A 115,343-nucleotide genomic window follows, 5' to 3' on the forward strand; every position below is an offset into this window, starting at 1 on the left:
AGAATTTTCTAACTTTATATGTTGTATATGCAAAGAAGAGGAAAGTAGATGATTATGATCGTTTCAGAGAGCTACTCCAAGGCTGTGAGGGTAGTAACAATCGAATCATTGAAGATCACCTCGGAGCATCGCTTGCGAAAGGGAAACTGAGTAGAGGGCGGCGGCATCGTCTCCGGTAAAAGGACGGAGGTCTGATTGGACCTACAAAGCTTATATTTCGTGAGAAGTATAAGGAAGCTGAGTGGTAACGCGAAACTCTCGCCTCAGCAATCAAAGCTACTAAATTGTAGTAGTTGATTGCTGAGGCGAGAGTTTTTATTTTTAAAAATAGAAGAAGAGAATGCGTAGAAGAGGAGAGTAAATGATAAAGATTGTTTCAGAGAGCTGCCCCGAGGCTGTGAGGGTGGTAACAATTCACTCATTGAAAATCACCTTGGAGCACTACTTTTGAAAACTAGTAAAAAGTAGCGGGGTTGTTCCCGATAGAAAAACAAAAGTCTAATTGGACTTGCAGAGCTTATATTTCGTGAGAAGTATAAGGAAGCTGAGTGGTACCACGATTCCCTCGTCTCAGCAATGGATTGCTACAAGTATGTAAGTAATCGATTGTTGAGACGAGTATATTTTTAAGGTTTATATACTGAATATTCTGTTAAAAATACTCATCTCAGCAATCGATGTAGAAATAGATTGCAAAAAATAGAGAAAAAAGAGGAGCGATGTGAGATGGGAAACCAGTATATTTACATGAATGGGGAATTTGTAGAAAAAGAAAAGGCAGTTGTTTCAGTGTATGATCATGGTTTTTTATACGGAGACGGTGTATTTGAAGGGATTCGTAGTTACGGAGGAAATGTATTTTGTTTAAAAGAACATGTGAAACGATTATATGAATCAGCGAAATCTATTTTACTAACAATTCCAATGACGGTAGAAGAAATGGAAGAAGCAGTTTTACATACACTCCAAAAAAATGAATACGCTGATGCTTACATTCGCTTAATTGTCTCAAGAGGAAAAGGTGACTTAGGGCTCGATCCGAGAAGTTGTGTGAAGCCGAGCGTAATTATCATTGCAGAACAATTAAAGTTATTCCCACAAGAATTTTATGATAATGGGCTAAGCGTTGTATCTGTTGCATCAAGACGTAATACGCCAGATGCGTTAGATCCACGTATTAAGTCAATGAATTATTTAAATAACGTACTTGTAAAAATTGAAGCAGCACAAGCAGGAGTGTTAGAGGCTCTTATGTTAAATCAACAAGGATATGTTTGTGAAGGTTCTGGCGATAATGTTTTCGTTGTGAAAGATGGAAAAGTGCTAACCCCGCCATCCTATTTAGGAGCATTAGAAGGTATTACGAGAAATAGTGTTATCGAGCTATGTGAACGACTGAATATTCCGTGTGAGGAAAGACCATTGACTCGCCATGATGTATATGTAGCGGATGAAGTATTTTTAACAGGAACAGCAGCGGAGTTAATTCCAGTTGTAAAAGTTGATTCCAGAGAAATTGGAGATGGGAAACCAGGAAGTGTAACGAAACAATTGACCGAAGAATTTAAAAAATTAACGAGAGAAAGAGGAGTACGTGTTCCCGGGCTGACGGAAAGCTTAGCGTAAATAAGGAGAGGAGTTAATGGAAATGAAGCAGCAGTATACAGCGTATGAGAAATTACAGTATGAAGAAATGACAGGCGCTGGACATGTGATTCAATGTTTAAAGAGATTAGGTGTAACGACCATTTTCGGCTATCCGGGCGGAGCAATCTTGCCAATATACGATGCTTTATACGAAAGTGGTTTGAAACATGTTTTAACTCGTCATGAACAAGCTGCCATTCATGCGGCTGAAGGATATGCGAGAGCTTCTGGAAAGGTCGGGGTAGTCTTTGCTACCTCTGGCCCAGGGGCGACAAATTTAGTTACGGGTTTAGCAGACGCTTATATGGATTCGATTCCTTTAGTTGTCATTACCGGGCAAGTTGCAACGCCTTTAATTGGTAAAGATGGATTTCAAGAAGCGGATGTTGTCGGAATTACAGTACCTGTTACGAAGCATAATTACCAGGTTCGTGATGTGAATCATGTATCACGAATTGTGCAAGAAGCTTTTTACATCGCCAAAAGCGGGCGCCCGGGACCAGTATTAATTGATATTCCAAAAGATGTTCAAAATGCAAAAGTCACCAGTTTCTTTAGTGAAGAAGTTGATATTCCGGGGTACAAACCAGAACTTGTACCAGACAGCATGAAACTTAGAGAGGTGGCTAAAGCAATTTCAAAATCTAAGCGTCCACTTCTTTATATTGGAGGAGGTGTCATTCATTCAGGTGGATCCGATGAACTCTTCGAATTCGCAAGGGAGAACCGTATTCCAGTCGTTTCAACTTTAATGGGACTTGGTGCATATCCACCGGATGATCCATTGTTTCTAGGGATGCTTGGTATGCATGGGACATACGCTGCTAATATGGCGGTAACAGAATGTGATTTACTACTTGCATTAGGTGTTCGCTTCGATGATCGTGTAACAGGAAAATTAGAACTTTTTTCTCCAAACTCGAAAAAAGTACATATTGATATTGATTCTTCTGAGTTTCATAAAAATGTAACTGTAGAACATCCGATTGTTGGTGATGTAAAAAAAGCGTTACACATGCTGTTACATATGTCTATTTATACACAAACAGACGAATGGCTTCAGAAAGTAAAGACATGGAAAGAAGAATATCCACTTTCTTATAAGCAAAAAGAATCTGAGTTAAAACCACAGCATGTGATCAACTTAGTAAGTGAATTAACGAATGGTGAAGCGATTGTCACAACAGAAGTAGGTCAGCATCAAATGTGGGCTGCTCACTTCTATAAAGCAAGAAAACCTCGGACGTTCCTTACCTCTGGAGGATTAGGAACAATGGGGTTTGGTTTTCCAGCAGCAATTGGTGCTCAGCTAGCTAAAAAAGAAGAACTTGTCATTTGTATTGCAGGTGACGCTTCTTTTCAAATGAACATTCAAGAACTACAAACAATTGCTGAAAATAACATCCCTTTAAAAGTATTTATCATAAATAACAAATTTTTAGGGATGGTAAGGCAATGGCAAGAAATGTTTTATGAAAATCGTTTATCAGAATCAAAAATTGGATCACCAGATTTTGTGAAAGTAGCAGAAGCTTATGGAGTAAAGGGATTAAGAGCAACAAATTCAACCGAGGCAAAACAAGTGATGTTAGAAGCATTTGCTCACGAAGGTCCTGTCGTAGTTGATTTTTGTGTAGAAGAAGGTGAAAACGTATTTCCGATGGTTCCGCCAAACAAAGGGAATAACGAAATGATTATGAAGAGGTGGGAAGAATGAGTCATACTTTTTCACTCGTTATTCATAACGAGCCAAGCGTCTTATTACGTATAAGTGGGATTTTTGCTCGGCGTGGTTATTATATTTCTTCTTTACATTTAAAAGAAAGAGATACTAGTGGTGTTTCTGAAATGAAACTCACAGCAGTTTGTACTGAAAATGAAGCGACATTACTTGTTAGTCAGTTGAAAAAATTAATTGATGTTCTGCAAGTAAATAAATTATAAGGAGTGTATGGAATATGAAAACATATTATGAAAAAGATGCAAATGTAGAGTTATTACAAGGAAAAACTGTTGCAGTAGTTGGTTATGGATCACAAGGTCATGCGCAAGCACAAAATTTACGTGATTCTGGTGTAGAGGTTGTAGTTGGTGTTCGTCCTGGTAAGTCGTATGAAGTAGCGAAAGCGGATGGATTTGAAGTAATGTCTGTTTCAGAAGCGGTTCGAACCGCACAAGTTGTACAAATGTTATTGCCAGATGAACAGCAAGCTCATGTGTATAAAGCAGAGGTAGAAGAGAATCTTCGTGAAGGACAAATGTTACTTTTCTCACATGGATTTAACATTCACTTCGGACAAATTAATCCGCCAAGTTACGTAGATGTAGCGATGGTCGCGCCAAAAAGTCCAGGTCATCTCGTTCGCCGTGTATTTCAAGAAGGAAATGGTGTTCCAGCATTAGTCGCAGTGCATCAAGATGCGACGGGAACAGCGCTACATGTAGCACTGGCGTATGCAAAAGGTGTAGGGTGTACACGTGCGGGGGTAATTGAAACGACATTCCAAGAAGAAACCGAAACGGATTTATTCGGTGAGCAAGCTGTACTTTGCGGCGGGGTAACTGCACTTGTGAAGGCCGGGTTCGAAACGTTAACGGAAGGTGGATATCGTCCTGAAATTGCATACTTTGAATGTTTGCATGAATTAAAGCTAATTGTTGACTTAATGTACGAAGGTGGATTAACGACTATGCGCCATTCTATTTCAGATACGGCAGAGTTTGGAGATTATGTAACAGGATCGAGAATTGTTACAGATGAAACGAAGAAGGAAATGAAGCGTGTTCTGACAGAAATTCAGCAAGGTGAATTTGCGAAGAAATGGATTTTAGAAAATCAAGCAGGGCGTCCGACGTATAACGCAATGAAAAAAGCAGAACAAAATCATCAATTAGAAAAAGTGGGAGCAGAGCTTCGTGAAATGATGAGCTGGATTCATGCACCGAAAGAATTAGTAAAGAAATAGAGTAAGAGAGTATAAATGAAAAATATGTAAGAGGGGATTTGACAAGATGAGAAGTGACATGATTAAAAAAGGTTTTGATAAAGCACCGCACCGTAGTTTATTAAAAGCAACTGGTTTGAAAGATGAAGATTTTGATAAACCTTTCATAGCGATTTGTAATTCTTTTATTGAAATTATTCCAGGGCATAAACACTTGAACGAGTTTGGGAAACTTGTAAAAGAGGCAGTTCGCGCGGCAGGTATGGTACCATTCGAATTCAATACAATTGGAGTTGACGATGGTATTGCGATGGGACATATCGGTATGCGTTATTCTCTTCCAAGTCGTGAAATTATTGCAGATTCAGTAGAAACGGTTGTAAATGCACACTGGTTTGACGGCATGATTTGTATCCCAAACTGTGACAAAATTACACCAGGTATGATGATGGCTGCACTACGTATTAATATTCCGACTGTGTTTGTTTCAGGCGGCCCGATGGCAGCAGGAAAAACATCTAAAGGGGAAGTTGTTGATCTGAGTTCCGTTTTTGAAGGAGTAGGAGCTTATCAATCTGGGAAAATTTCAGAAGAAGAATTAAAAGATATTGAAGATCATGGCTGTCCATCTTGTGGCTCTTGTTCGGGTATGTTTACCGCGAACTCTATGAATTGTTTATGTGAAGTGTTAGGTTTAGCTCTTCCTGGTAACGGGAGTATTTTAGCAATTAATCCAAGACGTGAAGAGTTAATTAAACAAGCAGCAGAGAAATTGAAAATTTTAATTGAAAGAGATATTAAGCCGCGTGATATTGTAACAGAAGAAGCAATTGACGATGCTTTTGCACTTGATATGGCGATGGGTGGATCAACGAATACAGTATTACATACGCTAGCACTCGCACAAGAGGCAGGACTAGATTATGATATGAACCGTATTGATGCAGTTTCAAGACGTGTACCTCATTTATGTAAAGTAAGTCCAGCCTCAAATTGGCATATGGAAGATATTGATCGTGCGGGCGGGATTAGTGCAATTTTGAAAGAGATGAGCCGGAAAGAAGGAGTACTTCATCTTGATCGAATCACTGCTACTGGGCAAACATTAAGAGAAAATATTGCTGAGGCAGAGATTAAAGATAAGGAGGTTATTCACTCTCTCGAAAACCCTCATAGTGAAGAGGGGGGCTTACGTATATTAAAAGGAAATCTTGCTAAAGATGGAGCGGTTATTAAAAGCGGTGCAACAGAAGTAAAGCGTTTTGAAGGGCCTTGCGTTATTTTTAATTCACAAGATGAGGCACTTGCTGGCATTATGCTTGGGAAAGTGAAAAAAGGAGATGTAGTTGTCATTCGTTATGAAGGACCAAGAGGTGGCCCTGGTATGCCAGAAATGTTAGCCCCAACATCAGCAATTGCTGGAATGGGATTAGGTGCTGAGGTTGCATTATTAACGGATGGACGTTTCTCTGGAGCTTCACGTGGAATTTCAGTAGGACATATTTCACCAGAAGCAGCAGCTGGTGGAACGATTGCACTTCTTGAACAAGGGGATATTGTATGTATTGATGTTGAAGAACGCTTACTAGAAGTAAGAGTGAGTGATGAAAAATTAGAAAAGCGTAAAAAAGAATGGAAACGACCAGAACCGAAAGTAAAAACTGGCTGGCTTGGACGTTATGCACAAATGGTAACATCGGCGAATACAGGGGCTGTTCTGAAAATCCCACATTTTGATTGAGCCAATTTAAAAGAGATAAGGATGATATATAATGGTGCAAAAGGTAAAGGAGAGAGTGAAAATTGAAGATATCTTAATGGCGCATAATTGCCTGAAAGATATCGTTATTAAAACACCGTTACAACGTGATACAGTTTTATCTGAGAAATATGATTGTGACGTTTATGTAAAACGAGAAGACTTACAATTAATTCGCTCTTTCAAAATTCGTGGTGCGTACAATTTAATTCAAAGTTTACCGAAAGAAAAGTTACAAAACGGTGTTGTTTGTGCAAGTGCTGGTAATCATGCGCAAGGAGTTGCTTATACGTGTAATTTATTGAAGATTCCGTCAAAAATATTTATGCCCACAACAACACCGAAACAAAAAGTATCACAAGTACAATTTTTCGGTGGTGATTTCGCAGAGATTGTATTAGTTGGTGATACATTCGATAGCTCTTTCCAAGAAGCACAGTGTTATTGTGAAGAAAATAGAATGACATTTGTTCATCCGTTTGATGATCCGTATGTAGTTGCTGGTCAAGGGACAGTGGCAGTTGAAATTATGCATGATATGGAGAAACCGGTTGATTATATCTTTACAGCAATCGGTGGTGGTGGATTAGCATCAGGAGTTGGTACATATGTAAAAGGTGTTAGTCCTACTACAAAGGTTATTGGTGTAGAGCCAATGGGAGCTGCATCTATGAAAGAGGCTTTTCTTCAAAATGAAAATGTAGCATTGGAGAAAATAGATAGCTTTGTTGATGGGGCAGCTGTTAAAAAAGTAGGAAAGTTAACATTTGAAACTTGTAAAGATGTAATTGACGATATTATTTTAGTACCAGAGGGGAAAGTTTGTACGACGATTTTAGAACTGTATAAGAAAAATGCGATTGTAGCTGAACCGGCTGGTGCACTCTCTATTGCAGCGCTTGATTTATATAGAGATGAAATAAAAGGTAAAACAGTTGTATGTACGCTAAGTGGTGGAAATAATGATATTGATAGAATGCAAGAAATGAAAGAGCGTTCGCTCATTTATGAAGGACTGAAACATTACTTTATCATTGAATTTCCGCAGCGTTCAGGTGCGCTAAGAGAATTTCTTGATAAAGGATTAGGACCAGAAGATGACATTACGCGCTTTGAGTATATTAAGAAACATAATAAAGAAAATGGTCCAGCATTAGTCGGCGTAGAATTAAAACATAAAGAAGATTATGAGCAATTAATTACTCGCTTTAAAGAAAATAATATTCAATTTATGGAACTTAATAAAAACCCTGTTTTGTTTGATTTGCTTATTTAATAGAAGGAGAGAGTTAGAATGTAAATAAAAAAGATAGATACAAGCGAGGGAATATAGTGCTTGTTCTATCTTTTTTATAGTTAAACTAGGTACTCATTAAATTCAAGAAGAATAAAGCTAGCTAACCAAAAGAGTATCGCAATACGAATGATTACATACATTGTAAATTCAAAAGGAGTAAGATTTCTCTCTCGCTTTATTTTTTTAAATAGTCTCACAGAATAAAAGGAACATAAAAGTAGAACTGCTATAGACATTTCATAAACGTTCTCTAACAAACTTACATTTTCTAATAAGTCTTTCAGCATGTTTATCACCTATTCTGTAAAGTATATTACAGAGAAATAGATCTTGAGCTGTCTAGTTTCGTTTGTTTTTTATTTTCCCTGTATCATCAATTTCTACATCAGTTGAAATTGTTTGTAAATATTGAAGAGCTTTTTTCTTTTCTCCCTCATTTACAGGGGAAACTTGGTTGTTGCGAATGATATAAGGATTGAATGACATTTGGACATCCTTTCCTTTAAAAGTTAAAGTTAATACGCCAGTTTCAGCGCTTTTCCCATTCACATAACTCGGGAATAAAAAGTTACCTAATGAGTAAGCGATAGGAACTTTATTATAATACTCAAACCCTTGTAACCAATGTGGATGGCTTCCGACAATTGCGTTAGCTCCTGCTTCAACCATTTTAGGTACATATTGCTTTTGGTATTCTACCGGACGATTTGATTTTTCAACGCCCCAATGCATATAGACGATTAAATAGTCTGCATCTTGTTTTTGTTCTTTAATTGTTTTTGTTACAAGATTTAAATCATAGCCATTCGCAACGCCAGGTTTATTCTCACCAGCTACCCAATTAGAATCAGGCATAAATCGAACGAAGGAAAGAAATTTAAACTTTTTCCCTTTTACGGTCATTTCTCGTGCTGTATATGCATCTTTCGCATTTTTTCCGGCTCCAATGTAAGGGAACTTTAATTTTTCTACGTGAGAAATCGTATCTAATAATCCATCTTGCCCATAATCAAGTGTGTGGTTATTCCCAATATTTACGATGTCATATCCAGTGTTTTTAATAGCTTGTAGTGTAGATGGATCACTTTTAATCCAAAACAGTTGCCCAGGTGCTTTCTTTTCTTTCGTTGTAAATGCCGACTCTAAATTTACAAAAGAAATATCAGCTTTTTTTATTTCTTCTTTTACATGTTGGAATGGGTAATCAGCCCCATTCTTTTCGATTATAGGACGTAATTGCCAATCGAACATTGTATCACCAGAGAAGGTGAGTGTGATTTCTTGGTCTTCTATTTTCTTTTCGCTTTTTGAAGCGGTTTTACTAGATTTGTTTTGCAAATCGGGTTTGTCTTTTGCTTTTGAAATAAAAGAGTAATTGATTAATAAAACAATCGGTGTAATGAAAAAGGCTATTAACAAAAATCGTTTTAGTAAAGTTTTCATATATACCTTCCCTTTTAATATTATCCCGCAATTAAATTAACACTGAATCTATTAAAGGTAATTAAAGTTACAAAAAATAGCGGGTTATGTAGTGGAAAACATTTGTTAATATTCTCAATATTAAGTTAACATATAGATAACCTGTAAATCAATGTATAAACCAAAATATAGAAATAAAGAATTCGAAGGGTGAAGAATGAGAAATGGTTATATTAGGAGCAGTTGTAAATGGGATTTGTATTATATTTGGTACTTTACTTGGTAAATTATTTAGTAGGATTCCAGAAAGTATGAAAGGGACGATAATGCACGCAATCGGTTTAGCGGTTACTGTACTTGGGCTTCAAATGGCATTAAAAAGTGAAAACTTTCTTGTTGTCATACTGAGTTTAGTGATTGGTACGGTAATTGGAGAATGGTTACAATTAGAAGAAAAGTTAAAACATTTAGGGGATTGGCTAGAAAATAAAGTTGGATCGAAAGGGAAAGGTAGCATATCAGAAGGTTTTGTAACAGCTACTTTAATTTTTGCAATTGGCGCGATGGGGATACTTGGTGCACTTGACAGTGGGATTCGCGGAAATCATGATATTTTATTTACAAAGGCGATTATCGATGGATTTATTTCTATTATATTAACGACAACTCTAGGAATTGGCGTAGTATTTTCGGCGATTCCAGTTGTTTTATATGAAGGTGGTATTGCAGTTTTTGCAACACAAATTAATAGTTTTGTCCCGAAAGAATTAATGAACCAATTTATAGTGGAGATGACGGCTACGGGCGGCATTATGATATCTGCTATTGGATTGAACTTGCTTAGTATTATTAAAATCAAGGTGGCAAATTTACTTCCAGGTATATTGGTAGTGGGTGTAATTGTTTCAATTATTTATGGTTACGGTTTAATGGATTATTAACCAACTTCATTTAGTGGGAGTTGGTTTTATTATGAAAAAAATGTGGGATTGTAGTGATTTTCACTAGAAAATAGCGGGTTTTGTAGTAAATCTTACATATAAAGCAAATTACTAAACTTTTTACAAGAAAGGGTGTAGAATGGGTATCTAAAGAAAGAAGGTGTGAAAATGGCCAGCTGGAAACGGAATTTAATGATTTGTTGGCTAGGTTGTTTTACCACTGCAGCCGGTATGAGTTTAGTAATTCCTTTCTTATCTTTTTATATTGAGGAATTAGGAGTAACTGGCACTTCAAGCATTGCACAGTGGTCGGGACTTGCATTTGGTGTAACATTTTTAATGGGTGCGATCGTATCACCAATATGGGGGAAGCTTGGTGATATACATGGACGGAAATTGATGCTTATTCGTGCTAGCCTTGGTATGGCGATTATTATGACGCTTATGGGATTTGTAACGGATGTGTATCAACTAGTCGCACTAAGATTTTTAATGGGAGCAGTATCTGGTTTCCTTTCAACAGCGATGACATTTATTGCAGCAGAAACTCCGAAAGAACATTCAGGTTGGGCGATTTCCACAATTTCAACTGGTGGTGTGAGCGGTTCGTTACTTGGCCCGTTACTTGGAGGTTATTTGTCTGAGTTAATTGGAATGCGTCATGTCTTTCTTGTTACAGGAGCTTTTTTATTCCTTTCCTTTCTCATCGTTTTTTTCTTTCTGCATGAAGAAAATCACTCTGCTCAAGCAAAAAAAACACAGCCGAAAAAAGTATGGACGATGGTCCCAGCGAAGCATTTAATTATTAGTTTATTTGTAACAACATTTATTATTCAACTTGCTAATATGTCAGTTCAACCAATTGTTACATTGTACGTGAAAAATTTAGTAGGTCCTCATACTGCACATATTGAAACAATTGCGGGTGCAGTTATGTCAGCGACAGGATTAGCAGTTATTTTGGCAGCACCAAGACTAGGAAGATTATCAGATCATATCGGTCCTCAAAAAACGTTAGTTGTAGCGTTATTTGCAGCAGGAATTATTTTTATCCCGCAAGCATTTGTAACCTCAGCTTGGCAACTATTAATTCTTCGATTTTTATTAGGTATCGCACAAGCAGGATTATTGCCTTCCGTACAAACTCTACTAAAACAACATACACCAACCCATGTTACGGGACGAATATTTGGATATAATCAGTCGTTTCAGTTTTTAGGAAATATGATTGGGCCAGTGCTCGGGGGACAAATTGCAGCGCATGCAGGCTTCCAATATGTTTTCCTCTCTACATCATCACTATTATTTATTGCGTGTATTTGGGTTTATTTTCATAATAAGAACGAAGAAGTATCAGAGAAACAACGTTTGGAAGTTAGTTAACTAAGTGAATGAAAAAGAAAAAGGATGAAGCAACATGTGCTTCATCCTTTTTCTTTAAAATCGAAGACAGAGATAACTTAATGTACCAAGCTCATAACTACGGTGAATGACTTCACCGCTATTCTCGCCACTTCCCATTGCAATAAACAAAGGAACAAAATGCTCTGCTCTTGGTACGGCTAATTGTGCATGAGGAGCATTATTCTCCCAATTAAACAATGCATCTTTATCGTTATTCTGCATATGTTTAATAATCCAATCATCAAATTCAATTGCCCATTTTTCAGGTGTAGTTTGATTCCATTTCAGTGCTCGTAAATTATGAACGGTAACGCCACTACCGATTACTAAAATATCTTCTTGTCCGAGTCCTTTAAGTGCTTCTCCAATTTCAAATTGTTCTTTTGCAGAAAGGAATGGATTTACTGATATTTGCACGACAGGAATATTTGCTTCTGGATACATGCGGTGCAGGAGTGTCCATGAACCATGATCTAAACCTCTGGTCATATTATGATGGACTGGAATACCTTTGTTTCTAAATTTTGTTTCTAACATAGATGCAATGCTAGAAGAGCCTTTCGCACGATATTTGATTTCGTATAACTCAGGGGGGAAACCTCCAAAATCATAAATTGTTTCATATTCGTTATCTGATGAGGAAATCGTTAATACTTCAGTTTCCCAGTGAGCAGTGAAAATAACAATTGCTTTCGGTTTATATGTTTCTCCAAGTGTTTTTAAAAATCGTGTATAGTCTGTATCTTGAATAGCGAGCATAGGCGAACCATGTGCTAAAAATAGTGATGGCATCATAATAGTAGAAACCTCCTAAAAATTATATAATTACTTTATGTAAGTAACTATATAATTTTATTTTTGGTTCGTCAAGAGATTAGTTTGAAAGCAAGTCTGAAAAATACATCATTTGTCATAATGAAAGCAATTACATATAATATAAAATAAGAAAAGTGAATGGATATTCATTTTTCTTAAAGGTATACATAATAAATTTGGGGGCTGACGAAATGAATGTACAGGAAAGTTTCGTTACGGCATTGGATGGATCGGAAATTTATTTGCGTAAATGGTTACCAGAAGGAGATCCGAGAGGAATTATTCAGATTGCACATGGCATGACAGAGCATGCAGGGGTGTATACAGAATTTGTAGATGCTTTATTGGAAGCAGGTTATGGTGTTTATGCGCATGATCATAAAGGACATGGGAAAACAGTAAAAAAAGAAGAAGATTATGGTCATTTTGAACCAAATATAGGGTGGAATCAAGTTGTATCGGATGTTATCTTTGTTTCAGAAAGGATAAAAGAAGAACAGTCAAGTCCTTTGTTTTTACTTGGACATAGTATGGGTTCTTTTTTATCAAGACGTGCTGTACAACTTAGGGGTGAACAATATGATGGATTTCTAATTTCAGGAACAGGTGGAAATCCAGGGCTTTTAGGAGCTATTGGTCATAAAGTAGCAACAATCGAAATGAAATTGCGCGGGGCAAAAACGAAAAGTCCAATGTTAAACTTTTTATCTTTCGGAAACTTCAATTCGAACTTTAAGCCAAATCGTACAAAATTTGATTGGTTATCTTCAGATAATAATCAAGTTGATAAATATATTGCGGATCCGTTATGTGGTTTCATTTGTACGACGAGTTTTTACCGAGAATTATTTTCTGGAGTATTAGAAGTAAATAAACTAGAAGAATACAAGAAGACGCCAAAGAATCTTCCAATACATATATTCTCTGGTGATCGTGATCCTGTTGGCGATATGGGGAAAGGTGTAAAAGAAGTATATGAAAACTATAAAAAATGTGGTGTGAAAGACGTGACACTACGTTTATATGAAAATGGTAGACATGAAATGTTTCATGAAGTAAATAAGGATGAAGTATTTAAAGATTTAATTTCGTGGTTAGATGCGCATAATAAATGAGAAAGATAATCACAAACTGTTTGTAGTTTGGGATTATTTATTATACAGAAATAGGGGCAATAAATTCTTAAATTCACTTTACTTAATAAAAAATAAATCTTATTCTATAGTCGTTCAAAAAATAAAGAAATATTGTATGAGAGGAAACCTCACTTTTCTGAAGTGAGGTTTTTTGTAGTAACGAAGTAATAGTGAATAAAACTAATTTTAAAAGTAACTTAAAATCAAACTTTTTATAAAGCAACAGATGCCTGTTCATAATAGTAGTATAATAGTGAATGAGGTGTTAATAGAATGGAAGATAGAACGTTAGGTTTATTACTAGATGTTGTTGGGGAATTATTTTCAGATGAAATTTCAATTGCTGTTTCGAATACGAAAGAATATATTTACTATCGGCCAAGTAAACGAATTGATTTAAAGATTAGTGTCGGGGATCCTATAAAAGAAGGAACGATTGCTCATAAAGCGATGGTGATGAATCAAAAAACCTCTGAGTTTATTAATCGGGATGTTTTTGGTATTCCTTATCATGGAATGGCTGTACCATTTTCAAACAATGGAAAGCTTGAAGGGTGCGTAACGGCAATTTATCCAGCTTTAACGGATGGAAAGTCAGTTGTTACTTTAAAAACAACAGACGGCTGGATTCCGGTTCCTTTTTCAAAGGTTATGTATTTAGAGGCTAAAGATAAAAAGACGTATGTGAATTCAGAAGAGTTATCAGGAACACATAAATACTCTCTGCAAGAATTCGAATACTTGCTTCCGAAAGATTCATTTATTAGATGTCACCGTTCGTTTATTGTAAATGTTAATCATATTAAAGCGATTTATCCTGATACCCATTCTACTTTTGTACTTTCAATGGATAATGGTGAGAGAGTACCAGTTAGTCAATCATACGCTAGTTATTTCCGTAAACTTCTAGGATTCTAAATTTTTCTGCTTTAGAACCTAGATTTGCTGTTCTGTCTGAATTTTCGGCATTGTATACTAAAATCCCTATTTTGATAGTGTTAATGTGTAAAATAATTATGAATATTCAATGAGAGAGGGATTACATATGGAGAACAATTTAGATAGAATCAGAGATCAACGTCTAAAAGATCGGGTAGTTACACCTGAAGAAGCAGCTTCCTGGATTCAAAGTGGAATGACTTTAGGCTTAAGTGGGTTTACACGTGCAGGTGATGTAAAAGCAGTCCCATTTGCGCTTGTAAACCGAGTTAAGAATGATGAATCTTTTAAAGTAAATGTTTATACTGGGGCTTCTTTAGGATCGGATGTAGACAAATTATTTGCTGAGGCAGGAATTTTAGGGAAAAGATTACCTTTCCAAGCTGACGCGACTATGCGAAAAGGAATTAATAACGGAGACTTTTTATTTGTGGATCAACACTTGTCTCATACAGCAGAGTTACTCCGTGCTGACGTTCTGGATATAGATTTCGCCATTGTGGAAGCGGTTGCGATTACAGAGGACGGAATGATTATTCCAACCACTTCAATTGGAAATTCCTTAGCGTTTTCCTTAAATGCTAAGTCTATTATTATTGAAATGAATATGGCTCAATCCGCACAATTAGAGGGGCTACATGATCTATATGAACCAGGTAAACAAGGGGAGAGGCTTCCAATTCCGCTTGTGAAAACAGATGACCGAATTGGAACAATCGGTATTCCAATTGATCCTGAAAAAGTAAAGGGAATTGTGTTTACGAATCAATTGGATTCGCCATCGACAATTGTTCCTCCGGATGAAGAAACTGTTATTATGGCACAGCATTTAATAGAATTCCTTCGAGAAGAAGTCAAAGTAGGCCGATTAACAAATCGTTTAGCGCCGTTACAATCAGGAATTGGTTCAGTGGCTAACGCCGTATTGCATGGAATATTAGATTCAGAATTTGAAGATTTAGAAGTATATTCCGAGGTTTTACAAGATGCAGTTTTTGATCTTATGGATGCTGGAAAAGTCAATTTTGCTTCTTGTTGTTCTATCACGCTTTCTGAAGAGAAAATGCAACAAGTATTTTCTAACTTTGAAAAATATCGTGACAAATTAATGATGCGTCCACAAGAGATTTCCAATCATCCTGAAATTATTCGTCGCCTTGGATTAATCTCAATTAATACTGCATTAGAATTAGATATATACGGAAATGTTAACTCTACTCACGTTTTAGGTACAAAAATGATGAATGGTATTGGTGGGTCTGGCGATTTTGCAAGAAATGCCCGCCTAGCTATCTTTGTTACTAAATCGATTGCGAAAGGTGGTAACATTTCAAGTATCGTTCCTTTCGTTTCGCATGTAGACCATACTGAACATGATGTAGATGTTATCGTCACTGAACAGGGATATGCCGACTTAAGGGGACTTGCGCCAAGAGAAAGAGTGGAACTTATTATTGAGAATTGCGCACATCCAATGTATCGTGAACAGCTACGAGCTTATTACGAAGAAGCAAAAATAAGAGGTGGACAAACTCCTCATATTTTAGAAAAAGCTTTTTCTTGGCATACGAACTATGCTAAAAATGGAACAATGCTTGAAGCGGTAGTAGAAACTGTATAGGTTTGTATCGTACGAAATAGTAAAACGAATGAGTGAGCTTGAAGATTAAATTTTAGAAAAAGAGAACGCCAACTTTTAGGGATGGCGTTCTTTTTCTTTAAAAAAATTGTTGAAAATCGTACTGATTATAATAAAGATTTATAAAATTAATTTCTAATTTATGGAAATTAAAGGTTTTTTGAAGTGCTTTCCGAATCAATTTAGTAGTGTACATATTGAAAGTGAGGAAAAAGAATCATGAAGATAAGAGAAGCATTATTAAGTGAAGCAAATGAATTAAGTGAACTCGCACTACATTCAAAAGCAACGTGGAATTATAGTGAAGAATTCATACTTGCTTGTAAGGAAGATTTAACAATTACGGAGGAGTACATAAAAAATAATTTTGTATATGTTTTAGAAAACGATAATGCGAAGATTGGTTTTTTCTCATTTTTACGTAATGATAAAGCTCTCGATTTCTTGTACATTCATCCTCATTACAAAGGAAAAGGTTACGGGAAAATACTTTGGGAGTATGTAATAGAAAAAGCCAATGAACTAGGATTAAAAAGTTTTACAATTGATAGTGATCCGAATGCAAAAGGATATTACTTGAAAATGGGAGCACAGTTAATAGGAGAGACACCATCAACTGTCTTTAAGGGTCGTGTACTGCCTCTTTTGAAATATGATGTGTAAAACTATTAATAGTAGGGGAAGATTAGAATGGATGATGTAAAGAAAAAAAGAATATATGAAGCACTAATAAAATCGTGGTCGATTGAAACGAGTTCAAAGTGGACAATTGAAAACCCAGCAAAGGGACAATGTGGTGTTACAGCTCTTGTCGTTCAAGACATATACGGAGGAGAAATTAAAAAGACAAAAGTAAGAGAGGTATGGCACTTTTATAACTTTATAGATGGGCAGAGATTTGATTTTACAGAGACTCAATTCAATGGGAAATTGAATTATATGGATGAAAAGTCAAATCGGGAAGAAGCATTTGCAGATACAAATGAAAAACAATATAGCATTTTGAAGGGAAAAATAACGAAAGAATTAAAATTATCTTTTGACTCTTAATCTTTAATAAGTTACTATAATGGTGGTAACTTCATTAAAGGGAACTTCATAGAGTTGAAAGGGGAAATACTTTTGAAAACAACTTATGTAAACGCTACAATTGTAACGATGAATGAACAAAACGAAGTGATAGAAAATGGATATATCATTGTAGAAAATGATCAAATTATAGATGTAAAGAGCGGAGAATTTGCAAATGATTTTGAAGTAGATGAAGTAATTGACATGAAAGGAAAGTGGGTTTTACCAGGGCTTGTAAATACACATACACACGTTGTAATGAGTCTCCTAAGAGGTATTGGAGATGATATGTTATTACAGCCATGGCTTGAGACGAGAATTTGGCCACTGGAAAGTCAATTTACTCCCCAAATTGCGGTTGCTAGTACGGAATTAGGATTACTTGAGATGGTGAAAAGTGGTACAACATCATTCTCTGACATGTTTAATCCAATTGGAGTAGATCAAGACGCAATTATGGAAACGGTATCAAGGAGCGGGATGCGAGCTGCTGTTTCAAGGACTTTATTTAGCTTCGGAACGAAAGACGATGAAAAGAAAGCGATTGAAGAAGCTGAGAAATATGTGAAGCGTTATTATAAAGAAAGTGGCATGTTAACTACGATGGTTGCACCACATAGTCCATATACATGTAGTACAGAATTGTTAGAAGAGTGTGCTCGTATTGCAGTAGAGAATCAAACAATGGTTCATATCCACCTTTCTGAAACAGAGCGTGAAGTACGTGATATTGAAGCACAGTACGGAAAACGTCCAGTAGAATATGCAGCGAGCTGCGGATTGTTTAAACGCCCAACAGTTATTGCACACGGTGTAGTATTAAATGATGATGAGCGTGCATTTTTAGCAGAACATGATGTTCGAGTAGCTCATAATCCGAATAGTAATTTAAAACTAGGTTCTGGTATAGCGAATGTAAAAGCGATGCTAGAAGCAGGAATAAAAGTAGGAATTGCAACAGATAGTGTTGCATCTAACAATAATTTAGACATGTTTGAAGAAATGCGCATAGCGACTTTATTACAAAAAGGTATTCACCAAGATGCAACAGCATTACCAGTTGAAACAGCTCTTTCTCTTGCGACAAAAGGAGCTGCGGAAGTAATCGGGATGAAACAAACAGGGTCACTAGAAGCTGGTAAGTGTGCTGATTTTATTACGATTGACCCGTCTAACAAGCCGCATCTACAACCAGCAGATGAAGTGTTATCACACCTTGTATATGCTGCGAGTGGTAAAGATATAAGCGATGTAATTATTAACGGAAAACGTGTCGTTTGGAATGGTGAATGTAAAACGTTAGATGAAGAGCGTATTATATTTGAAGCAAGTCGTTATAAACGAGGTTTACAAAGATAACTTTTTTAGGCTGTGGAGAGAATCTTCTCCACAGCCTATTTCTAATTTGTAAACCTCACTATATTTTTTAAAACTTTGCAACAGAAGTGATAATGCTAACACTACCCAAAAAATTAGATGTTGACGCTAGTTTTAGAGTACATTGATAGTTAGGACATGTATTTATTTTTGGTTTTTAATAAACTTATTGTATTATTGTGTATTAAATGAACTATTAAGGCGATTAAAGGTAAAGCAGCTCCAATGAGTAAAGTTACTTCACTATTAAATTTATAGTAAGTATAACTTCCAATCCATGAACCAAAGGCTCCTCCCAAAAAGAAAATAGTCATATATAATCCATTAAGTCTGTTTCTTATCTCGGGATTCAAACCAAAGATAATTTTTTGACCTAATAATAAATTTCCTGCTACACCAATATCAATGCAGATACCTGAGATAAGAATTAAAATTATGCTAAATAGTGAATGATCTTGAACAAAGAATAATAGTACGATCGATAATAGTACGAGTGCCAATGATACATTAGTCATTGTAAAAATATAACCTTTATCTGCTATTTTACCAATAGTAGGAGTTAATAAAGCTCCAGCAATTGCAACAAAGCCAAATAATGCAATTTCATTATTTGAAAAATGTAATGGCTCTGATCTTAATAAAATTGGAATAGCTGTCCAATAAAGGCTAAATGCAGCAAATAAACATGCGTGATAAAAAGCTCTTTGTTGTAAAGGAGAAGTATTTATTAGTAGCTTTACCATAGAAGTTATTAAATTTGGATATGTCATGTTACTAGTTGAGATAACTTCATAGTTGGGTAAAAATTTTAGAATTAACAGTAATACGGTAACTAGGGTTATTAATGAAAAAAGAAATACCATTCTCCAGCTAAACCACTCTGTTATTCCGATAGATAATGGGCGAGCAATCATAATCCCAATCAATAAACCACTCATCACTTTACCCACATATTTACCTGCCTCTTCAATTGGCACGATTCTCATTGTTAGTGGAACTAACATTTGAGCTGCACAGGCCCCAATGCCAATTATAGTTGTTAATAGTAAAAAAATAATTCCGTTTGTCGAAATTAGCGTACCAATTAATGAAAAAATAGTTAACCCGATAAGAATTCCTATTATTTTCTTACTTTTCAATAAATCAGCTATCGGTACGATAAAAAATAACCCCAATCCATACCCAATTTGTGTCAAAGTAGTGAGCAATCCAGATAAATCAGAAGAAATGTTCAGATCTTTTGCAATGAATTGTACAATTGGTTGTGCATAATAAATATTTGCAGCAAGTGAACCACAACTAATTGCTAAAATAAATATTAGAAAATTTGTCTTTTTAGTCAATTTTATCATTCCTTTCTTTTTGGAACGTTCATTCCGAAATCATTAAAAAAGAAAGACTATAGGTCTGCAATAGTCTTATCTACTAGATGATAGGCTGAATTTTTCTCTTTTTTATATTTAGACATTACATTCAAACTATGATTTAAACTTAATAAAGAATATGCAACTAATTCAGTATCAACCTCTTGTGAAATTTCTCCTTTCTTTTTTCCTTCTTCGATAACTTGCTTAAATACTTTTTCAAGTTCATTAAAATCATTTATGAGTATTTCTTCTATGGCAGGGTCAATTTGTCCAATAAGCAGTGAAGAATTAGTTATCATACAACCTTTTGGAATTTCACCTGAATAACATTTTTCAATATGTTGATAAAAAAAGGATTTAAGTGATGCTTTTGTGTTTATACCACTAAAAAGTAAATTTCTCTTTTGAGAGCCATAATTTTTATAATGTTCCAAAACTAGTTTAAATAGTGCATCCTTATCTCCAAAGCTATCGTAGAGAGTAGATCGACTTATACCCATCGTTTCAATAAGATCTGATATATATGTAGCATCATAACCTTTTTCCCAGAATAAATGCATAGCTTTATTTAAAGCGTGTTCTTTGTTAAAACTAATACTTCTACCCAATTTATAACACCTCCATTCATGTAACTTAGTATAAATATTCCGGAACGATAAGTCCAGAATATTCGTCTTAATTTCCGAAAGTTTCGTAAAATATCCGTAAATGTTAATTTGGTATTGTGGTATTTAGATGCTATAAAATAGAAAGTATGTATTGAAGCGACAATTAAATTCGATTTTATTGAGGAAAAGTTAAGCTCCTATTAGTTTATATGTTTTTTTCGTTAAAAATCGAAAAGATTCCAAGGTAATCCATATCCTTTTAAAAGGATAGTTTTTTTCTTGAACGAATAAATATTCAAAAGAATGTCGCATCTTTCTGTTAGTATTTCTGCTATAATATATTACGCTTTATAATATTTTATATTTAAGGAGAACAACTCATGAAGCGAAAAAAGAGCCATTTAATGGTAATGGCACTTGTTACATCTTTATTATTAACAGCTTGTAATAATAAAGCGGATAAAAGTGACATAGAGGTTAAAAAACAAGTGTTAAATGTAACAGTATCAGAAGAAATTCCTTCTCTGGACACTGTGAAAACAACAGATGGTACATCAGCACACATTATGCAGAATATATTTGAAGGGTTATATGTATTAAACGATCAAGATCAGCCTACTCCAGCCATAGCAAAATCGTTTAAAAGAAGTGAAGATGGTAAGAAATATACATTTGACTTGCGTAAAGATGCAAAATGGTCAAATGGGGATAATGTAACAGCAAATGATTTTATATTTGCTTGGAAACGTGCAATTAACCCTGAAACAGCCTCTCAATATGCGTCCATGCTCTTTTATGTAAAAAATGCGAAAGAGATCAATAAGGGAACAATGCCTCTTGATGCACTTGGGGTTAAAGCGATAAATAATTATACGTTAGAAGTTGAACTCGAACAGTCAATTCCGTATTTTTTACAGTTGTTAGCACTACCTATATACTTACCACAGCATGAATCATTTTTGAAAGAACAAGGAAACAATTATGCATTGGAACCTAGTAATCTCATATATAACGGTCCATTTGTATTAGAAAAATGGAAGCATGAACAAGAGTTTCAATTAAAGAAGAATGCTACATATTGGGATCGAAAGAAAGTGAAATTAGACGAAATAAACTTTCATATCGTAAAGGATACAATGACAGCTGTAAATTTATATGAAGCCGGAGATTTAGATCGAGTACCTATTAATTCGCAAGTTGTAGACAAGTATAAAGGGAATAAGGAATTACATATGTCGAGTGATCCTGGAATTGCTATGCTTCGTTTTAATGAAAAAAATAACGCGTTAGCAAATAAAAAGGTGCGTCAATCTATTTCATTAGCGTTAAATAAAGATGATTTCGTTGCTCACTTTATTAATAACGGAGCAAAACCTGCAAGTGGACTTGTACCAGTTGGTCATGTAAATGAAGTGACTGGTAAAGATTTTAGAAAAGAAAATGGAGATATTTCCTCATATGATTTGCAAAATGCGAAAAAACTTTGGGAAGAAGCGAAAAAAGAGCTTGGGGTAGAACAAGTAAACCTAGAGTTCTTAACGTTCGAACAAGATAACGCAATACGTATGGCAGAATATATAAAAGGTGATTTAGAGAAGAATTTGCAAGGGTTAACGATACAAATTAAACAACAGCCATTTAAGCAAAAATTACAGTTAGAACAAATAGGTGATTACGATATAACTATGGCAAATTGGGGACCTGACTATAAAGACCCAATTAGTTATTTAGAGTTATTTACGACAGGGAATCCGAATAATAAAATGAATTATTCTAATGTTCGTTACGATGAATTAATAAAGAAAGCGAAAACGGATTTTGTACTAGATACGGAAAAACGATGGGAAGCGTTGCGAGAAGCTGAGCAGGTATTATTAGAAGATGCTGCGGTGGCGCCGCTTTATCATATTGGCTCAGCGTATGTACAAAAGGATTATGTAAAAGGAATTGAAAAGCATCAATTTGGTGGTATTTATACTTATAAGAATGCTTATATTGCTAATGAATAAATACAAAAAACCTTACTTTTTAAAAGTAAGGTTTTTTTTACAGGGGGCAGGGAAATCCTTTGGTGGTGTTCCCTGCATATAAAGAAGATAAATGCAAAATTGTAGGTACACATTCATAAGAAGTTGCAACAAATAAGATTGAGCAGTTTGTTTAAGTAAAAAGAAGAATAGAAATATAGCATACAAGGAATAAGGAAATGTAGTACAGATCAGCATACAAACATTCTTTTTCTGTAACTATGTTTGTTTTTAATTATATAAAAAAAATATTAGATTATATATTTTGTCCTTGGTATACTTAAAAGGTAATTTGGGGTATTAAGATGATTTGATAGAGGTGTTTGTGTGGAATTATTTGAGTATTATAAAAAAAGGGGACGGTTTAAGTGTTTAATTGGGACAGGGATTTTTCTCTTTGGATTATATTGTCTGTATAATAGTTGGAGTGATGTTAATTGGGGAGAAATAATATTTATGGTTATAGCTTCGTTTGTTTTTGGGGGAATTGGATTTTGGCAATTAAGAAAAGGGAATTTATTAAAAGAGAATATAGCTAAAAATGATTTGAAGTTTTGGGATATTGATACTTATGTTTTACTAGAATTACCTCAAAATAATAAACATTACGGTTTATATACTCCCGATGGCGCCTATATAGTAGGAACAACTATAGTTCCAACTGATATAATTTCTTCAAAATTACCTTTTTTAAAAAACAAGCAAGTTGTTGGATTGGAAGCAAAGGATGGGGAAATTCTTGCATATTTTCATAGTGAAGTTGAAAACTATGATTGGGCTATTTATGACTCAAATTATAATTGTGTAGGGATGTTTAAAGAAAATATGATACAAGGATTTGGAATGGTACGTGGTTCTTTAATGAATGAAAAAGAGATGAAAATTTGTGAAGTAGAAGTTGAATTTGATTTTTTCGAAACTTCTTTTCGGACAATGGATAACCGGATATTAATAAACTGTAAAAGAGGATATATGCCTTTGGAATGGAGCGAAAGATTCGGATTAAATGTACCTATTATTAAATTAGGTAATAATATTTCTAATGCTGAAAAGATATTTGGTTTAGGGATTCTTTTCTACATTTTAGAAACAATTAAAGTAAGAAAAAGTAGGGTTTTTAATGATTAGGATTAAAAATTTGTGTGATGAAATTTTTTGAATGCGTTATTGGGATAGGGGGATATCCATGGGGAATATACAAGTTAGACCGGAAGAATTGAGAAGAATTGCAAAGAATTTTAAATATGCTAGTAATATAGAATCAGATCGTCATTTTAAAATTCAAGGGGAATTATTAAAGCTTCAAATGAGATGGGTTGGTGCTTCCAGTTTAAGTTTTTATAATGATCTACCTAGAATGAATAAAGCACATGAATCTTTTCTTAATATTATAAAGCAAATAGAAGATGAATTACTTCGTATAGCAGAGAAATTTGAAAAAGCTGATATGGAATACTCGTCTAAAAACTCTAAAAATGATTCACTTTTGATGAATTCAAAGTCAGCAGTTGAAGCGGGAGCTGGAGTAGTTGTAAAAGGAATTGGTTATGTAATTAATGGTGAAAAATATGAAAAATCACTTGTAGATGAAAAGGGAACTGGTGGTCTATTTATTAAGGGGCTTACAGTTGAAGCTGAGCCATTTGTAAGTTCTCGTACTTATGATAAATTTGATGTGAAAGATAAAAACAAGAGGGAACAAACTTTTGGACCAATGGCTGGTTTTACGGTAGCTCAAGCTGGAATAGAACTAGAGAATATTAAAGGATCTAATGTGGGAGCTGAAGCTAAAGTAGCACTTGCTACTGCAGAGTTAGGTGCTCATGTAGAAAATGGGAATTTACATATAGGAGCTGAAGCTACTCTGGTAAAATATGAGAGTGCTATAAAAATCCCACTTCCATTTTCTGATAAAAAATTACAAATTGGAGGATCGGCGTCACTTGGGACAGTCGGGGGATCTTTAGAAGCTGGAAAAAGTGGAGTGAAATTCCATGTACCATTTGGTCCTGGTGTAGGTTTATGGGGATTTGGTGGAGAATTTGCTATTAAAGAATAAAGGGGAAAATTAGTATGAATAAGAAAGTGAAAATTTTAAAATATTTTATGGTTATATTAGCTTGCATTGCAATTTTTGGGACAGTTTTACCTAATGCATTAGATCCAAATGAATCATTAGCAGGGAAAATTTCAATTGCAACTTTCGGTACAATTGGAGCTTGTTTACTATTCTCTATTATGTATTTTATTGTAAAAAAAGCTATTTTAAGAGGTGGGAAATAAGATGGGACAAAATTTAGAGTTAGAATTACTTCCAATAGGTTCTGTTGTAATGTTTAAAGATTGGGAACATCCATTAATGGTTTATGGAAGAAGACAAATGGATTCTGAAACAAAAACAACATGGGATTATGTATGTTGTTATTTCCCTCATGGTAATATTTCTTCAGAGTACAATTTCTTCTTGAATCATGAAGATATTTCTAGTGTGTTACATCTTGGTTTTATTAATGAAACAGAATTAGAGTTTCAAAAATTATTTAAAAAAGAAATTGAAGAAAAGCAGTGATTCTTTTTAGGTGTTGGTGTTTTTGAAATAGTTAAAGAATGGATTTTAATTCTCATATACATAAAAAAAGGGGAATTTCTATGAAATCATTACGTTTATTTATGATTCTCACTCTTGTTGTATTGTTAAGTGCGTGCAATACAGCAACACAAGTTACAAAGGTTCAAAAAAATGGCGAAACGACTTTGAAAATTGGTTCTCTGCAAGGGTATTACGATGTACAAACGCTTAAAGCTGAAAAAGGAAATGTGGAAATCCCTTATGAAGCAGCTGTTGAAGAAGGTACAATTTTATTACAAGTTACAAAAGATGATAAGGTTATTTATGAAGAAGAAATCACTTCTCAAAAAGAAGGTTTGCTTTCTTTTGAAGCTCCAAAATCCGGATCATATGATTTAATTGTACGCGTGAAGGGTGAAAAAGAGAAAGCAAAAGAAATTCAAATACATACTAAGCTATGAAAAAATGGCAAGTGGAGTGCACCCGCTTGCCTTTTCCATTTTCAGTTGATTCTGTTAAAACAAATGAAGTTAAAATAAGAGATGAACAAAAGAATATGTTACAACCTTGGCATGTTAGTAACGAAATTGATATCTCTCTTTTACATGATAAAAAGACTGGGTTTGATGCATTTTTATTCGAAAGAGATGTAGATGGTAAAAAGCAAGTAGTAGTATTTAGGGGGAGGGACATAAGGTGATGCTCTTTTTGGAGAAGGTGTCCCAGACTTTACTACAGATATTGATTATATATGGAGGGAAATAAGTTGAAAAGCATTGAAGTTCTAAATACATACATTGAAGGGATTTCTGTTGCAATCCCTACGTGGTTAAAACATCTAATTGAGGCAGAGGAGATACATCAAAACTATGAGAATGTACAAGCACTTGGTGCATTAAAAACAGATGCAGTGTTGTACTATGTACACCGTACGCTGCAAGTGCTAGATGGATTGCCTTTAGCTGAAGAAGCGTATCATATTATTGAAAAGGTACTAACGTATAGTGAACTTGCAAAGGTAGGATCTTTAAAACAGCGGGAGCAATGGAAGAAAAAAGGGATTAATCTATTGGTACATAATGAGGGTTCTGCTGATATCTTTAGTGACATTCAGTTTATTGAACGTGTAGAGACAAACTTAAACGCTATTGAATATTTGTTTATTCGAGATTTAATTAGAACACATGGATTAATCGGGCAGTATATCCGCGGAGAGGCTCGTTTGGACTCCCATATTGATTTAATTAACACATATAAAGAAGAATACGGAGACGTTAGGTTAAAGGAGATTCTATACTATCTTAACCAATGCATTATTGAGGGCGTATCAAAAGCTTTGTGGAGTGAAGTGAAGAACGATGTGAAGATTACAATTGATGGTTTGTTTGATGGTTATATGGAACCATTTACTTCTCGCATACATAGACTCACGCCAAAACATAAGGAGTCAGCATTTGAAAAAGATATAATTATGGGGAGCGAGAAGAGTGACGTTCAAACATTCTTATTTGATAAGGATTTATGGTATGTAGAACCGTCTATGCATGCTCTTAGCTTTGAGGATATTTGGACAGTTTTTGTTATGTTAAAGAATGAGATAGGCACTAGAAAAGTTCAGCATATACATTTCGAGAAATTGATGCAACAGCTGCATTATGATTTTAAAGGCGAAAAAAAGGACAACGTGTATCGTAAGCGGGTTATTGAGAAGTATCTACGGGAGTACCGTGAGAACGAGAAACCGAATACAACGCATGTTTCTTTTAAGGTTAAAGTCGATGAAGATATGAAGACTGCGTATGTGTCGTTTCAGTTTTCTGCTGTAGGTGAGGCGTTAATTACCTTCTGTGTAGAGGCAGAAAAGATAGATATGATGCATGCTCGGGCAAATGTGCTGCTGTTTGATTTCTTCGGGTTACGAAAGGATGCATATGATAGATTCCATAACGAAGAAGTGTATTTGGAGCATATGAATAGCTCGGCTGATGATAAACGAATTATTCTTGATTATATAAAGGGAGATACGATTGTAGATGTCGGAGCTGGTGGTGGTGTCATGCTAGACATGATTGAAGAAGAGACCGAGAATAAACGAATCTACGGTATCGATATTTCTGAAAACGTGATTGATACGTTGAAAAAGAAGAAGCAGAACGAAGGGCGTTCTTGGGACGTCATTAAAGGAGATGCAATCAACTTAAGCAGCTCGTTTGAACAAGAATCGGTTGATACGATTGTATATTCTTCTATCCTTCATGAGCTGTTCTCTTATATCGAGTATGAAGGTAAGAAATTCAATCATGAAGTTATTAAAAAGGGGCTGCAGAGTGCCTATAAGGTGTTAAAGCGAGGAGGTCGTATTATCATTCGTGATGGCATCATGACCGAAGATAAAAAGTTAATGCGGTTGATTCGTTTTAAAGATGCAGATGGAATGAAGTTCTTAGAGCAGTATGCCCATGAATTTAAGGGGCGTACAATCCAGTATGAAGTAATTGCAGAAAATACAGTCAAAATGCCTGTTAACGATGCAATGGAGTTCTTATATACATATACTTGGGGCGAGGACTCCTTCGTTCATGAAGTGCAGGAGCAGTTTGGAATCTTTACGCCAAACGATTATAAGGATTTTGTAAAGAGTATCTTTGGAGATAAAGTAAACATCGTTCAAGCTATGAACTATTTGCAGGATGGATATACAAACCATCTTAGCGAGAAAATCGAGTTTACAGATGAGTCTGGGAATGCGGTTGCGCTACCAGATAGTACTTTCTTTATGGTTTTAGAAAAGAGGCAATGATGTTGAAAACCTTTAAAAATATAATTTTAAAAAACTTAATTTAATAATCTTCAGTTAAAGAGCGTGTTTTTAGAGTAATGAAAAATTCCTAATTTCTTAATTTTATACTGAGAAACATATCCAAATAAGGTATTGGTAATTAAAACCGGGAACATTAGAACAACATCGCTAGCTGAAATTTATCGAAACTCCCCTGTGTTTCAAAACCTTCGTAATCCAGATAAGGATAAGGGGAAGTGTGGTATTTTTGAGTTTCGGTATGTTTGTGGGGAATTTCGTTCTAGAGCATATGCGATGACGGGGGATTAAATGGAAAGTGAGCCTTTTGCGTACATATTCCAAAAGCATTGCGAAAACAGAAAAAGAACATAAAAAGGGGCATGAGTAAAAGTTTACTCATAGCCCTTTTTTAATGTTTTATAATGTATAGTACTTAGCATCCTTCATTAAAAATTCACTACCTATATCTAGTGTACTAAAACAAGTTTTTTACACATGAATTCTATTAAATCGATTTTAATAAAGCGTAAAAATTCGTATCATATGGGATATCATCTTGATACATATAATTTTTTAGAACACCTTCTTTTTCAAAGCCTAATTTTAATAGTACTTTATTGGAAGCTTCATTTTCAAGAAATACAATTGCCCCGATCCGCTTTAAATGAATCGTATGGAAACCGTATGATATAACCTCAGAAACAGCTTCAGTCGCATATCCTTTTCCCCAGTGTTCAGGCAAAAAGGCATAACTTATATTGGCTCGTTTATGCTCAGAAGACCAATCGTGAAAACCAATGGTACCGATGAGTTCTTTCTTGTCTTTTAATTCGATTCCCCATTTTATACTGTTTCTTGCATTGTAACTCAACTTAAAGTTATGAATGATTTGTTTCACTTGATCAACATCTTGTAACGGTTTTTGGCCATAATAGCGCAGTACATTAGTATTAGAAAAGCATTGTAGTATACGCGGTGCATCTTCTTCGGTAAGTTCTCTTAAAATAAGTCTTTCAGTTTTTAATAAAGGAAACATATTTTCGCTCCTTTTCACATGAAAATAGAATGTATTTGTTATTATATAATTTAATCTGAAAATAAAGATTATTCAAGGCGTAAGGGAATTATTGTCTGGAAATAGATTATATAATTTATCTTAAAAAGAGTTTATAGGATTAATACAAATAATGAATTGAAAAAGGGTATTCCAAATAAAAATTGGAATACCCTTTTTTCATTACCCTACAAATGTTTGATACAGTAAGAAGATATTTAAAACGATAACGAGAGCAGCAATTATCCATGCGATAAATGTTGTTATACGGTGGTTAACGAGTGCACCCATAATCTTTTTATTACTTGTAAACATAATAAGTGGTACAAGTGCAAATGCAATACCGAATGATAAGACAACTTGACTCATAACTAGAGCGTAAGTTGGATTTACACCTAAAGCGATAATAACTAGTGGTGGAATCATTGTAATAAATCGGCGTAAATATAACGGAATATGCATGCGAATGAATCCTTGCATAATAATATCGCCTGACATTGTACCGACAGAAGAGCTTGATAAACCGGCTGATAACAGACCAATTCCAAACAAAGCAGCTGATATAGGACCTACTAAGTTGGTAAATTGAGTGTAAGCAACATCTAAATCTTCAACGTGCATACCATTTTTAAAAAATAGTGCAGCTGCAACAATTAACATACTCGCATTAATTGCTCCAGCGATAACCATTGCAATAATAATATCGATAAATTCGAAACGAAAAATCTTTTTCTTTTGTTCGTCAGTTGTTCCGACCACACGGCGTTGTGTTAATGCAGAATGCAAGTATATTGCATGCGGCATAACTGTCGCACCTAAAATCCCTGCTGCAAGTAATATACTGTCTACACCTTGGAATTTTGGAATAAATAGTCCTGAAAGAAGGGGACTTAATTCTGGTTTTGCATAAAAAACTTGAATCCCAAAAGCAATTACTACAATGAAAATCATTCCTGTAATAATAGCTTCTAGTGGACGAAATCCTCTACGTTGAAATTCAAGGATAATAAATGATCCGGCTGCTGTAATTAAAGCGGCAGGTAGCATCGGGATTCCAAATAGTAAGTAAAGCCCCAAAGCAGCTCCAATAAATTCCGCTAAATCTGTAGCCATAATAACTAGTTCACCTTGTATCCATAAGCCGATAGACACAGGCTTTGGAAAGTTTTCACGAGCTATTTCGGGTAAATTGTTTCCTGTAGCAATTCCTAATTTAGCCGATAAAGTTTGGATTAATACAGCCATTAAGTTAGAAGCGAGTATAACCCATAATAGTAAATATCCATATTGTGAACCAGCTGCGATATTTGTAGCAAAGTTGCCAGGATCAATATAAGCAACGGACGCGATAAAAGCGGGTCCTAAAAATGGTAACAGTCTTTTCCAGCCTTTTGTTTCTCCACTTAAAGCTAAGTGAGCTGATTGTACAGTTGTACTTTCAGAAGGGAGATGTTTATCTTTTGTTATATCTTTATTCATAGTAGTTTTCCCCTTTAAAATGTTAACTTGATGAAATTATTGTATTTATTCTTACTCATTATTTCAATACATTTAAATATGTTATGTGATAATTTCATTTGAACACGAAAGTTTCCTTAATGCAAATTATATGCCTTTATGCAATGGATGGTGTGATAATGTAAAATGAATTGGGAGTTTATGGTGTGATGACATGGGGAAACATAGTGAATTAAAGGGCTGTTTTTGAAATTTATGTGAACATAAAGCTGATAATACAGCATATTAATTGATGGAATTGCAATTGTATGATATATAATATATTGGGATTACAACATAACCATAGTGTTATGATGTGTAATCTTGTTTTTTATTTTTGTTAACTGATAGAAAATAGTATAAAGAAAAGAAAATGGGATTCATTTTCTTATTATATATGTTTTGATATGAACGTTAACTTATACATGATTTTAAAAATTAGATAGGTGGTAGAAATACATTGGCAACTACAAAACCATACAGAGTATTACTATATTACATGTACACAACAATTGAAAACCCAGAAGAATTTGCTGCAGAGCATTTAGCATTTTGTAATTCACTTGAATTAAAAGGAAGAATTCTTGTAGCAAAAGAAGGTATTAACGGAACTTGTTCTGGAACTGTAGAGCAAACAGAGAAATACATGGAAGCAATGAATAATGATCCACGTTTTGATGGTATCGTATTTAAAATAGATGAAGAAGAAGGGCATGCATTCAAGAAAATGCACGTACGTCCTCGTCCAGAATTAGTTACACTTCGTCTAGAAGATGACATTAACCCACACGAAATAACTGGGAAGTATTTAGAGCCAAAAGATTTTTATGAGGCAATGAAACAAGAAGATACAGTTATCATTGATGCACGAAATGATTATGAGTTTGATTTAGGACACTTCAAAGGCGCGATTAAACCTGATATCGAATCATTCCGTGAATTACCAGATTGGATTAGAGAAAACAAAGAAACACTTGAAGGTAAAAAGATTTTAACATACTGTACAGGTGGAATTCGTTGTGAGAAATTCTCTGGTTGGTTAGTTCGTGAAGGTTATGAAGATGTAAGTCAGCTTCACGGCGGAATTGTAACGTACGGAAAAGATCCAGAAGTACAAGGTGAGCTTTGGGATGGGCAATGTTACGTGTTTGATGAACGTATCGCTGTTCCAGTAAACCAAAAAGAACATGTTATCGTTGGTAAAGATCACTTTACAGGTGAACCATGTGAGCGCTATGTAAACTGTTCAAATCCAGAATGTAATAAGAAAATTTTATGTTCTGAAGAAAACGAAGCGAAATATTTACGTGCATGTTCTCATGAATGTCGTGTAAGTCCACGTAACCGCTATGTAATACAACATGAATTAACTGAAGAACAAGTAGCTGCTGCATTAGAGAAAATCGAAGCAGGGAAGTAAGCTGAATTCGTATAATAAAAAGGTACTCCAAGTTTTATTTTGGAGTACCCTTTTTTTATTATCCAGTCCTGTCATTTGTCGTTTTTTGTCGGTAAGTCGATATATTTAAAAAATCGCTGATATATCTTAAAAATCGCTGATAAAAATTTCACTTACTGTAGCACACCAAGAATTTGAAAATAACCTTCTTTAGTTTTTATCCTCTTTTTCTTTTACAGCAGACAGTACCGTTTGTTTTACCCAAGCTTTTCTTTGTTTATGCTGTAGACCCCATTGGTATAAACTTTGGGCTCCTAAAATAAGTGAAATGACAATGCCGCTAATCGCAATTAATAGAGCGAAAAATTCAAGAGGTGACGATATTTTGTTTGAATCGGTGTTTCTTAAAAGGTCGATCATAGTAAACCCTAACATTTGGCCCACTACAGAGTAGAGCGTTAAAATTAATAATAAAAGGCTATCTTTTTTAGAGGCGACATTTTCTTGATATTTAAACAAACTATCAAGATTTTGTTTCGCATTCGAGTATAGAACCTCAATATTAAAAAGTTTTCTTAAGCGAAAGAAAATATCTTCACTTTGTGATTGGGATACTAATTCTAAAGAAAAATAATTAGCAGTGAACGAATTGATCGAATAAATTAATTTCTCTATTTCATTAGTATCTTGTTCAATGTTTAGCTCAGCATAGGCGTTTGCCATTTTTAATAAAACAATTTTATGAAATAGGTTTAATAATAAAGCGTAATAAAATTCTCCGAACATTTGACTAGCAAGTTTAGAGATTTCGCGTTCTCCATCATTTGTTACACATGTAAAAATATGTTCTTCCATTATGAAATAACGATTTGGAGCCCATCTCTGGTAAGCGTGTTTTTTTAAATAGTCATGAATGTAAGGAAGGTTATTTGCACTCACATAGGGCTTACCATCACTTGTTAATCCGGAAAGACTAGAAGTACGATAAACATCTACTTCATTAAGTTCCATACCTTCTTTTAGTGACAATAAAGTTTGAACGTACATTCTTTGGTCTTCAAAGAAAGGGAAGGTTTGAAAGTATGAACTTCTTAATCTCTTCTTTTCAAAGAAATCAGTTACACCATGAAATAAATAACCAAAAATGAATTTTTCAACTTGGGAATACTTCTTTCCGTTACATTCAATACAAATAGTCTCATTTGTATCATTTTTAGTTTCAAGTACACGGAAGCGAGCAGCGAATTCGATTGCTTCAGATAAAGTCATGTTTGGAGCAGTGTTTACTTCTGTTCGAATTGTTAAGAAGCCAAGTTCATAAGGACAAAGTGTTACATCAATAGAGTGTATCTTGAATGGAATTGAAATAAGGTTTGTTGTTAAATGTCCAGTTAAGTTAAGGTCCTTTGAATAACGTTGCAAGCCCTTTTGATGCTCTGAATGAGGAAAGAGAATTTTATTTGTAAATGAAAGATAGTATGCTTCCATATTTTGATGTGAAACTTTAAACTCCCCATAATATGTATTTTCATCATCGAGATGATCGAGCCGAAAAGGACGAAAATCGTTTTTTTGTAAGAAAGGGAACATATTTTGTTCATATCCAGCTTTAAACGAAAACGGGAATATAAATTGGAATATAGCTGTTGCTACACCTTTTTCCTCAATTGATTGTATTGCCTCCATCTACATTGTGTCCTTTCCATATATGCTATAGAAACAACATGCCCAAATTTATTTGAAAATAACCACTCTTTTATACTCAATTGAGAGTGAAAATTCAGCTTATTTAGCAGGGAACATGTATAATGTTATGTATACTAAAAGTTATAAAATTGTATTTTGAAAAGGGGGATGCTGTATGCGGATTTTAGTATTAGGCGCTGGTGGAGTCGGAGGATTTTTTGGTGGCAGATTAGTCGAGAAGGGAGAAGATGTCACGTTTCTTGTTCGTAGTAAACGGAAAAAACAATTAGAGGAAAGAGGACTTGTAATCCGAAGTGTTAACGGGGATTTTTCCTTCCGACCGAAATTAATAACGAAAGAAGAGCGAACTTCTCCATTTGATGTCATTTTATTTTCAACAAAAGCGTATCACTTAAACGAGGCAATTCAAGATTTGAAGCCGTTTGTTGGCGAAAATACTGTAATCATTCCATTGTTAAATGGTATCGCTCATTTATCGCTATTACAAAAAGAATTCGGCGAAGAAAAAGTAATTGGCGGTTTATGCTTTATCGAGACGACGTTAAACAATCAAGGAGAAATTGTACAAACTAGCGCTGCCAACAGACTTGTGTTTGGAGAAATTAAGTCTCAAAATTCAGAGAGAGTAAAGCATATTTCTAAAGCATTTTCAGGTACGAAATCTAGTTTTGTTTTAAGTGAAAATATTACGCAAGATATGTGGCATAAATATTTATTTATTACTGTAATGTCAGGTGTGACAACGTTAATGCGTGCACCAATTGGACCAATCCGTGAAAGTGAAGGCGGCCGTGATTTTATCCGTAATGTGTTTGAGGAATCTGTACAAATCATGAGAGTATTAGGAGCTCCAGTAAAGGCTAATATTGCCCAGGAACATATGAAAACGATTGATAAAATTTCGTATGATATGAAGTCATCAATGCAACGTGATATGGAAAAGGGTTCGTTTATTGAAGGGAAGCACTTGCAAGGATATTTACTGGATGTAGCAGAGAAATTTTCTATAGCGGCACCATTATTAGAATCTATATATCAAAATTTAAAGGTGTATGAAGAGATGACCTTTAACAAATCTGTAATAGAATTAGATGTATGAAAAAATAAAAAAGATAGCAATATATAAGTGTATTGCTATCTTTTTTATTTTTTTGTATGACAAATTATTTATTTCTTTTCGTTCTATCTGTCAAATTTATTTCCTGTTCACGTTTACCATATAACTGATTAATTTCATTTGCTACTGCATCTAAATATGAATCGGAAAAAATAGGCTTCTTTTCTTTAGACATATGGGTCTCCTTTGCGGATTTTTAATATTCATTATGTATATTTCTCAGCGGATTATGCGCAATCATTTTAATTTTTTTCTTATTAAAAATTTTTGTTTACTTTTTGAAAATAAAGGAGTATTATAATCCACAGTTTCAATTTTCTAAATCGCTGAAACCGCATGGTACGGGGGACCCGTTTTTACGGATTAGTACATAATCCGATGGGGTGAATCCTTGAAAAAGGTAGGGCTACTCATAGGCCCGAATCCGACAGCTAACCTCGTAAGCGTTATATTGAGAAGGAAGGTGGAGCTTGTGCGACAAAAAAAATAATGTCTACAAGTCTATTTCGCTATGGCTTGTAGACATTTTTTGTTTTCTGAAGAAATAGTTTACTGGCTGTAACAAGCAGAAAAGTTCGTACAAAATTATTGGAGAGTGGACAGCATTGGTTTCATCTATTAAAAGATTTTTAATTGGAAGACCGTTAAAATCAACAGAGCTTGGAGAACAAAAGCTTAATAAAACGAAAGCTTTAGCTATTTTATCTTCTGACGCATTGTCATCAGTTGCTTACGGTCCAGAACAAATTTTAATTGCTTTAGCAGGTGTGGGAGCGATCGCTTATTGGTATTCCATTCCGATCGCTGTTGGGGTATTAGTATTATTGACAGCCCTTATTTTATCTTATCGTCAAATTATTTTTGCTTATCCGCATGGCGGGGGAGCGTATGTTGTATCAAAAGAAAATTTAGGGATGAATCCAGGCTTAATTGCTGGAGGATCTTTATTAGTCGACTATATTTTAACTGTTGCGGTAAGTGTATCTGCAGGTACAGATGCGCTAACATCTGCTTTTCCTAGTTTACATGCACATAATGTAATCATTGCGATTATATTTGTTATATTTATTACCATCTTAAATTTAAGAGGAGTAACGGAATCAGCTTCTGTTTTAGCATATCCTGTTTATTTATTTGTTTTAGCCCTATTTATATTAATTGGTGTAGGCATATATAATATTTTGACTGGTCACGTTTCACCAACTTTACACACGCCGATCGGAACGCCGGTTGCGGGTATTAGTTTGTTTTTACTGTTAAGAGCATTTGCATCAGGTAGTTCTGCTTTAACAGGTGTTGAAGCAATTTCAAACGCAATTCCGAACTTTAAAGATCCTGCGCCAAACAATGCTGCAAAAACATTGCTTGCAATGGGTGCATTACTTGCTGTGTTATTTTCAGGAATTGTATTTTTAGCTTATTATTACGGAGTGACGCCGAGTAAAGAAGTAACAGTTGTTTCTCAAATTGCTGAACAAACATTTGGACGTAATTTCATGTACTATTTCATACAAGGTACAACAGCTTTAATATTAATTCTCGCAGCTAATACAGGCTATTCTGCATTTCCTTTATTAGCGGTTAACCTCGCAAAAGATAAATTTATACCGAGAATGTTTACGATTAGAGGAGACCGTCTAGGTTACTCAAACGGTATTATAATACTTGGAGTTGCTTCGATTATTTTAATTGTAGCTTTCCAAGGACAAACAGAACATTTAATTCCGTTATATGCAGTAGGGGTATTTATTCCATTTACACTTTCTCAAACAGGGATGGTATTAAAGTGGCTTCGCGAAAAACCTGAAGGATGGGTTTTAAAATTAACGGTTAATTTAATTGGTGCAGTTATTAGTTTTATCGTAATGAGCATGTTCTTTTTAACTAAATTTGCACAAGTTTGGTCGATTCTTATTTTCTTACCTGCTATTATCTTCTTGTTTCATCGAATTAAGAAGCATTATGATGCAGTGGGTGATCAATTAAGTTTAAAAACTTGTGAACCTCTTATTCCAATTGAGGGGAATGTAATTGTCGTTCCTGTAGCAGGTATGACGCATGTAGTAGAAAATTCATTGAACTATGCGAAATCTCTTTCGGCAGATCAAGTTATCGCTGTATATGTTGCTTTTGACAGAGAAGAGGAAAAGAAATTTGAAGAGAAATGGAAGGTGTGGCAACCTGAAGTAAGGCTTGTTACATTACATTCTCATTATAGAAGTATTATTCAGCCGCTAACGAAGTTCATTGATACAGTGCAATATAAGGCAAGTGAATCGAATTACCGCGTTACGGTCGTTATACCACAGTTCATTCCGAAAAAAGGTTGGCATAACATTCTTCATAATCAATCCAGTTTACTCATACGTGCGTATTTACTTTATAAAAGAAATGTTGTTATTACGACAGTTCCATATCATTTGAAAAAATAAGAAGATTTTTGAAGGATAGCTTCGTGAAAATGAAGCTATCCTTTTTGTGTATATGCTATGCATAATTGCATATGGATTTAAAAATTATATCAATATAATTTTATCGGTTATTTGCAAGTAGTGTTTTCTGTTGTGATATATAGATATTTCAATCGATAAAGTGAATCGGATTATATTTTGAAATAAGGACATGAAAGCTTGAAAATAAAGGGAATGAAAATACTTCTTTACGTTATATAAACAGCTGTGTTTAAATGACCTTACAGTACAAAACATATATGAAAACAAAACGAAATTTCATATTTACGCATGTTGTTTAGTTTAAAATGAATAATATTTTTAAGTAATATATTCACTATGTGAATGTGAGAATTTCGATGAAATAGAAAATTTATACAATATTATTCATACTAAACACATATGAAAAATAATAAAATGTTTTGTGACGATAAGTAAGTACTGTAGCAATACGAGAGAGGTGGTTCATACATGGATCACGGTGAGAACGTTCTCTATTTTAATCATCTCAAATTATGGGCAAGAAAATAGAATAATAAAATGCGATAGTAATAGTTGCTAATACATAGGAGGAGTTAAAGTGAAAAAGACTTTAATTACAGGGTTATTGGTTACAGCAGTATCTACGAGTTGCTTCATTCCTGTAAGCGCTTACGCTAAGGAGGGGCAAACAGAAGTGAAAACAGTATATGCGCAAAATGTAATTGCTCCAAATACATTATCCAATTCAATTAGAATGTTAGGATCACAATCACCGCTTATTCAAGCATACGGATTAATTATCTTGCAACAGCCAGACATTAAGGTAAATGCGATGAGTAGCTTAACGAATCATCAAAAGTTTGCAAAGGCGAATGTAAGAGAATGGATTGATGAATATAATCCGAAGCTAATTGACTTAAATCAAGAAATGATGAGATACAGCACTAGATTTAATAGCTATTATAGTAAGCTCTATGAACTAGCAGGAAACGTAAATGAAGATCAGCAAGCAAAAGCAGATTTTATGAGTGCATATGGAAAATTACAATTGCAAGTACAAAGCATCCAAGAGAGTATGGAGCAAGATTTATTAGAGTTAAATAGATTTAAAACAGTATTAGACAAAGATAGTAACAACTTATCAATTAAAGCCGATGAAGCAATAAAAACACTGCAAGGATCAAGTGGAGATATTGTGAAATTAAGAGAAGATATTAAAAGAATTCAAGGGGAAATTCAAGCTGAACTAACTACTATTTTGAATAGACCTCAAGAAATCATTAAAGGTTCTATTAATATCGGTAAACAAGTATTTACAATCACAAATCAAACTGCACAAACGAAAACAATCGATTTTGTTTCTATCGGTACTTTAAGTAATGAAATTGTAAATGCTGCAGATAGTCAAACGAGAGAAGCAGCTCTTCGCATTCAACAAAAGCAAAAAGAGTTATTACCACTTATTCAAAAGTTATCACAAACTGAAGCAGAGGCGACTCAAATTACATTCGTTGAAGATCAAGTAAATAGCTTTACAGAATTAATTGATCGTCAAATTACAACTTTAGAAACGTTATTAACGGATTGGAAAGTTTTAAATAATAATATGATTCAAATTCAAACAAATGTTGAAGAAGGCACGTATACAGACAGTAGTTTACTTCAAAAACATTTCAATCAAATTAAAAAAGTAAGTGATGAAATGAATAAGCAAACAAATCAATTTGAAGATTACGTTACAAACGTTGAAGTACATTAAACAGAAAAATAATTAGCGATATAGGGAGAGAAGAAAAATGACAAAAAAACCTTATAAAGTAATGGCTCTATCAGCACTTATGGCAGTATTTGCAGCAGGAAATATTATGCCGGCTCATACGTATGCAGCTGAAAGTACAGTGAAACAAGCTCCAGTTCATGCGGTAGCAAAAGCTTATAATGACTATGAAGAATACTCATTAGGACCAGAAGGCTTGAAAGATGCAATGGAAAGAACAGGTTCAAATGCTTTAGTAATGGATCTGTACGCTTTAACAATTATTAAACAAGGTAATGTTAACTTTGGAAATGTATCGTCTGTTGATGCGGCTTTAAAAGGGAAAGTAATTCAGCACCAAGATACAGCTAGAGGAAATGCGAAGCAATGGTTAGATGTATTAAAACCACAGCTTATTTCAACAAATCAAAATATCATTAACTACAATACGAAATTCCAAAACTATTATGATACTTTAGTTGCTGCAGTTGATGCAAAGGATAAAGCGACTCTTACGAAAGGCTTAACTAGATTATCAAGTAGTATTAATGAAAATAAAGCACAAGTGGATCAGTTAGTAGAAGACTTGAAGAAATTCCGAAATAAAATGACTTCGGATACGCAAAACTTCAAGGGTGATGCAAATCAAATTACATCTATATTAGCTAGTCAAGATGCAGGGATTCCGCTTCTGCAAAATCAAATTACAACGTACAATGAAGCAATTAGTAAATATAATGCAATTATTATCGGTTCATCTGTTGCGACAGCTCTAGGACCAATTGCAATTATCGGTGGTGCAGTAGTTATTGCTACGGGCGCAGGAACACCGCTAGGAGTAGCATTAATTGCAGGTGGTGCAGCAGCTGTAGGCGGTGGTACAGCTGGAATCGTATTAGCGAAGAAAGAGCTTGATAATGCACAAGCAGAAATTCAAAAGATAGCAGGACAAGTTACAACTGCGCAATTAGAAGTAGCTGGATTAACGAACATTAAAACACAAACAGAGTATTTAACAAATACAATTGATACTGCAATTACAGCGTTACAAAATATTTCAAACCAATGGTACACAATGGGATCAAAATACAATTCTTTACTTCAAAATGTAGATTCTATTAGTCCAAACGACCTAGTTTTCATTAAAGAAGATTTAAACATTGCGAAAGATAGCTGGAAAAACATTAAAGACTATGCAGAAAAGATTTATGCTGAAGATATTAAAGTAGTAGATACGAAAAAAGCATAATTGAATACGAATCGTTAGAGCGTTAAGTGTTGATGAATGATTTGAAGCTCCTGTTCAGTTGTGAGCAGGAGCTTTTGATATCCTTATAAGGAGAATAGGTGAAAAATATGCAGAAAAGTTTTTATAAAAAATGTCTTTTAGCGGTAATGATTGCTGGGGTGGCAACAAGTAACGCATTTCCTTTACATCCTTTTGCAGCAGAACAAAATGTAAAGGTGCTACAAGAAAATGTGAAAAACTATTCTCTTGGACCAGCTGGATTCCAAGATGTAATGGCACAAACGACATCAAGTATATTTGCAATGGATTCATATGCAAAATTAATTCAAAATCAACAAGAGACGGATTTAAGTAAAATAAGTTCGATTAATAGTGAATTTAAAGGGAATATGATTCAGCATCAAAGAGATGCAAAAGTTAATGCAGCATATTGGTTAAATAATATGAAGCCTCAAATTATGAAAACGGATCAAAATATTATAAATTACAATAATACTTTTCAATCGTATTATAATGACATGTTAATAGCGATTGATCAAAAGGATAGCGGAAAATTAAAAGCGGATTTAGAAAAGTTGTATGCGGATATTGTAAAGAATCAAAATGAGGTAGATGTATTATTAGGGAATTTGAAAGCTTTTCGCGATAGAATGGCGAAAGATACAAATAGTTTCAAAGAGGATACAAATCAGTTAACAGCGATATTGGCAAGTACGAATGCTGGTATTCCAGCTTTAGAGCAACAAATAAATACATATAACGATTCAATTAAAAAGAGTAATGATATGGTCATTGCTGGTGGCGTACTTTGCATAGCATTAATAACATGTCTTGCTGGCGGACCAATGATTGCGGTTGCGAAAAAAGATATCGCAAATGCAGAAAGAGAAATCGCTAATTTAAAAGATAGAATTTCAGGAGCGCAAGCAGAAGTCTTAATTTTGACTGATGTAAAAAATAAAACAACAAACATGACAGAAACAATTGATGCAGCAATTACAGCACTACAAAACATATCAAATCAATGGTATACAGTAGGTGCAAAATATAATAATTTACTACAAAACGTAAAAGGAATTTCTCCAGAAGAGTTTACGTTTATAAAAGAAGATTTACATACAGCGAAAGATAGCTGGAAAGATGTAAAGGATTATACAGAAAAATTACATGAAGGTGTGGCAAAGTAAACAGTGGACTAGTTCTGCTGTTTATTTTTTTATCCTGTTTTTTGTGAGAGTTGAACTTGCAATTATATATAAGTTTGTCATGTATTTTTATATTTTTTATAAATTCTAAAAGGACATTCCCTATTGTTGGTATGATAGACAGAAACTGTTTTTTTAGAACAGGAGACAATAAATAGGGAAAATAACATTAGGATTATTAGTTATATTTCTACTTATATTTATGTACATGTCTTTAGTAGGAGATGAGAATAAGGGTTCCTTAACTCCTAATCTGATTTCAAAGGAAAAATATTTAGAAATTGATTCTGTTGCTGGAGGTACATTTAGAGATTATGGTCAAGAAGCAGAAGCAGTGTTTGAAAAACTAAGTAGTCAGAAAAATGTTGAAACAAAAAAGATTTTTTGAGGAAGAAATTTTTGAAGAATCATTATAGACTTTTACTTTATTAGTATTAACTGAAACTTATTCACTTAATTTCCTATCAGAAATTATAAAGTGAAAACAGAACATGAAATACGCAAAAAATATCACAGGGCAGATCCTCAAAATATTTCAAAATCCACCCTGTGATCATATACTCATTTACAAGTGAAAATAATTAATACCCTAAAATATCTACTTCAGCTGCTGAAGCAAATCCATTCTGTCCTTTCGTTACTTCCACTTTTACATACTTTGCAGTAACTGGGGTAAATGTTGCCGTTTTCTTATCACTATTATTTTCCCATGTTCCTGATGATATTTTGTCATACGTAATGCCATCTACACTCGTATAAATATTGTAAGTTAAAATACGGCCATTTTCTGACCAATCTTGCCTTGGAAGATATGCCAATTGTGAAATGGTACGTGTATCACCAAGTTCTAGTGTCAAATTGTAAGGATATTGATTTGGTGTCCAAGTACTATGCCAAAATGTATCTGTTTTTCCATCTATCGCCTTACTAGCTGAGCCCGTTGATTCCTCACTATTTGCACTTGCCTTCATTATTTTTTTTGACAATACAGCAAGTGGTTTAACAGGTTTAGCATCCGTCGCTTCCCATATAGGTGCAATTAATGTTGGGGTGTTTAAAGCTTCTACTTTTTGTCTCGTTTCTTGTGTTGCTTTCAATCCCCATTTATCAAAGAATGGCAGTACATTTTGTTTTGCTATTTTCGATGTATTGTAAATAAATGCCTGTATTTTATCCTCGTCTGTTTTGGGAAGTTGATCTTCAGGTATCTCACGATATAATTTGTGGAGATTTGGATAAAAATCATCCCCATATGCCAAATGAAGTTGCCAAAGCATAACAAGTTTTACAAACAGGTCGTCAATATTTTTATATTCTTTATTTGTTTGGTTTAAATACGCAAAAGCTCTATTATAATCTCCCTCTGTATCTAAACGTGTTGGTATATTTGGGTATATTTTTTTGAATGCAGCTAATGAATATAGATTATTCGTTACTTCACCCATACCTCTTAAATCATTCCACGTCCATGGATATTGTTGTCGTGCATGTCCCGCTTCATGCATTTGTCCCCATCCAAACTCATTTACATTTAAAGTACTTTTGATAGCTTCACCAGCAGTCGTAAAGACGGCTCCATCCCAACTTGCATACATGCCCCAACTTTGTGCGTTAGGATTTTCTACAAAGGCCCAAATACGACGAGTTGAACGATGTAAAGGATTAGGATCCGTTTCAGATAGCCCTGCTAACTTGTCTTGCGCTCGAATCATATCATCATATTTATTTAATAGGGGCACAGGATCTTGATTTACAATATATTTATTGGCACTATCACGAGTTACAGTTAGTACGGCTCGTTCTGATTTCAATTGTACTGCATGTGCATTTGGATAGTTGTTCATCATGGCAATCCAGTCAGCTTTTGTGTGTTTCCCTAATACAAAGAAAGGAATAGGACTACCGCCTTGCGTTACTTGCACCTTAACTGTTCCTGTGCTTTGAAAATTATCTAACCCTAATACGCCGCCGTTTGGTGAAGAGATAGTATTAGAGCCTGGAGAAAGATCAATTTCTTTTCCCCATTCTTTATCATATTGATGTGTCCCAATAATGGCTCTAATCTTTTGCGTTCCTGATACTGTAATTGTAACCTGTTCATTAGGTTTCACATATATGCCTGTTGGCATATAATTTTTTTGCTCACTTCTTTTTTCTCTTTTTGCTTCATCCCAAAAACTTCCTGTACCTGGAAGGTCAAACTCTCTTTGTTCAAATTGAGTTGCAGTTTGTGCAGTTTCTGCATGCACATCTAAATTGTTTGACATAATAGGTGCAAATAACGTGGTTGCTAAAATAGCGGATGTTGCAAACACCTTTATAGTTTTTTGTAATCTACAATTCTTTCTGCTGTCCATATAGATCAGTCCTTTCGTTCAAATTCATTAATTACTTATATACGAAATATCAGCTTTTTCATTAATGCCGAAAGTGGATTTTTTAAATTTGCACTTATTAAAAAAATTTGATGATATTTTTAGATGAGTAAAAAAAGCATAGTAACATTTCAAGTTCTCTTCCTGATTAATTTAGAAACACATTACCTTCATTGATTTTTTTAATCACTCCTCCAAGTAAACATTTAAGATAAATGTCCTATCTCAAAGCTCCTTTCCTAATTTTGGGATTACGAATTAAGTATAATTCAAAAATAAAGTTATACAATTGAGAAAAATTAAAATGTTAAAAATTTACACTCTCGCAAAATTTTTAACATTTACTAAAAAATATTTGTTATAGAGAGGAGATTCACATACCCATCAAGCTAAACTTTTGAAATATCCCCAAAACTAAAATTCTATCTCTTCATAATTACTCATAAAAATCCGGTTCAGTTTTCTCGTTTTGTGGCAACAATTAAACTCTTAACTTGATGGGCATGTGGTGTTACCTCTAGGAGATATCTTCATCTAGATAGGATAATATAAACATGAAAAAAGATTGGTAAAGTGGAAACATGTTTGTTTATTGGCAAAATGAATAAAAAGATAGCCCTCTTGCAGATAAATGTAGGGGGTATTTTTGAGCAGTAATTTCGTATCCATGTGTGCGTAAAAATCTTTTCGTTATCGCTCCCTTTGATAGAATCCATGTTCATATAGTTTTTTTTACCCAATTTTTTAAAAATTAAATTTTACGACTTGATAATTCGTTTTAAATGATTTAATCTTATATCAAATGATATGTTTATCTATCAAAAATAACTTTATAAAGAGAAAGAAGTGATTGAGAATGTTAAACGCCACATTGATGGAAAGCCTTTAGGTGCAGCAACATTGAAAAGATTGGGAAGAAATGAGTGAGCTTTCACAATAAAGAACTCTATAATTTGTTGTAGTGTTTGATACCTTCGATTAGATTTTTTGAAAAAAAACCAATATTATTTGAATCAAAGTTTAGAAAGTAAATATATGAGTAGTAGAAAAAATCCATTAGTTGTTATCATGTCTTGATGAAAAATGTAAAAAATAGGAAAGAGAAATTCTGAGAAAACCTGTTCAGAAAGTATGGTATGAAAGCAGGTTAGTGAGGGGAATTCAAAACCAATTTGATAAAAGCGAGGTAAATAATATGACTTTTGAAGAAAAATTACAAGCATATGCAGAACTTACGGTGAAAATCGGTGTCAATATTCAACCAGGGCAATACTTATTAGTCAATACATCAGTAGATACATTGGATTTCGCCCGTATAGTTGTCAAAGAGGCTTATAAGGCTGGGGCAGGGCGTGTTCATGTTAATTTTTCGGATGAAGAAATGGAACGTGCGTACTTTGATCATGCCTCAGATGAAGAATTTAATCGCTTCCCAGAGTGGATAGTTAAAATGAATGATGAGCTAATCGAACGTAAAGGAGCACTATTAATGATAGATGCTACAGATCCTGATAAATTTACAGGTATTTCATCTGATCGTCTAGTTACCTATCAAAAGGTAGCAGGAGCTGCTCTGAGAAACAATCGCAACGCCGTAATGAAGGATTCAATAGCTTGGTCGATGGTAGCAGTTCCTTCACCAAAGTGGGCATCGAAGGTGTTCCCGGATTTAGCAGCTGAGGATCAAGTACCAGCATTATGGGAGGCTATTTTTAAAGCTGTTCGTATTGGTGAAGGCAATGCTATTGAAAAATGGCGTGAACATGTAGAGAATTTAGAATCTCGTGCGGTCCTACTGAACAATAAAAAATATATGAAGCTTCACTATACAGCGCCAGGAACTGATTTAACAATTGCATTAGCACCACAGCATAAATGGATTACTGGAGGTGGTAAAACTCCTGATGATACTATCTTTATGGCTAATATGCCGACAGAAGAGGTGTATACGTTACCGATGAAACAAGGGGTAAATGGCTATGTAAGTAATACAAAACCATTAATTTATCAAGGAAATATTATTGACGGCTTTAAACTTACATTTGAAGAAGGAAAAATTGTTAAAGCTGAAGCACAGGTAGGACATGATTTATTACAGGAGCTTATTAATGTGGATGAAGGCTCTTGCTATTTAGGTGAAGTAGCACTTGTACCACATGAATCACCAATTTCAGCATCGGGAATTTTATATTTTAATACATTGTTTGATGAAAATGCATCGAATCATTTAGCGATTGGTAAAGCTTATCCAACTTGCTTAGAGGGTGGAAGAGATTTAGAAAACGATCAGCTTGAAACGTTAGGGGCAAATATTTCAGTAACACATGAGGACTTTATGATTGGTAGCAGAGAGATGGACATCGACGGTATTCTATCAGATGGAACTGTAGAACCAATTTTCCGTAAAGGTAGCTGGGCATTTTAAGTTTTTAATTTGAAGAAAGGAGTAGAGTGGATGAAACGATTAGCATAATCGGTGCAACTATATAGGTGTTTCATCTGCTTTTGCTCAAACTGAAAACTACCTCTTTAATTAGAAGTAAAATGCATGCAAAGGAGATATGCCAATGAATTTCTGGGAAGTTGTTTTGATAGTTGTGAATTTTAGTCTATTAAGTTGGATACTGTTAGTAGGAAGAGAAACGAAAAAGTGGTCTAAATTAGCTACTTTGGTTGCCGTTGTAATGGTTACAGTTCAGCTATTGGCAGAAGGTTTTAGATGGCAGATGATTCCGGCATATGTATCCCCAGTTATCTTAATTTTATGCTATTTATTAACGGTGCGGAAAAAGGGCTTTAGAAGTTCGGGTATATTCATAGTTAAGGCTTCGTTGCTATGTATCTATTTGTCTGTAGCAGTTGCGCTACCCTTACTTATGCCAGTATTTTCATTTGAAGAACCAACTGGCCCACATAGGGTCGGTACGAAGGTATATCATTGGATTGATCATCAGAGAAATGAACCATATTCGAAAAATCCAACCGATCGGCGCGAACTGATGGTGCAAATTTGGTATCCTGCAGCTGAAAAAAGCAAGGGGGATCCAGAACCTTATATTCGTAACATAAATGAGCTCTCCAAGGGATTGGAAAAAACATTGTCCATTCCTGCATTTGCATTCAGCCACATGGAATTGGTAAAGTCTCATTCGTTTATGGATTTACAACTCTCAGACTCAGAGAATCACTATCCCATATTACTTTTCTCTCATGGTTTTAATGGTTTTCGTAATCAAAACACGTTTCAAGTTGAGGAGTTGGCTAGTCAAGGGTACATTGTTCTAAGTATCGATCATACCTTTGATGCTGCAGCTACCGTCTTTCCAGATGGTCGAACTGCTTACGTACAGCCCATCAATTTAACTGATGAAGGGGATAGTCACATAAAATTATGGGAGGAAGATGTCAGCTTTGTCCTTAATCAGATAGAAAAACTTAACCAAAATGATGAGACCGGCTTCTTTACAGGAAGACTGGATACATCGCGAATTGGAATGTTTGGCCACTCTTACGGTGGAGCTACCGCAACACAAATACTTGCAAAAGATTCTCGTGTCAAAGCAGCTATCAATATGGATGGTACATTGTATGGAGAAATTTTTCCTGAAAGTGGAATTGGAAAACCGTTTCTGCTCATGAGTGCAGAAGAGCCTGATGAAGCAGATCCCTATGAAGTGAGGGAGCGATACGGACGTGGGTTAGCTGGTGGTGGTATGTCAATGCTCATTCCTCATACGGATCATACAAGCTTCACTGATTTACATTTGTTCTCCCCTGTGTTGCAGAGCCCAGGTGAAAATCCAAAGGAAGTTCATCGTATTATCAACGAATTCAGCCTGGCATTTTTTGACCAGTATGTAAAACAGAAGGATGACGGCTCAACCCTTAAAAGGCTGATAACCAAATACCCGGAAGTGAATTTTAAAATAAACCGATAACTTTATGCAGAAAGTAACTCGTACCATTTCCTTTGGCTCTTGTATTTATTACATTAAAGAATTTAATTTCTTCATCGTTATCTAAATAATGAAATGCTAAAAATGAAACATTCAAAGTACTATCAGTTTCAGGAATATAATTCTTTTTGAAAAGCTACATTCAGCAGCTGGACACTTTATTTGAGATTGTTTATTATAATATCAAATGATATATTTATCTATCAAAAATGACGACTTTATACAGAAAAAGGGAGAGATTGACGATGAAGAAAGACTTGTCAGCGTTGAAGGAAGCGAGATTTAATGCAATTCTTGATTCAGCTACTATATTGCTTGTTGAAAATCCTACTGCTTCGATGAATGAAATTGCGGAATATGCGGGAATTGGAATTGCTACACTCCATCGCTACGTCGAAAGCAGGGAGAAATTGATGCTGTTCTTGGGCCATCGGGCTATACAACTGGTAAGTGATACTGTAAACCAGATTCCACTGGATGAGGAAAGAAGTGAAAACTATATCCCGGAACTCATTGAAGCGTTAATCCCTTTAGGTGACAAAATCTATTTTCTAGGTCATGATGCATCTGTATTTAACAACAAAGAATTAGGTGAAGCAGAAGAGAAGCTGAGGGAACCCTTAAGACGCGTTATTGAATTGCTACAACAAAGAGGTTACTTTCAGCAAACAGTTAGCAGCGAATGGATTTTGAATACGCTTTATGCTCTGCTTTTCCATACCTGGGAACAGGTATATGAAGGAAATGTGGCTAAAAAATCTGCTGCAGAGCTTGTTTTAAATACATTTTATTATGGTTTCAAAGCTAAGGATGAATTGAGAGGGAAGTGAACTGAACTGATTCAAATCCATGATAATTAATATTAATAATATAGAAAGTGAAAAGGAGCAATAGGATAATGAATAAAATCTCTATTGTAAAGGCTGTTCATCAATCCATGGTCGGCGCCCAGCTAAATGTAATGGCATTGGAATACATGGCGTTTCCACTTGCAGGATCTGAGGAGAAGAACACAGTCGATTGGACATTTTGTAAGCTATGGCGGCAGGAGAACAACCGTTTTAGTCATCAATACGCCTATGAAGCTCAAATGGACGGGAAAACTTTAGGGATGATTACTTGCTATCCCATACCCGTTTTAAATCGTCTTGCCTGGCCCACTTTTAAACAGCTGCTTTCGTTCCGAAAGCTGGGTTTTGTTGTTTATAACATTCTGAATATCAATCGTTCAATAAGAAACATGAAACATCATCTAAAGACTACCTTTGCTAAAATCTATTCAAATACCCCTCATAAACAAAAGATACTGTCCATAAGGGGTATGTATTCAATTTAACTTTATAAAAATTGGATGGAAACACTGCAAGTTCTCACTTATTTAGAATAAGAGAAAAGATGATGTTTTATTTGTTCAATAAAATAATGGTGGTGTATATTATCGTTAGATACGCGACTTGCCATAATAGCTCCCTCCATTGAAGATGCAAGAAAAGAAGCGAGCGATATAATATCTATATCTTCTTTAAGTTCTTGTTTCTCTATTCCTTCTTTTATGAGAGAAGCCATTAACATTACTGTATCATCATAACCTTTTGCTGCTGCTTTTTGTAATTCTGGAAATACTCCAGTACTTTCAATTGCGCTATTAAGTAATGGACAGCCTCCAGCAATAGGAGGATTATTAGCTGCATCTTGATATACAAGGAAAATTGCAAGGATTTTATCAATTGCTGTCTTTTTATTTTCCATTGCTTTATGAAAATGACTCCACATAATCTCACCACTTTTGTCGTAGGCAGCAAGGACAATTTCTTCTTTACTTTTGAATCTACGATAAATAGATCCTTTAGGTAGTTCAGTAGCTGTCATTATATCCTGGATGGATGTGCGAGTTATCCCATTAGTATTAAATAAATATAAAGATGTTTCAATAATTTTTTCTTTAATCTTATCAACTTTAGTCATACTTTGTAATCCTCCTAATAAAAACGAGCTTAATATTCCAGGTGATATTTACCATCTATTTTCTTGAATTTTTTTGTAAGTATAAATAAGTTTGGAACAAAAATATATTATCCATCCCTATATTATGTGAACCTCAAACAATACAGTTTGAAAAGAGGTAATCAAATTGTATTATCTATATCATTCAAATGAATTTTCTGTCAAAATTAACATGTCCAATTATTTAATTCAGTCCTGTTATACAACTAATTTCACCTACAATCGTAGAAGGTGTAAAAATATATAGTTAATTTTAACGTATAGACTATGATTATTATATATAATTTTTATTAATATGTTTAGCTAAAGTGTTTGAACTACTCCCACTTTCACTTCATTCTATAAAAGATTAACCATTAATGATTACTGGAATTAAATTGTAACAAAGCAACTGAAATATAAATATATTTGCTTTTTTCCATTTTGATTTTGTTAATACTTTATAAAAAGGGTTTAAAAAACTAGAAACTTGTAGTATCATTAGATTTCGATTCGGACCGAACCGTCCGGTTTAGAATCTTATATAAATATATTTAGAAGGAGAGCGTTATGCAGAAAGAAAAATCAAAAATTATAGGTAATTTAATTATGGGGGCAATACAGTGAACTTTATAAAAATGAATAAAAAAGAAATCATTATGCTAATAATCTTTACACTGTTTGTACCATTTCAAATTGGCTTGTACATACTATTTGGCATATCACTTTTAGCTAATGTCAATTTAGTTGAATCAGAATTTGTTCTTAGTGCCATCGGTTTTACTGTACCTGCTATTGTAGGAATCATTTGCTTTAGGAAAGAAATTATTGAAAGTTTTACTTATTTTAAAGAGAAGACAATTTTGAAAATAGTAAGTATTCCTATGGTAGTTTTATTTACGTTAATTGTGGAACAGTGTGTTATGTATTTTCTAGCAACTGGTCAACCAGAGAACCAAGAGCAGCTCCTTGAAACGGGTGCAGAGGTACCTCTTGTATTTGGTATTCTGGGTCCAATACTTGAAGAAATTGTGTTTCGCCACATATTAATAAATCGTTTTTCTTACCATATTGGTACTGCTATTGCATCTATCATTTCGATTATGATTTTTACACTTCTTCATACGAACCAACTTTCGGATATTGCTATTTATTTACCTGGATCGTTGATACTTACTGCGGCTTATCTTATTTCTAAAAGATCCATTGCATATGTTATAGCGATACACATGTTAAACAATTGCCTTGGTTTCATTCTGTAAGAAACTAGACTTGTTTCTGGTGCCAAAAATACTTTTTCTATGGCATAAGAAAGCTAATCAAAAATTATAATATATTAGGAGAGTGTCAGTCATGATTGTAACAACAACTTCTGGAATTCAAGGTAAAGAGATTATTAAGTATATTGATATTGTAAATGGTGAAGCTATTATGGGTGCAAACATTGTCCGTGATTTATTCGCTTCAGTTCGTGATGTTGTCGGTGGCCGTGCTGGTGCTTATGAAAGTAAGCTAAAAGACGCTCGTGATATTGCGATGGACGAAATGAAAGAACTTGCAAAACAAAAAGGTGCGAACGCTATCGTTGGTATTGACGTAGATTACGAAGTTGTACGTGATGGAATGTTAATGGTTGCTGTAAGTGGTACAGCTGTACGTATATAAGTAAATTAAAAAACGGTTCCTCCCTTGGAATTTATACTTTGAGGAGGGGCCTGGTTCTGTTGCAGATTTTAAAGAATAAAAAGAGATGTTGATAAAGCATTATACGTCGAAAAAACACAGTTTGAGTGTAAACTGTGTTTTTTTATATAGAGGCCTCATCCCATCACTATCAAGCTAAAATTTTGTGTTAACTTGTACAAAATGTACACTTTTTACTTTGGGGTAATTTTGAATCCTTAACCTTATGGGCATGTGCTGGTACCCTCTAATACTGTACAAATTTTTTATAAATGGTTGTAAGGTTCTACGTTTTTGACCATTCTGTACAACGATAACTTTGGTTTATTGATTTCACCTGTAATCTGGTAGCCTATCCTCTGATACAATTTAATGGCAAGTTGGTTCTCTTTCTTTACCGTCAGAGAGCATTTGGCAAAGCCTTGCAGCGAAGCTTGTTCCTCAGCAAACTCAAGTAGTCTGGTACCTATCCCTAGTCCTCGACTTTCGGGCAGTAAGGCAATTGTTCCGATGTGAAACTCGTCATCTTCTCCCTCCTTCAAGGTAAACATGGAATAAAGCAGATTTCATTATATATAATAAGCGTAATAGAAGTTCAGTTAAATAAAATTCGGTAGTCGAATTTTTTTGCATAAAGCTGTATAATGCTTGTAACGAAAGGGAAATACAGGAAGGGATTTGTAATGAGTTACTATGGAAAAAGATAAACAACAATTAAGCGTTGAAGTTGCAAGATTATATTATCAATCAGATTATAGTCAGCAAGAAATTGCTAACAAATTAAATATTTCAAGACCGACGATTTCTAGATTGTTAAAGTACGCGAAAGAAAAAGGGTTTGTTCAAATTAGCATCGCCGATCCATTTGCGGATTTAGATAACGTTGGGAATTTACTGAAAGAAAAGTACAACTTGTTAGAGGCACATGTTGTGTTTTCTCCAGTACCGGAATATGCAACGATTACAGAGTATATAAGTAAATATGCTGCTGAGTATATGGAAAAGACGGTTAAAAACGGTGATATTGTTGGTGTAAGCTGGGGAATGACGATGTATGAAATTGCTAGAAAAATCGTACCGCAACATGTAAAAGGGGTAGAGGTTGTCCAGCTAAAAGGTGGCATTAGTCATTCGAGTGTAAATACATATGCGAATGAGACGATAGCTTTATTTGCAGATGCTTTTCAAACGACGCCAAGAAATCTACCTCTTCCAGTTATATTTGATAATGCAGTGACAAAAGAATTAGTAGAGCAGGATCGACATATTCATCACATTATCGAAATGGGGAAACAAGCGAATATTGCAGTTTTCACTGTAGGAACAGTGCGAGACGAAGCGCTGTTATTCCGATTAGGTTATTTCGATAAGGATGAAACAAGTTTACTCAAAAAACAATCAGTCGGTGACATTTGTTCACGTTTCTTTGATGGAGACGGAAATATTAGTAGCGAAGAGATTAATCAGCGTACAATTGGAATTGAGTTAGAGGAACTGAAATTAAAGAAACGCTCTATTTTAGTTGCAGGTGGTAATAGAAAAATAAAAGCAATTGATGGTGCGTTACGTGGCGGGTATGCAAATGTATTAATTATCGATCAGCATACAGCAAAGGAATTGTTACATTATCAAAAAGATTAGAAATAAAAGGCTTTTTCAAGATATTAATTTTGAGAAAGCCTTTTATTTTATTAAGTATAAATTATGGGGTGCTTTTTGAATACAAATTGCCTTTTTTAAAATAATTATGGATATTGAGATACATACTACCATTGTTAATATAAAAGTTTTGATTTTAAAATAGGAAGTGTTTCTTAGTTAGAATGCGCTTTATTTACTACAAGAGACTCCCTTCTAAAAAAGAATGAACAAAATTTCAAAAGTGTATTTACATTTGTTCAACTAAGAGTTAGAATGAAGTTGTTAAAAGATATGAGGAGTGAAGATAATGAACATTGCAAAGTTAATTGACCATACAATTTTAAAAGCTAATACTACTAAAGAAGATGTTATGAAAGTAATCGAAGAAGCAAAGGAATATAAATTCGCTTCTGTTTGTATTAATCCTACATGGGTGAAGCTAGCTGCTGAAGAATTAGCTGGACATGATGTAGATGTTTGTACTGTAATCGGTTTCCCATTAGGAGCAAGCACGACTGAAACAAAAGCATTTGAAACAAAAGATGCGATCGCAAAAGGTGCAACTGAAGTTGATATGGTAATCAACGTAGGCGCTTTAAAAGACGGCGATAACGAGTTCGTTGAAAAAGACATTTATGAAGTAGTACAAGCAGCAAAAGGAAAAGCTCTTGTAAAAGTAATCATTGAAACTTGCCTATTAACAGATGAAGAGAAAGTACGCGCTTGTGAATTATCAGTAAAAGCTGGTGCTGACTTCGTAAAAACTTCAACTGGATTCTCAACTGGCGGAGCAACTGCTGAAGACATCGCATTAATGCGTAAAACAGTAGGACCAAACGTTGGTGTAAAAGCATCTGGTGGCGTTCGTACACGTGAAGATGCAGACAAAATGGTAGCTGCTGGAGCTTCTCGCGTTGGAGCAAGTGCTAGTGTTGCAATCGTATTAAATGATGCAAAAGGTGCTACAGATAACTACTAATCATTAATGAAGTGAAGAGCAATAGATACACAAAGTAAAGTGTATCTATTGCTTTAACAATTGAAAAAGATGTAAGCGGATACGAATGGGAGGGGAAGGCTTATGAAATACTTAATTGGTATTTTTGGCCTCGTATTGATTTTAGGTATCGCTTGGCTTGCTAGTAATAATAGAAAGAAAGTCAAATATCGCCCAATCATAACGATGGTTATTTTACAATTCATTTTGGGGTTTTTATTATTAAATACAAGTGTAGGGAATATATTAATTAGCGGAATAGCAGATGGTTTTGGAGAGTTATTAAAATATGCTGCTGACGGTGTGAATTTTGTATTTGGTGGATTAGTAAATCAAAAAGAGTTTTCGTTCTTTTTAAGTGTATTAATGCCAATCGTATTTATCTCAGCACTAATAGGTATATTGCAACACATTAAAGTATTACCTATTATTGTGAAATCTATCGGTCTAGCATTAAGTAAAGTAAATGGAATGGGGAAACTAGAATCATATAATGCTGTTGCTTCTGCGATTTTAGGACAATCTGAAGTGTTTATTTCAGTTAAGAAACAACTAGGATTATTGCCAGAGAAACGAATGTATACATTATGTGCATCTGCAATGTCTACCGTTTCAATGTCTATCGTTGGATCATATATGGTGTTATTAAAACCGCAATATGTTGTAACCGCTTTAGTTCTTAACTTATTCGGTGGTTTTATTATCGCTTCTATCATTAACCCGTATGAAGTTACTGAAGAAGAAGATATGTTAGAAGTGCAAGAAGAAGAGAAAAAGACTTTCTTTGAAGTATTAGGTGAATACATTATAGACGGATTTAAAGTTGCGATCACAGTAGCAGCTATGTTAGTCGGTTTCGTTGCTCTTATCGCATTCATTAATGCAGTATTTAAAGGTGTAATTGGTATCTCATTCCAAGAAATACTTGGTTATGTATTTGCACCATTTGCATTTATTATGGGTGTACCTTGGCATGAAGCAGTTAATGCCGGAAATATTATGGCAACAAAATTAGTATCAAATGAATTTGTCGCTATGACAGATTTAGCACAAGGAAACTTTAATTTCTCAGATAGAACGACAGCGATTATATCTGTATTCTTAGTTTCATTTGCAAACTTCTCTTCAATTGGAATTATTGCAGGGGCAGTTAAGAGCTTAAATGAAAAGCAAGGGAATGTAGTCGCAAGATTTGGTTTGAAATTACTATTCGGTGCAACGTTAGTAAGTTTCTTATCAGCAACAATCGTTGGCTTATTATTTTAATAGATTCATATAATATAAAAAGGAATGGTGATTGTAATGAGAATGGTAGATATTATCGCAAAAAAACGTGACGGCAAAGAATTAACGACTGAAGAAATCAAATTCTTTATTAATGGATATACAGACGGAAGTATTCCTGATTATCAAGTGAGTGCACTTGCAATGGCAATCTTCTTTAAAGATATGACAGATCGCGAACGTGCAGATTTAACGATGGCGATGGTTGAGTCTGGAGAAACGATCGACTTATCGGCAATTGAAGGAATTAAAGTAGACAAACATTCAACTGGCGGTGTTGGTGATACAACAACTTTAGTATTAGGACCATTAGTTGCTGCTTTAGACGTACCAGTAGCAAAAATGTCTGGTCGTGGTTTAGGACATACTGGCGGAACAATTGATAAATTAGAGGCGGTAGAAGGATTCCACGTTGAAATTACGAAAGAGCAGTTCATCGATATTGTAAACCGTGACAAAGTAGCTGTTATTGGACAAACAGGAAACTTAACGCCTGCAGATAAAAAGATTTATGCATTACGTGACGTAACAGGAACTGTTAACTCAATTCCTTTAATCGCAAGTTCAATTATGAGTAAAAAAATTGCAGCTGGTGCTGACGCAATCGTACTTGATGTAAAAACAGGTGCTGGTGCATTTATGAAAACAGAAGAAGATGCAAAAGAATTAGCACATGCAATGGTACGTATCGGAAATAACGTAGGACGTCAAACAATGGCAGTTATTTCAGATATGTCACAACCTCTTGGATTTGCGATTGGTAATGCTCTAGAAGTGAAAGAAGCGATTGATACGTTAAAAGGTGAAGGTCCAGAAGATTTAACAGAATTAGTACTTGTATTAGGAAGTCAAATGGTCGTACTTGCGAAAAAAGCAAATACGTTAGAAGAAGCTCGTGAAATGCTAATTGAAGTGATGAAAAACGGAAAAGCAACTGCGAAATTTAAAGAGTTCTTAAGCAATCAAGGCGGAGATAGCTCAATTGTAGACAATCCAGAAAAAATGCCACAAGCGAAGTATGTAATTGATGTACCTGCAAAAACTTCAGGTGTTATTTCTAACATTGTTGCAGATGAGATTGGTATTGCAGCTATGTTACTTGGTGCAGGTCGTGCAACGAAGGAAGATGAAATCGATTTAGCAGTAGGATTAATGTTACGTAAAAAAGTTGGCGATGCAGTAAAAGAAGGCGAGCCGTTCGTAACAATCTACGCAAATCGTGAAAATGTAGAAGATGTAAAAGCAAAAATTTATGAGAACATCTCTATCGCTGAAACAGCAGTGGCTCCTAAATTAGTTCATACAGTTATTACTGACTAATGATCATTTCATTTACTTTGAGGGGGAAATAATATGGATAAGAAAAAATATATTGAAGAAGCAAACAAGATGTTATCGAAAGCGTATATTCCGTATTCTAAATTTCCTGTTGGCGCAGCGTTAGTTACGAAAGAAGGGAAAATCTATACTGGTTGTAATATAGAAAATGCTTCTTATGGTTTATGTAACTGTGCAGAAAGAACAGCAATATTTAAAGCGGTATCAGAAGGGGAGCGCGATTTTAGTTACTTAGTTATTACAGGAGAAACTGATGGACCGATTTCACCATGTGGTGCGTGTAGACAAGTAATTGCTGAATTCTGTGATCCGAAAATGCCTGTATTACTAACGAATGTAAAAGGTGATGAAAAAGAAGTGACTGTTGAGCAATTACTTCCAGGTGCTTTCACAATTGACGATTTAAAATAAGTTAAAAAGCCATTTTGCAATTATTAATTGCAGAATGGCTTTTTTGTTCATATTCCGTTCATAAACTTTGCGTAAAATGATTGCAGCGAATATGGAAAGTTTACAGCAGGAGGAATATAATGAAGAAATTCTATAATGCGGCATGTAGTTACTTATTGGTTTATGATTTTGCTAAAAAAGTCATTTAAATAGATAGGAGTGGAAAGTATGATAGCACTTTTATCAAGTGTCATAGCGGTTTGTATGGCTGTTGGGGTAATGTTTCTACGTTTTAAAGCAGCGAAAAAGCCGGTAACGAAAAAGAAAATTATATTACCACCAATTTTTATGAGTACAGGCGCGATGATGTACTTTTTACCAGATTTTCGATTAACATCGTTAGAAATAGTCGAGGCAATTAGTATAGGGATTATTTTCTCTATTTTTCTTATTAAAACAACTAAGTTCGAAATAAAAGGCGAACATATATTTATGAAACCGTCAAAAGCATTCATATTCATTTTAGTAGGCTTATTAGCTGTACGCGTGGCATTAAAGTCATATTTAAGCCAATCAATTGATTTGGCAGAGTTAAGCGGCATGTTTTTCTTACTAGCATTTGCGATGATTGTGTCGTGGAGAATTGCGATGTATCGCTCGTTTACTAAATTAGAAAAGACAATAAACAGAGCTGGAATTTCTATATAGGAAATCCAGCTCTGTTTATGTTTTATTGAAATTCTTTAGCGCGGAACTCATTTGCTTAATTTTAAACGTATTTGAGCATCTTGTAATGCAACTGGTGTAACGTTAAGACCATTCGAATCAACAATTTTTGTATTTAATAAAATGGAATCTAGGCTTCCACGAAATGTTTCTGTATAGTTTTGACGTAACATTTGTTGTTCTTGTTTTTCATCAACTGTTAATCCAGTTGCTTTTTCTTTTTTTGACAATTCGTTAATACGGAATAAAATGTTTTTCATTTGATTCACCTCTAGTTAGATTTAAATATATTAGTTACTTACTAATATATAGTTATTGTAACGCTTAATTTTTATTATGTCAACACCATCTAAAAGGTTAAAAATTGACGAAAAATTATAACAATAATAAAATGAATAACAGAGGACAATTAGCTTTACAAGCATACATAGAACACTAGGGGGATTATTATGAAATCAACATTTTTTGCTCAAAATAGAGAAAGACTAACGAAAACATTACCTGATGAATCCGTTACGATTTTATTTGCGGGACAAGCACCGCATATGTCAGCTGATGCACATTATAAATTTGTACCGAATCGTAATTTTTACTACTTAACGGGAATCGATGAACCAAATGTTATTTTTATGCTGGAAAAGTTTGGGAATAGTGTAGAAGAGACACTTTTCATTGAAAAATCAGATCCAGTAATGGAAAAATGGGTTGGGAAGACAGTTTCTAGCGAAGAAGCAGAGGGAATTTCAGGTATAAAGAAAGTTTTATATTTAGATAGCTTTGAAAAAGCAGTATCAAATATACTCTTTACAGAAAATGCGAAGCATCTATATTTAGATATAGAACGTCGTGAGTGGAATGGTACGGAGACAAAAACATTAGCGTTTGCTAAACATGTAAGAGAACAATACCCACATGTAACAATTGGTAATGTATATCCGAACATTTGTGAATTACGAGTTTTTAAAACCGAGGAAGAAATTGAAATTATTAAAGAAGCGATTGCTATAACGAAAGACGGTATTTACAACGTACTTAAGCATGCAAAAGCAGACATGATGGAGTATGAATTAGAAGCTCAATTTGATTTTACACTGAAATCATCTGGCATTAAGCATCATGCGTTCAATACAATTTTGGCAAGTGGTAAAAATGCTACAGTTCTTCATTATGAAGATAATGATGCACAAATTCAAAATGGTGATTTAGTATTGCTAGATTTAGGTGCTCAAAAAGACTACTATAACGCTGATATTAGTTATACATTCCCGGCAAATGGAATATTCTCTAGTCGTCAAAAACAAATTTATAATATTGTATTAAAAGCATTAAAAGAAACAACAGAGATTATTAAGCCGGGATTAAAGTTCGCTGCATTAAATGAGCATACAAAAAAGGTACTGGCAGAAGAGTGTAAAGCAATTGGTTTAATTCAAGAAGATGAAGAGTTATCAAAATACTATTATCATGGTGTCAGCCATTTCCTTGGTTTAGATACACATGATGTAGGAACATATAAAGATAGAATGTTAGAAGAAGGTATGGTTATAACAATTGAACCTGGTCTTTATATTGAAGAAGAATCAATTGGAATTCGTATTGAAGATGACATTCTTGTAACGAAAGACGGGTATGAAAACTTGTCAAAAGATATCATTAGAGAAGTTGAAGAAATTGAAGAATTTATGAGTGTAAATAATGAACATGTAAAAGGAAACCAAGCTGTAGTTAAATAATAAAAGAGTCATCACTAATTTATTTGAACTTTATCTCGAATCGTGGACAATTAAAAAATCCATGATTCGGGATAGGGTTCTTTTCTTCGAAATACTAATCTTTAATTATTAATCCTAATAAAGTAGCAAACTGAACAGCTTGATATGTTGATACTTTACATCCTCTTAAATCGTTCACTGAAACTGTAAGTGTATCAAAGGTAGAAGAACTAATATCTATCCCCTTCAGTGATGTCTGATCAAAATTAGCTTCATCAAGACTACATAATTGGAATTCAACTTTTTTAAGTTTACAGTCAAAAAAATCTGCATTATTTAATGAAGTTTCATTAAATATAATTTTTTCTAGTTTAGAATTCCCAAATGCTGCTAAATTCAAAATTGAATTCTCAAATTTAACATTTCCTAAGCTAGATTCTGCAAAATTAACCCCGATTAATTTACTGTTTTTAAATTCGACTCTATGAACAGAAGAATTGCTTAAATTAACATTTGATAAATCGCAGTTTTCAAAACAAACATCTGTAATATCAATATTGCTAAAGTCTGTATTAGTGAATTTACAATTCTTTATCACTGCATCATACAATCGCACTCTATCTACAGATTCATTTTCGAAAGTGGAGTCTATAATTTCACACACTTCTAATGTTGGATCTTCTTCATAAAAAATATCTTGAAAATTCTTTGAAGATAACTCTGGTGAAATTTTTGGTCTATCAATTTTCATCGTATATCAATCCTCTTCTATTTGATATATTTGTGTAATTTGAGTCCATTGTCTGTAAAGAACATTAGTTCTTATTATACAAAAATCTAAGTTCTTTTGTGAAGAGCATTTTAGCTACATTTTTCTTATTTAATAATAGCAGTGTTATTGTTTCTTAAGAAATAACGTCAAAACAAATACGAGAACGGCTAATATAGTCGCTACAAGGAAAGCATTTTGTATTTCTAAAATATTCGCCTCTTGTAATGTCTCCGCTTTTAGTAATCTTCCAATTAGCTTACGTAAGATCTAATTACATCTCCTTATTTTCTTGAAAATCAACTTCTATAATGATTTTGAAAAAGAAAAAGGAGGGATTTTCCATGAAGCGATTTGTATTAGCAGCCATTACAGTCTCTGTAATATTTTTAATTGCTGCCTGTTCTGTGACGACAAATACAACAAATGATCATAAAAATATGAATGATAAAAAAACACTACAGACTGAAACAGCTACAACACCATTGAAGGTTGAAAAAGGACCAGAAGTTACTTTAATAGCGAAAGAAGAAAAGCAAAAATTAAGTAACGGTGTTATTGTTCCAGTCTGGACATTTAATGGCTCATCTCCTGGTCCAGAAATTCGGGTGAAAAAAGGTGAAAAGGTGAAAGTGACATTAAAAAATGAATTATCTGTACCAGTATCCATTCATTGGCATGGATATCCTGTCCCAAATAACATGGATGGAATTCCAGGCGTGACACAAGATGCAGTTGAACCAGGAAAAAGTTTCACTTACGAATTTGAAGCGAACGTACCAGGAACGTACTGGTATCACTCGCATCAAGATTCTGTAAATCAATTAGATAGAGGTTTGTATGGAGCGCTCATTGTAGAAGATACAAAGGAAAAATATGATAAAGATTACACATTAATGTTGGATGAATGGGTTACAGATAAAGAAGAAATTAAAAAGCAGTTAAAAGAAATGACAAAAGGGCAAATAGGTAATAAATCTAAAGGTGATGAAAATACGAAAAAGAATGACGATAAGAACGGCATGGATCATTCCGGTATGGACATGGGCAGTGATCAAAAAGACTCTGGCAATATGACAGGAATGGACCATGGAAATATGAAGATGGAAGGTCATGATATGAGTATGTATGATTTATTCACAATCAATGGAAAAAGCGGTGATTTAGTAGTGCCATTGAAAGTGAATAAGGGAGATAAAGTTCGTCTTCGACTTGTTAATGCTGGTTATCTATCACATGATATACATGTTCACGGTCATGATATAAAAGTAATTGCGACAGATGGTCAACCAATAAACAATCCAAAAGTTATAAAGGATAAAGTAATTTCAATCGCACCGGGTGAACGTTATGATATTGAATTTACTGCTAATAATCCTGGGAAGTGGTATGTTGAGGACCATTCAAAAAATAAAGGTGCAAAAGGAATGAAAGCTGTTATTGAGTATGATGGCAGCAAAGAGATGAAAGATAAAGCAGATGAAAAGGGAAAATTAGCGAAATTAGATATGACGAAATATGGTGCTAAAAAATTAGGTAGTTTCACGTTAAATCAAGAGTATACTGCCACATATAATATGGACTTAAATACGCAAATGAATGAAAATGAAATGGTATATACAATTAACGGAAAGGTATTTCCGGATATTGACCCAATTCAAGTAAAAAAGGGTGATTTAGTAAAAGTGAAATTGGTAAATCGTTCTAAAATGGATGATCACCCAATGCATTTACATGGTCACTTCTTCCAGGTGTTGAGTAAAGATGGAAAACCGATAGAAGGTTCTCCAATTGTAAAAGATACATTGAACTTAAAACCAGGAGAAGAATATGAAGTAGCCTTTGTAGCAGACAATCCCGGTGAGTGGATGTTCCACTGTCACGACCTACATCATGCTTCAGCAGGGATGGTAACGGAAGTGAACTATACAGATTATAAATCTGACTATGTTCCAAACCAAAACATTCCTAATAAGCCAGAATAATAGGAAGCAGTTATTCTATGGATAGCTGCTTATTCATTTTTGTTGCAAGTACTAATTTATATGTTGATTATGCCCAGGTGAAGGTGCAGGAGTATGATGTGGGAATGTCGCGAATACGGCAACTATAATTACTACACTAATTGAAAGTAATAACAAAAAACGCTGTTGGATAAAAGTAGAAAAGTTCTCCGATAACAATTGAATCACACAGGACATAGTAATCGTTATAGTAAGTAAAAGGCTAATGAACAATATACTATGAGCTTGTTGAGCGTTTAACATTTCTGTAATCATTGCTCCCATCATACTTGCCATTAATCCAGAGAACAGTCCTTCTAAAGCAGTATATAGGTGAAAACGTAGACCCACTAAAAAACCGATAAAACCACTAATTAAAATAGCAAGTAAAGTAGAATATAGTAATTCCCCCTTAAAGAGAATGCCTAAATAAAAACCAATACTTAAACCGATACTCATACTAAAAGACATAATAAATACCATATACTCCATTAGGGTACCCTTACGTTTAGAAATATTGGATGCAATAAGAATTGAGGTACAGCAAAGTGTTAAGGTAGTTAACGTATAAGCAAACATTATGATACCTCCTTGTCCTATCGTTCATTTCATCATATGTGTACTTATGATAATTTATATCTGCATATTATCTGCACAATTTCATAGATGTAAGCAAAGGAACGCTTGATTTTTTAGGGCGTCTTTTTTAATTGTAAGCATGTGAAAGAAATTGTTATATTATGAGTTTCTATTGTGAAGCCATAAAGAATAAGCGTATAATATTATAGGTCTCACATTTGCGAGACAAACCGCGAATGATAAATAAGATTGTTGTTTTATCATCGCTTCTAAACATATAGACAATGAAAGTAACACTGGAATACAGATAGGGAGTTATAAAATGAAATTAATTATTGCCGAGAAACCAGATCAAGGGTTGGCTCTTGTTTCACAGTTTAAATATCGCCGGAAAGATGGATATTTAGAAGTAGAAGCAAATGAGTTATTTCCAAATGGAGCGTACTGTACATGGGCAATTGGTCATTTAACGCAGTTATGTAATCCAGAGCATTATCACGCAGAGTGGAAAAAATGGTCACTTAATACATTACCGATGATTCCAGAGCGTTTTCAATTTGAAGTAACAAAGTCAAAGTATAAGCAATTTAACGTTGTGAAACAGCTGTTACATAATCCACAGGTAACAGAAATTATTCATGCAGGCGATGCTGGGCGTGAAGGGGAACTAATCGTACGAAATATTATTAATCTTTGTAACGTGCAAAAGCCGATGAAGCGTCTATGGATTTCGTCTTTAACGAAGCAAGCTATTTATCAAGGGTTTAAAAATTTACTTGACGAATCAGATACAATTAATACGTATTACGAAGCATACACAAGATCTTGCGCTGACTGGGTTGTTGGTATGAATGCATCACGTGTCTTTAGTATTTTGCTAAAGAAAAAAGGAATGAATGATGTATTTTCTGCTGGTCGTGTCCAAACACCAACGTTAGCATTGATTGTAAAGCGTGAGAAAGAAATTGAAAACTTTAAGTCAGAGCCTTTCTGGGAAGTGTTTGCAACCTTTAATATAGAAGGAAAGAAATATGACGGAAAATGGGAAAAGGATAATGAATCCCGCTTAAAAGACCCTGATATGGCGAATAAAATTGCGGCATTTTGCCAAGGGAAACCGGCTGTTGTGAAGGAAATGAAAACGGAGCGTAAAGAGTTTCAGCCGCCGCTTTTATTCAACTTATCATCACTGCAAGCAACGGCAAATAAAGCCTTTAAGTTTTCACCGAAAAAGACGCTTGATATAACGCAAGCACTCTATCAAAAAGGGATTGTTTCTTATCCACGTTCAGATTCTAACTATGTTACACAAGGAGAAGCAGCGACGTTCCCTGATATTTTACAGAAGTTAAGTCAATTTGATGAATATAAAGGCTTATTACCGGCACCAATTGAATCCATTATGAACAATAAGCGTTATGTGAATGAAAAGAAAGTAACAGATCACTACGCAATTATTCCGACAGAGCAAGTTACAAACCCAAGCAGACTATCAGGTGATGAAAAGAAAATATACGATATGATCGTAAGAAGGCTTATTGCAGCTCATTATGAAGTTGCAATCTTTGACTATACAACGATTGTAACGCTTGTAGATGAACGTGCTGAATTCATTTCAAAAGGAAAACAGCAAATTCAAGAAGGTTGGCGTAAAGTTATTTTCCAAGACGATAAAGATGACGAAACCATTCTTCCAATTGTAGCTGAAGGTGAAGAAGGAAAAGTTGTAAAGGTGAAAGTGAAAGAAGGAAAAACACAGCCACCGAAGCGTTATACAGAAGGACAACTTATTACGTTAATGAAAACAGCCGGTAAGTATTTAGAGAATGAAGAGCTAGAGAAGGTATTGAAGAAAACAGAAGGTTTAGGTACGGAAGCGACCCGCGCGGGTATTATTACGATGTTGAAAGACCGTAAATATATAGATGTAAAGAAAAACCAAGTGTATGCGACTGATAAAGGAAAAGTATTAATTACCGCAATTGGTGACAAAATACTAGCTTCACCGGAAATGACTGCGAAATGGGAACAACGTCTTGCGGAAATTGGTGAAGGTACAGCATCACCAGCAACTTTTATGGAACAAACGAAAAAGCTATCAGCTAAAATTATTGAAGATGCAGTGGAAATGTCTGAGAAGTGGGATTTCACTGGACTACATGTTGAATCGATTGAACGAAAAGGATCGAAATTTACAACGGGTAAAAAGGTTGGTAGCTGTAAAAAATGTGATGGCGATGTAATTGATAAGTCAACGTTTTACGGTTGTTCTAACTATAATACAACGCAATGTGATTTCACCATTTCAAAGAAGATATTAAGTAAAACAATTTCGCAAAAGAATATGACAAAGCTCTTAAAAGGTGAAAAGACTGATTTAATTAAAGGTTTTAAAAAGGGCGAGAAAACGTTTGATGCGAAATTAGAGTGGAAAGATAATAAGATTAATTTTGTATTTGAGAATTAATTTGTTAAAAGAGCATGACATAAAACTGTCATGCTCTTTTGTTTTTCTTTTATTTAAAATTTAACGATAAAAAAAATCCTTTAAATAATAATTTTTTATTGTAAAACGATAAATTTTGTATTAAAATCAAAATCATAATAAATGAATGAGGTGCTTTTGTTAAAAGGTAACAACCTTATTTTTAAAATTAGAGGAGGTATAACTATGAACATTAACAATTTGATTGTTAAAAATATGGATAACCCCCATGAGTTGGAGAAGATGTATAGAAAAGATCCGAAAGCTTTTAAAAAAGCATTCTCACAAGCATGGGACCAAAACCCTGATTCCCAGGTTCTAGGTGCTTGGTATGAAAGGTTGCATTTCAAGGAGAAAGTAAATAAAGAAAAAACATCTTTGTTTCAAAAAGGTTTCTTATTCATGGGCCTTTTAGCTATTCTGGCCGGCATAAGCACCAGGATCATTTTCCACTTTGTTGAGCAGGAAGCAATTGCTCCAATTAACTTGGCTTTTGGTGTAATTCCCTTTATTGCTGCTTATTTTGTTTACAATAATACTCCCAAAAAAAGTATTATTTATTCCCTTGCAGCGTTGTTCCTTATTTCCGGGATGTATCTTAATACGTTGCCATTAAATTATAAAGACAGTACCATTCTTGCTTATTTACATCTTCCTATATTTTTATGGGTCTTAGTAGGGCTTGCGTTTACAGGAAATGAATATTCAAAAGGCAGTACAAGATTAGCCTATATAAAATTTAATTTAGAATATTGTCTTCTCTACGCCAGCATGGCAGTGAGCGGAATGATACTAGCAGTATTCACCATGCGTTTATTTAGCTTTGTTGACTTAGATATAGGAGAATTCTATTTTAGTAATGTTGTTTTATTTGGAGCAGCGGCTCTCGCTATTGTGGCTGCATACTTAGTATCAATGAATCTTAAGCTTGCTAAAAATATTACACCATACATATCTAAAATTTTTAGTCCTCTCGTCCTGATCACGTTGCTTATCTATCTTATAACGGTAATTTGGGTCGGGAAAAATCCGTTCTTGGATCGCAATTTCCTAATGGCCTTCAACGGAATCCTCCTTGGTGTATTGGCTGTTACCATATTTTCTATCGTTGAAAGTGACTCGGACGAGAAAAAGAATATTTCAGATTATATAAATTTTTCCTTAATTGTTCTGGCGCTTATTATTGACACTGTCGCATTGTCAGCCATAGTATTTAGACTTTCTTCTTACGGGATTACACCTAATAGACTTGCTGTTTTAGGAGTAAACATACTGATTTGGGCAAATCTCATTTGGATTATGTTTGCCTATATGCGTTTCTTGCAAAATAAATCAGGACCAAAAGCTATCCAAGATGCCGTTACGAAGTATTTGCCAATATACGGACTTTGGGCAGCTTTCGTTATATTTACGTTTCCTATCATTTTTAATTAGAAAGGATCTGTTAATGCGGGAGTGGTGAGGGCTAATAATCATTGGGGGATGAACAAAACCCCCAATGATTAAAGTTTCACTTTATTACAATTGGTATTATTACGTTTGTAGTTTCGGTAATTTCATTTGTATTGATAAATAAGAAATAAGAAATAAGAAATAAGAAATAAGAAATAAGAAATAAGTGTTGTATGTAATCTTTCCATAATAAAAAACGTCCCAAAATGGGACGTTTTTTATTATGCGTATTGCCGTTTTTTCTTAATAAGCAACAAAACTTGTGAAACACAAGCTAGTACCGGTAACTCAATCAACGGTCCAATAACGAGTGCAAGTGCGATAAGAGGCTCGTCTGGAAAAGCTGTTACAGCGATAGCGAGTGCAACAGGTGAGTTTCTTGCTAACGTTGTTAAGCTTAGACTTACTGTATCTTTGTAAGATAAATGCATGATGCGTCCGATAAATTGTCCTAGTAAAAAATTAATGATGAAGAACAATAGAACAGGAACGAGTAATAATAAAACGACATTCATATTTTGCAGTAAATATTTACCTTGTGATGCAAACATCGCTACTATTGCTAAACTTAAAAATACAATTTGAGCAGAGCTGAAAAACGGAATGAGTTTATTCTCGAGAGTTTCAGCTTTTTTCATTTTATTCATAATGAATTTTGTAGCGTGTGCAAGTATAAATGGTAAGACGATTACGATAACAATACTTTCTACTAAAACAGAAACCACTACAGTTTTCATGACACCAGCAAATAAAAATAAATAAATTGGAAGGAGTAGTACTTGCAAAATTAAATTTACAGGTAAAATTGCAGTAGAAAGTGCTACATTTCCTTTCGCTATTTCAGTAAAGATTAAGTACCAATCTGTGCATGGAGTAACCATTAACATTATAAATCCAACCCAAAGTGCTGGATGATCTGAAAGAAATAGTGCTCCTAATCCCCAAGCGAGTAAAGGGGTCCATAAGAAGTTAATAGTAAGACTTGTTCCAGCAAATTTTAAATTGCGAAATCCGTTTTTTATTTCTTTTAATGGGATGCTGAGGAATAATCCATATAGCATAAAAAATAAGAAGGGAACAATAAACTTGTCTGAATACGTATGTATCATATTAAATTGTCCGAGTACGATGCCGCATGTAACAGCAAAAAGAATAATAAAAGTTTGAATCTTTTCTATAGTGCTCATGAATAAATCCTTTCTATATATGAATTTTCCTCTCTAAGTTTATTATACAAGTAATAAAGATGTATTTGGTGTTCAATTGTATTTTAGTTAATATTTTTAAATTGAGATTTTGTTTTTTATTGAAAGTTACTTGACTAAAGTAAGTGGCTATATTACAATCACTTGCATAAGGTAATTAAATAACAAAAAGTTTTGATAGCTTAACTTAAGGTATCTATTGAAACTTTTTCTTAGAATAAGAATTTTTATGATGATGAATAATGAATATGAAAAGAAAGATTAGGTGAAGAAAATGGGACTATTTAGCTCATTATTTGGTAAAAAAGAAGAAAATAAGAATGTAGAGGGGAATAAAAAAATGTCAAAAGTATTATTTGTAAAAGCAAACGATCGTCCAGCGGAGCAAGCAGTTAGTTCAAAAATGTATGAAACATTTGTAAGTACTTATAAAGAAGCAAATCCAAATACAGAAATTATGGAATTAGATTTATTTGCATTAGATCTTCCTTATTACGGAAATATCGCGATTTCAGGTGGATATAAACGTAGCCAAGGCATGGAGTTAACAGCTGAAGAAGAGAAGGCAGTTGCTACAGTAGATCAATATTTAAATCAGTTTTTAGAAGCTGATAAGGTTGTATTTGCATTCCCATTATGGAACTTTACAGTACCAGCACCATTAATCACATATATTTCATACTTATCTCAAGCTGGAAAAACGTTTAAATATACAGCAAATGGCCCAGAAGGTTTAGTTGGTGGTAAAAAAGTAGTTGTGTTAGGTGCTCGTGGTTCAGATTACTCTTCAGAGCAAATGGCTCCTATGGAAATGGCAGTTAATTACGTAACAACTGTACTTGGATTCTGGGGAATTACAAATCCAGAGACAGTTGTAATTGAAGGGCACAATCAATATCCAGATCGTTCACAACAAATTGTTGAAGAAGGTCTAGAAAACGTTAAAAAAGTAGCAGCGAAATTTTAATTCATGATAGTAAATGGAAAAACCAACATGGATGACCGTGTTGGTTTTTTAGTCTATTTTTCATGTTAAAAAATGTATATTTATAAAATAAAAGAAAAGTTCGAAAATAGTATTGCAAAATATTATATAGCAAACTATAATGAGTTCAAGAATAGTTGATACTTAAATTAAATATTCAGAAAATTCAATTAGTTAAAATTGGAAAATGAGATAAGGAAATTTGAATGGGGGTTATAATATGGCGAATAAAGTACCGTTTTCGTTCATAGTAGTTATTGGATTAATGTTATTTGCACTATTTTTTGGAGCAGGAAATTTAATTTTCCCAGCGATGCTTGGTCAATCAGCAGGAGAGAATGTATGGATTGCTAACGCTGGATTTTTAGTAACTGGTGTTGGATTACCATTACTAGGTGTACTAGCATTTGGTTTTTCAGGTAAAGATGATTTACAGTCATTAGCAAGTCGTGCTCACCCAGTGTTCGGGATTGTATTTACAACAGTTTTATACTTAGCGATCGGTCCGTTATTTGCAATACCGAGAACAGGAAATGTATCTTATGAAATTGGTCTTAAGCCGTTTATGCCAGAGGGAGTAGGTTCTACACCTTTAATTCTTTTCACAATTATATTCTTTAGCATCACTTGTTTTTTTTCGCTAAATCCCGCGAAAATTGTCGATATTGTTGGAAAAATTTTAACGCCAATTAAGTTGACTTTCATCGGTATTTTAGTAATCGTTGCTTTTATACATCCGATTGGAGATATGCAAGCACCAGTGGAAGCTTATACATCACATGCATTCTTTAAAGGATTCCAAGAAGGATACTTAACGATGGATACGCTCGCATCATTCGTATTCGGGATTATCATCATCAATGCTATTAAAGAAAAAGGTGCGAAAACGAAAACACAAATTATGGTCGTTTGTGCAAAAGCGACAATAATTGCAGCATCTATTTTAGCAATTATCTATACAGCTCTTTCTTATATGGGTGCTTCAAGTGTTGCAAAGCTTGGACATTTAGAGAACGGCGGAGAAGTATTAGCGAAAGTTTCTAACTACTATTTCGGATCATATGGCGGAGTATTATTAGGATTAATGATTACAGTAGCTTGTTTAACAACTAGTGTGGGACTTGTATCAGCATGTTCTTCATTCTTCCATAAGTTATTCCCAAATGTTCCTTACAAAGCAATTGCAATCACACTATGTGTATTTAGTGCAATTGTTGCAAACGTAGGATTAACACAGTTAATCGCAGTTTCTGTTCCAGTATTAACAGCAATTTATCCACTAGCAATCGTATTGATTTTCTTAACATTCTTCCATTCATTATTCAAAGGAAGAGCTGAAGTTTATCAAGTGAGCTTAATCGTAACATTTATCATCAGCTTATTCGATGGATTAAGTGCAGCTGGAGTTAACATTGAAGTAGTAAGCCAAGTGTTCACTAAATTCCTTCCGATGCAGGAAGTAGGATTAGGCTGGATCTTCCCAGCGATTATCGGTGGATTTATCGGATATGGCATTAGCGTTGTAAAAGCAAAAAATCAAGTTCAACCAGCAACTAGAGCGGATAAGAAAATAGGTTAAATAAAAAAGTTATAGAACTTGTTTCTATAACTTTTTTTGTTACTATTGATAAGGATAGAAAAAATAAAGTAGTAGGGGAAATAAAATGAAAAAAACAATTGATCATATCGGCATCGCAGTTCGAGATATAGATAGTACGATACGTTTTTATGAAAATGTGTTACTAGGAACTTTAATAGATCGTTACGTAAGTGAAGCTCCCGGTGTGGAAAGCGAAGTAGCCATTCTTGAAGTGGATGGAGATAGAATTGAATTACTTGCACCGACGAATAATACGACGTCGCCCATTGCCAGATTCATCAAACAAAAAGGTAAAGGTGTACATCATGTTGCATATCGAGTAGATGATTTAGATGTAGCTTTAGAAGAGTTAAAGGAGCAAGGCATTCGAACGTTAGAGCATACACTTCGAATTAATAAACACGGCAGAAGATTAATTTATCTTAACCCAGCGGATACTGAAGGAACGATTATCGAGTATTGTGATTATCCGGAAGAGAAATAGAAGAGGGATATTTTTTTAAAGGTGTTACGTAATAACGTAATACCTTTTTATTTATGTATTTCACATTTTCTTCACAAATGATTCACGATAACTTTTCTTCTTTGATAACTTACATAAATATATTTTATGATATAATAACAATCGACTTTAAAAATGTAAGTTGTATCTATCATAATAGTTACTATTATATTGGAAGTTTAGAGGTAGAAGAGAAATAAAGAGTTATACTTTATAGAAATTTATATTTAATCAGGTTAATATTTCTACGGAGAATCAAACTTCGGAAGTTAAAGTAATGAAAATAGAGCGATGAGGAAGAAAGAAGTGAAATGAGTGTGAAAGTAATGAGAAGATTAGGGACATGGTTATTACTTGCGTGTGTGCTTATCATATTGATACCGAAAAGTGCATCTGCTCATGCGTATGTTGTGAAATCAAACCCTACGGAAAATGAAACGTTGAAGAGAGCACCATCTGTTGTGAAAATTGAATTCGATGAGGACATACAAGTTTCACGTTTTAATACATTGTATGTGAGAGATACATCAGGTAAAAGAGTCGATTTAAAAGATGCTCATATTGATAAAAAAAATAAAAAACTATTAGAAGCCGGATTAAAAGAAAATCTCAAAAATGGTCTCTACTCTATTCAGTGGAAAGCTATTTCAGCTGATGGGCATCCAATTCAAGGGGTTATTCCATTCCGTATTGGATTAGCGGAAGCGGGAACAGACGATGTACAAGTGGAAGAGATGGGGTATGTCCCGCAAATCGATATGATTATGGAACGTGGAATTTTATATACAAGTTTCTCGCTATTTTTAGGAGTTCTCTTCTTTAATCTTATTATGTATAAAGGGAATGCAACCTCGGTTCGATCAAGGAGTAAGAACATAATATGGATCTCCTTATTTGGGATATTTATTAGCTTGTTATTCAACCTACCATTGCAAGCGAAAATAAATGCCGATGTTTCGTGGCTAGAAGCATTCAACCCTTTACTATTAAAAGAAACATTACAGCTTTCTGTTTTTGGTTATGTATGGATTACTCAAATGGTTCTCATTAGTACGATTATAATTGTTACGTATTTTGCGGTGAAGCATGAGAAGTTTTCGTCGTTTAAAGTATGGAGTATTCCAATACTATTGTTTATAGGGCTACTTGTTATGAAGGCCTTTAATAGTCACGCATACGGTTTAAAGTTTAAAGACATTGCTGTCGTTATGGATTTTCTACATTTATTCGCAGCTTCATTATGGGCTGGTGGTTTATCATCTATTATTCTTCTTTTACGTAATGAGGATAACAAGTGGCATATGTATTGGGATATGATTAAGCGTTTTTCACCGTGGGCAACAGGTGCTGTCATCGTGATTTTAATAACAGGCCTTTTTAACAGTACATTTTTTATTCCAACAATCCACTCGTTATTTGATACGAAGTATGGATTGGCTTTATTAACAAAGATACTTTTATTCATTTTCATGGGGATATTGGGAATTATTCATTATGTGAAAGGGAGAATGCGAGCACAGCAAGGATTAGGAGCTACGGTGAAAGTAGAGTTTGTCATTGGAATTATCATTTTCGTAATCGTAGCTTTTATGACAAACGTACAAACACCACCGATGCCTCCTACTGGACCATTTACAGAGAGTAAGCAATTAGATAATGGATATGAACTTACGCTAAATGTAAGTCCGAATAAGGTAGGTCAAAATAAATTCCATATTACACTAAAGGATGAAAAGGGACAGCCTATTACTGATATGGAACAAATGATATTGACGACTCAATCATTAGATATGAACATGGGAAACGGTTCATTTAAAGTTTCAGTAGTTTCACCGGGAGAATATGAAGCTGAAGGTATGTATATTAACATGACAGGAAACTGGAATATACATGTTCATGGATTAACAAAATCTCTTGATAGTTTCGATACAGATTTTAAATTTATTGTCGGTGGCAGATAAAAAGAAGCTATGTATGAAAAGGAGCTAATAGAAAATGAAACGTATAAAAAAATTAGGAACAACAATGATCGCAACAATTATTGCAGTGGGAATTTTTTCGTTACCTGTTAGTGCGCACGTCACTGTAAAACCAGCAACTTCTGATATTGGTTCTTGGGAGACTTATACGATAAAAGTACCAGTTGAAAAAAATGAAGCAACGACGAAAGTTACACTGAAAATACCGTCTGGAGTAGAGTTCCAACAGTATGAACCAGTCCCAGGATGGAAAGTTGAGGAGCAAAAAGATACAGCCGGAAAAGTTAAAACTGTAGTATGGGAAGCGACAGGAGAAGGGATTTTAACCGGCCAGTTCCAGCGATTTACTTTCGTCGCTAAAAATCCGGATAAAGAGCAAAAAATAGCTTGGGACGCATATCAACAATATAAAGACGGAGAAATTGTTGAATGGACAGGTGATGAAAAAGCTGAAAAACCGCATTCACTTACTACAATTGCAAAAGGTACGTCATTAACAGGAGAACATGGTGAAGTGTCTAGTGTAGAAAAGAATGAAGGTACTAGTAATATGCAATTGATAGCAATTGTCTTATCTATTTTGGCGATAGTATCGTCGGTAAGTGCGTGTGTTTTTGTAGTACGTCGTAAAAAGTAAGACGTAAGAAAGAGCCTACAAACAGTAGGCTATTTCTTACGTTTATTTCATTTCAACTTGCTGCCTTACAGCAAGTGTTTTCGGTTTCATATTTACAAAACAAATACTCACAACAATAAATAATAGTCCGATGAATAAGCTAATGGTAATAGCCTCATGTAAGAAAATTGAACTTACAATAATAGCTATTAGTGGAATGAGAAAGGTATAAGCCCCAACTTTACTTGCTTCACCAGCTCCAACAAGTGTGAAGTATGCAAGCCACCCCATTGCAATAACGAAGAATGAAATAAAGAGAAGTACGCTAACAAATGGCATACTCCAAGCGATACTAGACCAGCTTTCAAACTCTGAACCAAATCCAATTAAGCAAAGGCCACCAATAATAAGCTGAAGTGTTACCATCCAAATGGCATTAACACGGTGACCAGTCTTCTTAATGAATACTGTGCCAAGTGCCCAGCCAATAGCGCATCCTAACGCGAGAAGGATTCCAATAACAGAAATATGTCCTGTTAAACTGCTTGAGCTAATAACGCCTACACCAATAAATCCGAGAACAAGCCCGAAAATTTTCAAGCCGTACATTGATTCTTCAAGCCATATCCACGAGAAAATACCGAGTAAAACTGGTTGTAGAAATACAATGGCGGAAAATAACCCAGCAGGCATATATTGAAGGCCGACAGTTTGTAATCCGTAAAATATAATGATGTTAAGTAAAGAAGAAATAACGTATAAATGCCACGTTTCTTTTAAATGTAACTCTTTGTATTTCGGTAATGCGAACAGGAGTAAAATGAATCCTCCAATTAAAGTTCGAACGCCTGCGAATAAAACAGGTGGTGTATAATGCAGGGCAAACTTTGATAAAGGCCAATTGATTCCCCACATGAAAACGAGAAAGGTAAGGATTATGGCCGTCTTAGTTCGAGAAAGCTGTGTCACTGAAAGACCTCCTTGTTGTTATTCATTTCACTATGATATGATATCGACTGTAATAAATAAAATGAATCTTTTTTATGAGGAGTATAAGTGATTAGTTATGACCATTACACAACTGCAAGTATTAATAAAAACTGTTGAGTTAGGTAGTTTTACGAAAGCTGCCAGGGTATTAAATATGACGCAGCCAGCTGTTAGTCATGCGATTTCAAGTATTGAGTCAGAGTTAGGAGTTACTATTCTTATACGTGATAAACGAAAAGGGCTCCTCGTTACGGATGTAGGAAACAGGATTCTTGTACATATTAGAGAGATTTTGAACGGTGTAGAGAAGATTGAACAAGAAGTTGCGATGGAGAAAGGACACGAAGTTGGGACGATTCGAATTGGTAGTTTTCCGAGTGCTTCTGCACATTTCTTACCCAAAATGATAAACCTTTTTAAGGAGAAGTATCCGAAATTAGAAGTGGTTCTTTGTGAAGGAACGATTAAAGAAGTTGAAGATTGGTTAGTATCGAGGGTTATTGATATAGGAATTGTTATTTTGCCTAATAAAGATATGGAGATTGTTCCATTAACGAAGGGGAAAATGGTTGCTATCTTAAGAGAGGATCATTCTCTCTGTAAGAAGGACTCTATTACAATTAGTGATTTAGAGAATGAACCGATCATATTATGTAAGGGCGGATACGAACCACCTATTATTGATATGTTTAAACAAGCAAATGTACCACTTCGGGCTGAGTATGTAATTTCGACAGTTACTACAGCTTTAAATATGATTCAAGAAGGATTAGGCATTGCAATATTAGCTGAATTATCTTTAACGAATTTACCAAAAAATGTGCAAACGAGAGAATTGGAACCACAAGTATGGAGAGAAATTGCTTTAGCTGTTCCTTCATTAAAGGATTCTTCAATCGCTGTGCAGTTATTTATTGAAGAATTTCAATCGCTATTTGCAGAATAAAAAGAGGTGTCTCATATATCATAATGGGACACTTTTTAATTTACTTATAAAAAATCTATGAAAAGGATTGACTTATTTTTCAGTTGTAACTATAATGATTACATCAAGGTGGTGATTACGATGAAAATTAGTAGCCGCTTTTCCATAGCTGTTCATATTTTATCTATTTTGAAAAACAATCCATCTTCACTTTGTACTTCAGACTATATGGCTGAGAGTGTCAATACAAATCCAGTAGTCATTCGTAAAATCATGTCGTACTTGAAACAAGCTGGCTTTGTTTACGTAAATCGTGGACCGGGTGGCGCGGGATTACTAAAGGATTTACATGAAATCACATTGTTAGATGTGTATCATGCAGTGAACGTAGTCGAAGAAGACAAGCTATTTCATATTCACGAGCAACCGAATCCAGATTGTCCAATTGGGGCGAATATTCAAGCGGTGTTAGAAATTATTTTAATTCAAGCACAATCCGCGATGGAAGAAGTTTTGAGAAATATTACGATGGGGCAGTTGTTTGAAACTTTGCAAGAAAAAATGAATGCTTAAATAATATTTATATTTTTTTATCACTAATGTAACTGATTGAGTTACAGCTATAAAGGTAAGGTGTAAAAGTTATGACTGTAAAAATGAAAGTATACTCAGATTTTATATGTCCGTTTTGTTTTTTAGCAAAAGGTCCATTAGATGAGGTAGCGAAAGAGAAAGATGTAGAGATTGAATGGATGCCATTTGAATTACGTCCAAGTCCATATTCAAAAATAGATCCATGGAATGAGCCAGAAAAATTAGGTTCATGGGATGCTTTCATTCTTCCGACTGCGAAGAAATTAGGAATCGATATGCGCTTGCCACGTGTTTCACCGCACCCATATACACATTTAGCTTTCGAAGGATGTCAATTTGCAAAAGAACGTGGACTAGGTAATGAGTATCACCACCGCGTATTCACAGCATTTTTCCAAGAGGAACAAAATATTGAAGATATTGATGTGTTAACAACATTAGCGGTAGAAGTAGGACTTCCTGAAGCAGAATTTAAAGATGCTTTAGTCACTCGTAAATATAAAGAAAAACATCAAGAAGCAATTCAGCACGCATATGATGAAGCGAATATTATGGCTGTTCCAACTGTCATGATTGGAGATGAAGTCATTCAAGGGCTTGCTAGTAAAGAAACACTAGAAAGGGTCATTGATAAAGAAATTGAAAAGGATAAAACAAATTCATTTGAAGGTATGCAATGTAATACCAATGGATATTGCTAATTCGCTTGTTATGAAATAACAAAATAAATTATAAAACAAACATTTGGAGGAATTAAAATGTCAGCAACTACAACAAACTTAAAAGAAGCAATTGTGAACCGCCGTTCAATTCGTAAAGTAGCAAAAAACGATGCAATTACGAAAGACAGAATTGAAGAAGTGTTAAAAACAGCTTTACACGCACCAACATCTTTCAATATGCAAAGTGGTCGTATGGTTGTATTAATGGATGGAGAGCATGAAAAGTTTTGGGATATCGTTAAAGAAACACTAAGAGCACGCGTACCAGCAGAAAACTTTGAAGCGACTGTAGAAAGACTAAAAGGCTTCCATGCAGGTGTAGGAACAGTTCTATTTTTTGAAGATCAAGCAACTGTAGAAAAAATGCAAGAAAATGCCCCATTATACAAAGATCAGTTCCCATTCTGGTCTCATCAAGGAAATGCGATGTTACAACATACTGTGTGGATGCTATTATCTGCTGAAGGAATTGGAGCGTCATTACAACATTACAACCCAATCGTAGATGCTGAAGTGAAAGAAACTTGGAACATTCCGGCAGAGTGGAGCTTAGTAGGTCAAATGCCATTTGGTGAACCAAACGAACAACCAGCAGAAAGAACGTTCTTACCTACTGAAGATGTAGTGAAATTTTATTAAGAAATACAATATGTAACGAGAAGGAAGCTGTGCTTAAAAACAGCTTCCTTTTTTGTAGTGGTGTTAATTTATGCGTATTTAGGGAAGAAATATAAGAAATAATACGGTGAGAAGGGAATTAGAAAAATGAATGATGAGAAAAAATATACAGTGGTAGGTACTGATGTTGAGGAAGTAAAGCGTTTAAATAAAAATTCAGGGTTAACGTATAATCAAGTGAAAGAAATGTTAGCAAAGCAAATGCAAAAAAAGAAGTAATTAGATTGAAATCTTTCATTTTTTCATTTAGCATTTTGATTGGAGAGAGTTAAGTAAAAGGTAACTCTCTTTTTTGTATAGCTAAGCATCTTATAGAGTGGAGGAAGCAACATGAAGAAATGGGTAAAGGTAACGCTGTCTATCACTGGAGGCATTGTCTTATTAGCGTGTGCTGGTGGATATTACGTGTATAAAAATTATTTTCCAAAGGAACCTGAGCGTATTGTATATGATAAAGAAAGAGTGCTACAACCGATACATAATCAGCTTAAAGGAATCAATATAGAAAATGTAAAGATAAAAGAAAAAGAAGTCGTAAATGCGACTGTAGATGAGCTTCAAAAAATGATTGATGATGGAAAGTTGTCATATGAAGAATTAACGAGTATTTATCTCTTTAGAATACAAGAACATGATCAAAATGGAATAACATTAAATTCTGTTACAGAGATAAATCCTAATGCGATGGAAGAAGCAAGAAAGTTAGATCAAGAGCGGGGTAGAAACAAAAATTCGAATTTATATGGTATTCCTGTCGTTGTAAAAGATAATGTACAGACGGAAAAAGTGATGCCGACTAGTGCAGGAACTTATGTATTAAAAGATTGGATTGCAGATCAAGACGCAACAATTGTGAAGCAGTTGAAAGAAGAAGGAGCATTTGTTTTAGGAAAAGCGAATATGTCTGAGTGGGCGAACTATTTATCTTTTACAATGCCAAGCGGGTATAGCGGGAAGAAAGGACAAAATTTAAACCCGTACGGTCCGATTACATTCGATACTTCAGGATCAAGTTCAGGATCTGCTACAGTAGTTGCAGCAGATTTTGCACCGCTTGCAATTGGAACAGAAACGACGGGATCGATTGTTGCACCCGCGGCGCAGCAATCAGTAGTTGGGTTACGTCCATCTTTAGGTATGGTAAGCAGAACAGGAATTATTCCGTTAGCTGAAACTCTTGATACAGCAGGACCTATGGCAAGAACGGTAAAAGATGCAGCAACATTATTTAATGCAATGATAGGTTATGACGAAAAAGATGTTATGACAGAAAAAATGAAAGATAAAGAAAGAATTGATTATACAAAGGATTTATCGATAGATGGATTAAAAGGGAAAAAGATAGGGCTTCTTTTTTCTGTAGACCAACAAGATGAAAATAGAAAAGCAGTAGCAGAAAAAATTAGAAAAGACCTTCAAGATGCAGGTGCGATATTAACTGATAATATCCAGTTAAGTGCTGAGGGTGTAGATAATTTGCAAACATTAGAATATGAGTTCAAGCATAATGTAAACGACTATCTTTCACAGCAAAAGAATGTACCGGTAAAATCGTTAGAAGAGATTATAGCGTTTAATAAAAAGGATAGTAAAAGACGAATAAAATACGGACAAACATTAATTGAAGGGTCTGAAAAATCTGTTATAACGAAAGAAGAGTTTGAAAACGTAGTGCAAACGAGTCAAGAAAATGCAAGAAAAGAGCTAGATAGGTATTTAGTAGAAAAAGGTTTGGATGCTCTAGTTATGATTAATAACGATGAAGTTCTTCTATCAGCTGTAGCTGGTTATCCGGAATTAGCGGTTCCTGCTGGATATGATAAAAATGGAGAACCAATCGGTGTAGTGTTTGTAGGGAAACAGTTTGGTGAAAAAGAGCTTTTCAATATTGGATATGCGTATGAACAGCAGTCTAAAAATAGAAAATTACCTAGTTTATAAAAGATTATATGAAAAATAACTGGAATCTAACAATATGAAAAGAAAAAAAGGATTCTTCTCAATTAGTAAGAAAGATTGTCTATAGGAGTTCATAAAATGTAATATATTCAATTTCCATCCATTGAAGGGGGAGGTTAATTCTTAATGAATGAAGTAAAGAGTTTTTTTCGAAGTAGAGGGTTTCAACGGTTTCTCGTTTTAATAATAGTAGCGCTTGTATTATACGCATTAAAAAGTATGATTAATTTAATATTAATTACGTTTATACTGACGTTTTTAATGGATCGATTTCAACGTTTTATTTCAAGAAAATTGAAAGTAAACCGGAAAATTGTTATTGCATGTTTATATATAATATTAGTTTCCTTTATAGGCACAACGTTATATAAATATTTACCTGTGCTGACGATACAAATTTCACAATTAATTTATCAGTTTAAACTATTTTTTCAAAATCCACCTGATAATGAAATCGTTAAATATGCACTTTCGACAATTAATGGGATGGAAGTATCAAAATATATAGAACAAGGTGTGGATGTCATCTATCAATCGATAGCAAATATAGGGAAGGTAAGTTTACAAATATTATTATCTCTAATTTTAAGCTTATTTTTCTTATTAGAAAAAGAGCGTATTATTACATTTACATCTAAGTTTAAAGATAGTAAGTTAAAAATCTTTTATGAGGAAATTGCATATTTTGGTGAAAGATTTGCAAGATCGTTCGGCAAAGTAATTGAGGCTCAGTTTTTAATTGCCGTTGTAAATTGTATTCTTACTGTCATTGCATTAATCGTTTTAGGATTTCCACAGCTACTTGTATTAGCTGTTATGATTTTCTTACTAGGGTTGATTCCTGTTGCAGGTGTGATTATTTCTTTGTTTCCACTTTGTATCATTGCTTACAACGTAGGCGGAGTTATGTACGTAGTATACATACTCGTATTCATAACAGTAATCCATGCTCTTGAAAGTTATTTTTTAAATCCGAAGTTTATGTCTGCAAAAACAAATTTACCAATATTCTACACATTTATGATTCTTATCTTCTCAGAGCATTTCCTCGGAATATGGGGGCTTATTATCGGGATACCAATCTTTATCTTTTTATTAGATGTACTTGATATAAATAATGAGGATGCGACTAAAAAATAAGAAATGATAGAAAATCACTAAAAAGTCATAGGAGATAATGAAAATAAAAAGCAATCCAAAATAAATTGGATTGCTTTTTATCTTAATTAAAGAACCGGAGCCATTGTTTCTTTCAATACTTGAACAGAGTGGTCGAATTTTAATTCTTCATCTTCACTTAATTCAACCTCTAAAATTTCACGAACACCGCCGCGATTTAAAACAGCAGGTACCCCGATATAAACATCTTTTTGACCGTATTGACCTTCTAAGTAAGCTGATACAGTTAATACACTATTTTCGTCGTTTAAAATTGCTTTTGTAACACGTAGAAGTGACATACCGATACCATAATAAGTTGCGCCTTTACGCTCAATAATATGGTAAGCTGCATCACGGACGTTTATGAAAATTTTGTCTAAATCTTCTTGATTATACGTGTTGTCTTTTTCAAGCAGTGTTTGTAGTTTTTGGATACCAACGGAAACATGGCTCCAAACTGGAAGTTCAGTATCGCCGTGTTCTCCGATAATATAAGCGTGAATGTTGTGTGGACCAATATCGAAGTACTCACCTAACATATAGCGGAAACGAGCAGAATCAAGCGTTGTACCAGAACCGATTACACGTTCTTTCGGTAAACCAGATTCTTTCCAAGTTACATAAGTTAAAATATCTACAGGGTTTGTTGCGATTAAGAAGATGCCATCAAATCCGCTATCCATAATACTGCGAACGATTTGTTTAAAGATTTTGGCGTTTTTCTCAACTAAATCTAAACGTGTTTCGCCTGGCTTTTGTGGTAATCCAGCTGTAATAACTACAAGGTCAGCATCTTTACAATCTTCGTAGCTGCCTTTCCATACTCTAGTTGGAGCTGGGGCGAATGGAACAGCATGACTTAAATCCATTGCTTCCCCTTCAGCTTTTGCTTCATTTACATCGACTAAAACAAATTCTTCAGCTACGGCTTGGTTAATCATGCAGTAAGCATAACTACATCCAACTGCTCCTGTTCCTACTAATACAACACGGTTAATACCTTTTTTCATTTCAAAATTCCTCGCAATTTCATTGGTTTTGTTATGTAAGATAATACGTCTTACTTCTATAGAGTCATATCTAGTTTATTACATTTTATAAAAGATATTCAAGTATTTGAAAATGTATCCGTGCAAATCTGCGAACAAAACATAGGAATTCAGTGAACCGAATATAATTCAGTAAAATCCTTTGTAAAAGGGGAAATGGTATGGGGAACCCATTAACAATGGAAGAAATGCTTCATATTATTCATGCAGGGCTTGTTAAAAAGAATAACCCAAAACGGATTACGATTGCAGGTGCAGGGATTTCTGGATTAGTTGCAGGTTCTTTATTAAAAGAGGCTGGGCACGAAGTAACGATTATAGAAGCAAATAACAGAATAGGTGGCAGAGTGTATACGATTCGGGAACCATTTAGTGTGGGTTTATATTTTAATGCGGGACCGATGAGAATCCCTGACACCCATAAGTTAACCTTAGCGTATATTCATAAATTTAAACTACCTTTAAACCTTTTTATAAATAAAACTTTTGCAGATATCATTTATACGAATAACATTCAAACGAGATTGAATGTGTTTGAAAATGATCCAAGTGTACTTGAATATCCGGTTTTGGATAAAGAAAAAGGAAAAACGGCAGAAGAGCTAATGATCGAAGTATTAGAACCAATACTAAATTATATTAAGAAGGATCCTGATAAAAACTGGCTTATCGTTGAAAAAAAGTATAAAACGTATTCGCTTGGTTCATTTTTAATGGAGTATTATTCAGATGGTGCAATAGATATGATTGGGGTACTTCTTGATATGGAAGCTTATATGGGAATGTCCTTAATTGAAGTATTACGTGAAATGATTTTCTTTACTTCAACAACGAAATATTATGAAATAACTGGTGGAATGGATAAGTTATCGAATGCATTCTTACCACAATTAAGGGAACATATTTTAATGCAGTATAAGGTTGATAAAATTATACAAGAAGATAATAAAGTAATGTTACAAGGAAATCATGAACAAACGTTAGAGCAATTTACAATAACAAGTGATTTTGCTATTATTACAATTCCATTTTCAGCGTTAAGATTTGTAGAAGTTCAGCCATACTATTTATTCTCTTATTTTAAAAAAAGAGCAATTCGTGAATTAAATTATATTGCTGCAACTAAAATTGCAATAGAGTTTAAAAGTAGATTTTGGGAGAAAGCGGGACAGTGTGGCGGTAAATCTATTACTGATTTACCGATACGGTTTACATACTATCCGAGTTATGGCATTCATACTCCAGGACCAGCTATCGTTATAGCAAGTTATACGTGGGCAGATGAGGCGTTAACATGGGATAGTCTCCCGCAAAGAGATCGTATTCGTTACGCATTAAAAAATTTAGCGGAAATATACGGTGACATCGTCTATAGTGAGTTTGTCACTGGAACATCTTTTAGCTGGAGTAAAAATCCGTATTCTTGCGGTGCATTTACAGCTTTCGAACCAGGCCAAGAGCTCGAGTTATTTCCGTATATTACACCACCATCTGGAAAAGTACACTTTGCAGGAGAGCATACGACATTAACACATGGGTGGATGCAAGGGGCAATTGAGTCTGGAGTTAGAGTTGCATATGAAGTAAATGAACAGTGAATCTCTTATATTTACAAATGGTCATTCTTTTAATAAAATGATAAATATAAATCGTAATTATTACGCTTTGAATACATTTGAAGTAAAGAAATGGATGGTCGGTTGAATGAATAAAGTGGAGATTCATATATTAGGTGGTTTTTTAGGTAGTGGTAAATCAACATTATTACAAAATTTATTGTTAGCAGAGAAAAAGAAGAATAGAAAAGTTGCAGTATTAATGAATGAAATTGGTGAATACTCGGTAGATACAGATATTATTGGAAAAGAGAATGTTTTAAGAGAACTTCTTAAAGGATGTATTTGTTGTACGTTAAAAGAAGAGCTTGAAATACAATTACATTCGTTATACCAACAAGAAAGACCAGATGTAATTTATATAGAAACGACAGGTGTTGCGCATCCAATTGAAGTGTTAGACGCGTGTGTCTCGCCAATTTTAGCTCCTTTTCTGGAAGTGAAATCAATTGTAGTCGTTTTAGATGCAGTAAGGTGGTTAAACCGAAGTATATTAAGTGCAAATGTACAACAGCTATTGCATGAGCAACTTAAATTTGGTAGTCACATTCTTGTTAATAAAGCAGATTTACTAACAGATGAAGATAAGAACACAGTATTTGAAGAAGTAAAGGCAATAAATGATCATGCGAAAATGTATGAGACAAAGTATTGTAATATATCTTTAAAAGATATAGAAGAAGCAGAATTTCCAAATGATGAGGAACATGAGACACTACATGTCAAAAAGCATTTACATATACAAACGATGACATATCAATTTACGAAACCGATTGATCAAGACAAATTATATGAATGGCTTTCGAATTTACCAGATAGTATTTATCGAGTGAAAGGTTTTGTGAAATTCCGTGGAGATAAATACCCTCACCTATTCCAATATTCGTTCGGAGTACCAACTTTATTAGAACAAGACTTCGGTTTCCCGACAAACTTAGTAGTAATAGGAGAAGGACTAGATAAGAAACAATTGGCTGAAGGGTTAGAGAAAGTAGAACTTAACTCTAATTAAGGGGAAAAGACTAACTTAAAAATAAGTTAGTCTTTTTGTATGGTCATTGCTGAAATGAAACAGTATTTTCAATTGGATTGCAGAATATATATTGATTGTATGTCCGTTTCCATTACATAGGAAGGTGATTATATATTTGTGCCGAATGTAGAGGGTACTACAAGAGTTTTCCATTATCTATCGAATTAGTTAGTCATGATTACGGACAGGGGATTTTGGCGTGTTTGATTCTATCAGAAAGTAAAGTATGGGGAGGATCACAATGTCGATGAAAAAACGTAAGTGGCTAAAGACAATGTTTACTGGTTGTGTTTTAGGTTCGTTATTAATAACGGCAGCTTGTTCAGGAAAGAAAACAAGTACAGAGGATGAAAAAACGATTAAGGTAGGAGTCCTTGCTTCTTTAACAGGACCGCTAGAATCGTATGGAAAACAAACAGTGAACGGATTTGAATTAGGGTTAGATTATGCAACTGGTGGAACTGGGAAAGTAGATGGGAAAAAGATTAAGTTTGTTGTAGAAGATACAGAAACGAAAGCGGATGTAGCAGTTAAAAAAGCTACGAAGTTATTAGAAGAAGAGAAAGTTGATTTTTTAGTTGGATCGTCTAGTTCAAGTGATACGTTAGCGGTTTTACCACTGGCTGAAGAATATGAAAAGATTATGGTTGTAGAACCGGCAGTTGCGGATAGTATTACCGGGAAGAACTGGAATAAATATATTTTTAGAACTGGAAGAAGTTCCTCACAAGATGCGATTGCAGGAGCAGCAGCAATTGCGAAAAAAGATGTAAAGATTGCGACATTTGCCCCAGATAACGCTTTTGGTCGTGAAGGGATTGCTGCATTTAAAGCGGGTGCGAAAAAATTAGGTGCGAACATTGTGAATGAGCAATACGCGGATACAAATTCAACAGATTTTACAGCGAATATTCAAAATATCATTAGTTCAAAACCAGATTATTTATTTATCGTTTGGGCAGGGGCAAATTCACCTTGGAAACAGTTGAAAGATATGAATGTGGAAGCGCAAGGTATTAAAATTTCTACAGGTGCGCCAGATATACCAGCATTAAAAACAATGGATGCATTAGTAGGTATGCAAGGTTTTTCTGTATATTATCACACACTTCCAAAAAATAAAGTGAATGATTGGCTAGTTGAAGAGCATAAAAAACGTTTTAATGGTGCAGTGCCAGATTTGTTTACAGCAGGAGGAATGTCAGCAGCAATTTCTATTGTAGAAGCCTTAAAGAAAACAAAAGGTGATACAGATGTAGATACCTTGATTAAGAAAATGGAAGGAATGGAATTTGATACACCGAAAGGAAAGATGAAGTTTAGAGAGAAGGACCACCAAGCGATGCAGACACTGTATTCTATCACATTGAAAAAGCAAGACGGTATTGATTATCCGGTGCCAGTGTTAGAGCGAGAATTAACGATGAAAGAAACAGAACCACCAGTTCAAAATAAATAGACTGAATTTTCTGTTGTTTTTGTATAAAGAGGGGGGACCCTCTTTATACATATTTCTTTCATACTCACGGCTTTAAAGGGAGGGATTTCGTGACACATTTGCTAGAGACGAAAAATCTTAGCGTATCTTTTGGTGAACATCAAGTTATTAAAGATGTAAATTTAACTGTCCAAAAAGGAAAACTCATTTCTATTATTGGGCCAAATGGTGCGGGTAAGACAACGTTATTTAATTTACTAAGTGGACAGATTTCACCCACAACAGGTCAAGTGTATTTTAAAGGGCAAGATATTACAAAACTATCGATTTCAGATCGAACACGCTTAGGAATCGGTCGCTCTTTTCAGCTTACAAACATATTCCCAGAATTAACGGTACTTGAAAATGTCCGTTTAAGTGTTCAATCATTCGTACAAGATTACTATAGTTTTTTCCCGAGTTCAGCAAAATTAAAGCAACAAGTTGGAGAGGCGAGACGTTTCTTAAAAACAGTATTACTTCATGAAAAAGAGAACGTATTAGCGAAAGATTTGGCACATGGAGAGAAAAGGAAGCTAGAACTTGCGATGTTATTAGCTTTAAAAACGGATGTGTTATTACTTGATGAGCCGACGGCAGGTATTTCGGTTGAGGAAGTCCCTGCTATATTACAAGTGATTGAAAATATTAAGAAACATCCAGAGAGCACAATTGTACTTATCGAACACAAAATGGATATGATACTAGGTTTGTCAGATCATCTTATCGTTTTATTTCATGGAGAGTTATTGGCTGAAGGATTGCCAGAAGAAATTATGAAAGATGAGCGTGTACAAAGTGCTTATTTAGGGGGATTATATAGTGGCACTATTACAAGTGAATAATATAGAAACGTATTTAGATCAGTTTCATATTTTGCAAGGAGTATCTCTTGCTGTTGAGAAAGGGACGATTACTGTACTGTTTGGTAGAAATGGGGCAGGGAAAACAACGACATTACGTTCAGTGATGGGGTTTCACCGCATTGCAGATGGTGAAATTTATTATGATAGTGCAAAAGTGAGTGGATTACCTACACATTTAATTTCAAGGAAAGGAATAGGGTATGTACCAGAAAATCAAGGTATTTTTCATGATTTGACAGTAGAAGAAACTTTCGCTCTTGCTAGGGGAAAAGGTGAGGAAGTAGAAGGGAAAATAGAGTGGATGCTGGAACTATTTCCGGATTTAAAGCAGTTTTGGAATAAGAAAAGTGGGCTCTTGAGCGGAGGGCAAAAGCAAATGTTGGCTATTTCAAGAGCGTTTATTAATAGTGATGGATTATTACTTATTGATGAACCGAGCAAAGGGCTATCCCCGATAATGGTGGAGAAATTAATGGTAGCTATTTTGAAGATGAAAGAGAAAACAACAGTTTTACTTGTTGAGCAAAATTTTATGATGGCTAGTCAAATTGGCGATTATTTTTACATTATGGATAACGGACGAATTGTTCATAACGGTTTTATGAATGAATTAAAAAAGGATAAGGAAATGTGTCATAAATATTTAGGAATCTCTTAACATGAATCCGAGGTGAAAAGGATGGATGTGTTAATCAATTTATTTGTAAATGGGATTTCAACAGGGATGCTCATTTTTTTGTTAGCATCAGGTCTTTCACTTATTTTTGGTTTAATGAGCGTTTTAAACTTTGCACACGGTGGTTTATTTGCATGGGGAGCATTTACAGGTGTTTGGTTATTTAATATGACAGGAAGTTATATATTAGCTTTAGTTGGAGCAGTAGCCATGGGAATGTTCCTAGGATTTATTTTAGAAAGGTTTCTTATTAGGCCGGTATATGGAAATCATGTTCGACAGCTGCTCGTTACGCTTGGAGGAATGCTCGTTCTTAGTGAGTGTATTAAAATATTTTGGGGGCCAAACCCTATTAGTGCAAAATTACCGTTATGGTTACAAGGAAGTTTTACATTCGGAGGTATTATATTAATTAAATATCGTCTATTTGTTATTTTGATTGGGATAATTATTTACATTGCACTACTACTATTACTCCAAAAGACGAAGATAGGTCTTATGATCCGTGCAGGTGTAATGGATAAAGAAATGGTTCAAGCGCTTGGTATTAATGTAAAAGCGATATTTTCTTTCGTCTTTTTATTAGGGGCAGGGATGGCAGCTTTGGGAGGATTCTTATTAGCGCCGTATTCGGGCGTTATTTTCGCCGAGATGGGCATGCAGTATGCAATTTTAGCTTTTATAGTAGTAATTATCGGTGGATTAGGAAGTGTTCAAGGTTCAGCTATTGCTTCTTTAATTGTCGGATTAGCTGGTGCTTTTACAGCGTATTTTATACCAGATTTATCACTTGCAATTAATATGTTAATGTTACTATTTTTCTTAATAGTGAAGCCAACTGGACTTGTTGGTGAAAAGGGGTGAAATGGTGAACAACACATCGGACCGAATTAAAGTATACTTCGGAGTATGTATGCTCATTTGTTTAAGTGTATTTCCGTTCGTAAATGATTCACGGAGCCTGTTAATTTTGTTCACTCAAATCTTCATCTTTGCTATTTTTGCAATGAGTTTTGATGTATTGCTTGGGTATACAGGAATTGTATCGTTCGGTCATTGTATGTTCTTTGGGATAGGAGCATATGGGGTAGCGCTTTTATTTGATCGACAAGGCGTATCAATAACGAACTTTTTAATTGGAATAGTAGCTGCAATTATCGTTTCAGCAATCGTTAGTTATATAATTGGTTTGCTTTCTTTACGATTGAAAAGTCATTTTTATGCAATGTTAACACTTGCTATTTCACAGTTATTTTTTGTACTTGCTGAAAAATGGCGTGGGCTTACTCACGGAGGAGATGGTTTTACATTTGGTGTACCAGACGTATTCCGTGATCGTTTTACGTTTTATTATGTAACACTTATATGTTTACTTATCATTTTTGTTCTGTTACGTCTTTTCACCAAATCTTCTATTGGAAAAGTATTAAAGGCAATTTCCCAAAATGAGCAACGTGTTGAAGCACTAGGATATAAAGTGCTTCATTATAAAATTATTGCTAGCATTGTTGCAGGAGTAGTAGCTGCGATTAGCGGTGGTTTATTTGTTATCACATTGCGTTTTGTTAATACGACTGTATTTTCAATTGAAATGACATTAAATGCATTATTGATGACGATGATTGGTGGGGTTGGAACGTTAATTGGAGCAATTGCAGGAGCTGGAATTATTGAATCTCTAAAATATTATTTATCAGAACTAGCTACAGAGTATCCGATCTTTGAACGATGGACGATTATTCTTGGTTTATTGTACATTATCGTATTGCTAGTTTTCCCGAAAGGATTAGTTGGCACGGTTAAGGGACTGAAGAATATGAAACGGAATAAGAAGGAGAAAAGTGCAGAAGTGGAGCAAAATGTGTGAAAAATCAATTGTATAGAATATGAAAATCCCTCTTTTAGATTCATAAAGGAGGGATTTTTTATTAACCAAATAGTTCATCAGGGATTTGTTTGAAAGAGTTTTGATTTGTAAAGAAATGAACAGCTAATTTCTCAACTGGAAAATCTTCAATTGGTACCAATTTATCATTTTTAATCGGCAAAAAGGCTATCCCTTTTCCGTCCTGAATAAACTCTTCCATAAGCGAATAAGAATCTAATTGTTGAAGTTGACGCTGAGATAAATTATTTTCTTTTAGAAATTGTATCGTCTTATTTCTAAAAGGGCACTTTTTGTCATTACTAACGAAGAAGAGTTCCTTTGAATAGTCAATGATACATTTTTCTTGATCTTTTAGTAAGCCTATAGAAATTGAAGTAGTAAATACTTTTTTAAAACTTGTACCAGAATCATCCTCATAAGTGATGACCATATCAACTTTTTGTTGCTGCAGTAATTTTGGCAAATGACTACTATTTTCTACATATATTTGATAATTTATGAAATTTTCTTTAATACGCTTACTTAAATAATTAGTCAAAATCGATTGTGACGTCGCGATTATATAAGAAGACCCACTTGTTTTAATTTTATCTTTCGCTTCTTCTAATAGAGTTAATATTTGATTCGTGTAATCTAATAAAATGTCACCAGAAGGTAATAAGGAAACGCCTTTGTTATCTCTATGTAGTAAGGGTGTTTCTAATTCTTGTTCTAATTTTTTGATTCTTTCAGTTACGTTCGGTTGAACATAACCTAACTCTTTAGCAGCTTTACTAATAGAACCCTCACTGGCTACAGTTTTGAATATAATAAGATCATTTATTTCCATATATCTCAGCCCCTTATGCACTATCATTATAAATGATACCAAACATAATTTATACCTATTTTACGTTAGCTACTTATCGAGTTATCATAATGTATATAAGATTGAAAGCGAGTGATAAACATGATTGGAATGCAATATAAGGTCATTCTTCCAAAGGATTATGACATGGAAATTATTAAGAAAAGGGTAAAGGATAATGGCTATAAAACTGATGGTTTCCAAGAACTAAATTTTAAAGCTTATTTAATTACGGAAACGGAGAAAGACGGGAATTTTTATAACTGCTATGCACCTTTATATATTTGGAATGGTCATGAAGGGATGAATAAATTTATCTTTGAAGGGTATTACGATAACATTTTACAATCTTTTGGATGGCAACAAATACATATAGGTGTTCCATTAGTGGTTAATCTAAGTGATGGATTTAAGAAAAGTAGATATGTTGTTGAATATGCAGGAAGTATTTCTCAAAGTAAAACACTGATTGGGACTCAATTAAGCACTATGAATGAAGATGTACAAAACAACGAAAAGTTTTTAGGGAATGTAATCGTTTATAATCCGGATAAATGGGGATATAGTAGGTTTGAGTTTTATGAAGAGAAGCCTGATATTGTAGTGAATAAGGGTGTTACAGTATATGAGATTTTACACATTTCACGATGAAATTTTGTTGTATATTAAAAATAAGAAAAGGAATGAAAGTCTATGCCTTTTGTGAAGATTTATTATTCTGAAAACATATTAAATGAAGAAGAGTTGGAAAAAATGGGTGAATGTATCCATCTTTCATTAATTGAACATTTTAACATCCCTGAAAATGATTATTTTCAAATGTTCTTACCTTACCAACAAAACAAATTTTTATATAATCCATATTATTTGTTGGAAAGAGGAGAACAGAGAACAGAGAATATGATTTATGTTTCTATTACATGTGGACCGGGAAGAACGGTGCAACAGAAAAAAGATTTGTATCAATCGGTTTCCCTAAAAATTACGGAACATTCCGACGTTAAAACTTCGGATATTTTTATTACACTAAATGAGACAGCTGCTGAAAACTGGTCATTTGGTCAAGGGATAGCACAAATGGTGAAAATAAAGGGAGAAAAAAATGAAAAATGAACTTATTGAAGTACATATTAAAAAGAAAATGAGAGAAATGTCACCTGCATTTGCTCATTATAGTGAAAAGATATTATTTGAGGAAGTGTGGCGGGATGCCACTTTAACATTAAGAGAAAGAAGTTTGTGTACTGTGTCAGCACTAATCAGTCTCGGTAATACAGAACAATTACAATTTCATCTGAAGCTAGCTAAACAAAATGGGGTTATGGAGAATGAATTGGTTGCATTAATAACACATATGGCTTTTTACGTTGGTTGGCCAAAAGCTATGGCAGCTTTAAATATAGTAATGAATGAAATGAAAAGTTAAGAATAATGATAAGTAAGAATTCATGTTTATATGAATTCTTACTTATCATTATTTATGCAATACTCTATCGCTATATTTATTACATTTTATCTTGCTTTTTTATCACTTGCGTAGTAAAGTGATAGTAAGATGAACGCTAGGAAGTGATGAAACATGCGTGATAATACGATAGGATCATTAATATGGTTACGTTTAATACGATTTACGAACCAAAGTAATCAAATGTCAAATGAGTTTTTAAAACGTTTTGATTTAACGACAGCTCAATTTGATGTGCTTTTGCAAATACGTACGTATCAACCACTCACACAAATGGAGTTAGCTGAAAAGGTAACTGTTACACAAGGTGGCATTTCTCGAATGTTAACTCGTCTTGAAAAAGAAGGATATATTGTACGAAAACAAGATTGGAAAACGAAAACAATTAGTCTTACAGAGCAAGGAGAAGCTGCTTTAGAGAGAGCATTGCCAGAGCAACTTGCATTTCAATCTTCGTTTTTTGATGATGTATTAAATGAAGAAGAGCAGAAAATATTATACGAGCTGATGACGAAAGTTCATAAGCATAGCGAAAAAAAAGAATTACCGCAAGAGTAATTTTTTTTACCTTATCAATTGACTAATCAAGTGATGAGGTAGGTAATACGGAGATATACTTGACTTACCAACGTTTTTAGAAGAAAAACTAATACTACATTATTAAAGGGGAGAGTAACTATGGAAAAATACCGTATAGATACAAGAAAAGGAATTGAGTTTGGGTTATATTCAATTGGCGATCATGTTTTAAATCCACATAATGGGGAGAAAATTACGCCAGAAAAAAGAATTCACGAACTAATTGAAACAGCTAAGTTAGCAGATGAGGCAGGGCTTGATGTGTTTGCTGTAGGCGAAAGTCATCAAACGCATTTTACAACGCAAGCTCATACAGTTATTTTAGGTGCAGTCGCGCAAGCTACGAAAAATATAAAAATTGCAAGTTCCGCAACGATATTAAGTACATCTGACCCAGTTCGTGTATATGAGGATTTCGCTACCATTGACTTGATTTCTAATGGTCGTGCTGAAATCGTAGCTGGTCGTGGATCTCGTATTGGAGGATATAGTTTACTTGGTTATGATGTGAATGATTATGAAGAGTTATTTGAAGAGAAGATGGATCTTTTATTAAAAATTAATAAAGAGGAACATGTAACATGGAATGGGCAGTTCAGAGCACCACTTGAGCATGCTTCAGTTATCCCTAGAGCTAAAAATAATAACCTACCAATTTGGCGTGCGGTTGGTGGACCGCCAGCTAGTGCAATTAAAGCAGGACGTGCAGGTGTGCCAATGATGATAACAACACTTGGTGGTCCAGCAATTAACTTTAAAGTGTCAGTAGATGCTTACCGCGAGGCTGCTCAGCAAAGTGGATTTGATCCAGCTAGTTTACCAGTTGCGACAACGAGTTTATTTTATACGGCAAAAAATTCACAAGATGCACTTAGTGAATATTACCCTCACATTAATGCTGGTATGCTTACACTGCGCGGTGGTGGGTATCCGAAACAGCAATTTACAAATGCAATAGATTACCGTGATGCTTTAATGGTTGGTAGCCCACAACAAATCATTGAGAAAATGCTTTACCAATATGAATTATTTGGCCAACAACGCTTTATGGCACAAATTGATTTTGGCGGTGTACCATTTGATAAAATTGAGAAAAATATTGAATTAATTGCTACTGAAATTTTACCAGCCGTTAGAAAACATACAGCAAAATAAATAAAAAACTGAGAGTCTAATCGACTTTCAGTTTTTTTATTTATTCTGGAAAAATGACAAAAAAATGAACTTTTAGTCGAGGAAGAGGGAAGTTATTTTCTATTTTTGAATAACATTATTTCGAGTTTGAATTTTGAAAATACATTTTTCTCTTGACAAAAAACAAGCATTTATCGAGGGTAGTTTCGAGGACATTTTTTCGGGTGAAAGTCAAGTGTATGAAGAGAAAAACGATTGTTTTATAGATATAAAAGTAAGAAGTATATTGAAAAAACACATTTTTCTAATGAGAAAAATCTGATTCAAAAAAATGACAAAAGACATATTTCAGACAAAATGATGTCAATAATACGTCAAAAATAACCTGAATTTACTATGCAGGTATATTATACAATTCGATTAACGAATAAAACACTACAGAAATAGTGAAAAGGTAAAAAATAGCATTACAATAGTTTGAAAAACTGAAACTTCATATTTTTCGACAATACATACAAAATGTTTTTGTCTTTTCGTATTTCTTAATAATTGAGTTTGATAAGATTGCTCAATTAACTTTTATTATAAAAACTATGAAGGAAGTGATTTTAGTATGGAAACGCTCGAATTGGCACGAATACAGTTCGCATCAACAACGATTTTCCATTACTTTTTTGTTCCGCTGTCCATTGGTTTAGCTTTTATTATTGCGATCATGCAAACGTTGTATGTGGTAAAAGGGCAAGAAGTATATAAGAAGATGGCAAAGTTTTGGACGCAATTATTCCTTATTAACTTTGCAGTAGGTGTAGTAACAGGTATTTTACAAGAATTCCAGTTTGGTATGAACTGGTCAACGTATTCACGTTTTGTAGGTGATGTATTTGGTCCATCACTTGCGATTGAAGGATTACTGGCATTTTTCATTGAGTCTACATTCCTGGGTTTATGGGTATTCGGTGAGGATAAATTACCGAAGCGAATTCACTTAATGTGTATTTGGCTCCTTTCAATTGGAACGATGTTATCAGCATTCTGGATTTTAACTGCAAGTGCATTTATGCAGTCACCTGTCGGGTATGAAATGGCAGCTGATGGTCGTGCGCAAATGAATGATTTCTTAGCCATTATTCAAAATCCACAACTATGGGTACAATTCCCGCATACAATTACAGCGGCAATTGCAACAGGTGCATTCTTTATTGCTGGTGTAAGTGCATGGAAAATTACAAAAGGACAAGAAACTGTAGTATTTAAAAAATCTTTCCGAATTTCTATCATTGTTGGAACAATTACAACGGCGCTTGTATTATTCTTCGGTCATGCACAAGCGCAACAATTAATTAAGACACATCCAATGAAGATGGCGGCAGCCGAAGCGCTATGGAATACAAGTGAGGATCCAGCACCATTTACAGTATTTTCGAAAATTGATACAGAGAAGAAAGAAAATTCGTTTGAAATTCAAATCCCTTATATGCTAAGTCTATTATCGTATGATAAGTTTAGCGGTCAAGTTGAAGGGATGAATCAAATTCAAAAACAATATGAGGAAAAATATGGACCTGGAGATTATATTCCTCCAGTGCATACAATGTTTTGGAGTTTTAGAGCGATGGTAATGAGTGGAACATTCATGCTTCTTCTAGGAGCTTACGGATGGTTCTTATCAAGAAAAGATCGTTTAGCGGAAAAAACGTGGTATTTAAAATTAATGGTGTATGCAATTTCTCTTCCATTCATCGGTAATACAGTAGGGTGGATTATGACTGAAATGGGTCGTCAACCTTGGGTTGTATTTGGTGTAATGAAAACAGAAGATGCTGTATCACCAAATGTAACATTCGGTGAAGTATTATTCTCACTTATTTCATTCACATCAATGTATTTAATTATGGGTGGAATTTGTGTGTACTTATTTGTTCGTACCATTAAGGGCCACAAGAATAAGAAAACGAAAAAGGATTATCAAAGCCATGATCCATTTGATAAGGAGGAAGAGTATGTTATCTCTTAATGAGTTATGGTTTTTAGTTATTGCAATCTTATTTGTTGGATTCTTTGTACTGGAAGGTTTCGACTTTGGGGTAGGAATGGTTTCGAGGTTTTTAGGAAAGAATGATTTTGAAAAACGAGTTTACTTAAATACAATAGGACCGTTCTGGCACGCGAATGAAGTATGGCTTGTTTGTGCTGGCGGAGCGATGTTTGCAGCATTTCCGCACTGGTATGCAACTTTATTTAGTGGTTTTTATATTCCATTTGTATTTATGCTTCTTGCTTTAATTTTAAGAGGTGTTTCTTTTAAATTTCGCGCGAAAATAGATAATCATAAATGGAAGAGTGCATGGGATTGGGGGATGTTTATTGGAAGTATGTTACCTCCTATCCTTTGGGGAGTTGCGATTGCAAACTTTATGGTAGGTGTACCTATTGATGAGAGTAAAAATGTTGTAGGTGGATTCTTGCAATTACTTCATCCATTTGCGTTACTTGGAGGAGTAATGTTTCTCCTGCTATGTATTGTTCACGGATTACAGTTTCTTACGATACGTACAACTGGTAAATTGAGAGAACGTGCACGAATTGCTGCAATAAAAATTGCACCATTTTCATTAATTACACTTCTTGTTTTTGCTGGTGTGGGGTTATGGAAAACCGACATTTTCACTGCTCATGGAACAGAATGGATTATGGTGCCAATCGGAGCTTTTGTAGCACTATTAGTGTCCACTTTATTAAATAAAAGAAGAAGAGATGGTTGGGCTTTCTTTATGACGAGTTTAACAATCATTTTACTAAGTGCGAGTGTATTTATCGGTATGTTCCCACGTGTTATGATTAGCTCTTTAGGAGCAATGAATGATTTGACAATTTACAACGCAGCATCAGGAGCTTATGCATTAAAACTTATGACTTACTTTGCGATTGCTATTTTGCCTTTCGTTATCGGAAGTCAAATATGGAGTTATTATGTATTTAGACAACCTGTTAAGTCAGACAACGATTTGGAGTACTAATGAAAAGAAAAAGAGGACTTCCGTCTTATCCCGGTAGCCGTATTTTATATGTAGCGTTAACGATTATTAGTATTTTAGAAGCTTTTAGTATTATTGCGCAAACAATCTTTTTAGCACGAGCTATTACGTTTTTATTTCATGGAGAGACAGTACAAACAATATTAAGTGAAATTGTTTATTTTGGTATCGCGTTTGCAGCGCGTCACATAGTAGTTCGAACATCACAAATATTAGTGGAACGTTTTGCTGAAAAAACAGGGTCGTTACTAAGAAAACAACTAATAGAGGCATATTTCACATTAGGTCCAAGGTATGTTCAAACTGTTGGAACTGGTCATCTGGTTACCTTATCAATTGAAGGGATTGAGAAATTTAAAACATATATTGAATTAACGATTCCTAAAATGATTAGAAGTAGCATCGTTCCAGGTCTAATTGCACTATACGTTTTTACGCTAGATATTGAGTCTGGAATCATTTTAGTTGTAACGATTCCTATCGTGATCATATTTATGATTCTTCTCGGATTAGCAGCGCAAAAAATGGCAGATAGTCAGTACGAGATATATCGTGTACTTTCGAACCATTTTGTAGATACGTTAAAAGGTTTAGAAACATTAAAGTATTTAGGGAAAAGTGAACAGCACGAAGGAAAGATTGAAAAAGTAAGTAAAAGGTATAGAAAAGCAACGATGCGTACTTTGCGAGTTGCTTTTCTTTCTTCTTTTGCATTAGATTTCTTTACGAGTTTATCAATCGCGTTTGTGGCAGTTGGATTAGGGATACGTTTAATAGATGGAACGATTATACTATTACCAGCCCTTACAATTTTGATTTTAGCTCCGGAATATTTTCTGCCGATTAAACAAGTGGGAGCAAATTATCATGCGACATTAGATGGACAAATTGCGATGGAGCAAATAGAAGAGATTTTGCAACAACAAAAAGGAATACAAAAGAAAGATTTAAACGAAGACATAGTATGGAATGCCTCTAGTAGCTTGAAATTACAAGATATCAAAGTTAATAATACTGAATCTGAAAAGGCTATATTAGAAAGGATTAATTTTACTTGGGAAGGTAACGGTGCTATTGGTGTTATTGGTAAAAGTGGTGCAGGCAAATCGACGTTAATCGACGTATTAGCAGGTTTTTTATCTCCTTCGAGTGGAAAGATGTTAGTAAATGGTCTAGAAGTTGATGGATCTACTCGTGAAGATTGGCAAAAAAATATCGCTTATATTCCGCAGCAACCTTATATTTTTCCGCTTTCATTAAAGGATAACATTCGTTTTTATGAAACAAATGCAACAGATGAAGAAGTTGAAAGAGTTATTAATGAAGTCGGCCTTCGTTCACTCGTTACATCACTTCCAAATGGGATGCACGAAAGAATTGGGGAAGGTGGACGTATGCTAAGTGGCGGACAAGAACAGCGTGTTGCTATGGCGCGTGCGCTTTTAAGTAAAAAACCAATCATTTTATTAGATGAGCCTACGGCACATCTTGATATTGAAACCGAATTTGAAATAAAGCAAGCGATGTTACGTCTATTTAATGGAAAGTTAGTATTTTTAGCAACCCACCGTCTACATTGGATGAAACAAATGGACCATATTCTTATTTTAAATAAAGGGGAAATGAAAGAAAGTGGGACGTATGAAGAACTTTTAGAGAATGAGACATTACATTTTCATAGGGAAGAGAGGGGAGAGAAATGAGTAACTGGGTTAAACCTTATATAAAACAAAATAAAGGTAGAATGACTTTAACTATTTTCCTTGGTCTTCTTGGAGTTAGTTCAGGAGCGATGTTACTTTTTATTTCAGGTTATTTGATCTCAAAATCTGCCCTTAGACCAGAAAATGTAATGGCTGTATATGTTCCTATTGTTGCAACAAGAGCGTTTAGTATAGGGCAAGCTGTATTTCATTATATAGAGCGCTTAGTTGGACATGATGTCGTACTACGTATATTAGAAAAAATGAGAACGAGGCTATATAGAATAGTAGAACCACAGGCGTTATTTTTCCGTTCTCGATTTCAAACGGGTGATATGTTAGGAGTGTTATCCGAAGATATAGAGCATTTGCAAAACCTATATTTACGTACAATATTTCCTAGCATATTAGCGCTAGTTGTTTATAGTATCTTCGTACTTGTTATCGGTGCATTTGATTTTGTTTTTGCACTTATTGTAGGTTGTATGTTAGCTATTATCGTTTTTCTTCTTCCGTTTGTATCATTACTTTTGATGAAGAAACATCATGTTACTTTAAAGCAAGGAAGAAACCGTTTGTATCAACAACTGACAGATGCTGTTTTTGGATTATCTGATTGGCAAGCAAGTGGTCGTAAAGATGAATTTATTAATGAGTATGTAAAACAAAATGATCAGTTGTTAAAAATCGAAAAGAGAGTGAAACGCTGGTATCATATTCGGGACAGTATCATTCAATTAGTAGTAGGTATTGTAGTTATTTCGATGATCATATGGACTGGTAATGAAGCGGCAAGTGAACAAATTGCTCCTACAGTTATCGCAGCTTTCGTATTAATGACTTTATCTGTAACGAACGCGCTTATTCCTATTGCAGATGCCATCGATCGAATACCGTCGTATGTAGAATCTACCCATCGTCTTAATGGCGTAGAAAGTGATAGTGTTTTACATGATGAAACGGATTTGCATGGAGAGAAAGATTATATTGAACCAAAACATGTAGATATTGAACTGAATCACGTATCGTATAGTTATCCAGATAGTAATGAGATTGTATTAAAAGATGTATCATTACAAATAAAAGCAGGGAAGAAAATTGCTGTTTTAGGGAGAAGTGGCACAGGGAAATCTACTTTACTAAAATTGTTAACAGGGGCGTTAAGCCCAGTAAATGGCCAAGTTGTACTAAATGGTGAACGAGCTCATACGAATCTTTTATCTAAATATATTTCTGTATTAAATCAAAAGCCCCATTTGTTTGATACGACAATTGGAAATAATGTACGAATTGGCAAACCAGAGGCGACGGATGAAGAGATATGGAAAGCTTTAGAGAAAGCACAATTAGCTTCACATGTTACTTCTCTTCCAGACGGATTACAAACAAAAATGCATGAAATGGGAAAGCGGTTTTCTGGTGGGGAAAGACAAAGGGTTGCTTTTGCTAGAACTCTTATGCAAGAAACACCAATTATTGTACTTGATGAACCGACTATCGGTTTAGATCCAAAAACAGAATTGTCTTTAATTGAAACAATGTTTTCTGCAACGGAAGAAAAGACGGTTATTTGGATTACGCACCATCTTGTAGGAATAGAACATGTAGACGAAGTTATATTCCTTGATCGTGGCCAAATTGTCATGCAAGGTAGTCATAAACAACTTCTGAAAGAAAATGAAAAGTATCGTAAACTTTATGAGTTAGATAAAGGAATATAATTTGAATAAGCAATAATTGTAAAAATAGCTACGCCTAATGGTGGAGCTATTTTTTTTGTTAGATTGCAGGTGTATATGATTGTTACGAATTAAAAATGAATTTCATATTATACATATAATGGAGGGGATGTACATGAAGGAGCAATATAAAATCATTGTTTTAAGTGATGAATTATCAGGGGATAGGATTCGAAATACGTTAGACAAAAATAAATGTAAAACAATAGTTCATGTTGTGGACGTTTCAGATGTTGTTCGTCTAGAAAGTTCTTTTCAATATATAGTCATTTGGAGAGGGGACGCAGAAAAACTTACAAATGATTTGATAAATAGGGGCGTGCAAAGTTCAAAAATTATTAATTTAACAAAATACATGTATGAATGGAAGGATAAATTAATTTCTATCTATCAAATAAATCCGGATCTTATGTCTTTATACATTTCTATGAAAAAAGCAAAGAGTGATCCGACGTATGAATTGTTTGCTACCGGTTTGTCTTATCCACATTGTGGCATAAGTACGGAGCTTCTCTCAAAAAAGTCAATAAAATTAACACTTCCATCGCAAGATCTATACTATGATTATTTAATAGCGTCACAACTTTTATCAAACAATCATTCATTTCAATATTGTTTAATAGGAATAGCCTATTTCTCGTTTTACTTTGATATGTCGTTATCCTCCGAATCATATAGAATTCACAAAGTATATTATCCATTGTTTCAAGATGGTCATCATACTGTAGTTCACTCTCCTCTACCCACTGATGGATTCTCACATCTAAATACTCCGAAACCACTTCTTTCTATTTTTAATTTGCATTTTGAATATATTTTATTAGATGAACTAAAAGATGAATCATTGATACTGCCTTGGATAAATGCTGAGTGGAATACCACTCCTCTTCACATTCCTTTTGAAGAACACGGGAAAATAAGAGCAGCTTCACATGCTAAATTGTCGTACCCTCATACTTTAGTTGAAAATAAAATGATTTTTAAAAAATATTTAGATTTACTGTTAAAAAATGATATAAAGCCACTAATTGTTGTGTTCCCTGTTACTTCACATTATTTCAATTGTAGTAGTAAAAAATTAAAAGAAGATTTTTATAAAGTTATAAATGATTTTCAAACTCAATATTCTTTTCAAATTATAGATCTATTTGATTCGCCATTATTTTGTGACGATGATTTTTATGATAGTGATCATATGAATAAAAAAGGTGCAAATAAAATGTCCGCATTATTAAATATGTTTATTCAGGAACGAAAAGTATGATAATTTGTTTCATGTTTGCATAAAAGTATATAGGCTCCATACAGTTAAAGTAATGTGATTTTTGTGTCGCGTATATAAATAATATGCGAAGAGGTGAGAGAGTTAAAATGAGAACTCGTATTGAAAGAACTGAAGAGGTGGTAGAGCAACTTCCGTTGGTAAGTGTATTAATTCCTACGTATAATCGTCCTCGTTACTTTGAAAAGGCGCTATGTAGTGTGTTAGAACAAACGTACCCTAATATAGAAATTATAGTTGGAGATGACAGCACGAATGATGAAACAGAAAAAGTGTTACAAAAATACTTATGTGATCATTCAAATATTATTTATATAAAAAATAGATCAACTCTCGGACAATTTGAAAATGCGCTAATGTTATTTAATGAAGCGAACGGTGAATATATAAATTTTTTAATGGATGATGATGTATTTCATGTGAATAAAATTGAAAAAATGATGAAGTATTTTTTCGATGATTTAGATAATGAAATTAAGCTTGTAACATCTCATCGTCAAGTCATTGATGATAAAGGGAAAGAGCTACGACATATTTATTCGACTGTCCGTTTATTTGAAGAGGATACCATTATAGCGGGAACAGAATTAGGAAATAAGGTAATTGTGGATCAAAAAAATTATATTGGAGAACCGACAACAGTTTTATTTCGTAAAAATGATTTACAAGAACCGTTTGGGATTTTTGATAAGAGGCGGTATTTATGTAACGTAGATATAGCTTCATGGTTATCTTTATTAAGTAAAGGAAAAGCTGTATATATAGCAGAGACACTTAGTTACTTTCGATTACATCCAGATCAACAGTTAAATGAATCTAATAAAATGATGGATGGGTTAGAAGATTTTTCACACAGTATTATAGCAGGAGAACAATATGGTTTCTTATCCACTGAAAAAGAGTTAGACAAAGCGATAACTAATTTTCTAGATTATGCAAGAAGGATAGTTCCATCATCAATATTATATACATTAGACTATTACCAAAAAATTAGAGCGAAGAAAATAAACATAGAAAAGAAAAAACAACATATAAATAATAATTCTTCTTTACCGAAAGTAAGTATACTTATTCCTGCATACAATAGACCTTATTACTTGGAATTAGCACTCAACAGCGCTTTGAATCAAACATATGAAAATATTGAAATTATTATTTCTGACGACAGTACAAATAATGAAGTCAATGCTATGATTCAACCGTACTTACGTGAATATGAGTGTATTACATATGTAAAAAATGAAACGCCGTTAGTTGCCGAAAACTTTAATAAGTGTGTAGAACTTGCGAATGGGGACTATATAAACTTTTTATTAGATGATGATTTATTTCATCATGAAAAGATCGAGAGAATGATGAAATACTTTTTGGCGTTAGAAAATATTTCATTTGTGACGTCATATCGTGAACTGATTGATGAGAATGGAGAGATATTACCACCTTCAACATTAAATATGAAAATCGCGAAAGAAACTACACTTTTTGAAGGAAAAGAATTAGGGAATTATATGTTAAAAAACTTGAAAAATGTAGTTGGTGAGCCGACAACTGTTTTGTTTAATCGGAATTTGTTTGACGGGAAGTTTGGATATTTTAAAGGAAAGGCTTATTCTGCTATTAATGATATTGCAACTTGGCTAGATATGATGAGGAAAGGAAAAGTAGTTTATATACATGAACCTCTTAGTTATTTTAGACAGCATAGTGGACAAAATCAAAAACAAATGCATTTTATTTTAATGACAATTGAAGAGTGGATTGAATTAATTATAGATGCATATAATAGTGGGTTTTTAAGCTCCGAAAGTGAGTATAAAGAGAGTTTATCTTATTGTTTAGAAAATGCGGGATTTATAGTTAAGGATGCAGTAAGAAATGGCGAACTAGATCAAATTTATAATGAAAAGATAAAAAAAGGCTTAAACAAGTTAGTTGCTCATATGTTCGAGAAAGAATGTTGTTATTGTCAATATTGCAATCAACAATTTGAAAAATTTTCACCTTGGCCAGCACATTATGATTTTCCGAAATATAAATTTGAAATGTGGAATAAAGATACAGGGATATGTCCAGTTTGTAATTCGATGGATCGTGAAAGATTGTACCGTGCGTACATTGAAACGGAAACGGACTTGTTAAATAGAAACTATACAATGCTTCATATTGCACCTGAAGCAAAGTTAAGAGATTGGTTTAACGAGTATAAAAATATTACGTATGTATGTGGTGACTTAGAACCAAAGGATCCATTAATGAAGGAAATTGATGTTACAAGAATTACATATGATAGTAATACTTTTGATGTAATATTATGTAGCCATGTATTAGAACACGTTCCTGATGATGACAAAGCAATGCGAGAGTTATATAGAGTGTTAAAGCCAAATGGATGGGGAATTATTCAAGTACCAATCGTAATGAATGTAGATTTTATTGTAGAGAATGAATTAATTGTAACACCACAATTGAGGAAATTAGCTTTTGGTCAAGAAGATCATGTGAGAATTTACAATCAATCGGGATTTATTCAACGATTAATGAATGCAGGATTTAAGGTAGAATTATATAACATAGCGGAAAAACAAGGAATGAAAAGTGCTAGGAAATTTGGATTATCTGAAACAGATATGCTCTATATTGTCCGAAAATGATAGGAAGGAATAGATAGATATGGAGAATATTCCTTTTTTACGTGCTTCAACTGTACCTGTAAGTGAGTATTTGGACGAATTGAAGGAAATTGATACATCTCACATATATACGAATTATGGACCTATAAATCAACGTTTTGAGGAAACAATTATGTCGTCATTTTTTCAAAACAGGGGAGCTGTTACAACAGTAGCAAACGCAACGTTAGGGTTAATGGCGGCTATTCAACTAAAGAAAAGAAGAAAGGGAAAGTATGCTCTCATGCCTAGCTTTACATTCCCTGCGACTGCCTTAGCCGCTATTTGGTGTGGATTGGAACCTTACTTTATTGATATTTCAATAGATGATTGGTATATGGATAAAACGGTACTTTTGGATAAGATAGAAGAATTAAAAGAAGAGGTTGCGATTGTTGTCCCGTACGCCACCTTTGGATCATGGATGAACTTAGAAGAATATGAAGAATTAGAGAAGAAGGGGATTCCGGTTGTCGTAGATGCGGCGCCGGGATTTGGATTAATGAATGGAGGGATGCATTACGGTCAAGATTTTAGTGGAATGATCGTATATAGCTTTCATGCAACAAAGCCGTTCGGAATTGGTGAAGGAGGGCTCATATATAGTAAAAACGAAGAAGATATACAACGTATTAAAAGAATGGGGAATTTCGGATTTGATAAAAATCGTGAATGCACGATGATGGGGTTTAATTGTAAAATGTCTGAATACGCAGCAGCTATTGGGATTGCGACTATAAAAAAGTGGGATCAAAAATTAAAAGAACGCACCCGTATTTCTGAATGGTATAAACAGTTGTTACAAAATACTGGGCTAATGAAAAAAGGGTGGAATGTCCAAAAGACAGAAGCAGTTATTCACCAATTTATGCCTATCATTTGTCCAGAAGAAGTTCGCAACATACAAGTAATAGAAGAACTGAAAAAACAGAAAATAGAAGCTAGATTATACTTTTCACCATCTTGCCACCAACAAGTTCTTTTTAAAAACTATAAGTCTACAGATTTAACAAAAACGAATAAAATAGCAAAACGAATCGTAAGTTTACCTTTATGGGAAGGAATGACGAAAGAACTAGTAGAGCAAATTGTAATCTGTTTAGAGCAGAAGGTGGTGTCGGTAGATGAATAGTTTTTATAGTCAAGAAGAACTAAAGAAAATTGGATTTTTATCTGTTGGGAAAAATGTATTGGTTAGTAAAAAAGCAAGTATATATAATCCGAGTGCTATATCAGTTGGCAATCATGTAAGAATTGATGATTTTTGCATTTTAAGTGGTAAAATCACAATTGGAAGTTATTCGCACATATCAGCGTATACAGCGTTATATGGAGGGGAAGTTGGGATTGAAATGCATGATTTTGCAAACATCTCAGCTAAAACAATCGTATATGCAGTACTTGATGATTTCAGTGGAAATACATTAATGGGGCCAACCGTCCCGAATCAATATAGGAATGTGAAAGCAGAAAAAGTTATTTTAAAAAAACATGTGATTATTGGTGCTAATTCTATTATTTTTCCAAATGTAACGGTAGGAGAAGGAACGGCAGTCGGCGCGATGAGTATGGTAAAAGAGAGTTTAGATGATTGGTATATTTACGCTGGAGTTCCCGTAAGGAAAGTAAAACCTCGTCAAAAAAAGATGCTAGAGTTAGAAATTGATTTTTTAAAAAGCATTCATTCTTAACAAAAAAGAATGAATGCTTTTTATTTTTATCCCGCTATTTGCTGGTAAAGATTCGACTGGTGAGGGCTAATTAAAGTTTCACTTTATGATAGAGCGGAGTGTATCTTAACTTATTATGTTTTAAATTTTGCTGACCAAGGCAATACTGAGCCATAGTGAATGTAAAGTTGGAGGGCGAGCGTATATGTTTGATGAGGATGGGATTGTTTTAATTATGGAACCAGCTGATGAAAGAAACTTGAGGAGATTTATTTTTTCAGTGCCAAAGTCAGTGTATGAAAAGAAGGGGCTTACATTACACTATGGAACAGCTATAGGACAAGGATATATGGATATAATTGAAGATATTATAAGCGTACATATAGAAATAGATGTTGTAACGATAATAGGGCATGTAAGAGGATAAATAGCTATTTGAAAAAGGTTATAAACAATTTAGCTAGAAGTTATGTATAGAGAAAATTACAGACAATGATAAAGACGAAGGGAGTCTAAAATGAAAATAAAATCAATTTTATTAGTATTTATAGTTTCAATTGGTTTAATGGGATGTTCAATAGTGGAAGAAGGAAAGAACTCCATAGATTATGCTCAAAAGGCGACAGACTATGTAAATGAAATAAGTGCATTTGCAAACGATGCACCAGCATTAGCAGAAAAGGCCGTTAATGATAGCGAGGCTCGAAAAGAATTAGAAACGAAGCTTAGTGAAATTAAACAAGATATACCCGCATTCAATGAATTAACGCCACCTGATGTAGCAAAGGATCTTCATCAACAAATCGTCGGATATAACGAAAAGTTAAATACGTTAATTGATACGGCGATGACAAAGATAGAAGAAGGAAAAGTGGATGTAGAGCAATTTAAAAACTCAGAGCTTATGCAGACGGTAGATCAAGTTCGAGATTTGAAAGATAAGGTGCAAAATTTAGGTCAATAGTAAAAAGCTCCGTTTGTGATAAACGGAGCTTTTTATTATTGGATACAATAAACGATTACACCAACGATAATAATAGCTGCACCAAGTAAATGATTCCACTAAATCGTATCTCCAAATAGAAATACTGACCAAAGCATTGACCATAGTATAATAATCCCGCGATGTGAATATGCTTTTGAAATTTCGAAATGTTTAATTACTTGTTGCCATAACATTGCATATCCGAATAAAAGTACAACTAGTCCGAAATAAGTAACAAAAATTAGGTGGAAGCAATTGGGAATTGAGCTGCCCATTTCATGTAAACCATAATGATAGAATATATCAAAAAGCTACATGTAAAAATACATAATTTTTAATAGTTGGTTTCATTTATTCACTCTCTTTTGCATATAAATATATATTTATACCTAATTTTTCTAATAATAGATATTGGAACCTATTTTGTTTAATCTTTCACATTCCAAATTACATAGTATCATGGCTTTTATTGTAAAACAATAGAAGCCATGCATTCATTTTTTCCAAGGTTCTATAATATGTATCGTTTTATTTGTTGCATCCATCTCTACTTGAACACCAATAGGCATGGTGATCATTGGATGTGTATGGCAACAATCGAAGTCAGCTAGAAAAGGAATTCTTTGATTTTGAAGTAATTCTAACAGTATTTCAAAAGGTTTTCGATTTGTACCACAATCATCAAATTGCTCATGTTTTCCAAGAATGATACCTGAAATTTTATCGAATACACCGTTAATTTTAAGGAATGAAAAGCTTCTTTCGATAGTAGCTGCATCTTTTGAACTGTCCTCAATAAAGAGAATATCGCCTTCTTGAATATGTGGCATATAGGGGCTAGCCCAAATTCCTTGTATCGTGTTTAAATTCCCGCCAATAATACGGCCAGTAGCTTTTCCGTCAATTACTGAAATCCAATTGTTTGGTCGAAGTTCTTTCTCCTTCGTCTTTTCTTCCCAATTAATAAATTCATCTGACCAAAATAATGGTTGTTTTATATGATAAGGAAGAGATTGATCATGTAGTAAAGTTTCTGCAAAATATTTGTATGTACAATTAACAAAAGGTTCAAATTCGCCAAAGGAAGGGACGAGAGCTGGCCCATAAAATGTAGGGATTCCTGTTTTAGCATAAATTCCTAGTAATAAAGCAGTTGCATCTGAATATCCAATCATTATTTTAGGGTTATTTAGAAAAGCATCATAATCAATATAAGGTAATATTGAATTTGAATTCATCCCACCAATTGTTGACATAATACAAGAAATATTAGGGTTTCTTATCAAGGCATTTAGTTCATCAGCACGCTCTTGTATACTACCAGAACGATAAAAATCATATCGACCTGTTAATGAACCTTCTAATATATGAAACCCTTTCTGTTGTAAGTAAGATTTTGCTCGTCCGAATCTATTTGGGGAAGTGTAGGTTACTGGTGAAGAAGGAGAGTAGATCCCAATTGTGTCTCCATATTTTAATGATTTTGGAAGTAGCATTTGTATGAATCCCTTCTATTAAATAGTTTATTTACAAGATTTTATTGTTGAATATTCTTATATTTCAGTATTATTAGTGTAACATAAACAAATTAAAATAATAATTACTGTATATGAATAAATATACTTTTTACCTTGACTGTATAAAGGAATTGTTGTTAAGGTTAAATGTGAGTGTATAAAAGGTTTGCTAAAGGAGTTTTGAAATGAATCGGTTAAAATGGGGAAGGATGACAGTCCTATTAGTCATTATTTTAGGGATATGTTGGTTCTTATTCCAAGGAAATCAAAAGAGCGTAGCGAATGTAGAAGGACAACCTTTGCAAGTGGCAGAACTACCTAAAGCAGGATTTACTGAAAAAGTAGTCCCGCCAAAGTACATCCCACCAGAAATTAACGCAAAAGCGGCTATGATTATCGATGCGAGTGATGGAGATATTATTTATCAATATAATGAAAATGAAGCTTTTGCACCGGCTAGTATGTCTAAGATGATGACAGCGTATCTCCTACTAGAGAGTATACATAACGGGAAAGTTCGCTGGGAAGATCCAGTTAAAATGAGTGCGAAGGCGGCACAAACAGAGGGAGCGAGAATCCCAGTACAAGTTAATGACACATTAACTGTTAAAGATTTATATCATGCATTAATGATTGAGTCAGCTAATAATTCAGCTGTGGCTTTAGCAGAACATATGGCAAAATCGGAGAAAGATTTCGTTCAGCTTATGGATGCAAAAGCGAAACAGTTAAAAATGTCGGAACATGCTAAATTTGCAAATGCTTCTGGATTACAAGAGCCAGATGGAAGTGAAACAAAAATGACGGCTGGTGATGTAGCACAATTGGCGTATCATCTTATAAAAGATTATCCGGAAATATTAGAAGTGACTCACTTACGTCAAAGTCAGCTAGCATTTAATAATATTAATGTTATAAGCACAAACGACATGTTAAATAAAAATAATAAAAGTTTATATATAGAAGGAATGGATGGACTAAAGACTGGATTTACAGATAGCGCAGGATACTGTTTTACGGGGACTGCAAAGCAAGGTGATAATCGAATTATTACAGTGGTCATGGGGACATCAAGTAAAACAAAACGTTTTACAGAGACAAATAAGTTAATGTCGTATGCATTTGGATTAGTTAATTAAGTAAAATACGAATCTAGATCGCTACATAAGTAAGACTGTTTGTTGTTACTAATTTTAGATAACAACAAACGGTCTTTTTATTTTAACTTTAAAAAGGAAAAAGATTCTAAATACAAGTGTTATCATTTGAGTTTATTTGTTGCTGTGATATTATAAAGTTATAAGCTTATTAATAATAAGTTTGAGGGGCGTAATATGACATATACATATGAAATAGCCTCAATTGAAAATTGGAGGGAATTATGATGGCAAAAGATTTTTACTCAGCAATTGAAGACAGAAGATCTATTTATGCAATTAGTAAAGAGCAAGTAGTTTCTGATGAAAAAATTCAAGAAGTGATTTATCATGCTGTAAAACATACACCTTCAGCTTTTAATTCTCAAAGTGCTCGCGTTGTTGTTTTATTAGGAGAACAACATGATAAATTATGGGATATTACGAAAGAAACATTAAGAAAAATTGTACCTGAAAATAACTTTGCACCTACTGAAGAAAAAATGAATGCATTTAAAAGTGGTTATGGAACGGTTTTATATTTTGAAGACAGTGAAGTTGTGGAAGGCCTTCAAGCAAACTTTGCATTATATAAAGATAATTTCCCAACTTGGTCTCAGCAATCATCAGGAATGTTACAATTTGCAATTTGGACAGCTTTAGAAATTGAAGGGTTTGGTGCTACGTTGCAGCATTACAATCCGCTAATTGATGAAGAAGTGAGAAAAGAGTGGGATGTTCCAGCAAATTGGAAGCTCACTGCGCAAATGCCATTTGGTAAACCGGTAGTACATGCTGGTGAAAAAGAATTCCAACCGTTAGAAAACCGTGTGAAAATTTATAAATAAAATAATTTGATAAAAGGTGAACAGGAATATAACCTGTTCACCTTTTTTATACGTAATAAGGGTTTTTTTGTCCAGCATTTTTCATCTGATTTTTTAATTCATTTTTACGTATTTCAATAGCTGATACTTTTTGTAATGTTATCATTGAAACGAATTGAATAAAAGCATAGTATAGCTCTATATTTTTTTGTATTGGATCATCTATTATATTTCTCACAAATATGCCTCCTCTTTTTATTCCAATAAAATTCCGCATTAATGGGTAGCCCGAGTAGTGAGGGTTAATAATTAGCGGGGGGATAAAACCTTTACTAATTAAAGTTTTATTATGATATATAATACTATGATTATCCTATAAATTCCATTATCGGAAAAGAAAACAGTTGGTATAGTGTGTGTTTTCTTTAAAGGAGAAATGGTTTTTGTGAAATAAATCTTACAATTCGTCAAATTATTTCAAAATTGTAGATAGTATAGAAATTTAGTTTTCTAAAAATATTATACTATTGATAAATAGAGTGATTTTTGTCATGATGAAAGTATACTTCATGTAAGGAGCTTTATAAGGAAATACATAATGTGGTTTGTATTAGGTTAATAGAATTTTTTATAGAAGATAGAAAAGGGATGTTTTATATTGAGATATTAAATGAAATGTCGAATTTTCATGCGATATATAAGAAATTTGAAAAAATCATTGCAAAAACACTATAATTAATGATAAAGTTCACATGAAGTTCACACGGATTTCACTTTGTTCATTTAAAATGAACTCTGTGTGAAAAATAAAACTCTTGCTAAAAAATGGAACTGGATGAATATTTTACTTTGATAATATTGTAAAGTATTAAAGTTTTAAGTTTTTTTTAAGAGGATAGTAGGGAAAGGAAGTAAAGACAACTTATGAAAAAAGTAATTGCAGGTTTAGCAGCAGCTTCTGTAGCTGGCGTTGCAGTTCCAGGAATGGATTCTGCTCATGCACAAGTTTCAAATGAAGCGCTAAAAGAAATTAATGGACAAACTCAAACTCAAACTCAAACGACTGTAACTGAAACAAAAACTGTAGAAACAACTTCTGAATTAAAATACACAGTAACTGCTGATGTATTAAATGTTCGTTCAGGTGCTGGTACAGGACATAACGTTATTTCTAAAGTGAAATCAGGTCAAGTGCTACAAGTAGTTGGACAAGAAAACGGTTGGTTCAAAGTAAACGTAAATGGTCAAACAGGTTATGTAAGTGGTGACTTCGTAACGACTGGTGGCAAAACAGGAACGACTGTTCAACAAGGAACAGGTACTTACACAGTAAACGTTTCTTCACTTAACGTACGTACCGGCCCAAGTACATCTCATACAGTATTAGGTTCTGTAAACAAAGGTAAAACAGTACAAGTTGTAGGTGAAGTACAAGATTGGTTTAAAATCAACTTCAATGGTGGAACTGGATACGTAAGCAAAGACTTCGTAACAAAAGGTGGTTCTGCTGTATCTAACCAAACACAACAACCAACTACAAACAACAATACTACAACAGTTCAAACTGGTGGTTCTTATGTTGTTAACACTGGTGCTTTAAAAGTACGTACAGGCCCAGCTACATACAACGCTGTAATCGGTGGAGTAACAAATGGTAAAGTACTAAACGTTACTGGCGCTGAAAATGGCTGGTACAAAATTAACCATAACGGCCGCACGGGTTACGTAAGTGCAGACTTCGTTAAGTTTGTAAAAGGCGGAGTAAACAACGTTACAAATAACAATAACAATAACAATAACAATAACGTTACAAATAACGTTCAACAACCAGGTAAAGACGTACAAAAACCAACAACAGGTGGAGATACATCTTCAATCGCTGGATTCGCTAGATCTTTAAATGGTTCACCATACAGAACTGCTGGTACAACACCTGCTGGTTTTGACTGCAGTGGATTCATTCACTACGTATTAAATCAAACTGGTCATAAAGGCGCTCGTCAAACAGTTGCTGGATACTGGAGCTCTAAAACAAAAACTAGCAATCCACAACCAGGTGATTTAGTATACTTCCAAAATACTTATAAATCAGGTCCTTCTCACATGGGTGTTTACTTAGGAAACGGTCAGTTCATTAGTGCAGAAACAGATGCAACTGGTGTACGTATTAGTTCTGTAAGTAACTCTTACTGGAGCAAGCACCTATTAGGTTACACAAAAGCATACTAAGAAAAAGTAGTTTTATATACTTTTCGTATAGAGAAAAGGCTTTCCAAGGAAACTTGGGAAGCCTTTTTATAGTTGTATAAATTGGAAGTTTAATAGTTTTTATTTTAAATTTCCATTTAAAAATCGATCATATAAGTCATGGAAATAGTTAGGACGAAATAAGTTCGCTGCATGTCCTGCTAAAGGTATTTCCTTATATAGAACGTTAGGTAAAATAGATTTCAAATCAAATAGACAAGATTTATAGAGATGATCATGCTCTCCCATTACCCATAGTATAGGGTGAGGAAGTGATTTTAATTTAGACTTTAAATCGAATTCTAACCGATGTCGTAATGACTGGGCAATAATGGATGAATGTAATTGTAATCCGAAACGGTAGTAAATATTTCTTGAAATGACTGCAAACGGATTTGCTTTTAGTATACCACTTGGAAAAATAGTATTTGCGTATTGAGAGAGCCATTTAGAGTATTCATCCCCTCGCTTCTCCCAAAAATTTTGGAATACGCTATATAAGCGAGAAGGGTTATTGTAATGTCCTCCAATATGACAAATACTTAATACTTTTTCTGGATGCATTTGTGCAAAAATTGTAGAGATGTAACAGCCGTAACTTAGCGCACAAATATGAGCTTTTTTAATACCTTCTTGTTCATATAAGTTTAATAATTGATCTACGAGACGCTGTAATGAAAAGTCGATTGCTTCTCCTTTATCATCACCGTGACCTAATAAGTCATAAGTTATAATGTTGTAGGAGGCAGAAAATCGTTTTTGCTCCTTTTTGAAGGCGCGACGATTGCCAACTAATCCATGAATAAAAATAATTGTTTCCTTTTCAGAATGTATATTTGTTTGCAAAAAGGATACTCCTTTCACTAACTGGAGATTTATATCGTGTTTTAAATTATTTATCTATAATTCACATAGAATAATATTAAGTACCAGGTAATAATATCAGATGTTTATATCTGTTGTAAAGATGAGTTTTTATGTATATTTTGTAAAAATAGAAAAAGTGTGTTTACATTCAGTTTACATTTGTATCGTATTCTAATTTTAGAAAGAATAGTTTGGTTTAACATGAGGAGATGAACAGGAATGGAAGTTAGAAATGAAATGAAGAAAAAAGGGAGCTGGAGGCAGTTTTTACGCCTTATTCAAGATACAAATCCTCCGAAAGGAATTTTAATTTTTGCGTTATTAATGAGTTTGCTTTCTACGGGAGCGAGTTTATTTATTCCTATGCTAACAAAAGGATTAGTAGATAATTTTTCGCTTTCTTCAATTAGTGCAGGACAAATTGTTGGGTTAGTTGCTTTCTTTGTAATGCAAACTATTGCGGCAGGGTTGTCTATATATTTACTAAATTATATTGGGCAGAAGATTGTAGCGGGACTAAGAGAACGTTTGTGGAAAAAGGTACTTATCTTGCCGGTATCTTATTACGATCAAAATAGAACAGGTGATACCATTAGCCGTATGACGAATGATACAGGTGTTGTGAAAACCTTAATTTCTGAGCATTTGTCAAACTTATTAACAGGTGGTATTTCAATTGTTGGATCGTTAATTGTATTATTTGTGTTAGATTGGAAAATGACTGCGTTACTTTTAACGGTTATTCCGTTGTCTGTATTAATTTTAGTTCCACTTGGACGAAAAATGTATAAGATTTCAAAAGCGCTTCAAGATGAAACGGCATCTTTTACAAGTGTGTTAACGCAAGTGTTATCAGAAATTCGTTTAGTGAAATCTTCAAATACAGAAAAAAGAGAATATGAAACGGGTAATACAGGCATACAAAAGTTATTACAATTTGGTTTGAAAGAAGGAAAAGTGCAAGCATTAATTTCGCCAGTTATGTCGTTTGTTTTAATGGCACTACTTGTTATTATCGTAGGATATGGCGGGATGAGAGTTTCTAGCGGTGCATTAACAACTGGTGAACTTGTAGCGTTTATTTTGTATTTAGTTCAAATTGTAATGCCGATGAGTCAATTATCTATGTTCTTTACACAATTCCAAAAGGCAATTGGTGCAACGGAAAGAATTAGTACGATTTTAGAATATAAAGTAGAAGATCATGAAACTGGTGTGAAAGTGACAAATGCTAAGCAACCGATCGTTCTTGAAAATGTACATTTTGAGTATAACGAAGAAGAGCAAGTTTTGAAAAATATTGATTTTACAATTGAATCTGGAAAAGTGACAGCGATTGTAGGACCAAGTGGTAGTGGGAAAACAACGTTATTCTCATTACTGGAACGTTTTTATGAGCCAACTAGTGGTGCCATTAAATTAGGAAAAGAATCAATTACGAGTTATTCATTACAGTCATGGCGACGTCAAATCGGTTACGTATCACAAGATAGTCCGTTAATCGATGGAACGATTCGTGATAATATTTGTTACGGCGTTGAAGGTGAAGTAACGGATGAAGAAATTGAAAAAGTAGCAGCAATGGCATATGTTGATGCATTTATTCATGACTTACCAAACGGTTATGCAACAGAAGTTGGAGAACGCGGTGTGAAGCTTTCTGGTGGACAAAGACAGCGAATTGCCATTGCCCGAGCGTTACTTCGAAATCCGCAAATTCTTATGCTCGATGAGGCAACTTCAAGCTTAGATAGTAAATCTGAGTCTGTCGTTCAAAAAGCGTTAAATAACTTAATGAAAGGCAGAACAACGTTAGTGATTGCGCATAGACTTTCTACTGTTGTAGATGCAGATAAAATTATCTTTATTGAAAAAGGGAATCTTACAGGTAGTGGTACGCATGATGAATTATTACAGACGCATGATATGTATCGTGAGTTTGCAACGCAACAATTGAAAATTAAAGAGGGTGCATTTTAAAAAAATATATTAGATGCTAAGTAGAAAGGAAATGGTTCCTTTGATACCTAAAATTTTAATAGTAGACGACGATCCACACATTAGGGAACTCGTTTCTGTATTTTTAGAACGAGAAGGTTTTCAAACATATGAGGCAATTGATGGAGTAGATGCACTTCGGAAAATGGATGACGTAAAAGTCGATATGGTTATTCTTGATATCATGATGCCAAATATGGATGGATTTGATGTATGTTTTGAATTAAGAAAATACTATGATATCCCGGTTCTGATGCTAACTGCCAAAGGGGAAACATCACAAAAAGTAAAAGGATTTCACCTTGGAACAGATGATTATCTTGTAAAGCCATTTGACCCTATAGAACTAGTAGTGAGAGTAAAGGCATTATTGAAACGTTACCAAATTACAGTTTCACAATCGATTCAAGTTGGAAATGTATTATTAAATCGTAAAACATTCGAAGTTACATCTGGAGAACAAACGGTTACGTTACCGTTAAAAGAATTTGAGTTACTCTTTACTTTAGGGTCTAAATCGGGAAGAACTTGTTCGAGAGAGCAATTAATTGAGGAAATATGGGGAT

At 34.2% G+C, this 115,343-nt stretch carries 104 protein-coding genes, 4 pseudogenes, 1 riboswitch and 1 other annotated feature (1 of these 110 only partly in view); of the genes and pseudogenes, 85 read left to right on the top strand and 23 right to left on the bottom strand.

From position 1 onward, the window contains the following. The first annotated feature begins 336 nt into the window (after positions 1-336). Positions 337-576: a binding site (T-box leader), on the top strand. Positions 577-726: 150 nt separating this feature from the next. Genes ilvE through ilvA form a run of 6 tightly spaced genes read left to right on the top strand, consistent with a single transcriptional unit; the run spans position 727 to position 7,627 of the window. Then, complete coding sequence (gene ilvE / locus ATL10_RS03350) at positions 727-1,626, top strand: branched-chain-amino-acid transaminase (protein ID WP_044306975.1); 900 nt, start codon at positions 727-729, stop codon at positions 1,624-1,626. Positions 1,627-1,648: 22 nt separating this feature from the next. Further along, entirely contained in the window at positions 1,649-3,364 is a 1,716-nt protein-coding gene (gene ilvB, locus ATL10_RS03355) for an acetolactate synthase large subunit (RefSeq protein ID WP_044306984.1), read from the top strand. Beyond that, positions 3,361-3,591 carry an ACT domain-containing protein gene (locus ATL10_RS03360; protein ID WP_000019909.1) on the top strand — a complete coding sequence of 77 codons (231 nt, stop codon included), beginning with the start codon at positions 3,361-3,363 and terminating at the stop codon, positions 3,589-3,591. Before ilvB ends, ATL10_RS03360 begins: the two co-directional genes overlap by 4 nt. Positions 3,592-3,605: 14 nt before the next feature. Continuing rightward, complete coding sequence (gene ilvC, locus ATL10_RS03365) at positions 3,606-4,613, top strand: ketol-acid reductoisomerase (RefSeq protein ID WP_000861143.1); 1,008 nt, start codon at positions 3,606-3,608, stop codon at positions 4,611-4,613. A gap of 46 nt (positions 4,614-4,659) precedes the next feature. Continuing rightward, positions 4,660-6,333, top strand: a complete 1,674-nt coding sequence (ilvD, locus tag ATL10_RS03370) for a dihydroxy-acid dehydratase (RefSeq protein ID WP_110496421.1) — start codon at positions 4,660-4,662, stop codon at positions 6,331-6,333. Between the two features lie 31 nt (positions 6,334-6,364). Then, complete coding sequence (ilvA, locus tag ATL10_RS03375; RefSeq protein WP_000250317.1) at positions 6,365-7,627, top strand: threonine ammonia-lyase IlvA; 1,263 nt, start codon at positions 6,365-6,367, stop codon at positions 7,625-7,627. Positions 7,628-7,707: 80 nt separating this feature from the next. Here ilvA and ATL10_RS03380 read toward each other — a convergent pair whose 3' ends face one another. Together ATL10_RS03380 and ATL10_RS03385 are read right to left on the bottom strand one after the other, a co-directional pair. After that, the gene (locus tag ATL10_RS03380; RefSeq protein ID WP_090976155.1) at positions 7,708-7,935 is read right to left on the bottom strand and encodes a hypothetical protein; all 228 of its coding nucleotides are present in this window, start codon (positions 7,933-7,935) and stop codon (positions 7,708-7,710) included. A gap of 52 nt (positions 7,936-7,987) precedes the next feature. Continuing rightward, a complete protein-coding gene (locus ATL10_RS03385; protein ID WP_000854539.1) occupies positions 7,988-9,091 on the bottom strand; it encodes a CapA family protein in 1,104 nt (367 codons plus the stop codon). Between the two features lie 203 nt (positions 9,092-9,294). Between ATL10_RS03385 and ATL10_RS03390 the strand changes: the two genes are divergently transcribed. Continuing rightward, on the top strand, positions 9,295-10,011 hold the full coding sequence (locus ATL10_RS03390; RefSeq protein ID WP_000236031.1) for a DUF554 domain-containing protein: 717 nt from the start codon (positions 9,295-9,297) through the stop codon (positions 10,009-10,011). A 168-nt stretch (positions 10,012-10,179) separates the two neighbouring features. Further along, positions 10,180-11,394, top strand: coding sequence for a multidrug efflux MFS transporter (locus ATL10_RS03395; RefSeq protein WP_000179302.1), 1,215 nt, complete (start codon positions 10,180-10,182; stop codon positions 11,392-11,394). Positions 11,395-11,448: 54 nt separating this feature from the next. Here the strand turns inward: ATL10_RS03395 and ATL10_RS03400 are convergent, their stop codons facing one another. Continuing rightward, positions 11,449-12,210, bottom strand: coding sequence for a DODA-type extradiol aromatic ring-opening family dioxygenase (locus ATL10_RS03400; RefSeq protein WP_016513025.1), 762 nt, complete (start codon positions 12,208-12,210; stop codon positions 11,449-11,451). Between the two features lie 212 nt (positions 12,211-12,422). Between ATL10_RS03400 and ATL10_RS03405 the strand changes: the two genes are divergently transcribed. The 6 genes from ATL10_RS03405 (at position 12,423) to ATL10_RS03430 (ending at position 18,375) form a co-directional block, all read left to right on the top strand. Further along, positions 12,423-13,346, top strand: coding sequence for an alpha/beta hydrolase (locus ATL10_RS03405; protein WP_110496423.1), 924 nt, complete (start codon positions 12,423-12,425; stop codon positions 13,344-13,346). 294 nt (positions 13,347-13,640) lie between these two features. Next, positions 13,641-14,285: a LytTR family DNA-binding domain-containing protein gene (locus ATL10_RS03410; protein ID WP_000390209.1), complete on the top strand. Its 645-nt coding sequence runs from the start codon at positions 13,641-13,643 to the stop codon at positions 14,283-14,285. Between the two features lie 127 nt (positions 14,286-14,412). After that, positions 14,413-15,927, top strand: coding sequence for an acetyl-CoA hydrolase/transferase family protein (locus ATL10_RS03415; RefSeq protein ID WP_071714441.1), 1,515 nt, complete (start codon positions 14,413-14,415; stop codon positions 15,925-15,927). A gap of 237 nt (positions 15,928-16,164) precedes the next feature. Next, positions 16,165-16,608: a GNAT family N-acetyltransferase gene (locus tag ATL10_RS03420; RefSeq protein ID WP_000701896.1), complete on the top strand. Its 444-nt coding sequence runs from the start codon at positions 16,165-16,167 to the stop codon at positions 16,606-16,608. Positions 16,609-16,635: 27 nt separating this feature from the next. Beyond that, the gene (locus tag ATL10_RS03425; RefSeq protein ID WP_110496425.1) at positions 16,636-16,995 is read left to right on the top strand and encodes a YunG family protein; all 360 of its coding nucleotides are present in this window, start codon (positions 16,636-16,638) and stop codon (positions 16,993-16,995) included. Between the two features lie 54 nt (positions 16,996-17,049). Further along, a complete protein-coding gene (locus ATL10_RS03430; protein ID WP_002153101.1) occupies positions 17,050-18,375 on the top strand; it encodes a bifunctional S-methyl-5'-thioadenosine deaminase/S-adenosylhomocysteine deaminase in 1,326 nt (441 codons plus the stop codon). 149 nt (positions 18,376-18,524) lie between these two features. Here ATL10_RS03430 and ATL10_RS03435 read toward each other — a convergent pair whose 3' ends face one another. Both ATL10_RS03435 and ATL10_RS03440 read right to left on the bottom strand, forming a co-directional pair. Next, positions 18,525-19,745, bottom strand: a complete 1,221-nt coding sequence (locus ATL10_RS03435; RefSeq protein ID WP_098508709.1) for an MFS transporter — start codon at positions 19,743-19,745, stop codon at positions 18,525-18,527. 47 nt (positions 19,746-19,792) lie between these two features. Continuing rightward, complete coding sequence (locus ATL10_RS03440; protein WP_000533752.1) at positions 19,793-20,368, bottom strand: TetR/AcrR family transcriptional regulator; 576 nt, start codon at positions 20,366-20,368, stop codon at positions 19,793-19,795. A 380-nt stretch (positions 20,369-20,748) separates the two neighbouring features. Here ATL10_RS03440 and ATL10_RS03445 point away from each other — a divergent pair, with 380 nt between their 5' ends. From ATL10_RS03445 to ATL10_RS03485, 9 genes and pseudogenes are all read left to right on the top strand, one after another. Continuing rightward, complete coding sequence (locus tag ATL10_RS03445) at positions 20,749-22,377, top strand: peptide ABC transporter substrate-binding protein (protein ID WP_065228631.1); 1,629 nt, start codon at positions 20,749-20,751, stop codon at positions 22,375-22,377. Positions 22,378-22,722: 345 nt separating this feature from the next. Then, positions 22,723-23,523 carry an ABC transporter ATP-binding protein gene (locus ATL10_RS03450; RefSeq protein ID WP_139213205.1) on the top strand — a complete coding sequence of 267 codons (801 nt, stop codon included), beginning with the start codon at positions 22,723-22,725 and terminating at the stop codon, positions 23,521-23,523. 58 nt (positions 23,524-23,581) lie between these two features. Beyond that, positions 23,582-24,454, top strand: a complete 873-nt coding sequence (locus ATL10_RS03455; protein ID WP_023521673.1) for a WXG100 family type VII secretion target — start codon at positions 23,582-23,584, stop codon at positions 24,452-24,454. 14 nt (positions 24,455-24,468) lie between these two features. Continuing rightward, positions 24,469-24,678 carry a hypothetical protein gene (locus tag ATL10_RS03460; RefSeq protein ID WP_001036914.1) on the top strand — a complete coding sequence of 70 codons (210 nt, stop codon included), beginning with the start codon at positions 24,469-24,471 and terminating at the stop codon, positions 24,676-24,678. Position 24,679: 1 nt separating this feature from the next. Then, positions 24,680-24,964, top strand: a complete 285-nt coding sequence (locus ATL10_RS03465) for a DUF4176 domain-containing protein (RefSeq protein WP_000531359.1) — start codon at positions 24,680-24,682, stop codon at positions 24,962-24,964. Between the two features lie 80 nt (positions 24,965-25,044). Further along, the gene (locus tag ATL10_RS03470) at positions 25,045-25,425 is read left to right on the top strand and encodes a BA_1872 family lipoprotein (RefSeq protein ID WP_000838921.1); all 381 of its coding nucleotides are present in this window, start codon (positions 25,045-25,047) and stop codon (positions 25,423-25,425) included. Beyond that, entirely contained in the window at positions 25,422-25,664 is a 243-nt protein-coding gene (locus ATL10_RS30900) for a hypothetical protein (RefSeq protein WP_141505434.1), read from the top strand. The genes ATL10_RS03470 and ATL10_RS30900 overlap by 4 nt, the downstream gene beginning before the upstream one ends. 66 nt (positions 25,665-25,730) lie before the next feature. Beyond that, positions 25,731-27,764 (top strand): class I SAM-dependent methyltransferase, encoded by a 2,034-nt coding sequence (locus tag ATL10_RS03480; RefSeq protein WP_139213207.1) that lies wholly within the window; start codon positions 25,731-25,733, stop codon positions 27,762-27,764. Positions 27,765-27,881: 117 nt separating this feature from the next. Further along, positions 27,882-28,177: pseudogene (locus ATL10_RS03485) on the top strand (hypothetical protein); the annotation flags it as partial. Between the two features lie 92 nt (positions 28,178-28,269). Here the strand turns inward: ATL10_RS03485 and ATL10_RS03490 are convergent. Next, positions 28,270-28,800: a GNAT family N-acetyltransferase gene (locus tag ATL10_RS03490; protein ID WP_098235565.1), complete on the bottom strand. Its 531-nt coding sequence runs from the start codon at positions 28,798-28,800 to the stop codon at positions 28,270-28,272. A 201-nt stretch (positions 28,801-29,001) separates the two neighbouring features. Then, positions 29,002-30,297, bottom strand: coding sequence for an Nramp family divalent metal transporter (locus ATL10_RS03495; protein ID WP_001030687.1), 1,296 nt, complete (start codon positions 30,295-30,297; stop codon positions 29,002-29,004). A 478-nt stretch (positions 30,298-30,775) separates the two neighbouring features. Here ATL10_RS03495 and trhO point away from each other — a divergent pair, with 478 nt between their 5' ends. Further along, positions 30,776-31,735, top strand: a complete 960-nt coding sequence (gene trhO / locus ATL10_RS03500; RefSeq protein WP_000246224.1) for an oxygen-dependent tRNA uridine(34) hydroxylase TrhO — start codon at positions 30,776-30,778, stop codon at positions 31,733-31,735. 189 nt (positions 31,736-31,924) lie between these two features. Here trhO and ATL10_RS03505 read toward each other — a convergent pair whose 3' ends face one another. Then, the gene (locus tag ATL10_RS03505) at positions 31,925-33,400 is read right to left on the bottom strand and encodes a hypothetical protein (RefSeq protein ID WP_000387439.1); all 1,476 of its coding nucleotides are present in this window, start codon (positions 33,398-33,400) and stop codon (positions 31,925-31,927) included. A gap of 175 nt (positions 33,401-33,575) precedes the next feature. On the opposite strand from ATL10_RS03505, the gene panE reads away from it, so the two are divergent. Continuing rightward, the gene (gene panE / locus ATL10_RS03510) at positions 33,576-34,520 is read left to right on the top strand and encodes a 2-dehydropantoate 2-reductase (protein ID WP_001221913.1); all 945 of its coding nucleotides are present in this window, start codon (positions 33,576-33,578) and stop codon (positions 34,518-34,520) included. A gap of 64 nt (positions 34,521-34,584) precedes the next feature. Here the strand turns inward: panE and ATL10_RS31715 are convergent, their stop codons facing one another. After that, positions 34,585-34,713, bottom strand: a complete 129-nt coding sequence (locus tag ATL10_RS31715) for a hypothetical protein (protein ID WP_000031873.1) — start codon at positions 34,711-34,713, stop codon at positions 34,585-34,587. Positions 34,714-34,852: 139 nt separating this feature from the next. Beyond that, positions 34,853-34,999: riboswitch (cyclic di-AMP (ydaO/yuaA leader) on the top strand. 144 nt (positions 35,000-35,143) lie between these two features. Here ATL10_RS31715 and ATL10_RS03515 point away from each other — a divergent pair. The 5 genes from ATL10_RS03515 (at position 35,144) to ATL10_RS03540 (ending at position 41,568) form a co-directional block, all read left to right on the top strand. Next, a complete protein-coding gene (locus ATL10_RS03515; RefSeq protein WP_000254901.1) occupies positions 35,144-36,970 on the top strand; it encodes an APC family permease in 1,827 nt (608 codons plus the stop codon). A gap of 598 nt (positions 36,971-37,568) precedes the next feature. Further along, positions 37,569-38,729 (top strand): non-hemolytic enterotoxin NHE subunit A, encoded by a 1,161-nt coding sequence (nheA, locus tag ATL10_RS03525; protein ID WP_000751828.1) that lies wholly within the window; start codon positions 37,569-37,571, stop codon positions 38,727-38,729. A gap of 37 nt (positions 38,730-38,766) precedes the next feature. Next, entirely contained in the window at positions 38,767-39,975 is a 1,209-nt protein-coding gene (gene nheB / locus ATL10_RS03530; RefSeq protein WP_110496427.1) for a non-hemolytic enterotoxin NHE subunit B, read from the top strand. A 107-nt stretch (positions 39,976-40,082) separates the two neighbouring features. Further along, positions 40,083-41,162, top strand: coding sequence for a non-hemolytic enterotoxin NHE subunit C (gene nheC / locus ATL10_RS03535; protein WP_033657501.1), 1,080 nt, complete (start codon positions 40,083-40,085; stop codon positions 41,160-41,162). Positions 41,163-41,388: 226 nt separating this feature from the next. Further along, entirely contained in the window at positions 41,389-41,568 is a 180-nt protein-coding gene (locus tag ATL10_RS03540) for a hypothetical protein (protein ID WP_000060529.1), read from the top strand. A 193-nt stretch (positions 41,569-41,761) separates the two neighbouring features. On the opposite strand, the gene ATL10_RS03545 is transcribed toward ATL10_RS03540, so the two are convergent. Next, positions 41,762-43,537, bottom strand: coding sequence for a M60 family metallopeptidase (locus tag ATL10_RS03545; RefSeq protein ID WP_000378337.1), 1,776 nt, complete (start codon positions 43,535-43,537; stop codon positions 41,762-41,764). A gap of 1,213 nt (positions 43,538-44,750) precedes the next feature. On the opposite strand from ATL10_RS03545, the gene ATL10_RS03550 reads away from it, so the two are divergent. The 4 genes and pseudogenes from ATL10_RS03550 to ATL10_RS03565 form a co-directional block, all read left to right on the top strand. After that, the gene (locus ATL10_RS03550; protein WP_000141976.1) at positions 44,751-45,980 is read left to right on the top strand and encodes an aminopeptidase; all 1,230 of its coding nucleotides are present in this window, start codon (positions 44,751-44,753) and stop codon (positions 45,978-45,980) included. A gap of 142 nt (positions 45,981-46,122) precedes the next feature. Further along, on the top strand, positions 46,123-47,493 hold the full coding sequence (locus ATL10_RS03555; RefSeq protein WP_097924323.1) for an alpha/beta hydrolase family protein: 1,371 nt from the start codon (positions 46,123-46,125) through the stop codon (positions 47,491-47,493). 263 nt (positions 47,494-47,756) lie between these two features. Next, the gene (locus tag ATL10_RS03560; protein ID WP_110496429.1) at positions 47,757-48,341 is read left to right on the top strand and encodes a TetR/AcrR family transcriptional regulator; all 585 of its coding nucleotides are present in this window, start codon (positions 47,757-47,759) and stop codon (positions 48,339-48,341) included. A 68-nt stretch (positions 48,342-48,409) separates the two neighbouring features. Then, positions 48,410-48,733, top strand: a pseudogene (locus ATL10_RS03565) (GNAT family N-acetyltransferase); the annotation flags it as partial. A gap of 152 nt (positions 48,734-48,885) precedes the next feature. Here the strand turns inward: ATL10_RS03565 and ATL10_RS03570 are convergent. After that, a complete protein-coding gene (locus ATL10_RS03570; protein ID WP_000169640.1) occupies positions 48,886-49,476 on the bottom strand; it encodes a TetR/AcrR family transcriptional regulator in 591 nt (196 codons plus the stop codon). Between the two features lie 641 nt (positions 49,477-50,117). On the opposite strand from ATL10_RS03570, the gene ATL10_RS03575 reads away from it, so the two are divergent. Together ATL10_RS03575 and ATL10_RS03580 are read left to right on the top strand one after the other, a co-directional pair. Beyond that, positions 50,118-50,756 (top strand): CPBP family intramembrane glutamic endopeptidase, encoded by a 639-nt coding sequence (locus ATL10_RS03575; RefSeq protein WP_110496431.1) that lies wholly within the window; start codon positions 50,118-50,120, stop codon positions 50,754-50,756. 91 nt (positions 50,757-50,847) lie between these two features. Beyond that, complete coding sequence (locus tag ATL10_RS03580) at positions 50,848-51,159, top strand: heavy metal-binding domain-containing protein (RefSeq protein ID WP_097924327.1); 312 nt, start codon at positions 50,848-50,850, stop codon at positions 51,157-51,159. A 284-nt stretch (positions 51,160-51,443) separates the two neighbouring features. Here the strand turns inward: ATL10_RS03580 and ATL10_RS03590 are convergent. After that, positions 51,444-51,740: pseudogene (locus tag ATL10_RS03590) on the bottom strand (GNAT family N-acetyltransferase); the annotation flags it as partial. Between the two features lie 130 nt (positions 51,741-51,870). Between ATL10_RS03590 and ATL10_RS03595 the strand changes: the two are divergent. The 6 genes from ATL10_RS03595 (at position 51,871) to ATL10_RS03620 (ending at position 57,535) form a co-directional block, all read left to right on the top strand. After that, the gene (locus ATL10_RS03595; protein ID WP_000409786.1) at positions 51,871-52,818 is read left to right on the top strand and encodes a sugar-binding transcriptional regulator; all 948 of its coding nucleotides are present in this window, start codon (positions 51,871-51,873) and stop codon (positions 52,816-52,818) included. 307 nt (positions 52,819-53,125) lie between these two features. Then, entirely contained in the window at positions 53,126-53,797 is a 672-nt protein-coding gene (gene deoC / locus ATL10_RS03600; protein WP_001017444.1) for a deoxyribose-phosphate aldolase, read from the top strand. 102 nt (positions 53,798-53,899) lie between these two features. After that, entirely contained in the window at positions 53,900-55,081 is a 1,182-nt protein-coding gene (locus tag ATL10_RS03605; RefSeq protein ID WP_000876173.1) for a NupC/NupG family nucleoside CNT transporter, read from the top strand. 36 nt (positions 55,082-55,117) lie between these two features. After that, on the top strand, positions 55,118-56,419 hold the full coding sequence (locus tag ATL10_RS03610) for a pyrimidine-nucleoside phosphorylase (protein ID WP_002093946.1): 1,302 nt from the start codon (positions 55,118-55,120) through the stop codon (positions 56,417-56,419). Positions 56,420-56,452: 33 nt separating this feature from the next. Then, positions 56,453-56,848 carry a cytidine deaminase gene (locus ATL10_RS03615; RefSeq protein WP_000358533.1) on the top strand — a complete coding sequence of 132 codons (396 nt, stop codon included), beginning with the start codon at positions 56,453-56,455 and terminating at the stop codon, positions 56,846-56,848. 207 nt (positions 56,849-57,055) lie between these two features. Further along, positions 57,056-57,535, top strand: coding sequence for a CcdC family protein (locus ATL10_RS03620; protein ID WP_000561069.1), 480 nt, complete (start codon positions 57,056-57,058; stop codon positions 57,533-57,535). A 47-nt stretch (positions 57,536-57,582) separates the two neighbouring features. Here the strand turns inward: ATL10_RS03620 and ATL10_RS03625 are convergent, their stop codons facing one another. Beyond that, a complete protein-coding gene (locus tag ATL10_RS03625) occupies positions 57,583-57,813 on the bottom strand; it encodes a DUF896 domain-containing protein (protein WP_061660350.1) in 231 nt (76 codons plus the stop codon). A gap of 189 nt (positions 57,814-58,002) precedes the next feature. Between ATL10_RS03625 and ATL10_RS03630 the strand changes: the two genes are divergently transcribed. Continuing rightward, complete coding sequence (locus ATL10_RS03630) at positions 58,003-59,286, top strand: aminopeptidase P family protein (RefSeq protein ID WP_110496433.1); 1,284 nt, start codon at positions 58,003-58,005, stop codon at positions 59,284-59,286. Between the two features lie 94 nt (positions 59,287-59,380). Here the strand turns inward: ATL10_RS03630 and ATL10_RS03635 are convergent, their stop codons facing one another. Next, positions 59,381-60,016 (bottom strand): pentapeptide repeat-containing protein, encoded by a 636-nt coding sequence (locus ATL10_RS03635; RefSeq protein ID WP_000687268.1) that lies wholly within the window; start codon positions 60,014-60,016, stop codon positions 59,381-59,383. 362 nt (positions 60,017-60,378) lie between these two features. Here ATL10_RS03635 and ATL10_RS03640 point away from each other — a divergent pair, with 362 nt between their 5' ends. Continuing rightward, a complete protein-coding gene (locus tag ATL10_RS03640) occupies positions 60,379-62,019 on the top strand; it encodes a multicopper oxidase family protein (RefSeq protein WP_090976169.1) in 1,641 nt (546 codons plus the stop codon). Positions 62,020-62,070: 51 nt separating this feature from the next. On the opposite strand, the gene ATL10_RS03645 is transcribed toward ATL10_RS03640, so the two are convergent. After that, on the bottom strand, positions 62,071-62,616 hold the full coding sequence (locus ATL10_RS03645; RefSeq protein ID WP_000458530.1) for a hypothetical protein: 546 nt from the start codon (positions 62,614-62,616) through the stop codon (positions 62,071-62,073). Positions 62,617-62,938: 322 nt separating this feature from the next. On the opposite strand from ATL10_RS03645, the gene topB reads away from it, so the two are divergent. Beyond that, positions 62,939-65,083 (top strand): DNA topoisomerase III, encoded by a 2,145-nt coding sequence (gene topB, locus ATL10_RS03655; protein ID WP_000766766.1) that lies wholly within the window; start codon positions 62,939-62,941, stop codon positions 65,081-65,083. A 204-nt stretch (positions 65,084-65,287) separates the two neighbouring features. Beyond that, a complete protein-coding gene (locus tag ATL10_RS03660) occupies positions 65,288-66,535 on the top strand; it encodes a DUF4153 domain-containing protein (RefSeq protein ID WP_001024718.1) in 1,248 nt (415 codons plus the stop codon). Positions 66,536-66,774: 239 nt separating this feature from the next. On the opposite strand, the gene ATL10_RS03665 is transcribed toward ATL10_RS03660, so the two are convergent. Further along, a complete protein-coding gene (locus ATL10_RS03665; protein ID WP_000103816.1) occupies positions 66,775-67,740 on the bottom strand; it encodes an arsenic resistance protein in 966 nt (321 codons plus the stop codon). Positions 67,741-68,032: 292 nt separating this feature from the next. Between ATL10_RS03665 and ATL10_RS03670 the strand changes: the two genes are divergently transcribed. From ATL10_RS03670 to ATL10_RS03690, 5 genes are all read left to right on the top strand, one after another. Continuing rightward, positions 68,033-68,725 carry an FMN-dependent NADH-azoreductase gene (locus ATL10_RS03670; RefSeq protein ID WP_000522501.1) on the top strand — a complete coding sequence of 231 codons (693 nt, stop codon included), beginning with the start codon at positions 68,033-68,035 and terminating at the stop codon, positions 68,723-68,725. 238 nt (positions 68,726-68,963) lie between these two features. Next, on the top strand, positions 68,964-70,322 hold the full coding sequence (gene brnQ, locus ATL10_RS03675) for a branched-chain amino acid transport system II carrier protein (RefSeq protein WP_001284785.1): 1,359 nt from the start codon (positions 68,964-68,966) through the stop codon (positions 70,320-70,322). 85 nt (positions 70,323-70,407) lie between these two features. Then, positions 70,408-70,827, top strand: coding sequence for a VOC family protein (locus ATL10_RS03680; protein ID WP_000750850.1), 420 nt, complete (start codon positions 70,408-70,410; stop codon positions 70,825-70,827). A gap of 329 nt (positions 70,828-71,156) precedes the next feature. Continuing rightward, complete coding sequence (locus ATL10_RS03685) at positions 71,157-72,806, top strand: copper resistance CopC/CopD family protein (protein ID WP_110496438.1); 1,650 nt, start codon at positions 71,157-71,159, stop codon at positions 72,804-72,806. A gap of 34 nt (positions 72,807-72,840) precedes the next feature. Continuing rightward, positions 72,841-73,461 (top strand): YcnI family copper-binding membrane protein, encoded by a 621-nt coding sequence (locus ATL10_RS03690; protein ID WP_110496440.1) that lies wholly within the window; start codon positions 72,841-72,843, stop codon positions 73,459-73,461. A gap of 42 nt (positions 73,462-73,503) precedes the next feature. On the opposite strand, the gene ATL10_RS03695 is transcribed toward ATL10_RS03690, so the two are convergent. Further along, the gene (locus tag ATL10_RS03695; RefSeq protein WP_023521703.1) at positions 73,504-74,409 is read right to left on the bottom strand and encodes a DMT family transporter; all 906 of its coding nucleotides are present in this window, start codon (positions 74,407-74,409) and stop codon (positions 73,504-73,506) included. A 97-nt stretch (positions 74,410-74,506) separates the two neighbouring features. Between ATL10_RS03695 and ATL10_RS03700 the strand changes: the two genes are divergently transcribed. The 7 genes from ATL10_RS03700 to ATL10_RS03730 all read left to right on the top strand — a co-directional run bounded on the left by ATL10_RS03700 (position 74,507) and on the right by ATL10_RS03730 (position 80,448). Then, entirely contained in the window at positions 74,507-75,376 is an 870-nt protein-coding gene (locus tag ATL10_RS03700) for a LysR family transcriptional regulator (protein WP_098360753.1), read from the top strand. Positions 75,377-75,496: 120 nt separating this feature from the next. Beyond that, complete coding sequence (locus ATL10_RS03705) at positions 75,497-75,928, top strand: Rrf2 family transcriptional regulator (RefSeq protein WP_000704073.1); 432 nt, start codon at positions 75,497-75,499, stop codon at positions 75,926-75,928. Between the two features lie 71 nt (positions 75,929-75,999). Beyond that, complete coding sequence (locus ATL10_RS03710) at positions 76,000-76,650, top strand: DsbA family oxidoreductase (RefSeq protein WP_097924365.1); 651 nt, start codon at positions 76,000-76,002, stop codon at positions 76,648-76,650. A 57-nt stretch (positions 76,651-76,707) separates the two neighbouring features. Continuing rightward, positions 76,708-77,310: a nitroreductase family protein gene (locus tag ATL10_RS03715; RefSeq protein ID WP_001277009.1), complete on the top strand. Its 603-nt coding sequence runs from the start codon at positions 76,708-76,710 to the stop codon at positions 77,308-77,310. Positions 77,311-77,436: 126 nt separating this feature from the next. After that, entirely contained in the window at positions 77,437-77,568 is a 132-nt protein-coding gene (locus tag ATL10_RS31720) for a hypothetical protein (protein ID WP_000997344.1), read from the top strand. 111 nt (positions 77,569-77,679) lie between these two features. Then, positions 77,680-79,290 carry an amidase family protein gene (locus ATL10_RS03725; RefSeq protein WP_000759469.1) on the top strand — a complete coding sequence of 537 codons (1,611 nt, stop codon included), beginning with the start codon at positions 77,680-77,682 and terminating at the stop codon, positions 79,288-79,290. A 144-nt stretch (positions 79,291-79,434) separates the two neighbouring features. Continuing rightward, complete coding sequence (locus ATL10_RS03730; RefSeq protein ID WP_001006597.1) at positions 79,435-80,448, top strand: AI-2E family transporter; 1,014 nt, start codon at positions 79,435-79,437, stop codon at positions 80,446-80,448. Positions 80,449-80,534: 86 nt separating this feature from the next. Here ATL10_RS03730 and ATL10_RS03735 read toward each other — a convergent pair whose 3' ends face one another. Continuing rightward, positions 80,535-81,479: an L-lactate dehydrogenase gene (locus ATL10_RS03735; RefSeq protein ID WP_000715321.1), complete on the bottom strand. Its 945-nt coding sequence runs from the start codon at positions 81,477-81,479 to the stop codon at positions 80,535-80,537. 200 nt (positions 81,480-81,679) lie between these two features. On the opposite strand from ATL10_RS03735, the gene ATL10_RS03740 reads away from it, so the two are divergent. The 7 genes from ATL10_RS03740 to ATL10_RS03775 all read left to right on the top strand — a co-directional run bounded on the left by ATL10_RS03740 (position 81,680) and on the right by ATL10_RS03775 (position 89,053). Next, a complete protein-coding gene (locus ATL10_RS03740; protein WP_000528024.1) occupies positions 81,680-83,116 on the top strand; it encodes a flavin monoamine oxidase family protein in 1,437 nt (478 codons plus the stop codon). Positions 83,117-83,222: 106 nt separating this feature from the next. After that, positions 83,223-84,146, top strand: a complete 924-nt coding sequence (locus tag ATL10_RS03750; RefSeq protein ID WP_110496442.1) for a CobW family GTP-binding protein — start codon at positions 83,223-83,225, stop codon at positions 84,144-84,146. 262 nt (positions 84,147-84,408) lie between these two features. Beyond that, on the top strand, positions 84,409-85,626 hold the full coding sequence (locus ATL10_RS03755; RefSeq protein WP_000061995.1) for a substrate-binding domain-containing protein: 1,218 nt from the start codon (positions 84,409-84,411) through the stop codon (positions 85,624-85,626). A gap of 89 nt (positions 85,627-85,715) precedes the next feature. Continuing rightward, a complete protein-coding gene (locus ATL10_RS03760; RefSeq protein WP_098841848.1) occupies positions 85,716-86,489 on the top strand; it encodes an ABC transporter ATP-binding protein in 774 nt (257 codons plus the stop codon). Continuing rightward, complete coding sequence (locus tag ATL10_RS03765) at positions 86,467-87,168, top strand: ABC transporter ATP-binding protein (RefSeq protein ID WP_001196696.1); 702 nt, start codon at positions 86,467-86,469, stop codon at positions 87,166-87,168. The genes ATL10_RS03760 and ATL10_RS03765 overlap by 23 nt, the downstream gene beginning before the upstream one ends. A 21-nt stretch (positions 87,169-87,189) precedes the next feature. Beyond that, positions 87,190-88,050: a branched-chain amino acid ABC transporter permease gene (locus tag ATL10_RS03770; RefSeq protein ID WP_090976216.1), complete on the top strand. Its 861-nt coding sequence runs from the start codon at positions 87,190-87,192 to the stop codon at positions 88,048-88,050. A gap of 49 nt (positions 88,051-88,099) precedes the next feature. Beyond that, the gene (locus ATL10_RS03775) at positions 88,100-89,053 is read left to right on the top strand and encodes a branched-chain amino acid ABC transporter permease (RefSeq protein WP_002040965.1); all 954 of its coding nucleotides are present in this window, start codon (positions 88,100-88,102) and stop codon (positions 89,051-89,053) included. 61 nt (positions 89,054-89,114) lie between these two features. Here the strand turns inward: ATL10_RS03775 and ATL10_RS03780 are convergent, their stop codons facing one another. After that, entirely contained in the window at positions 89,115-89,903 is a 789-nt protein-coding gene (locus ATL10_RS03780; RefSeq protein WP_110496444.1) for a LysR family transcriptional regulator, read from the bottom strand. Positions 89,904-90,023: 120 nt separating this feature from the next. Between ATL10_RS03780 and ATL10_RS03785 the strand changes: the two genes are divergently transcribed. The 15 genes from ATL10_RS03785 to ATL10_RS03855 all read left to right on the top strand — a co-directional run bounded on the left by ATL10_RS03785 (position 90,024) and on the right by ATL10_RS03855 (position 106,164). Then, entirely contained in the window at positions 90,024-90,572 is a 549-nt protein-coding gene (locus tag ATL10_RS03785) for a DUF4865 family protein (RefSeq protein WP_110496446.1), read from the top strand. Positions 90,573-90,614: 42 nt separating this feature from the next. Further along, positions 90,615-91,034: a tautomerase family protein gene (locus ATL10_RS03790; protein ID WP_110496447.1), complete on the top strand. Its 420-nt coding sequence runs from the start codon at positions 90,615-90,617 to the stop codon at positions 91,032-91,034. After that, the gene (locus ATL10_RS03795; RefSeq protein ID WP_000787201.1) at positions 91,024-91,347 is read left to right on the top strand and encodes a carboxymuconolactone decarboxylase family protein; all 324 of its coding nucleotides are present in this window, start codon (positions 91,024-91,026) and stop codon (positions 91,345-91,347) included. Before ATL10_RS03790 ends, ATL10_RS03795 begins: the two co-directional genes overlap by 11 nt. A gap of 153 nt (positions 91,348-91,500) precedes the next feature. Next, positions 91,501-91,944 carry a MarR family winged helix-turn-helix transcriptional regulator gene (locus tag ATL10_RS03800; RefSeq protein WP_001205523.1) on the top strand — a complete coding sequence of 148 codons (444 nt, stop codon included), beginning with the start codon at positions 91,501-91,503 and terminating at the stop codon, positions 91,942-91,944. Positions 91,945-92,064: 120 nt separating this feature from the next. Next, a complete protein-coding gene (locus ATL10_RS03805) occupies positions 92,065-93,120 on the top strand; it encodes an LLM class flavin-dependent oxidoreductase (RefSeq protein WP_079519245.1) in 1,056 nt (351 codons plus the stop codon). A gap of 592 nt (positions 93,121-93,712) precedes the next feature. Continuing rightward, positions 93,713-95,116 (top strand): cytochrome ubiquinol oxidase subunit I, encoded by a 1,404-nt coding sequence (gene cydA / locus ATL10_RS03810; protein WP_000448869.1) that lies wholly within the window; start codon positions 93,713-93,715, stop codon positions 95,114-95,116. After that, positions 95,103-96,119 carry a cytochrome d ubiquinol oxidase subunit II gene (gene cydB / locus ATL10_RS03815; protein WP_000950083.1) on the top strand — a complete coding sequence of 339 codons (1,017 nt, stop codon included), beginning with the start codon at positions 95,103-95,105 and terminating at the stop codon, positions 96,117-96,119. Before cydA ends, cydB begins: the two co-directional genes overlap by 14 nt. Further along, positions 96,119-97,840 (top strand): thiol reductant ABC exporter subunit CydD, encoded by a 1,722-nt coding sequence (cydD, locus tag ATL10_RS03820; protein WP_110496449.1) that lies wholly within the window; start codon positions 96,119-96,121, stop codon positions 97,838-97,840. Before cydB ends, cydD begins: the two co-directional genes overlap by 1 nt. Further along, complete coding sequence (gene cydC / locus ATL10_RS03825) at positions 97,837-99,561, top strand: thiol reductant ABC exporter subunit CydC (protein ID WP_065228660.1); 1,725 nt, start codon at positions 97,837-97,839, stop codon at positions 99,559-99,561. Before cydD ends, cydC begins: the two co-directional genes overlap by 4 nt. Positions 99,562-99,694: 133 nt before the next feature. Next, the gene (locus tag ATL10_RS03830; RefSeq protein ID WP_141534255.1) at positions 99,695-100,843 is read left to right on the top strand and encodes a hypothetical protein; all 1,149 of its coding nucleotides are present in this window, start codon (positions 99,695-99,697) and stop codon (positions 100,841-100,843) included. Positions 100,844-100,950: 107 nt separating this feature from the next. Then, a complete protein-coding gene (locus ATL10_RS03835; protein ID WP_090976226.1) occupies positions 100,951-103,512 on the top strand; it encodes a glycosyltransferase in 2,562 nt (853 codons plus the stop codon). 19 nt (positions 103,513-103,531) lie between these two features. Beyond that, the gene (locus ATL10_RS03840) at positions 103,532-104,662 is read left to right on the top strand and encodes a DegT/DnrJ/EryC1/StrS aminotransferase family protein (RefSeq protein WP_078993415.1); all 1,131 of its coding nucleotides are present in this window, start codon (positions 103,532-103,534) and stop codon (positions 104,660-104,662) included. Beyond that, positions 104,655-105,221: an acyltransferase gene (locus tag ATL10_RS03845; RefSeq protein ID WP_001084185.1), complete on the top strand. Its 567-nt coding sequence runs from the start codon at positions 104,655-104,657 to the stop codon at positions 105,219-105,221. Before ATL10_RS03840 ends, ATL10_RS03845 begins: the two co-directional genes overlap by 8 nt. A gap of 184 nt (positions 105,222-105,405) precedes the next feature. Beyond that, entirely contained in the window at positions 105,406-105,627 is a 222-nt protein-coding gene (locus ATL10_RS03850; RefSeq protein WP_000459099.1) for a hypothetical protein, read from the top strand. Between the two features lie 90 nt (positions 105,628-105,717). Then, positions 105,718-106,164 carry a DUF6376 family protein gene (locus tag ATL10_RS03855; RefSeq protein WP_000695203.1) on the top strand — a complete coding sequence of 149 codons (447 nt, stop codon included), beginning with the start codon at positions 105,718-105,720 and terminating at the stop codon, positions 106,162-106,164. Between the two features lie 101 nt (positions 106,165-106,265). Here the strand turns inward: ATL10_RS03855 and ATL10_RS03860 are convergent. Next, a pseudogene (locus ATL10_RS03860) lies at positions 106,266-106,536 on the bottom strand (hypothetical protein); the annotation flags it as partial. Positions 106,537-106,679: 143 nt separating this feature from the next. After that, on the bottom strand, positions 106,680-107,681 hold the full coding sequence (locus ATL10_RS03865) for a S66 family peptidase (RefSeq protein WP_110496451.1): 1,002 nt from the start codon (positions 107,679-107,681) through the stop codon (positions 106,680-106,682). Between the two features lie 206 nt (positions 107,682-107,887). On the opposite strand from ATL10_RS03865, the gene ATL10_RS03870 reads away from it, so the two are divergent. Both ATL10_RS03870 and ATL10_RS03875 read left to right on the top strand, forming a co-directional pair. Continuing rightward, the gene (locus ATL10_RS03870) at positions 107,888-108,841 is read left to right on the top strand and encodes a D-alanyl-D-alanine carboxypeptidase family protein (RefSeq protein ID WP_001080881.1); all 954 of its coding nucleotides are present in this window, start codon (positions 107,888-107,890) and stop codon (positions 108,839-108,841) included. A 242-nt stretch (positions 108,842-109,083) separates the two neighbouring features. After that, the gene (locus ATL10_RS03875; RefSeq protein WP_002093949.1) at positions 109,084-109,686 is read left to right on the top strand and encodes a nitroreductase family protein; all 603 of its coding nucleotides are present in this window, start codon (positions 109,084-109,086) and stop codon (positions 109,684-109,686) included. 46 nt (positions 109,687-109,732) lie between these two features. On the opposite strand, the gene ATL10_RS03880 is transcribed toward ATL10_RS03875, so the two are convergent. Next, on the bottom strand, positions 109,733-109,903 hold the full coding sequence (locus ATL10_RS03880) for a hypothetical protein (RefSeq protein WP_063547083.1): 171 nt from the start codon (positions 109,901-109,903) through the stop codon (positions 109,733-109,735). A 686-nt stretch (positions 109,904-110,589) separates the two neighbouring features. Here ATL10_RS03880 and entFM point away from each other — a divergent pair. After that, a complete protein-coding gene (gene entFM / locus ATL10_RS03885; protein WP_110496454.1) occupies positions 110,590-111,894 on the top strand; it encodes an enterotoxin EntFM in 1,305 nt (434 codons plus the stop codon). A 99-nt stretch (positions 111,895-111,993) separates the two neighbouring features. Here entFM and ATL10_RS03890 read toward each other — a convergent pair whose 3' ends face one another. Continuing rightward, positions 111,994-112,758: an alpha/beta fold hydrolase gene (locus ATL10_RS03890; protein WP_023521720.1), complete on the bottom strand. Its 765-nt coding sequence runs from the start codon at positions 112,756-112,758 to the stop codon at positions 111,994-111,996. 240 nt (positions 112,759-112,998) lie between these two features. Here ATL10_RS03890 and ATL10_RS03895 point away from each other — a divergent pair, with 240 nt between their 5' ends. Then, complete coding sequence (locus ATL10_RS03895; protein ID WP_053564725.1) at positions 112,999-114,759, top strand: ABC transporter ATP-binding protein; 1,761 nt, start codon at positions 112,999-113,001, stop codon at positions 114,757-114,759. Positions 114,760-114,799: 40 nt separating this feature from the next. Then, positions 114,800-115,343, top strand: the 5' portion of a protein-coding gene (gene hitR / locus ATL10_RS03900) for an envelope stress response regulator transcription factor HitR (protein ID WP_100910588.1). Its footprint extends 134 nt past the window's final position; the window shows 544 of its 678 coding nt (coding positions 1-544); it begins with the start codon at positions 114,800-114,802; the stop codon falls past the right edge of the window.

This window comes from Bacillus sp. 196mf (genome assembly GCF_003217275.1).
Classification (GTDB): Bacteria; Bacillota; Bacilli; order Bacillales; family Bacillaceae_G; genus Bacillus_A; species Bacillus_A thuringiensis_S.

Excerpts from the sequence above, each read along its gene's own strand:
- ilvE (WP_044306975.1), top strand. The coding sequence starts at position 727 with ATGGGAAACCAGTATATTTACATGAATGGGGAATTTGTAGAAAAAGAA.
- ilvB (WP_044306984.1), top strand. The coding sequence starts at position 1,649 with ATGAAGCAGCAGTATACAGCGTATGAGAAATTACAGTATGAAGAAATG.
- ATL10_RS03360 (WP_000019909.1), top strand. The coding sequence starts at position 3,361 with ATGAGTCATACTTTTTCACTCGTTATTCATAACGAGCCAAGCGTCTTA.
- ilvC (WP_000861143.1), top strand. The coding sequence starts at position 3,606 with ATGAAAACATATTATGAAAAAGATGCAAATGTAGAGTTATTACAAGGA.
- ilvD (WP_110496421.1), top strand. The coding sequence starts at position 4,660 with ATGAGAAGTGACATGATTAAAAAAGGTTTTGATAAAGCACCGCACCGT.
- ilvA (WP_000250317.1), top strand. The coding sequence starts at position 6,365 with ATGGTGCAAAAGGTAAAGGAGAGAGTGAAAATTGAAGATATCTTAATG.
- ATL10_RS03380 (WP_090976155.1), bottom strand. The coding sequence starts at position 7,935 with ATGCTGAAAGACTTATTAGAAAATGTAAGTTTGTTAGAGAACGTTTAT.
- ATL10_RS03385 (WP_000854539.1), bottom strand. The coding sequence starts at position 9,091 with ATGAAAACTTTACTAAAACGATTTTTGTTAATAGCCTTTTTCATTACA.
- ATL10_RS03390 (WP_000236031.1), top strand. The coding sequence starts at position 9,295 with ATGGTTATATTAGGAGCAGTTGTAAATGGGATTTGTATTATATTTGGT.
- ATL10_RS03395 (WP_000179302.1), top strand. The coding sequence starts at position 10,180 with ATGGCCAGCTGGAAACGGAATTTAATGATTTGTTGGCTAGGTTGTTTT.
- ATL10_RS03400 (WP_016513025.1), bottom strand. The coding sequence starts at position 12,210 with ATGATGCCATCACTATTTTTAGCACATGGTTCGCCTATGCTCGCTATT.
- ATL10_RS03405 (WP_110496423.1), top strand. The coding sequence starts at position 12,423 with ATGAATGTACAGGAAAGTTTCGTTACGGCATTGGATGGATCGGAAATT.
- ATL10_RS03410 (WP_000390209.1), top strand. The coding sequence starts at position 13,641 with ATGGAAGATAGAACGTTAGGTTTATTACTAGATGTTGTTGGGGAATTA.
- ATL10_RS03415 (WP_071714441.1), top strand. The coding sequence starts at position 14,413 with ATGGAGAACAATTTAGATAGAATCAGAGATCAACGTCTAAAAGATCGG.
- ATL10_RS03420 (WP_000701896.1), top strand. The coding sequence starts at position 16,165 with ATGAAGATAAGAGAAGCATTATTAAGTGAAGCAAATGAATTAAGTGAA.
- ATL10_RS03425 (WP_110496425.1), top strand. The coding sequence starts at position 16,636 with ATGGATGATGTAAAGAAAAAAAGAATATATGAAGCACTAATAAAATCG.
- ATL10_RS03435 (WP_098508709.1), bottom strand. The coding sequence starts at position 19,745 with ATGATAAAATTGACTAAAAAGACAAATTTTCTAATATTTATTTTAGCA.
- ATL10_RS03445 (WP_065228631.1), top strand. The coding sequence starts at position 20,749 with ATGAAGCGAAAAAAGAGCCATTTAATGGTAATGGCACTTGTTACATCT.
- ATL10_RS03455 (WP_023521673.1), top strand. The coding sequence starts at position 23,582 with ATGGGGAATATACAAGTTAGACCGGAAGAATTGAGAAGAATTGCAAAG.
- ATL10_RS03460 (WP_001036914.1), top strand. The coding sequence starts at position 24,469 with ATGAATAAGAAAGTGAAAATTTTAAAATATTTTATGGTTATATTAGCT.
- ATL10_RS03465 (WP_000531359.1), top strand. The coding sequence starts at position 24,680 with ATGGGACAAAATTTAGAGTTAGAATTACTTCCAATAGGTTCTGTTGTA.
- ATL10_RS03470 (WP_000838921.1), top strand. The coding sequence starts at position 25,045 with ATGAAATCATTACGTTTATTTATGATTCTCACTCTTGTTGTATTGTTA.
- ATL10_RS30900 (WP_141505434.1), top strand. The coding sequence starts at position 25,422 with ATGAAAAAATGGCAAGTGGAGTGCACCCGCTTGCCTTTTCCATTTTCA.
- ATL10_RS03490 (WP_098235565.1), bottom strand. The coding sequence starts at position 28,800 with ATGTTTCCTTTATTAAAAACTGAAAGACTTATTTTAAGAGAACTTACC.
- ATL10_RS03495 (WP_001030687.1), bottom strand. The coding sequence starts at position 30,297 with ATGAATAAAGATATAACAAAAGATAAACATCTCCCTTCTGAAAGTACA.
- ATL10_RS03505 (WP_000387439.1), bottom strand. The coding sequence starts at position 33,400 with ATGGAGGCAATACAATCAATTGAGGAAAAAGGTGTAGCAACAGCTATA.
- panE (WP_001221913.1), top strand. The coding sequence starts at position 33,576 with ATGCGGATTTTAGTATTAGGCGCTGGTGGAGTCGGAGGATTTTTTGGT.
- ATL10_RS31715 (WP_000031873.1), bottom strand. The coding sequence starts at position 34,713 with ATGTCTAAAGAAAAGAAGCCTATTTTTTCCGATTCATATTTAGATGCA.
- nheB (WP_110496427.1), top strand. The coding sequence starts at position 38,767 with ATGACAAAAAAACCTTATAAAGTAATGGCTCTATCAGCACTTATGGCA.
- nheC (WP_033657501.1), top strand. The coding sequence starts at position 40,083 with ATGCAGAAAAGTTTTTATAAAAAATGTCTTTTAGCGGTAATGATTGCT.
- ATL10_RS03540 (WP_000060529.1), top strand. The coding sequence starts at position 41,389 with ATGTCTTTAGTAGGAGATGAGAATAAGGGTTCCTTAACTCCTAATCTG.
- ATL10_RS03545 (WP_000378337.1), bottom strand. The coding sequence starts at position 43,537 with ATGGACAGCAGAAAGAATTGTAGATTACAAAAAACTATAAAGGTGTTT.
- ATL10_RS03550 (WP_000141976.1), top strand. The coding sequence starts at position 44,751 with ATGACTTTTGAAGAAAAATTACAAGCATATGCAGAACTTACGGTGAAA.
- ATL10_RS03555 (WP_097924323.1), top strand. The coding sequence starts at position 46,123 with ATGAATTTCTGGGAAGTTGTTTTGATAGTTGTGAATTTTAGTCTATTA.
- ATL10_RS03560 (WP_110496429.1), top strand. The coding sequence starts at position 47,757 with ATGAAGAAAGACTTGTCAGCGTTGAAGGAAGCGAGATTTAATGCAATT.
- ATL10_RS03570 (WP_000169640.1), bottom strand. The coding sequence starts at position 49,476 with ATGACTAAAGTTGATAAGATTAAAGAAAAAATTATTGAAACATCTTTA.
- ATL10_RS03580 (WP_097924327.1), top strand. The coding sequence starts at position 50,848 with ATGATTGTAACAACAACTTCTGGAATTCAAGGTAAAGAGATTATTAAG.
- ATL10_RS03595 (WP_000409786.1), top strand. The coding sequence starts at position 51,871 with ATGGAAAAAGATAAACAACAATTAAGCGTTGAAGTTGCAAGATTATAT.
- deoC (WP_001017444.1), top strand. The coding sequence starts at position 53,126 with ATGAACATTGCAAAGTTAATTGACCATACAATTTTAAAAGCTAATACT.
- ATL10_RS03605 (WP_000876173.1), top strand. The coding sequence starts at position 53,900 with ATGAAATACTTAATTGGTATTTTTGGCCTCGTATTGATTTTAGGTATC.
- ATL10_RS03610 (WP_002093946.1), top strand. The coding sequence starts at position 55,118 with ATGAGAATGGTAGATATTATCGCAAAAAAACGTGACGGCAAAGAATTA.
- ATL10_RS03615 (WP_000358533.1), top strand. The coding sequence starts at position 56,453 with ATGGATAAGAAAAAATATATTGAAGAAGCAAACAAGATGTTATCGAAA.
- ATL10_RS03620 (WP_000561069.1), top strand. The coding sequence starts at position 57,056 with ATGATAGCACTTTTATCAAGTGTCATAGCGGTTTGTATGGCTGTTGGG.
- ATL10_RS03625 (WP_061660350.1), bottom strand. The coding sequence starts at position 57,813 with ATGAAAAACATTTTATTCCGTATTAACGAATTGTCAAAAAAAGAAAAA.
- ATL10_RS03630 (WP_110496433.1), top strand. The coding sequence starts at position 58,003 with ATGAAATCAACATTTTTTGCTCAAAATAGAGAAAGACTAACGAAAACA.
- ATL10_RS03635 (WP_000687268.1), bottom strand. The coding sequence starts at position 60,016 with ATGAAAATTGATAGACCAAAAATTTCACCAGAGTTATCTTCAAAGAAT.
- ATL10_RS03640 (WP_090976169.1), top strand. The coding sequence starts at position 60,379 with ATGAAGCGATTTGTATTAGCAGCCATTACAGTCTCTGTAATATTTTTA.
- ATL10_RS03645 (WP_000458530.1), bottom strand. The coding sequence starts at position 62,616 with ATGTTTGCTTATACGTTAACTACCTTAACACTTTGCTGTACCTCAATT.
- topB (WP_000766766.1), top strand. The coding sequence starts at position 62,939 with ATGAAATTAATTATTGCCGAGAAACCAGATCAAGGGTTGGCTCTTGTT.
- ATL10_RS03660 (WP_001024718.1), top strand. The coding sequence starts at position 65,288 with ATGAACATTAACAATTTGATTGTTAAAAATATGGATAACCCCCATGAG.
- ATL10_RS03665 (WP_000103816.1), bottom strand. The coding sequence starts at position 67,740 with ATGAGCACTATAGAAAAGATTCAAACTTTTATTATTCTTTTTGCTGTT.
- ATL10_RS03670 (WP_000522501.1), top strand. The coding sequence starts at position 68,033 with ATGGGACTATTTAGCTCATTATTTGGTAAAAAAGAAGAAAATAAGAAT.
- brnQ (WP_001284785.1), top strand. The coding sequence starts at position 68,964 with ATGGCGAATAAAGTACCGTTTTCGTTCATAGTAGTTATTGGATTAATG.
- ATL10_RS03680 (WP_000750850.1), top strand. The coding sequence starts at position 70,408 with ATGAAAAAAACAATTGATCATATCGGCATCGCAGTTCGAGATATAGAT.
- ATL10_RS03685 (WP_110496438.1), top strand. The coding sequence starts at position 71,157 with ATGAGTGTGAAAGTAATGAGAAGATTAGGGACATGGTTATTACTTGCG.
- ATL10_RS03690 (WP_110496440.1), top strand. The coding sequence starts at position 72,841 with ATGAAACGTATAAAAAAATTAGGAACAACAATGATCGCAACAATTATT.
- ATL10_RS03700 (WP_098360753.1), top strand. The coding sequence starts at position 74,507 with ATGACCATTACACAACTGCAAGTATTAATAAAAACTGTTGAGTTAGGT.
- ATL10_RS03705 (WP_000704073.1), top strand. The coding sequence starts at position 75,497 with ATGAAAATTAGTAGCCGCTTTTCCATAGCTGTTCATATTTTATCTATT.
- ATL10_RS03710 (WP_097924365.1), top strand. The coding sequence starts at position 76,000 with ATGACTGTAAAAATGAAAGTATACTCAGATTTTATATGTCCGTTTTGT.
- ATL10_RS03715 (WP_001277009.1), top strand. The coding sequence starts at position 76,708 with ATGTCAGCAACTACAACAAACTTAAAAGAAGCAATTGTGAACCGCCGT.
- ATL10_RS31720 (WP_000997344.1), top strand. The coding sequence starts at position 77,437 with ATGAATGATGAGAAAAAATATACAGTGGTAGGTACTGATGTTGAGGAA.
- ATL10_RS03725 (WP_000759469.1), top strand. The coding sequence starts at position 77,680 with ATGAAGAAATGGGTAAAGGTAACGCTGTCTATCACTGGAGGCATTGTC.
- ATL10_RS03730 (WP_001006597.1), top strand. The coding sequence starts at position 79,435 with ATGAATGAAGTAAAGAGTTTTTTTCGAAGTAGAGGGTTTCAACGGTTT.
- ATL10_RS03735 (WP_000715321.1), bottom strand. The coding sequence starts at position 81,479 with ATGAAAAAAGGTATTAACCGTGTTGTATTAGTAGGAACAGGAGCAGTT.
- ATL10_RS03740 (WP_000528024.1), top strand. The coding sequence starts at position 81,680 with ATGGGGAACCCATTAACAATGGAAGAAATGCTTCATATTATTCATGCA.
- ATL10_RS03750 (WP_110496442.1), top strand. The coding sequence starts at position 83,223 with ATGAATAAAGTGGAGATTCATATATTAGGTGGTTTTTTAGGTAGTGGT.
- ATL10_RS03755 (WP_000061995.1), top strand. The coding sequence starts at position 84,409 with ATGTCGATGAAAAAACGTAAGTGGCTAAAGACAATGTTTACTGGTTGT.
- ATL10_RS03770 (WP_090976216.1), top strand. The coding sequence starts at position 87,190 with ATGGATGTGTTAATCAATTTATTTGTAAATGGGATTTCAACAGGGATG.
- ATL10_RS03775 (WP_002040965.1), top strand. The coding sequence starts at position 88,100 with ATGCTCATTTGTTTAAGTGTATTTCCGTTCGTAAATGATTCACGGAGC.
- ATL10_RS03780 (WP_110496444.1), bottom strand. The coding sequence starts at position 89,903 with ATGGAAATAAATGATCTTATTATATTCAAAACTGTAGCCAGTGAGGGT.
- ATL10_RS03785 (WP_110496446.1), top strand. The coding sequence starts at position 90,024 with ATGATTGGAATGCAATATAAGGTCATTCTTCCAAAGGATTATGACATG.
- ATL10_RS03790 (WP_110496447.1), top strand. The coding sequence starts at position 90,615 with ATGCCTTTTGTGAAGATTTATTATTCTGAAAACATATTAAATGAAGAA.
- ATL10_RS03795 (WP_000787201.1), top strand. The coding sequence starts at position 91,024 with ATGAAAAATGAACTTATTGAAGTACATATTAAAAAGAAAATGAGAGAA.
- ATL10_RS03800 (WP_001205523.1), top strand. The coding sequence starts at position 91,501 with ATGCGTGATAATACGATAGGATCATTAATATGGTTACGTTTAATACGA.
- ATL10_RS03805 (WP_079519245.1), top strand. The coding sequence starts at position 92,065 with ATGGAAAAATACCGTATAGATACAAGAAAAGGAATTGAGTTTGGGTTA.
- cydA (WP_000448869.1), top strand. The coding sequence starts at position 93,713 with ATGGAAACGCTCGAATTGGCACGAATACAGTTCGCATCAACAACGATT.
- cydB (WP_000950083.1), top strand. The coding sequence starts at position 95,103 with ATGTTATCTCTTAATGAGTTATGGTTTTTAGTTATTGCAATCTTATTT.
- cydD (WP_110496449.1), top strand. The coding sequence starts at position 96,119 with ATGAAAAGAAAAAGAGGACTTCCGTCTTATCCCGGTAGCCGTATTTTA.
- cydC (WP_065228660.1), top strand. The coding sequence starts at position 97,837 with ATGAGTAACTGGGTTAAACCTTATATAAAACAAAATAAAGGTAGAATG.
- ATL10_RS03830 (WP_141534255.1), top strand. The coding sequence starts at position 99,695 with ATGAAGGAGCAATATAAAATCATTGTTTTAAGTGATGAATTATCAGGG.
- ATL10_RS03835 (WP_090976226.1), top strand. The coding sequence starts at position 100,951 with ATGAGAACTCGTATTGAAAGAACTGAAGAGGTGGTAGAGCAACTTCCG.
- ATL10_RS03840 (WP_078993415.1), top strand. The coding sequence starts at position 103,532 with ATGGAGAATATTCCTTTTTTACGTGCTTCAACTGTACCTGTAAGTGAG.
- ATL10_RS03845 (WP_001084185.1), top strand. The coding sequence starts at position 104,655 with ATGAATAGTTTTTATAGTCAAGAAGAACTAAAGAAAATTGGATTTTTA.
- ATL10_RS03850 (WP_000459099.1), top strand. The coding sequence starts at position 105,406 with ATGTTTGATGAGGATGGGATTGTTTTAATTATGGAACCAGCTGATGAA.
- ATL10_RS03855 (WP_000695203.1), top strand. The coding sequence starts at position 105,718 with ATGAAAATAAAATCAATTTTATTAGTATTTATAGTTTCAATTGGTTTA.
- ATL10_RS03865 (WP_110496451.1), bottom strand. The coding sequence starts at position 107,681 with ATGCTACTTCCAAAATCATTAAAATATGGAGACACAATTGGGATCTAC.
- ATL10_RS03870 (WP_001080881.1), top strand. The coding sequence starts at position 107,888 with ATGAATCGGTTAAAATGGGGAAGGATGACAGTCCTATTAGTCATTATT.
- ATL10_RS03875 (WP_002093949.1), top strand. The coding sequence starts at position 109,084 with ATGATGGCAAAAGATTTTTACTCAGCAATTGAAGACAGAAGATCTATT.
- entFM (WP_110496454.1), top strand. The coding sequence starts at position 110,590 with ATGAAAAAAGTAATTGCAGGTTTAGCAGCAGCTTCTGTAGCTGGCGTT.
- ATL10_RS03895 (WP_053564725.1), top strand. The coding sequence starts at position 112,999 with ATGGAAGTTAGAAATGAAATGAAGAAAAAAGGGAGCTGGAGGCAGTTT.